At 35.3% G+C, this 115,343-nt stretch carries 105 protein-coding genes and 10 pseudogenes (2 of these 115 only partly in view); 36 read left to right on the forward strand and 79 right to left on the reverse strand.

Features of this window, described 5'->3' with window-relative positions; translation table 11 throughout:
* The 16 genes from pstC to LZ578_RS11210 all read right to left on the reverse strand — a co-directional run.
* Nucleotides 1-614: the 5' portion of a phosphate ABC transporter permease subunit PstC gene (gene pstC / locus LZ578_RS11135; protein ID WP_235145242.1), read on the reverse strand. Its footprint begins 310 nt before the window's first position; the window shows 614 of its 924 coding nt (coding positions 1-614); it begins with the start codon at nt 612-614; its stop codon lies off the left edge, out of view.
* A gap of 114 nt (nt 615-728) precedes the next feature.
* Complete coding sequence (locus LZ578_RS11140; RefSeq protein ID WP_235145243.1) at nt 729-1,694, reverse strand: PstS family phosphate ABC transporter substrate-binding protein; 966 nt, start codon at nt 1,692-1,694, stop codon at nt 729-731.
* Between the two features lie 221 nt (nt 1,695-1,915).
* Nucleotides 1,916-3,670: a two-component system histidine kinase PnpS gene (gene pnpS, locus LZ578_RS11145; RefSeq protein WP_235145244.1), complete on the reverse strand. Its 1,755-nt coding sequence runs from the start codon at nt 3,668-3,670 to the stop codon at nt 1,916-1,918.
* The gene (locus LZ578_RS11150; protein WP_235145245.1) at nt 3,667-4,404 is read right to left on the reverse strand and encodes a response regulator transcription factor; all 738 of its coding nucleotides are present in this window, start codon (nt 4,402-4,404) and stop codon (nt 3,667-3,669) included. The genes pnpS and LZ578_RS11150 overlap by 4 nt, the downstream gene beginning before the upstream one ends.
* 219 nt (nt 4,405-4,623) lie before the next feature.
* Nucleotides 4,624-5,910 carry an IS3 family transposase gene (locus LZ578_RS11155; RefSeq protein ID WP_235144695.1) on the reverse strand — a complete coding sequence of 429 codons (1,287 nt, stop codon included), beginning with the start codon at nt 5,908-5,910 and terminating at the stop codon, nt 4,624-4,626.
* 150 nt (nt 5,911-6,060) lie between these two features.
* Entirely contained in the window at nt 6,061-6,948 is an 888-nt protein-coding gene (gene ftsX, locus LZ578_RS11160) for a permease-like cell division protein FtsX (RefSeq protein WP_235145246.1), read from the reverse strand.
* Nucleotides 6,938-7,624, reverse strand: a complete 687-nt coding sequence (gene ftsE, locus LZ578_RS11165; RefSeq protein WP_235145247.1) for a cell division ATP-binding protein FtsE — start codon at nt 7,622-7,624, stop codon at nt 6,938-6,940. The genes ftsX and ftsE overlap by 11 nt, the downstream gene beginning before the upstream one ends.
* A gap of 348 nt (nt 7,625-7,972) precedes the next feature.
* Nucleotides 7,973-9,086, reverse strand: a protein-coding gene (gene prfB, locus LZ578_RS11170; RefSeq protein WP_235145248.1) for a peptide chain release factor 2 whose coding sequence is annotated in 2 segments (ribosomal slippage) — nt 7,973-9,013 and nt 9,015-9,086 — 1,113 coding nt in all. Because the reading frame shifts where the segments join, the coding sequence is not laid out codon by codon here.
* A 90-nt stretch (nt 9,087-9,176) separates the two neighbouring features.
* Nucleotides 9,177-11,879, reverse strand: coding sequence for a preprotein translocase subunit SecA (secA, locus tag LZ578_RS11175; protein ID WP_396326682.1), 2,703 nt, complete (start codon nt 11,877-11,879; stop codon nt 9,177-9,179).
* Between the two features lie 266 nt (nt 11,880-12,145).
* Entirely contained in the window at nt 12,146-12,700 is a 555-nt protein-coding gene (hpf, locus tag LZ578_RS11180) for a ribosome hibernation-promoting factor, HPF/YfiA family (RefSeq protein ID WP_235145249.1), read from the reverse strand.
* Nucleotides 12,701-12,819: 119 nt separating this feature from the next.
* Nucleotides 12,820-13,506 (reverse strand): ComF family protein, encoded by a 687-nt coding sequence (locus LZ578_RS11185; RefSeq protein WP_235145250.1) that lies wholly within the window; start codon nt 13,504-13,506, stop codon nt 12,820-12,822.
* Nucleotides 13,499-14,437, reverse strand: a complete 939-nt coding sequence (locus LZ578_RS11190) for a helicase-related protein (protein WP_235145251.1) — start codon at nt 14,435-14,437, stop codon at nt 13,499-13,501. Before LZ578_RS11190 ends, LZ578_RS11185 begins: the two co-directional genes overlap by 8 nt.
* Nucleotides 14,438-14,469: 32 nt before the next feature.
* The gene (locus LZ578_RS11195; protein WP_235145252.1) at nt 14,470-14,853 is read right to left on the reverse strand and encodes a hypothetical protein; all 384 of its coding nucleotides are present in this window, start codon (nt 14,851-14,853) and stop codon (nt 14,470-14,472) included.
* Between the two features lie 131 nt (nt 14,854-14,984).
* Entirely contained in the window at nt 14,985-15,854 is an 870-nt protein-coding gene (locus LZ578_RS11200) for a DegV family protein (protein WP_235145253.1), read from the reverse strand.
* A gap of 30 nt (nt 15,855-15,884) precedes the next feature.
* Nucleotides 15,885-17,162: a UDP-N-acetylmuramoyl-L-alanyl-D-glutamate--2,6-diaminopimelate ligase gene (locus tag LZ578_RS11205; protein WP_235145254.1), complete on the reverse strand. Its 1,278-nt coding sequence runs from the start codon at nt 17,160-17,162 to the stop codon at nt 15,885-15,887.
* Nucleotides 17,163-17,170: 8 nt separating this feature from the next.
* Nucleotides 17,171-17,383 carry a Mur ligase domain-containing protein gene (locus tag LZ578_RS11210; protein ID WP_235145255.1) on the reverse strand — a complete coding sequence of 71 codons (213 nt, stop codon included), beginning with the start codon at nt 17,381-17,383 and terminating at the stop codon, nt 17,171-17,173.
* A gap of 185 nt (nt 17,384-17,568) precedes the next feature.
* Between LZ578_RS11210 and LZ578_RS11215 the strand changes: the two genes are divergently transcribed.
* Nucleotides 17,569-18,240 (forward strand): YigZ family protein, encoded by a 672-nt coding sequence (locus LZ578_RS11215; protein WP_235145256.1) that lies wholly within the window; start codon nt 17,569-17,571, stop codon nt 18,238-18,240.
* A gap of 144 nt (nt 18,241-18,384) precedes the next feature.
* Here LZ578_RS11215 and LZ578_RS11220 read toward each other — a convergent pair whose 3' ends face one another.
* The 8 genes and pseudogenes from LZ578_RS11220 to groES form a co-directional block, all read right to left on the reverse strand.
* The gene (locus LZ578_RS11220; protein ID WP_235145257.1) at nt 18,385-19,398 is read right to left on the reverse strand and encodes a glycosyltransferase family 4 protein; all 1,014 of its coding nucleotides are present in this window, start codon (nt 19,396-19,398) and stop codon (nt 18,385-18,387) included.
* A gap of 53 nt (nt 19,399-19,451) precedes the next feature.
* A complete protein-coding gene (locus LZ578_RS11225; RefSeq protein WP_235145258.1) occupies nt 19,452-20,528 on the reverse strand; it encodes an LTA synthase family protein in 1,077 nt (358 codons plus the stop codon).
* A gap of 8 nt (nt 20,529-20,536) precedes the next feature.
* Nucleotides 20,537-21,118 carry a hypothetical protein gene (locus tag LZ578_RS11230; RefSeq protein ID WP_235145259.1) on the reverse strand — a complete coding sequence of 194 codons (582 nt, stop codon included), beginning with the start codon at nt 21,116-21,118 and terminating at the stop codon, nt 20,537-20,539.
* 248 nt (nt 21,119-21,366) lie between these two features.
* Nucleotides 21,367-22,203 (reverse strand): ammonia-dependent NAD(+) synthetase, encoded by an 837-nt coding sequence (gene nadE / locus LZ578_RS11235; RefSeq protein ID WP_235145260.1) that lies wholly within the window; start codon nt 22,201-22,203, stop codon nt 21,367-21,369.
* A 36-nt stretch (nt 22,204-22,239) separates the two neighbouring features.
* Complete coding sequence (locus LZ578_RS11240) at nt 22,240-23,712, reverse strand: nicotinate phosphoribosyltransferase (RefSeq protein WP_235145261.1); 1,473 nt, start codon at nt 23,710-23,712, stop codon at nt 22,240-22,242.
* A gap of 191 nt (nt 23,713-23,903) precedes the next feature.
* A complete protein-coding gene (locus LZ578_RS11245) occupies nt 23,904-25,298 on the reverse strand; it encodes a sugar transferase (protein ID WP_235145262.1) in 1,395 nt (464 codons plus the stop codon).
* A 175-nt stretch (nt 25,299-25,473) separates the two neighbouring features.
* Nucleotides 25,474-27,092 (reverse strand): annotated as a pseudogene (gene groL, locus LZ578_RS11250) (chaperonin GroEL).
* A gap of 49 nt (nt 27,093-27,141) precedes the next feature.
* Nucleotides 27,142-27,426, reverse strand: coding sequence for a co-chaperone GroES (gene groES / locus LZ578_RS11255; protein WP_235145263.1), 285 nt, complete (start codon nt 27,424-27,426; stop codon nt 27,142-27,144).
* A 170-nt stretch (nt 27,427-27,596) separates the two neighbouring features.
* On the opposite strand from groES, the gene LZ578_RS11260 reads away from it, so the two are divergent.
* A complete protein-coding gene (locus LZ578_RS11260; RefSeq protein WP_235145264.1) occupies nt 27,597-28,265 on the forward strand; it encodes a CPBP family intramembrane glutamic endopeptidase in 669 nt (222 codons plus the stop codon).
* Nucleotides 28,266-28,300: 35 nt separating this feature from the next.
* Nucleotides 28,301-28,507, forward strand: coding sequence for a DUF4305 domain-containing protein (locus tag LZ578_RS11265; protein WP_235145265.1), 207 nt, complete (start codon nt 28,301-28,303; stop codon nt 28,505-28,507).
* A 312-nt stretch (nt 28,508-28,819) separates the two neighbouring features.
* On the opposite strand, the gene LZ578_RS11270 is transcribed toward LZ578_RS11265, so the two are convergent.
* The gene (locus LZ578_RS11270; protein ID WP_235145266.1) at nt 28,820-29,455 is read right to left on the reverse strand and encodes a redox-sensing transcriptional repressor Rex; all 636 of its coding nucleotides are present in this window, start codon (nt 29,453-29,455) and stop codon (nt 28,820-28,822) included.
* 348 nt (nt 29,456-29,803) lie between these two features.
* On the opposite strand from LZ578_RS11270, the pseudogene LZ578_RS11275 reads away from it, so the two are divergent.
* Nucleotides 29,804-31,762, forward strand: a pseudogene (locus LZ578_RS11275) (ABC-F family ATP-binding cassette domain-containing protein).
* Nucleotides 31,763-31,811: 49 nt separating this feature from the next.
* Here LZ578_RS11275 and tsaD read toward each other — a convergent pair.
* From tsaD to tsaB, 4 genes are read right to left on the reverse strand one after another with little or no spacing between them, the layout of a single operon-like run.
* Nucleotides 31,812-32,831, reverse strand: a complete 1,020-nt coding sequence (gene tsaD, locus LZ578_RS11280) for a tRNA (adenosine(37)-N6)-threonylcarbamoyltransferase complex transferase subunit TsaD (protein WP_235145267.1) — start codon at nt 32,829-32,831, stop codon at nt 31,812-31,814.
* Between the two features lie 16 nt (nt 32,832-32,847).
* Nucleotides 32,848-33,366 carry a ribosomal protein S18-alanine N-acetyltransferase gene (rimI, locus tag LZ578_RS11285; protein WP_235145268.1) on the reverse strand — a complete coding sequence of 173 codons (519 nt, stop codon included), beginning with the start codon at nt 33,364-33,366 and terminating at the stop codon, nt 32,848-32,850.
* Nucleotides 33,367-33,368: 2 nt separating this feature from the next.
* A complete protein-coding gene (rimI, locus tag LZ578_RS11290; protein WP_235145269.1) occupies nt 33,369-33,986 on the reverse strand; it encodes a ribosomal protein S18-alanine N-acetyltransferase in 618 nt (205 codons plus the stop codon).
* Nucleotides 33,970-34,695 carry a tRNA (adenosine(37)-N6)-threonylcarbamoyltransferase complex dimerization subunit type 1 TsaB gene (gene tsaB / locus LZ578_RS11295; RefSeq protein ID WP_235145270.1) on the reverse strand — a complete coding sequence of 242 codons (726 nt, stop codon included), beginning with the start codon at nt 34,693-34,695 and terminating at the stop codon, nt 33,970-33,972. The genes rimI (LZ578_RS11290) and tsaB overlap by 17 nt, the downstream gene beginning before the upstream one ends.
* Before the next feature lie 257 nt (nt 34,696-34,952).
* Here tsaB and LZ578_RS11300 point away from each other — a divergent pair, with 257 nt between their 5' ends.
* Nucleotides 34,953-35,168 (forward strand): CsbD family protein, encoded by a 216-nt coding sequence (locus LZ578_RS11300; protein WP_235145271.1) that lies wholly within the window; start codon nt 34,953-34,955, stop codon nt 35,166-35,168.
* Nucleotides 35,169-35,208: 40 nt separating this feature from the next.
* Here the strand turns inward: LZ578_RS11300 and LZ578_RS11305 are convergent, their stop codons facing one another.
* The gene (locus tag LZ578_RS11305) at nt 35,209-36,723 is read right to left on the reverse strand and encodes a UDP-glucose--hexose-1-phosphate uridylyltransferase (protein WP_235145272.1); all 1,515 of its coding nucleotides are present in this window, start codon (nt 36,721-36,723) and stop codon (nt 35,209-35,211) included.
* 431 nt (nt 36,724-37,154) lie between these two features.
* Nucleotides 37,155-38,347 (reverse strand): annotated as a pseudogene (locus tag LZ578_RS11315) (MFS transporter).
* A 271-nt stretch (nt 38,348-38,618) separates the two neighbouring features.
* On the opposite strand from LZ578_RS11315, the gene LZ578_RS11320 reads away from it, so the two are divergent.
* Nucleotides 38,619-39,842, forward strand: a complete 1,224-nt coding sequence (locus LZ578_RS11320) for a helix-turn-helix domain-containing protein (RefSeq protein WP_235145275.1) — start codon at nt 38,619-38,621, stop codon at nt 39,840-39,842.
* 155 nt (nt 39,843-39,997) lie between these two features.
* Nucleotides 39,998-42,271, forward strand: a complete 2,274-nt coding sequence (locus LZ578_RS11325; RefSeq protein WP_235145276.1) for a glycoside hydrolase family 2 protein — start codon at nt 39,998-40,000, stop codon at nt 42,269-42,271.
* 237 nt (nt 42,272-42,508) lie between these two features.
* Here LZ578_RS11325 and LZ578_RS11330 read toward each other — a convergent pair whose 3' ends face one another.
* Complete coding sequence (locus tag LZ578_RS11330; RefSeq protein ID WP_235145277.1) at nt 42,509-42,757, reverse strand: hypothetical protein; 249 nt, start codon at nt 42,755-42,757, stop codon at nt 42,509-42,511.
* 573 nt (nt 42,758-43,330) lie between these two features.
* On the opposite strand from LZ578_RS11330, the gene LZ578_RS12545 reads away from it, so the two are divergent.
* Entirely contained in the window at nt 43,331-43,465 is a 135-nt protein-coding gene (locus tag LZ578_RS12545; RefSeq protein ID WP_255763885.1) for a hypothetical protein, read from the forward strand.
* Nucleotides 43,466-43,558: 93 nt separating this feature from the next.
* Here LZ578_RS12545 and LZ578_RS11335 read toward each other — a convergent pair whose 3' ends face one another.
* The 6 genes from LZ578_RS11335 to xylA form a co-directional block, all read right to left on the reverse strand.
* Nucleotides 43,559-45,685: a DUF4962 domain-containing protein gene (locus tag LZ578_RS11335; protein WP_235145278.1), complete on the reverse strand. Its 2,127-nt coding sequence runs from the start codon at nt 45,683-45,685 to the stop codon at nt 43,559-43,561.
* A 246-nt stretch (nt 45,686-45,931) separates the two neighbouring features.
* The gene (locus tag LZ578_RS11340) at nt 45,932-47,164 is read right to left on the reverse strand and encodes an ABC transporter permease (RefSeq protein ID WP_235145279.1); all 1,233 of its coding nucleotides are present in this window, start codon (nt 47,162-47,164) and stop codon (nt 45,932-45,934) included.
* The gene (locus tag LZ578_RS11345; protein WP_235145280.1) at nt 47,148-48,047 is read right to left on the reverse strand and encodes an ABC transporter ATP-binding protein; all 900 of its coding nucleotides are present in this window, start codon (nt 48,045-48,047) and stop codon (nt 47,148-47,150) included. Before LZ578_RS11345 ends, LZ578_RS11340 begins: the two co-directional genes overlap by 17 nt.
* 105 nt (nt 48,048-48,152) lie before the next feature.
* Entirely contained in the window at nt 48,153-48,899 is a 747-nt protein-coding gene (locus LZ578_RS11350) for a copper homeostasis protein CutC (protein ID WP_235145281.1), read from the reverse strand.
* A gap of 98 nt (nt 48,900-48,997) precedes the next feature.
* Nucleotides 48,998-50,488, reverse strand: coding sequence for a xylulokinase (xylB, locus tag LZ578_RS11355; RefSeq protein ID WP_235145282.1), 1,491 nt, complete (start codon nt 50,486-50,488; stop codon nt 48,998-49,000).
* Nucleotides 50,489-50,513: 25 nt separating this feature from the next.
* Nucleotides 50,514-51,824 carry a xylose isomerase gene (gene xylA, locus LZ578_RS11360; protein ID WP_235145283.1) on the reverse strand — a complete coding sequence of 437 codons (1,311 nt, stop codon included), beginning with the start codon at nt 51,822-51,824 and terminating at the stop codon, nt 50,514-50,516.
* Nucleotides 51,825-52,007: 183 nt separating this feature from the next.
* Here xylA and LZ578_RS11365 point away from each other — a divergent pair, with 183 nt between their 5' ends.
* On the forward strand, nt 52,008-53,168 hold the full coding sequence (locus LZ578_RS11365; RefSeq protein ID WP_235145284.1) for an ROK family transcriptional regulator: 1,161 nt from the start codon (nt 52,008-52,010) through the stop codon (nt 53,166-53,168).
* A gap of 109 nt (nt 53,169-53,277) precedes the next feature.
* Nucleotides 53,278-53,493 (forward strand): annotated as a pseudogene (locus LZ578_RS11370) (DUF896 domain-containing protein); the annotation flags it as partial.
* A gap of 169 nt (nt 53,494-53,662) precedes the next feature.
* Here the strand turns inward: LZ578_RS11370 and LZ578_RS11375 are convergent.
* The 4 genes from LZ578_RS11375 to LZ578_RS11390 all read right to left on the reverse strand — a co-directional run bounded on the left by LZ578_RS11375 (nt 53,663) and on the right by LZ578_RS11390 (nt 57,022).
* Nucleotides 53,663-54,049: a RidA family protein gene (locus LZ578_RS11375; protein ID WP_235145286.1), complete on the reverse strand. Its 387-nt coding sequence runs from the start codon at nt 54,047-54,049 to the stop codon at nt 53,663-53,665.
* A gap of 200 nt (nt 54,050-54,249) precedes the next feature.
* Nucleotides 54,250-55,689, reverse strand: a complete 1,440-nt coding sequence (gene proS / locus LZ578_RS11380; protein ID WP_235145287.1) for a proline--tRNA ligase — start codon at nt 55,687-55,689, stop codon at nt 54,250-54,252.
* Nucleotides 55,690-55,993: 304 nt separating this feature from the next.
* Nucleotides 55,994-56,557: a GNAT family N-acetyltransferase gene (locus tag LZ578_RS11385; RefSeq protein WP_235145288.1), complete on the reverse strand. Its 564-nt coding sequence runs from the start codon at nt 56,555-56,557 to the stop codon at nt 55,994-55,996.
* A 33-nt stretch (nt 56,558-56,590) separates the two neighbouring features.
* Entirely contained in the window at nt 56,591-57,022 is a 432-nt protein-coding gene (locus LZ578_RS11390) for a hypothetical protein (RefSeq protein ID WP_235145289.1), read from the reverse strand.
* Between the two features lie 180 nt (nt 57,023-57,202).
* Here LZ578_RS11390 and LZ578_RS11395 point away from each other — a divergent pair, with 180 nt between their 5' ends.
* Nucleotides 57,203-57,634, forward strand: coding sequence for a universal stress protein (locus tag LZ578_RS11395; RefSeq protein ID WP_235145290.1), 432 nt, complete (start codon nt 57,203-57,205; stop codon nt 57,632-57,634).
* 61 nt (nt 57,635-57,695) lie between these two features.
* Here LZ578_RS11395 and LZ578_RS11400 read toward each other — a convergent pair whose 3' ends face one another.
* Nucleotides 57,696-58,559, reverse strand: a complete 864-nt coding sequence (locus tag LZ578_RS11400) for a hypothetical protein (protein ID WP_235145291.1) — start codon at nt 58,557-58,559, stop codon at nt 57,696-57,698.
* Between the two features lie 93 nt (nt 58,560-58,652).
* Nucleotides 58,653-58,928 carry a DUF503 domain-containing protein gene (locus LZ578_RS11405; RefSeq protein ID WP_235145292.1) on the reverse strand — a complete coding sequence of 92 codons (276 nt, stop codon included), beginning with the start codon at nt 58,926-58,928 and terminating at the stop codon, nt 58,653-58,655.
* Between the two features lie 158 nt (nt 58,929-59,086).
* Between LZ578_RS11405 and LZ578_RS11410 the strand changes: the two genes are divergently transcribed.
* Nucleotides 59,087-59,683 carry a DUF1836 domain-containing protein gene (locus LZ578_RS11410; protein ID WP_235145293.1) on the forward strand — a complete coding sequence of 199 codons (597 nt, stop codon included), beginning with the start codon at nt 59,087-59,089 and terminating at the stop codon, nt 59,681-59,683.
* Nucleotides 59,673-60,533 carry a DegV family protein gene (locus LZ578_RS11415; RefSeq protein ID WP_235145294.1) on the forward strand — a complete coding sequence of 287 codons (861 nt, stop codon included), beginning with the start codon at nt 59,673-59,675 and terminating at the stop codon, nt 60,531-60,533. The genes LZ578_RS11410 and LZ578_RS11415 overlap by 11 nt, the downstream gene beginning before the upstream one ends.
* Nucleotides 60,534-60,645: 112 nt before the next feature.
* Here the strand turns inward: LZ578_RS11415 and LZ578_RS12555 are convergent.
* The 7 genes and pseudogenes from LZ578_RS12555 to LZ578_RS11450 all read right to left on the reverse strand — a co-directional run bounded on the left by LZ578_RS12555 (nt 60,646) and on the right by LZ578_RS11450 (nt 67,611).
* A pseudogene (locus LZ578_RS12555) lies at nt 60,646-62,528 on the reverse strand (EAL domain-containing protein).
* Nucleotides 62,529-62,748: 220 nt separating this feature from the next.
* Nucleotides 62,749-63,555, reverse strand: a complete 807-nt coding sequence (locus LZ578_RS11425) for a hypothetical protein (protein ID WP_235145295.1) — start codon at nt 63,553-63,555, stop codon at nt 62,749-62,751.
* A complete protein-coding gene (locus LZ578_RS11430; protein ID WP_235145296.1) occupies nt 63,542-63,889 on the reverse strand; it encodes a PadR family transcriptional regulator in 348 nt (115 codons plus the stop codon). The genes LZ578_RS11425 and LZ578_RS11430 overlap by 14 nt, the downstream gene beginning before the upstream one ends.
* A gap of 217 nt (nt 63,890-64,106) precedes the next feature.
* A complete protein-coding gene (locus tag LZ578_RS11435) occupies nt 64,107-64,469 on the reverse strand; it encodes a fasciclin domain-containing protein (protein ID WP_235146460.1) in 363 nt (120 codons plus the stop codon).
* Nucleotides 64,394-64,582 carry a hypothetical protein gene (locus tag LZ578_RS11440; protein ID WP_235145297.1) on the reverse strand — a complete coding sequence of 63 codons (189 nt, stop codon included), beginning with the start codon at nt 64,580-64,582 and terminating at the stop codon, nt 64,394-64,396. Before LZ578_RS11440 ends, LZ578_RS11435 begins: the two co-directional genes overlap by 76 nt.
* 492 nt (nt 64,583-65,074) lie before the next feature.
* A pseudogene (locus tag LZ578_RS12760) lies at nt 65,075-65,466 on the reverse strand (DUF305 domain-containing protein).
* Between the two features lie 261 nt (nt 65,467-65,727).
* Nucleotides 65,728-67,611, reverse strand: a complete 1,884-nt coding sequence (locus LZ578_RS11450; RefSeq protein WP_235145299.1) for a transcription antiterminator — start codon at nt 67,609-67,611, stop codon at nt 65,728-65,730.
* A 232-nt stretch (nt 67,612-67,843) separates the two neighbouring features.
* On the opposite strand from LZ578_RS11450, the gene LZ578_RS11455 reads away from it, so the two are divergent.
* The 15 genes and pseudogenes from LZ578_RS11455 (at nt 67,844) to LZ578_RS11525 (ending at nt 80,269) form a co-directional block, all read left to right on the forward strand.
* Complete coding sequence (locus LZ578_RS11455; protein ID WP_235145300.1) at nt 67,844-68,161, forward strand: PTS sugar transporter subunit IIB; 318 nt, start codon at nt 67,844-67,846, stop codon at nt 68,159-68,161.
* Nucleotides 68,162-68,179: 18 nt separating this feature from the next.
* A complete protein-coding gene (locus LZ578_RS11460; RefSeq protein ID WP_235145301.1) occupies nt 68,180-69,421 on the forward strand; it encodes a PTS sugar transporter subunit IIC in 1,242 nt (413 codons plus the stop codon).
* 17 nt (nt 69,422-69,438) lie between these two features.
* Nucleotides 69,439-69,777 (forward strand): PTS lactose/cellobiose transporter subunit IIA, encoded by a 339-nt coding sequence (locus tag LZ578_RS11465; RefSeq protein WP_235145302.1) that lies wholly within the window; start codon nt 69,439-69,441, stop codon nt 69,775-69,777.
* 17 nt (nt 69,778-69,794) lie between these two features.
* Nucleotides 69,795-71,252 (forward strand): glycoside hydrolase family 1 protein, encoded by a 1,458-nt coding sequence (locus LZ578_RS11470; RefSeq protein WP_235145303.1) that lies wholly within the window; start codon nt 69,795-69,797, stop codon nt 71,250-71,252.
* 324 nt (nt 71,253-71,576) lie between these two features.
* Nucleotides 71,577-72,020, forward strand: a complete 444-nt coding sequence (locus tag LZ578_RS11475; RefSeq protein WP_235145304.1) for a MarR family winged helix-turn-helix transcriptional regulator — start codon at nt 71,577-71,579, stop codon at nt 72,018-72,020.
* A 14-nt stretch (nt 72,021-72,034) separates the two neighbouring features.
* Nucleotides 72,035-72,991 (forward strand): annotated as a pseudogene (gene mhqE, locus LZ578_RS11480) (ring-cleaving dioxygenase MhqE).
* 20 nt (nt 72,992-73,011) lie between these two features.
* Nucleotides 73,012-73,905 (forward strand): VOC family protein, encoded by an 894-nt coding sequence (locus LZ578_RS11485; RefSeq protein ID WP_235145305.1) that lies wholly within the window; start codon nt 73,012-73,014, stop codon nt 73,903-73,905.
* 12 nt (nt 73,906-73,917) lie between these two features.
* On the forward strand, nt 73,918-74,529 hold the full coding sequence (locus LZ578_RS11490; protein ID WP_235146461.1) for a flavin reductase family protein: 612 nt from the start codon (nt 73,918-73,920) through the stop codon (nt 74,527-74,529).
* A gap of 19 nt (nt 74,530-74,548) precedes the next feature.
* On the forward strand, nt 74,549-75,142 hold the full coding sequence (locus tag LZ578_RS11495) for an alpha/beta hydrolase (protein ID WP_235145306.1): 594 nt from the start codon (nt 74,549-74,551) through the stop codon (nt 75,140-75,142).
* 77 nt (nt 75,143-75,219) lie between these two features.
* Entirely contained in the window at nt 75,220-75,495 is a 276-nt protein-coding gene (locus LZ578_RS11500; RefSeq protein WP_235145307.1) for a GNAT family N-acetyltransferase, read from the forward strand.
* Between the two features lie 72 nt (nt 75,496-75,567).
* Nucleotides 75,568-76,179, forward strand: coding sequence for an NAD(P)H:quinone oxidoreductase type IV (wrbA, locus tag LZ578_RS11505; protein ID WP_235145308.1), 612 nt, complete (start codon nt 75,568-75,570; stop codon nt 76,177-76,179).
* A 147-nt stretch (nt 76,180-76,326) separates the two neighbouring features.
* The gene (locus LZ578_RS11510; RefSeq protein ID WP_235145309.1) at nt 76,327-77,226 is read left to right on the forward strand and encodes a DUF5996 family protein; all 900 of its coding nucleotides are present in this window, start codon (nt 76,327-76,329) and stop codon (nt 77,224-77,226) included.
* A gap of 356 nt (nt 77,227-77,582) precedes the next feature.
* Nucleotides 77,583-78,661: pseudogene (locus LZ578_RS11515) on the forward strand (alpha-glucosidase); the annotation flags it as partial.
* A 357-nt stretch (nt 78,662-79,018) separates the two neighbouring features.
* Nucleotides 79,019-79,270: an alpha-glucosidase C-terminal domain-containing protein gene (locus tag LZ578_RS11520; RefSeq protein WP_235146462.1), complete on the forward strand. Its 252-nt coding sequence runs from the start codon at nt 79,019-79,021 to the stop codon at nt 79,268-79,270.
* 21 nt (nt 79,271-79,291) lie between these two features.
* Nucleotides 79,292-80,269 (forward strand): aldo/keto reductase family protein, encoded by a 978-nt coding sequence (locus tag LZ578_RS11525; RefSeq protein WP_235145310.1) that lies wholly within the window; start codon nt 79,292-79,294, stop codon nt 80,267-80,269.
* Between the two features lie 168 nt (nt 80,270-80,437).
* Here LZ578_RS11525 and LZ578_RS11530 read toward each other — a convergent pair whose 3' ends face one another.
* The 3 genes from LZ578_RS11530 to LZ578_RS11540 all read right to left on the reverse strand — a co-directional run bounded on the left by LZ578_RS11530 (nt 80,438) and on the right by LZ578_RS11540 (nt 82,458).
* A complete protein-coding gene (locus LZ578_RS11530) occupies nt 80,438-81,082 on the reverse strand; it encodes an SGNH/GDSL hydrolase family protein (RefSeq protein ID WP_235145311.1) in 645 nt (214 codons plus the stop codon).
* A 290-nt stretch (nt 81,083-81,372) separates the two neighbouring features.
* Nucleotides 81,373-81,747, reverse strand: a complete 375-nt coding sequence (locus tag LZ578_RS11535; RefSeq protein WP_235145312.1) for a YccF domain-containing protein — start codon at nt 81,745-81,747, stop codon at nt 81,373-81,375.
* A 96-nt stretch (nt 81,748-81,843) separates the two neighbouring features.
* Nucleotides 81,844-82,458, reverse strand: coding sequence for a TetR family transcriptional regulator (locus LZ578_RS11540; protein ID WP_235145313.1), 615 nt, complete (start codon nt 82,456-82,458; stop codon nt 81,844-81,846).
* A 139-nt stretch (nt 82,459-82,597) separates the two neighbouring features.
* Between LZ578_RS11540 and LZ578_RS11545 the strand changes: the two genes are divergently transcribed.
* A complete protein-coding gene (locus LZ578_RS11545; protein ID WP_235145314.1) occupies nt 82,598-83,521 on the forward strand; it encodes an ATP-binding cassette domain-containing protein in 924 nt (307 codons plus the stop codon).
* A gap of 2 nt (nt 83,522-83,523) precedes the next feature.
* Complete coding sequence (locus LZ578_RS11550) at nt 83,524-84,366, forward strand: ABC transporter permease (protein ID WP_235145315.1); 843 nt, start codon at nt 83,524-83,526, stop codon at nt 84,364-84,366.
* A gap of 127 nt (nt 84,367-84,493) precedes the next feature.
* Here LZ578_RS11550 and LZ578_RS11555 read toward each other — a convergent pair whose 3' ends face one another.
* From LZ578_RS11555 to LZ578_RS11625, 15 genes and pseudogenes are all read right to left on the reverse strand, one after another.
* Nucleotides 84,494-85,714 carry a M20 family metallopeptidase gene (locus LZ578_RS11555; RefSeq protein WP_235145316.1) on the reverse strand — a complete coding sequence of 407 codons (1,221 nt, stop codon included), beginning with the start codon at nt 85,712-85,714 and terminating at the stop codon, nt 84,494-84,496.
* Complete coding sequence (locus LZ578_RS11560; RefSeq protein WP_235145317.1) at nt 85,696-86,706, reverse strand: ABC transporter ATP-binding protein; 1,011 nt, start codon at nt 86,704-86,706, stop codon at nt 85,696-85,698. The genes LZ578_RS11555 and LZ578_RS11560 overlap by 19 nt, the downstream gene beginning before the upstream one ends.
* Nucleotides 86,703-87,758, reverse strand: a complete 1,056-nt coding sequence (locus LZ578_RS11565) for an ABC transporter ATP-binding protein (RefSeq protein ID WP_235145318.1) — start codon at nt 87,756-87,758, stop codon at nt 86,703-86,705. Before LZ578_RS11565 ends, LZ578_RS11560 begins: the two co-directional genes overlap by 4 nt.
* 21 nt (nt 87,759-87,779) lie before the next feature.
* A complete protein-coding gene (locus LZ578_RS11570; protein WP_235145319.1) occupies nt 87,780-89,159 on the reverse strand; it encodes a M20/M25/M40 family metallo-hydrolase in 1,380 nt (459 codons plus the stop codon).
* An 18-nt stretch (nt 89,160-89,177) separates the two neighbouring features.
* Complete coding sequence (locus LZ578_RS11575; RefSeq protein WP_235145320.1) at nt 89,178-90,809, reverse strand: ABC transporter substrate-binding protein; 1,632 nt, start codon at nt 90,807-90,809, stop codon at nt 89,178-89,180.
* Nucleotides 90,810-90,827: 18 nt separating this feature from the next.
* The gene (gene opp4C / locus LZ578_RS11580; RefSeq protein WP_235145321.1) at nt 90,828-91,757 is read right to left on the reverse strand and encodes an oligopeptide ABC transporter permease; all 930 of its coding nucleotides are present in this window, start codon (nt 91,755-91,757) and stop codon (nt 90,828-90,830) included.
* Between the two features lie 11 nt (nt 91,758-91,768).
* A complete protein-coding gene (locus LZ578_RS11585) occupies nt 91,769-92,251 on the reverse strand; it encodes an ABC transporter permease (RefSeq protein ID WP_235145322.1) in 483 nt (160 codons plus the stop codon).
* A gap of 20 nt (nt 92,252-92,271) precedes the next feature.
* Nucleotides 92,272-92,724: an ABC transporter permease gene (locus tag LZ578_RS11590; protein WP_235145323.1), complete on the reverse strand. Its 453-nt coding sequence runs from the start codon at nt 92,722-92,724 to the stop codon at nt 92,272-92,274.
* A gap of 531 nt (nt 92,725-93,255) precedes the next feature.
* Nucleotides 93,256-93,783, reverse strand: coding sequence for a GAF domain-containing protein (locus LZ578_RS11595; RefSeq protein WP_235145324.1), 528 nt, complete (start codon nt 93,781-93,783; stop codon nt 93,256-93,258).
* A gap of 371 nt (nt 93,784-94,154) precedes the next feature.
* Nucleotides 94,155-94,442 carry a DUF1788 domain-containing protein gene (locus tag LZ578_RS11600; RefSeq protein WP_235145325.1) on the reverse strand — a complete coding sequence of 96 codons (288 nt, stop codon included), beginning with the start codon at nt 94,440-94,442 and terminating at the stop codon, nt 94,155-94,157.
* Nucleotides 94,439-94,900 (reverse strand): annotated as a pseudogene (locus LZ578_RS11605) (BrxA family protein); the annotation flags it as partial. The gene LZ578_RS11600 and the pseudogene LZ578_RS11605, both read right to left, overlap by 4 nt.
* A 146-nt stretch (nt 94,901-95,046) precedes the next feature.
* Nucleotides 95,047-96,477, reverse strand: coding sequence for a cation:dicarboxylate symporter family transporter (locus LZ578_RS11610; protein ID WP_235145326.1), 1,431 nt, complete (start codon nt 96,475-96,477; stop codon nt 95,047-95,049).
* 11 nt (nt 96,478-96,488) lie between these two features.
* Complete coding sequence (locus LZ578_RS11615) at nt 96,489-97,826, reverse strand: CoA-disulfide reductase (protein WP_235145327.1); 1,338 nt, start codon at nt 97,824-97,826, stop codon at nt 96,489-96,491.
* Nucleotides 97,827-97,843: 17 nt separating this feature from the next.
* Nucleotides 97,844-98,209 carry a Rid family detoxifying hydrolase gene (locus LZ578_RS11620; protein ID WP_235145328.1) on the reverse strand — a complete coding sequence of 122 codons (366 nt, stop codon included), beginning with the start codon at nt 98,207-98,209 and terminating at the stop codon, nt 97,844-97,846.
* Nucleotide 98,210: 1 nt separating this feature from the next.
* Nucleotides 98,211-99,428: a MalY/PatB family protein gene (locus LZ578_RS11625; RefSeq protein WP_235145329.1), complete on the reverse strand. Its 1,218-nt coding sequence runs from the start codon at nt 99,426-99,428 to the stop codon at nt 98,211-98,213.
* 196 nt (nt 99,429-99,624) lie between these two features.
* On the opposite strand from LZ578_RS11625, the gene LZ578_RS11630 reads away from it, so the two are divergent.
* From LZ578_RS11630 to nagE, 4 genes and pseudogenes are all read left to right on the forward strand, one after another.
* On the forward strand, nt 99,625-100,311 hold the full coding sequence (locus tag LZ578_RS11630; protein ID WP_235145330.1) for a transcriptional regulator: 687 nt from the start codon (nt 99,625-99,627) through the stop codon (nt 100,309-100,311).
* Between the two features lie 441 nt (nt 100,312-100,752).
* Nucleotides 100,753-102,129, forward strand: coding sequence for a Na+/H+ antiporter NhaC (nhaC, locus tag LZ578_RS11635; RefSeq protein ID WP_255763986.1), 1,377 nt, complete (start codon nt 100,753-100,755; stop codon nt 102,127-102,129).
* A 241-nt stretch (nt 102,130-102,370) separates the two neighbouring features.
* Complete coding sequence (locus tag LZ578_RS11640; protein WP_235145332.1) at nt 102,371-103,210, forward strand: PRD domain-containing protein; 840 nt, start codon at nt 102,371-102,373, stop codon at nt 103,208-103,210.
* Nucleotides 103,211-103,233: 23 nt separating this feature from the next.
* Nucleotides 103,234-105,195, forward strand: a pseudogene (nagE, locus tag LZ578_RS11645) (N-acetylglucosamine-specific PTS transporter subunit IIBC).
* A gap of 74 nt (nt 105,196-105,269) precedes the next feature.
* Here the strand turns inward: nagE and LZ578_RS11650 are convergent.
* The 4 genes from LZ578_RS11650 to LZ578_RS11665 are packed head-to-tail and all read right to left on the reverse strand — an operon-like array spanning nt 105,270 to nt 109,042.
* On the reverse strand, nt 105,270-105,959 hold the full coding sequence (locus LZ578_RS11650; protein WP_235145333.1) for a CBS domain-containing protein: 690 nt from the start codon (nt 105,957-105,959) through the stop codon (nt 105,270-105,272).
* Between the two features lie 18 nt (nt 105,960-105,977).
* Nucleotides 105,978-106,958 carry an NAD(P)H-quinone oxidoreductase gene (locus LZ578_RS11655; RefSeq protein ID WP_235145334.1) on the reverse strand — a complete coding sequence of 327 codons (981 nt, stop codon included), beginning with the start codon at nt 106,956-106,958 and terminating at the stop codon, nt 105,978-105,980.
* A 36-nt stretch (nt 106,959-106,994) separates the two neighbouring features.
* Entirely contained in the window at nt 106,995-108,362 is a 1,368-nt protein-coding gene (locus LZ578_RS11660; RefSeq protein WP_235145335.1) for a cell wall metabolism sensor histidine kinase WalK, read from the reverse strand.
* Nucleotides 108,359-109,042, reverse strand: coding sequence for a response regulator transcription factor (locus tag LZ578_RS11665; protein ID WP_235145336.1), 684 nt, complete (start codon nt 109,040-109,042; stop codon nt 108,359-108,361). The genes LZ578_RS11660 and LZ578_RS11665 overlap by 4 nt, the downstream gene beginning before the upstream one ends.
* Nucleotides 109,043-109,518: 476 nt before the next feature.
* Here LZ578_RS11665 and LZ578_RS11670 point away from each other — a divergent pair, with 476 nt between their 5' ends.
* Entirely contained in the window at nt 109,519-109,917 is a 399-nt protein-coding gene (locus LZ578_RS11670; protein WP_235145337.1) for a hypothetical protein, read from the forward strand.
* Between the two features lie 61 nt (nt 109,918-109,978).
* On the opposite strand, the gene LZ578_RS11675 is transcribed toward LZ578_RS11670, so the two are convergent.
* Complete coding sequence (locus LZ578_RS11675; RefSeq protein WP_235145338.1) at nt 109,979-110,515, reverse strand: DUF924 family protein; 537 nt, start codon at nt 110,513-110,515, stop codon at nt 109,979-109,981.
* 129 nt (nt 110,516-110,644) lie between these two features.
* Between LZ578_RS11675 and LZ578_RS11680 the strand changes: the two genes are divergently transcribed.
* Nucleotides 110,645-111,562: a nuclease-related domain-containing protein gene (locus tag LZ578_RS11680; RefSeq protein WP_235145339.1), complete on the forward strand. Its 918-nt coding sequence runs from the start codon at nt 110,645-110,647 to the stop codon at nt 111,560-111,562.
* Nucleotides 111,563-111,832: 270 nt separating this feature from the next.
* On the opposite strand, the gene LZ578_RS11685 is transcribed toward LZ578_RS11680, so the two are convergent.
* The 5 genes in view from LZ578_RS11685 to LZ578_RS11705 are tightly spaced (at most 38 nt apart) and all read right to left on the reverse strand, a layout consistent with a single transcriptional unit that may run on beyond the window.
* On the reverse strand, nt 111,833-112,813 hold the full coding sequence (locus LZ578_RS11685) for a hypothetical protein (protein ID WP_235145340.1): 981 nt from the start codon (nt 112,811-112,813) through the stop codon (nt 111,833-111,835).
* A gap of 38 nt (nt 112,814-112,851) precedes the next feature.
* Nucleotides 112,852-113,442 carry a family 20 glycosylhydrolase gene (locus LZ578_RS11690; RefSeq protein ID WP_235145341.1) on the reverse strand — a complete coding sequence of 197 codons (591 nt, stop codon included), beginning with the start codon at nt 113,440-113,442 and terminating at the stop codon, nt 112,852-112,854.
* On the reverse strand, nt 113,442-113,720 hold the full coding sequence (locus LZ578_RS11695; protein WP_235145342.1) for a hypothetical protein: 279 nt from the start codon (nt 113,718-113,720) through the stop codon (nt 113,442-113,444). Before LZ578_RS11695 ends, LZ578_RS11690 begins: the two co-directional genes overlap by 1 nt.
* Before the next feature lie 4 nt (nt 113,721-113,724).
* Complete coding sequence (locus LZ578_RS11700; RefSeq protein ID WP_235145343.1) at nt 113,725-114,423, reverse strand: DUF624 domain-containing protein; 699 nt, start codon at nt 114,421-114,423, stop codon at nt 113,725-113,727.
* 1 nt (nt 114,424) lies between these two features.
* Nucleotides 114,425-115,343: the 3' portion of a response regulator gene (locus LZ578_RS11705; protein ID WP_235146464.1), read on the reverse strand. Its footprint extends 305 nt past the window's final position; 919 of the gene's 1,224 nt are visible here — the last part of the coding sequence; its start codon lies beyond the right edge, outside the window — the gene reads right to left on this strand; the stop codon is at nt 114,425-114,427.

The following is a 115,343-nucleotide window of genomic DNA, read 5'->3' on the forward strand; positions in this document are numbered from 1 at the left end:
GTAACCTCTAATCTAGTTGCTCCCAAAGCTAGCGCTCCATCTCGAATTTCTTGAGGAACTGCCCCCATCGCTTCTTCAGAAAGAGAAGTAATTTGTGGGATGATCATAATACCAACCACAATTCCTGGACTTAATGCATTAAAAATTGGTAAAGATGGTAGGAAGCTTTTTAGAACAGGTGTTACAAATGTAAGTGCAAATAATCCATAAACAATAGTAGGAACCCCTGCTAGAACTTCTAAACTAGGTTTTATTATTTTCCGCACTCGTTCAGGTGCATATTCACTTAAATAAATAGCCGAAGCTAGTCCAATTGGAACAGAAACAGACATGGCAATGACGGTAATTAAAAAAGTACCACTGAGTAGAGGCCAAATTCCGTAACTAGGATCATCAGCAAAAAAAGGATACCAATCTCTACCAGTTAAAAACTCAATAAATGAAACTTGTTCAAAAAAATGAAAAGTCTCGGTCAATAAGGTAAATAGAATACCAAATGTAGCAAGAACGGAAACAAGAGCAGTCATTCGAAAGAGAGTTGGCATTATTTTTTCTAAAAAATGGTGAAAAACCATGGAAAAGTTTTTCTTTTCTCTTTTATTATTTTTTAACATTGACAATTTTGCCTCCTACCTAGTAAATCTCCTTTTCAGTAAACAAAAGAAAGAAGTGAGGCTTTATCCCCTCCCTTCTTTCAGGAACATTCACTGTTTTATTTTACCCATTTACTATCTAAGATTTTCTAATTCTTCTAAAGTAGCTTCATACTCTTCTGAAGGAAGTCCCACATAACCGACTTCTGTAGACATATCTGCGGCTTGTTCTATTGCATAGGTCATAAATTGATAAACAGTGTCATTTTCTGAAATGGACTTGTTATTTATATAAAGAAACAAAGGACGAGACAGTGGCTCATAACTTCCATCCTGGACCGTTTCATCATTTGGTTTAACCGCTTCTCCATTTCCATTTATAATAGGAACAATATTAACTTTATCTTTATTTTCTAAATAATAGGCATATCCAAAGTACCCCATGGCTGACTTAGAGCCTGCTACTCCTTGAACTAAAACATTATCATCTTCAGATAAAGCAGCTTTCTTATTGATTTGCTCACCATCCAATATAACTTCATCAAAATAGTCATATGTACCAGAATCTGTCCCAGGGCTAAACAGTTCAATAGGCGTTTCAGGCCATCCATCACGGACATCAGCCCACGTTTCAACACCTGTTCCTTCTCCCCAAATTAGGGCTAACTCTTCAATACTCATTTGATCTACCCAATCGTTTTCTGCATTCACTACAACTGAAAGTCCATCTAAAGCGATTTTAAATTCTGTATATTCAATTCCAGCTTGGGTTAGTAATTGTTCTTCTTCCTCTTTTATAGGTCTAGATGCATTATTTATATCTGTTTCACCCGAAATAAACTTTTCGAATCCGCCACCTGTTCCTGATACACCTATCGTTACACGAAGGTCAGGATTGGCAATCGTAAACTCTTCTGCTACTGCCTCCATAATAGGGAAAACCGTAGAAGAACCATCCACCAGCACTTCTTGATTTTCTACTGAGTTCATTCTTGATCCTGATGATTCATTTGTTGATTGAGCTTCTCCTGTTGAACATGCAGCTAGTGTGGCACCTACTGATAAAGCGAACATTACTTTCGAAAGTTTTTCTCTATTCATTATTTCCCATCCTTTTTAATAAGATATAGAACATACTTACGTTGTTCTCTTGTTTAACTATATCGTTTGATTGTTAATTCTAGATATCCTTTTTGTAAAGGTTGTCGTCGCATCTTAACGTTTTTGTAAAGGTTTCGTAAATGTGTTTTCTTTATCAAAAAAAGGCTGAATCCATTTTAACGGATTCAGCCTCTTTCTCTATTCAATAAAAGGTTGTTTTTTTAAGCTAGGGGGATTTTTACTGTAAATGTCGTTCCTAACCCTAACTTACTTTTTACAGTAATACTGCCATTCATATTTTCTATCAAATATTTCACGATCGATAATCCTAGTCCAGTTCCACCAGAATTTCTACTGCGTCCTTTATCAATTCGATAGAACCTTTCAAAGACTCGATTGATTTCTTCTTCTGAAATCCCAATGCCATTATCTGTAATCGTAAGGACTGCTTGCTTTCCTTTTCGATCAACAAAAATTTGGATCGTTCCTTCTTCTGGTGTATAAACTAAAGCATTATTAATTAAATTTGATAAAATCTGTTTGATACGATTGGGATCTGCTACTACAAGTACTTCTTCACCATCAAACTGCACATTCATTTTCTTTTCTTTTGCGGGCTGCTGTATCAATGCAAGAGTCTCTCTTACCAAATTAGAAAGATTTACAGGCTCCAGATTCATTGGAACTTGGCGTTGTTCTAACCGAGAAAGTTCTAGAATATCATTGACAAGTAATTCTAAACGAAAGCTTTCTTTTAAAATAATACCTAGAAATTGTTCTAACGTTTCTTTATCTTCCATCGCACCATCTAACAAAGTTTCCGAAAATCCTTTTAAAGCAGTAATAGGTGTTCGTAATTCATGAGAAACGTTTGCAACAAAGTCCGATCGCACCTTTTCTAATCGTCGAATTTCAGTGATATCATATAAAAGTACGATTAAGTCCGTCTCGTCTGGCGTTCGCGATACAATTGGAACAATATTAGCATCGACAACTTGCTCTTGTGGATGATAAAAATAAATTTCATCATTTTCAGATTTTTTAGTTTGATATACTCTTTCAATTAGATGACTCATTCCATAACTACTAATTGCTTCTAAATACGTTTTCCCTACTATTTTTTCTTTTGGAAGATGAAGAATTTTCTCCATCGCTTCGTTTACCATTGTTACTTCTTTCTGTTCATTTAAAAGCATGACCCCAATAACTAAATGATTAATGAGCTTTCTTAATCTCTCATCATTTTGAATAAGCTCTTGCGTTTGATTCTCCAAATTTTCTGCTAGGTCATTCATTGTATTCCCAAGTTCCTGAAGGTCCCCTGAACCCTTTCTACTGTATCGTGCTTGATAGTTCTGGTTAGAAAGTTCATGAGCAACATCCATAACATCTTCAATCGGTTTGGCAACTTTTCGAGTTAACAAGTACGTCAAAACAAAGGACGCCAAAATTGCAATAAAAATAAAATAATAAAGAGATTGGACAATTTGATTGCTAATTCCAATTTCACTTAAAGGACGAGATAATCGAACAATGGCTATCAATTCATTATTTTCTCCAACTACGGGAACGGCTACGTAATACAACTCTTGTTGAGTACTGTCACTTATTCGAATGGAGCTACCTGAAGGGGCACCTGCCATCACTTCGACTATTTCTTCTCGTAAGAAATGATTTTCTAGGTCTTCGGGATCACGTTGTGAATCATAGATTACATTCCCGTCTAACTCAACATAGGTAATCCGATCATCTATATGTTGTTCCATATTTTCTAAATAATTTGTAATCGTACTTTTATTAGAAGCTGGGGAATGGAGAGATTCCGCTAAAACATTTGCACTTTCTGTTAGAAAAGACAACTGGTTATCACGTGTATACTCTTCCAAGACTCGATCTAAAAAGACACCAAATACGATTGTAAATACCACAAAAATCGAGAAAAATATTCCAAACATCCGAAACTGTAGTTGCTTCATTCTTTTGAAACCTCAAATTTATAGCCAAATCCTCTTACCGTTTTAATATATCTAGGGTTTTTAGTATCTTCTTCTAATTTCTCTCGTAAATGGCTAATATGAACATCAACAATTCTTGTCTCACCTGCATAGTCAAAGTTCCAAATGGCATTTAATAATTGTTCTCGACTCAAGATTCGATTCGTACGCTTGATCATATATACTAGTAATTCAAATTCTTTAGGGGTTAGTTCTAATTTACTTTGCTTCAAATAAACTTCGTAACGATCAGGAAAAATAAGCAAGTCTCCCGCTACTATTTTTTTATCTAAGGATTGTGTATCCTTGCCGTCTTCTTCTATCTCCCTTTCAGAGTGCTTGTCCTGTGAAAGTTTCATTCTTCGAAGAATAGCTTTCATCCGTGCTAGAACTTCTCTCGGGCTAAATGGCTTTGTCATATAATCATCTGCACCTAGCTCTAACCCAATTATCTTTTCTAATTCATCATCTTTTGCTGTGAGCATCAGAATGGGTGTATCAATTTTTTCTCGTCGTAAGCTTTGACAAATATCCATTCCATTCATGGAAGGCAACATTAAATCTAAAATAATAAAATCATAATCATTTTGAAGCGCTAATTCATACCCTTCTTTTCCATCCATTGTATTCGTAACCTCATAGCCTTCCTTTTTCAAGTTAAAGGTTAATAAGGTTAAAATTGATTCTTCATCATCCACAACGAGTACTTTTTTCATTCGTTTCCTCCTGGAAAAATATTTAGACTTCTATTCTGTCCCTATTCTATCATTTGAATATAAAAAGGGAAAGAATGCATTTAAAAGCCAGCCTTTCTATTTGTAAATAAAAAAAGAGCTACCTCATTTTGAATCCCTACCTCTAAACTAGACACCTAAAAAAACAGGTTCATACTGCCCATAGAAGATGGTCTCGATAAGCAATCGGGGTCATCTTCTTTAATTTTTTTGGTAGCGGCGATGATTGTAAAATTCAATATATTCTTCTACGGCATACCACAGGTCCTGAAGTGTCTCTTGTTTTTCAGATAGGACGATATCCTTCATATGACCAAAAAAGGATTCCATAGGAGCGTTATCCCAGCAGTTGCCCCTCCGGGACATGGACTGCGTCAAGCCCATTTCTTCAACCTTTTTCTGAAAGGTTGGGTGTGTATAATGGACACCTTGGTCCGAGTGAAAGTATCGTTCTGTTTCTAGAATATCTTGTTGGATCACTTTGGGCAGTTTTTCCAACGTCTGATATACCAACCCCATTTTCAAGCTTGTAGAAAAGTGATGGGCAACGATTTCTCCCGTTGCACCGTCTTTGACAGCGGAAAGATAGGCTGTTTGACCGTTCCCGTATGGAAGATAGGTGATATCTGTCAGGAGCACTTTATATGGAGTTCCGCAGTCAAAATGCCGATTCACCAAGTTTTTCTTGGTTTTGTGCTCCTGCGTAGCTTTCATGATTTTTCGGTAAGGTTTTGCTTTTCTGATTGGAGAAATAATGCCGTTCATGCGTAGAATCCTCCGGATTTTCTTGTGATTCATTACCAGGTTATACTCATTTTCCAGAGTCATTTTAATCTCTTCGATTCCGCATTTTTTCTTATCAAGAAATACGTGATAAAGTAGTTTGTAGTCAGCCCAATCGTTTTCGTACTTCTCCATGCGATTTACTTCAGTTTTTAGCCAATAGTAATATCCACTCCGACTGACTTCGGCAATTTCGCAAAGATGTTTCACCATGTTTTTGAGTTGATACTCACGAATGATGTGATTGATCAGTGTATACCGCTCATTGGTCTTTAGGACGGCCTTTGTCCCGTTTTTCACGCTCCTTTCGTGAAGCTCTAATTTTTTTACTAGTGTGAGGTTTCCTTCAAGATAGGCGATGCGAGCGTTAGCTTTTGCTAATTTATCTTCCAGGGATACCCCTTGGCTCCCGATTGGCCCCGGCCCCTTACCACGCGTCTCTTGAAGAAAGCCATCCTGACCTTGCTTCGCCATGCTTTTCTTCCAACGTCCCAACGACTGATGAGCCTTTCCCTCCCCGATTAGCGATGCTGGAAGCCCCGCCTCTTCAAAAATGACCGTTGAGGTCATGCCCGTTTTACTTTGTTCTATGGCTTTGATTTTGAATGCTGATGAGTAGGTAATACTTTTAGAAGAAACACTTTTTATATTTAGATTTCTCTCCAGTATTTCAATTTCTTGTTCCGTATATATTTTTTTGCTCATGTGGTGACCTCCGATTCCAAACTGTTCCATTAGAGTATAACGAAAAAACAGATAAAAAATAACCCGAAAACGAGAACACTCTTTTTTTGAGTGTCTAGTTTTCGGGTAGGGATTCATTTACGCACAAAGTAGCTCTTTTAATCGATTTTATTATACTTTCAAGAAACGTGACATGGAGAAAACAGATCCGATTGAACCAAGTACGACACCCATTCCAATCATTCCTAATCCCAAATAGTATATGAATGGATTAGCTGATAACAAGGCAAAGTTTGATCCTAACAAGTATTTTGCTCCTAAGTCAAACAAGAAGCGATACAAGAAGAACAGAACAACCGTTGGAATCAATCCACCTACAAATCCGATCACAGATCCTTCAATTAAGAAAGGCCAACGGATATAACTATTTTTCGCCCCAACTAAACGCATAATTTCAATTTCAGTACTACGAGAGATAATAGTTATCCGGATCGTATTAGAAATCAAGAAGACTGCAATTAGTAAAAGGCCAACTATAATGACAATTCCGACCGTTCGAAGAGTTGCGATGGTATCAAATAACTTCTCAGCTGTAGCACCACCATACTCTACCTTAGCAACATAATCATTGTTTCCAGCTTCCTCTGCTACTTTTCCAGTTTGCTCAGGAACTTCGGTACTAAGAATAAAAACGTCATATAAAGGGTTATTGTCATCGCCGAATAAATCAAATTCTTCTCCGTAACTTCCGATTAATTTTGTTAATTCTTCATCACGAGTTGAATAGGTAATCGATTCAACATTGGAAATTTTCTCTAATTTTTCTTTTAAATCATCTTTATCATCTTGTTCAGCAGCCAAATCGACATATACACGAACACTTACATCGTTTTCGACATCACTAGCTATTTTATTTACGTTAAAAAGAATCGCTACAAACGAGCCAACAAGCATTAAGGTCATCCCTACAGCACTAATGGCCGCTACCGTCATCCAACCATTTCGTAAAAGGCTTTTGAAAGCATCACGAATATGTCTTCCAATTGTTCTAGGCTTCATATCCGTAATCCCCTTCCTGTTGGTCCCGCACGATCTGACCGTTTTCAACAGCCAATACACGATGCTTGATATCATTAACAATTTGGCTATTATGAGTCGCCATTAGAATGGTCGTGCCTTGCCCATTAATTTCTTCCAAAATACGCATAATATCCATGGATGTATCTGGGTCTAAGTTCCCGGTTGGCTCATCTGCAATCAGAATACCAGGCATATTGACAATCGCACGTGCAATTGCAATTCGTTGTTGTTCTCCTCCAGATAGTTCGTTCGGGAACATACGAGCTTTATGTTTCAAGTTTACTAACTCTAAAACTTCAGTTACTCGTTTATCTATTTGACTAGGACTTTTTTCTACAACTTCCATTGCATAAGCAATATTTTCAAAAACGGTTAGTCTAGGAAGTAATTTAAAATCTTGGAATACAACTCCTACAAAACGACGTAATAAAGGAACCTCTCGTTCTTTCATCTTCGCTAAATCAAATTTCCCAATATTTACCGTACCACTTGTTGGTTTTACTTCTCGATACATTAATTTAATAAAGGTTGATTTTCCTGCTCCACTTGGACCTACTATATAAACGAACTCACCTTGCTCAATCTTAACACTTAAATTGTTCACAGCAGTTATACCATTTGGATATTTCTTCGAGACATTTTTCATCTCAATCATGTAATCACCCATCTTTTTTTATTTTCGCATATGTCGACTTCATTCTCAGGCCGTTTTTATCATTCAATCAGGACAGTCTAAAATTTTGAAAAAAAACCCCAAACTATACACACGTTTGAGGAGAAGACGATTTACTTATATGTGTTTGCCAGATTGCTTATACATTATAGCATGGAAAAAAAAATTGTCTGTATTAGTTTCTTTACATTTACATTTCAGTCTGTAATATAAACGGCAAACCACTTACCAAATCACTTACCAAAATATCCTTTCCTCTCCTTCACTCTAACACACATTCAAAAAAAGACTGAAATCACCAAAAATCGGTGGAATCAGTCTCCTTTAAAATTAATCTACTATATCGATATTCTTTTTGAGGTAGGCATCAATAAAACCATCTAAGTCGCCATCCATAACTGCTTGTACATTTCCGGTTTCATGGTTCGTACGGTGATCTTTTACCATCGAGTAGGGATGGAAGACGTAGGATCTAATTTGAGAACCCCAGCCAATTTCCTTTTGTTCTCCCCGAATGGCAGCCAATTCTTTTTCTCTTTCCTCTTCTTGTAATTGGAAGAGTTTCGCCTTCAACATTCCCATTGCGGTATCTCTATTTTGAAATTGTGAACGTTGTGCTTGACTCTGAACGGCAATCCCAGTAGGAATATGGGTAATTCGAATGGCAGAAGACGTTTTATTAACGTGCTGTCCACCCGCACCACTTGCACGATACGTATCTACTCGAATATCATCTGCATCTACTTCAATATCTGCATTGTCTGCCGAAAATTCAGGCATTACATCAATAGAACAAAATGAAGTATGTCTTCTTCCTGCAGAATCAAATGGTGAAATACGTACCAAACGATGCACACCACGTTCGGCATGCAGATACCCGTAAGCATTTAGACCTTTTATCAAAATAGTGACACTTTTGATTCCGGCTTCATCTCCAGCTTGATAATCTAACGTTTCTACAGTAAATCCTTTTTGTTCCGCCCAACGTGTATACATTCGGAACAGCATGCTTGCCCAATCTTGAGACTCCGTTCCACCTGCACCAGAATGAATTTCCAAGATTGCATTATTTTGGTCATGTGGTCCATCCAAAAGCATCGTCAGTTCATAGGCTTCCAATGTTTCTCGGTATTCTTCCGTCTGTTCAAAAAGATCCTCTTCAAAACCAGCATCTGGTTCTTCCTTTGTCAATTCATAGGTAACTTCTAAATCATCTTGCATTTCTGCTAGTTTTTGGAAGGTTTCATAGACTGTTTTTAGTTGGTTTGCTTCATTAATGATTTCTTGTGCCGCATTTGAATCTTCCCAAAAAGAAGGATCCTGCATACGATCTTCATGTTCTGCGATATTTGCTTCTAGAGCCTCTAAGTCAAAGAGACCTCCCAAAGCTATTTATTTTTTCTCGCGATTCCTCTAAAAAAGATTTCACTTCACTTAATTCCATCATAATTCCCCCTGTTACTGGTATATCATTATTCCTCATTATAAAAGAGAAAGTTTCCCCTTTCCATAAGCAAGGGGAAACCGGTCTATTTTATATATTTTTTCCGTGACAATTCTTAAACTTCTTGCCGCTTCCGCAAGGACATGCATCATTGCGTCCCACTTTCATATCAGCAATCTTTTTTGTTTGTTCTTCTTCGTCACTTAATACTGGGCTTACTTCTTCTACCGTTGCTCCAGGATTTGGTGTAACGGGCGTAGTTGGTCCTACTGGTTGTCCTTTTGCAGCATTTGCTGCCTGTTGAGCCATCATCATTTGACGCATTTGCATCGCTGCGAATTGCGCTTTTTTCACTTGCTCTGCACGATCCACAGATCCTGCTTCGCTTTCACGGCTTGGACGAATGTTTGATTCAGTACCTAAAGATTCTCGATTTAGATTCTGACGTACTTCAGATTTCATAATAATACGTGACACTTCATAATCGATGGATGCAACCATTTCTTGGAAACGTTTATAGCCTTCCGCTTGGTACTCTGTCAACGGATTGTTTTGTGCATACGAGCGCAGACCAATTCCCTCACGAAGCTCATCCATGTTACTGATATGATCCGTCCATTTTCTATCTACAATTCGTAAAATAACTACTTTTTCAAATTCTAAAATTTGTTCTGGTCTTAATTGTCCTTCTTTTTCTTTGTAAATAGCTTCTGCACGTTGGATTAAATCATCTTTAATTTCTTCAGCTGATTTATTTTCTAAATCTGATTCCTTAATACTGTCTGGATGAACCAACACGTTTGCAGCAAAATCATAAATGGCTTTCAAATCCCACTCTGTTTTTTCACCTTGTGTATGTGTTTCAACCATGCGATTAATCGTACGCTTAATCATGTTTATCGTCACTGTTTTCAAAGACTCTGTTTCCATAATTACTTCTAAACGTTGACCATACATAATCTCACGTTGTTCACGCATTACTTCATCGTATTCTAACACGTTTTTACGAGTATCATAGTTATTTCCTTCTACTCGTTTTTGTGCAGATTCTACTTGTTTAGAAAGCATTTTACTTTGAATGACCATATCTTCTGCGTCTTCATCTAGATTCAATTTACTCCATACTTGCTGGATACGTTCCGAACCAAAACGTTTCATAAGATCATCTTCTAAAGATAGGTAAAATTGTGTTTCACCTGGGTCTCCTTGGCGTCCAGAACGTCCACGCAACTGGTTGTCAATACGACGAGATTCATGTCGTTCTGTTCCAATTACACATAGTCCGCCTACTTCTTTTACGCCTTGTCCTAATTTAATATCTGTTCCCCGACCAGCCATGTTAGTAGCAATGGTTACAGAACCTTTTTGTCCAGCATTAATGATAATATCTGCTTCTTTAAAGTGGTTTTTCGCATTTAGGATTTCATGAGGAACTCCTGCTTCGGTCAATAGACGTGATAGAAGTTCTGATGTCTCAATTGCAACCGTACCTACTAAAATAGGTTGACCATTCTGATGACGTTTCTCAATATCTTTCACAACTGCTCTAAATTTACTCATCAAAGAAGGATACAATAAATCTGAATAGTCTTTTCGCACAATCGGTTTATTCGTTGGAATGGCGATTACATCCATATTGTAAATTTCACGGAACTCTTCTTCTTCTGTTTTAGCAGTACCCGTCATCCCAGATAATTTCTTATACATACGGAAATAGTTCTGGAAAGTAATAGATGCCATGGTACGGGATTCATTTTCAATTTCAACATTTTCTTTTGCTTCAATTGCTTGGTGAAGTCCATCTGAATAGCGACGACCTTCCATAATACGACCGGTAAATTGATCAACGATTTTTATTTTTCCTTCTGTCACAACATAATCAATATCGTGTAACATGATAAAATTCGCACGTAAGGCTTGATCGATGTGGTGTACCAAGCGAGTATTATCAACATCATATAAGTTTCCTAAGTGGAACGTTTTTTCAGCTTTTTCAATCCCTTGATCCGTTAACCCGATTGATTTAGAAGTAACGTCAATCGTATAATCGTCCTCTTCTTTCAAACCTTTTACAAAGAAGTCCGCACGATTATATAAAGCGGTTGATTTTTCTGCTTGTCCAGAAATAATTAATGGTGTACGAGCTTCATCGACTAGAATGGAGTCCACTTCATCGACTACTGCAAAGTTAAGTGGACGTTGAACCATTTGATTCCGGTACACAACCATATTATCGCGTAAGTAATCAAATCCTAATTCATTATTTGTCGTATAGGTAATATCAGACAAATAGGCTTCGCGTTTTTCTTCTGATGACTTCCCAGAAATATTCAATCCAACACTCATACCAAGAAAACGATATAACTCTCCCATCTCAACCGCATCACGACTGGCTAGGTATTCGTTAACCGTAACAACATGAACTCCTTCTCCCGCTAATGCGTTCAAATAAACAGGCATTGTTGCTGTTACTGTCTTCCCTTCACCGGTTTTCATTTCTGCTATATTTCCTTTATGGAGGGTAATTCCACCCATTAACTGAACTTTATAAGGATAAAGACCTAGTACTCGTTTAGATGCTTCACGTACGACTGCAAATGCTTCTGGTAATAACTGGTCTAGTGTTTCCCCTTTTTGATAGCGTTCTTTAAATTCATCTGTTTTTGCAATTAATTCTGCATCATCTAGCGCTGCCATGGTATCTGCATACGTTATGATGACATCAGCTATCTTCTCTAATGCTTTCAATTCTGCTTTATCGTTTTCAAAAATCCGTTTCAAAAAGTTGGCCATTCTAAATCTCCTTTATACTTTGAATCATTATTTCAATTCATTTTTTTGGATACATATTCTTCTTCTTTTTAATCGTTTATTTTTCAGATAACATGAAAGATATACAATTCACGCACTTTACTTATTTTACCACTAATTCAACTGTTTTAGTACTCTTTTCCGCGTATTAAAAGAAGAGATTAAAAAATAAACCAGTTACATTCCTAAAAGTGAATGTAACTGGTTTTCTTATTTTTAATTCATTCATAAATGGAACAATCGGATTTTTATAGATTATCTGTTTCGATAAGTCCAAATTTACCATCTTTACGACGGTACACAATACTTGTTCCATTCGTTTCTGAATCTTCGAAAATAAAGAAGTTGTGTCCAAGCATGTTCATTTGCAACACTGCTTCTTCACTATCCATTGGTTTAAGGGAAAGACGTTTCGTTCTCACGATTTCCAAGTGACCATTATTTTCATCTACTTGTTCTTCTAAAGCAGATATATCAGTCGTCATCTCAAAACCTTTTTCACGTGATTTACGGTTAATTTTAGTTTTGTATTTACGAACTTGACGTTCTAATTTATCTACTACAAGATCAATACTTCCATAAAGGTCAAAGGATGTTTCTTCAGCCCTCAAGACTAGATAAGGAAGAGGAATTGTTACCTCAACTTTTGCTGTTTTATCAGAGTAAACCTTTAAGTTTACGTGAGCAGTTGCTTCGGGAACATTATTGAAAAAACGTTCAATTTTACTTAATTTTTTTTCAGCATAATCTCGAATTGCTCCAGTAACCTCAATATTTTCTCCGCGGACATTGTACTTAAACATAGCAATCTCTCCTTTCGTCTGATTCACTATCAGAAAAGAATTCCTCATGGACCACTCATGAGGGATCTTTAACTACATTATAATGTAAGCGCGGTACTTTTACAATTGATTCCTGATCTTTATCTTCCTAATGTAAAAGAACTGACTTCTTTGTACCCAACTGAAGCTAGTAATTGCTTGGCATGAAGGATCGTACGACCCGTTGTGTAGACATCATCAAACAAAATAATTTTCTGATCCAATAAAAGACAATTCGGCCGAATCTGGAAAGGTTGCCTCATATGAAGACGTTCCTGACGATCTTTTTCGGATTGCTTTTCACCCGTATATATATTTTCTAATAAATGAACGTAAGGAACTTTTGCTGCACGAAGAACTTCTTCACACTGATTGAAACCACGTTCTTCCTTACTTGTTAGAGAAATTGGTAAGGGAACTATACAAGCATCTCGATTTTGACGAAACACTTGTTGGATTTCTGATATAAATATTTGAGATAGACGAATATCTCCTTGAAATTTATACCGATGCAACCAATTTTTGAACGATTCTTCATATTCAAAAAAAGCAGTGTGCTCTATTTTCAATTCTGGATACCATTTTTGCCATTTCAAACAATCTGGACAGTATTCTTGGTCTTTTTGAGGGCGCGAACACCCCAGACAACTTTTCTCTTTTTTAATTCGGATAAAAGTTCCTAAGCACTTTGAACAAACAACTGGCACTTGTTGTCGTTGAAATGAAAAAAGTTCCTTTATCGTTAAACTATTTGTCAGTGGAATTTGACAAAGGAGACACTTATGCATCCAAAAGCCCCCTCTTCCTAGCTTCTTGATTCATATATTTAATTTGTTGGACAGCTTTTTTCATCGCTTTTGTATATCCAAAATGACCATACCAAACGTTCCCAGTTGGAAAATCTTTATGCCTACCGGCTCTTCCAGCAATTTGTACAAGCGAGGCTTCCGTAAAGACAGAATCTTCTGCTCCTAAAACAAATACATCAATATCTCGAAAAGTAACCCCACGTTCCAAAATGGTCGTCGTCATTAAAAAATCAAATTCTTCATTTCGCATCTGTTTGACTTTTTCTACCCGACTAGCGTCTTGTGCGGATACACTTGTAAATTTCTTATGAGGATAAACAATATGAAGCCATTCTTCTAAGGATTTCATTAGACCAATATGAGGTAAAAACAGTAAAAAACGTCTGTTTAGAGAGAATTCTTTTTCTATTATTTTTAAAAATTTAGCTCGTTTTCGTTTCATCAAAATATCTTGACGCCAATCTCCTAGCCAGATACACGTTGCTTCTGGTAAGGGATATCCATGATAACGGGCAGGTAAAATAGTAGCTAACAAAGAGTGATCCTTCACTTGATCTAGAAGCTTCCTGGGAGGAGTGGCAGTTAAATACAAAAGAGCACCATCCTTTTTTCGAGACTTCTCTGCACCAAAATGAAGCATGGCGTCATTATGATACGGAAACGAATCGACTTCATCAATAATCAACAAATCAAATGCTTCCCGAAAACGTAGTAGTTGATGTGTAGTTGCGATAACAAGTGGAGTATACCGATATGAGTCCGGAGAATCGCCATATAAAAGGATCTGAGGGATTTCTGGAAAAGCTGCTTGAATCCTGGGTGCTAATTCCAGACAAACATCAATTCTTGGCGAAGCAATACATACTCGTCCTTTTCTAACTAACGTTTCGGCTATTCCTTGAAAAATCATCTCTGTTTTTCCAGAACCGGCTACTGCCCAGATTAAACGAGCTTTTTTTCAAGGACGGTAGTGACAATATCATGCGAAGCTCGTGCTTGTTCTAAAGAAAGAACACCCTTCCATTGTAAACAGTCTTTTGAAAACAGAGGAAACTCATTTGGTTCAGCTAACGAATATAACATACTACATTTTTTCACTTTTCCCATATTCAAACACGCTACACAGTAGAAACATGTTTCCCCACAAGAACATGGGGATTGAACCTGTTGTCTGGGATCGCTCGTTCCACACCTTCTACAAGTAAATACATTCTGTTCTATTAGAAAGGCTGACTTTTGAAATGCTTTTTCAAGTGTCTCCTCTTCTCCTTGCAACTCTTTTCTAGTAATTTCTCTCCCATAAAGAACGTCTTTTCCACTTTCCATACTGTCCACCTCTTCTTTATACATAAATACGCAAAAGGATGAAAAGGATACGAAAAAATATTTTTAAGTTATAAAAATAAATAGTAAAAAACAGTTGAGATTATATTCTCAGCTGTTTTTTTCAAATCATTTTAGGACTCTAGACGATTTCTTTCACTATCTTCCGTCCAGGTCAAACCTAGTGCACCTTCTCCTAGGTGCGTACCGATAACCGGACCAAAATAAGCTAATTCAAAACGGACTTCTGGAAAAAGAGATTTTAATTCATTCATCCAAGCACTAGCTTTCTCTTCGACATTTGCATGAATGACGGTAGCAATCAAAGGATAATCAGTTTCTTTAACAGACTCTCCTAAAATGTCTTCAATTCGTTTTAAAGCTTTCTTTTGAGTACGAATTTTTTCAAAGACTACAATGTGTTTGTTAGAAAAATGCAAAATTGGTTTTATTTTCAACATCGAACCAACCACTGCTGCTCCTCCTGATAACCGTCCACCTTTTTGAAGATTTCGTAAGTCATCTACAATAAAATAGGCTTGAGAGCGTGACTTGAGTTGATCTAAACGTTCCATAATTCTTTCTGCATCCAAACCTTTTTCTGATAATCTGGATGCCTCCAAAACATATCTTGCTTGTACATAACAGCTACTTTCTGAATCAAATGCATATATTTTACAAGTAGGAAATTCATCTTGAAAAGAAAGCACACTTTGGAACGTACCACTAATCCCTGAAGAAAGGTGGATACTAATAATTGCATCGTAATCTTTTGACAATGTTTTGAAGAGCTGATAAATCTCTCCAATTGCTGGTTGTGAACTAGTCGGTAAACTAGGCATTTCTTTTACTTTTCGATAAAATTCTTCCGGTGTTATATCCACTTCTTCCCGGTAAATATCGCCATTTAACTGCACCACAAGTGGCAACATGAAAATGTTTTTTTCTCTGCGAACCGGCTCTGGAATATAAGCAGTACTGTCGGTAACAATCGCTATTTTCATTTTTTGTAATCCCTTCGTGAGTTTCGTCCTTTAGTCGGTTTTCTGCTCTAGAGTATTCCGATGTTCAATTGCTTCCTCTGCTACTTCTCGATCGAGGAACATAACCGGCGTTTTGCCCACATTATAGAAAGTTTCATGACCACGACCTGTAATCACTACACTATCACCTGGCTCTGCAATTTGTACAGCATGGAAAATCGCTTCTCTACGATCTTCTATATACGTATAATTGTCTTTCTGAACGTCAGAAAGAACCATTTTTATGATTTCTTCCTGTGGCTCCATTTCCGGGCTATCCGTTGTGTAAACAACATAATCAGCATGGTCACTGGCAATTCTACCCATGATTGGTCTCTTTTCCATATCACGACTTCCTTGGCATCCCATTACGTTAATCACTCTGCCTGAAGTAATCGGCTGTAAAGCGTCCAAAACTTTTTCTAAACCATCTGGACTATGTGCATAATCAATATAAACACTATATCCATCTGTTTTAGAAACAGGTTCTAAACGGCCTTCTACTAGTTGTAACTCTCCAATTGCTTTTGAAGCTGCTTCTAAGGAAATCCCACTTGCATAAGCAGCAGCCAATGCGGCTAGTGCATTGGAAACATTATATTCACCAATTAATTTGATTTCAACTGGGTAAACTTTTCCGGCTACGATTAAATCAAAGTGTGTTCCATTTTGATTAAACGTAATATTTTCAGCAAAAAAGTCTGCCGTTGCATCTTTTAAACTGTATGAAATCACTTCTGCCGGTGTCACCTGACTGTACCGCTCAAACGTTTGATCATCTTTATTAAGAACGGCTATTTTCCCTTTGCCATTTTTCCAACTATTTCCTAAGTGAGTAAATAATAATTCTTTTGCAAGCGAATATTCTTCCATTGTTTTATGGAAATCTAAATGTTCATGGGTCAAATTCGTAATCACAGCAACATCCATATCAATTCCCCATGTACGTCCCTGTACTAGTGAGTGAGAGGAAACTTCCATGGAGCAAACTTCTACACCCTTCTCAACCATCTTCCGCATGCTTCGTTGCATCGTAAGATTATCAGGAGTGGTATTAATAGTTGGAAGAATTTCATCATCAATATGCATTTCAATCGTTCCTACTAATCCAGTCTTTTTATCAACTGCTTTACAAATTGCATCAATTAAATAGGTAACTGTTGTCTTTCCATTTGTTCCCGTGACACCAATGACTGTTAAGTCTTCACTAGGATGATTATAAAAAGAAGAGGCTAGAATTGCCATCATTTTACGAGTATCATTTACATATACAATCGGTGTATTTCCCAAATCGTCTGTTATTTTTTTTGAGCAACAATAACTGTAGCTCCTTTTTCAACAGCATCTTTTGCGTACAAATGCCCATCAAAGTCACTGCCTTCGATACAAAGAAAGACATCTCCAGTTTCTACTTCACGAGTATCTTGCGTTATTTTATTTATGCTAAGGTCTGGTAAAGTGCCCTTTATATTCTTTACTTTTATACTATTAAATAATTCTTTTGCTTCCACTTTTACACCTCATCTTAGTCTCTTTTGACTTATTTTAGGTTCCACCCATCATTATACAATAAATTTCAAAAAAAATGCACGGTTGCTATAGAATTCTCATAAAAGAACCCATTCATGTTTTTCTTTTCGAATGGATACTATGCTAGAATGATAGAAGAAGTAAAAAAGGAAAAGGAGAGGATTGGATGCTGGAATCTTACTTTACGATCGCTAAAGATGGACAAGAAGAAATTATAATAAGAGGATCTAGATTCATCTGTTCTCTAAAACGAGTGGAAAATGAAGAGGACGCTAAAGAGTTCATTAGTGAAATCAAAAAGGAGCATTGGAAAGCAAATCATAATTGTGTAGCTTATCTAATTGGAGATCAAGACGAAATCCAACGTGCCCACGATGATGGCGAGCCTTCTGGGACAGCTGGAGTTCCCATGTTAGAAGTTTTAAAAAAGAACCATCTCCATTACGTAGTTGCTATTGTAACCCGTTATTTTGGTGGAATCAAATTAGGTGCAGGAGGCCTTATCCGTGCTTATAGCAAGTCTGTTTCTACTGCTTTACGTGGAGTAGGAATCATCCGTTGCTCGTTACAAACCCCTGTTTCTAGTACGGTAGGATATTCTTCATCAGGTCTACTTGAAAACCATCTTCATCAAACGGAATATGAGTTGCTAGATACCCAATACACCGATACGGTTACCTTCACTACTAGTGTTCCCATTGATGAAGTGGAGTCCTTTCAAGATAAAGTGGTTGACTTGATGAGTGGGAATGTAACATTCCATTTAGAAGAAAATCAATATCGAGAACTCCCTATTACCATGGAAGAAAAAGATGAGTGGGATGATTTAGACGAATAAAAATGAGAAATGGTACGATACCATTTCTCATTTTTTATTGTATTCTTTTAGTCTTTTCCATCTGATTCTTCATCATCTTCTTTATAAAATAAGTGATAAAGAAAACGTCTAATAGGTGTATCTCCTCGGTCTAACAAATTAAAACTAACTACAAATAAAGTCATTCCAAAAATTAACCCCACCGTCAAAATAACTACCCCTAAAAAAAGAGGACAGTGGGTAAAGAAGAGCCGTCAACGAGAATATAATTCCCATTGCATAAATAACCAAAACCGTTTGTTTATGGCTAAAACCTATTCGTAATAAACGATGGTGCAGATGCCCCCAGTCCTTTTTGCTAATTGCTTTTTTATGTAATAAGCGTCGAATGATTGCTGCAATCGTATCTATAATCGGAACACCTAAAATTGCTACTGGAATTAATAAAGAAATAAAAGTAGCATGCTTTAGTCCATTGAAAGATAAAGCAGCAATCATAAAGCCTATAAAAAGTGAACCCGTATCGCCTAAAAATATTTTTGCTGGATAGAAATTATGTGGTAAGAATCCAATCAGACTTCCTACTAATAAAAAAATCATGATGACACTGCTAATATTTGCCGAGTTTGTAAAGAAATAGCTGACTAGCCCTATCGTTACTAAAGAGATAATCGATGTTCCTGTGGCAAGACCATCTAGCCCATCCATTAAATTAACAGCATTCGTAATGGCAGCAATCCAAAGCATCATTACTAGATAACTAAATTCATGAAAGTGAATGGTTCCAATCCAATCAATCGTTAAGCTGTCTACTCGAATGTTAGAAAAGAAATAGAGAACATTTGCTCCTAGTAGAATGCCACTCATTTTTTGCCATGGCTTCAGTTCATATCGGTCATCCACAATTCCCGTTATTAAAATAATAGCGGAACTAACAAGCACTGCATACACATCTGCAATTTGATTTCCCTTTGGAATGAAAAGAAAAAAGATCAACCAAAAAGCGATAAAAATACTAATTCCACCCATTGTTGGCAGGGGTTGCTTATGAAGTTTTTTAGTACTTGGAACATCTACCCATTGATATCGTAACGCGATTTTCCGATAGAAAAATGTCAGCAAATAGCTTAGTGCAATAACAGCTGCAAATGCAAACATAAACTCAATAAAAAAACTCATCGCTTCACCCCTTTCTTTCTAAAGCTGGGACTTTTGTCCTGCTCTCATCTGGGCTACTTCATATTCACATCAAAAAAACCTTTTTGAACACTATCTTTATCCCCGACTGTACGATCATACATAATCCAATCGTACTCTTCGAGAATATCTTGTGCTTCTTTATTTAATTCTTCTCTTGATTGAACATATTGCCCTTTTTCTTTTTCATAATACATTCCTTTTTCAAAAGCTGGAATTTCTTCTTTTAGTTCCAAAAGGAATGCTTCAAAAGGTGTTACTTTCGCATTGGTTAACGACAATACTTCATTAAAGAAATAAATTGGACTAATCTTTTCCAGATTTTCAGACCGAGAAGATTGATTACTAAAAATCAGAACAGGTGTATGGTGAAGCACTTCTTCTCCATTATTAAGAAGAGCGGATTCTCCAAACACATTAGGCCAATGGTCCCCCCAAAAAACGACTACAGTTGGTTCTTCTATTTTTTTTAGTTGCTGTGTGAAATCTTCCATTGCCTGATCGCTATAAACTAAGTCTTGTAAATATTGATTAGGTCCTTCTTTACTGAAACCAGTCTGTTCCATAGAAGGAGTGGTGGTATATTTACCATCGTACGGTGTGTGGCCTTGCATCGTAACGAGATGGACAAAGTCATACCCTTCTGTTTTTTCCATTCGATAAAGAACTTCTTGATAAGCAGATTCATCTGAAATATAAGGGTTATTTTCTATTTTATCAGTATATTTCATCGTATCATTATAATAGAAGTCATCAAATCCTAAGTTAGCATAGTTATCCCGTCGCTTATACATAGAGGTATCAAAGGGATGAATCGCGGTCGCCACATGGCCATCCTTTTTTAAACGCGATACCACAGATATAAAGTCTGATTCTTTTGGTAAAAACTGAGTGAACGGAGTGGTAATCGTAGGTGAAAAAGGTTCCATTGAAAGGCCTGTTAAAGCCTCGAATTCAATATTTGCTGTTCCGCCGCCATATCCTTGCGACAACATTTTCCCACTTTTACTTGTTTCTCCTAGCATCCTTGTAAAAGGAATCGGATCCCAATTTTTATTCATTTCCATAAGATCAAACGGATCAGAAAAACTCTCATTCATAATGTAAATCACATTGGCTTCTACTTGATCTTTTTCTCGGGATTGGTTGATTTCATCTGCTTTTTTTGGTACTTCTCTATCAAGACATCCATGCCTTCTTCGCTAAATCCTTCCGGCAGTTGCATGGGTGAAGATGAAAAGTTATATAAAAAGCCAGCTACAAATCCATTGTTATAGTAGTTCATCTGTTGACTGTACGGAATCCAATAAGCAGTGCGGTCATACGCCTTTTTTAAAATATTTCCTTCTGCTTGAAATTGAACAACATACCCCATTAATAAACTCATCAATAAAAATAGATTCGTTCGCCATTTCCAATTCAAGGGACTCAACGTTTTTTTCTTACGTTTAAATGCTAGAGCGAAAGCAAAAATACCAAAAGCTATACTAGAGAAAATTATAACAAGCATCAGAGGGGAAATCATATCCATTAAGAATGGTAAATCCGTTGCCATCCGAAAATCAGATGGATAAAACGGTTCTCCTCGTTGATTCATTTTCTCAAAAGTAATATACCCTACAATCATCGTCGCTACGAGGTAAATTGTATTTGTAACACGAATATTACCCGTGAGTGCCCACAACCAGATCGCCGGAATCATCAAGATACCCCAACTAATGAGAAACTTTTCGGTATGCCAATCCAATACAAAATTAGCGACCAGATTAAAATTCAGCTGATTTTGAAACCACTGTAAAAGCAATTGCGATATAAATACGACCAAAATTAAACGAAGGAGTTGCAGAAAAAAAACAGAAATTTTACAATTATTGAGGCGGGCTTTTTTTAATCTTTTAAAATAAGAATCCATTTTTTTCAGTACGATCTCCCCCGTTCTACATTACTTCTCTACTCATTTTCAGTTCGCCAGAAATCATCATACACGTTAATGGGTAAATGACGCTTATGTTTCGTACGCAAAAACCATCCTTCAATCGTTGTTGCATCTTTTTCGGAAACTTCTTTCCCTTCTAGATAATCATCAATCGATGCATAAGAAACCCCTAGAGCTTCTTCATCCGGAAGAGACGGACGGTTTTCTTCTAAATCGGCTGTAGGAACTTTATTATACAAGTGAGGTGGACAATTTAGCACTTCCAACATCGCTTTCCCTTGCCGTTTATTTAAGCGCCAAATTGGTATAATATCTGCTGCTCCATCACCATATTTTGTGAAAAAGCCAGTAACGGATTCACCTGCGTGGTCCGTTCCAATTACCACCCCTGCTTGTTCTCCAGCAATCGCATATTGAACAACCATTCGTTGACGCGCCTTGATATTCCCTTTATTAAAATCAGATATAGATAAATCCGTTTGCGTTAAAGCAGAAACTAATTCATCTGTAGCTGGTTTTATATTTACAAGAAGGGTTTTGTCTGGTTCGATAAATGCCAATGCATCCAGAACGTCAGATTTATCAGCTTGTTTTCCATATGGAAGTTCAACAGCGATGAATTGATACATCTTTTTTGTTTCTTGACGTAATTCAGTAATTGCCATCTGAGCTAACTTCCCTGTAAGGGTGGAGTCTTGTCCACCACTAATTCCTAGTACGAGTGTTTTCAAGAAAGGATGTGCCTTCATGTAATCCTTCATAAAATCAATACTCTTCCTAATTTCTTGTTGGGGATCAATAGTATCTTTCACTTTTAATTCTTCAATAATTTTCTTTTGTAAAGGCCGCACCGTCTATTCCTCCTTTAGATTTGTTTATTCTATGATTTAAAGAGGCTCACCATTTTTTCGAACTTCCTCTTTCAATCGTTTGATGGTTCTCATTTTATGATCATACGTCTCTTGTGACAAATCAACTGGATAATCTTCTGGATTCAAGATACGTTTATATTCATCCCACAAATCATGCAGTTGCTCGGTTGCGTAGGCTCTCACTTCTTCTAAAGAAGGTAATTCATAGACTCTTTTCCCCTCTACAATGATATCTTGTAGGATGGGACGCGCATCAAAATCAGTAATAGTTTTATTTATATACGTGTAAATAGGATGGAACATGAACAATTCTTTTTCTTTGTCCGGTTCCTCTTGCCATAGAGCAATATAATCTCCTTCAGATTTACCATCTCGCTTCCGAGTGATTCTCCATACTTGCTTGCGACCAGGAGTTGAAACTTTTTCTGCATTACTAGAAATCTTGAGAGTATCTACCATCTCTCCTTTATGATCTTCAATGCTAACTAGTTTGTAAACAGCTCCAAGAGCGGGCTGATCAAAGGCAGTGATCAGTTTAGTTCCCACACCCCACACGTCAATCTTTGCTCCTTGCATTTTCAAGTTTAAGATGGTCATTTCATCAAGATCATTCGACGCATAAATTTTAGCATTTGGGAAACCTGCTTCATCTAATTGCTGTCTTACTTTTTTAGAAAGATAAGCCATATCTCCACTGTCAATACGAACGCCAGCAAAGTTGATTTTATCTCCCATTTCTTTCGCTACACGGATTGCATTCGGTACACCTGAACGAAGAGTGTCATAGGTATCCACTAAGAACACGCAGTTTTTATGGCTACGTGCATAGGCACTAAATGCATCATAGTCATTACGATAAACTTGTACTAAAGAATGAGCATGGGTACCTGCAATGGGAATACCAAATAGTTTACCAGCGCGGGTATTAGAAGTAGCATCAAAACCACCTACATACGCAGAACGCGCTCCCCATAAAGCTGCATCCATTTCTTGTGCCCGACGAGACCCAAATTCCATCAAAATATCATCTTCTGCTACATATTTTAAGCGTGCCGCTTTCGTAGCAATCAACGTTTGGAAGTTCACAATATTTAAAAGTGCCGTTTCAATTAGTTGGCATTCTGCTAATGGCCCCTCTACTTGAACGATTGGCTCATTCGCAAATACCAAATCTCCTTCTAATGCAGAACGAATGGTTCCAGTAAAACGTAAGTTTTTTAGATACGTCAAAAATTCTTCTGGATACTCTTGGGAATCACGCAAGAAGTCAATATCACTTTCAGTGAATTGTAATTCTTCAACATATTTTACTAAACGTTCTAGACCAGCAAAAACAGCATACCCATTTTTAAATGGATAGTTACGGAAATACAATTCGAAAACAGATCTTTTTTCCGTTATTCCTTCATCCCAGTACGTTTTCATCATATTAATTTGGTAGAGGTCAGTATGTAGTGCGCGACCATCGTCTTTGTAGGTTTCTTCCAAGATAAGCACTCCTTCAATATCAGAATATTATTTTTTATTACAGGATTCATTTTCACTTATTATAACGTAAATCGTTTTATTTTTCCTTTTTTTCATTTAAGTCCTTATTTATATGAAAAGAAAGCGGAAGAAAAGGCGTTTAGATATAGGAAAAGGCTGGAACTTTTGTCCCAGCCTCTTCGTTGAACCATTTAATAAATGACTTTAATTCCTCGAGCAGCAATCTCAGATTCAGAATGAACGGTGTGTTCCATTTCATCTACCCCTTGCGAACTCACTTTATCAAATAAAATCTTCACGGTTTGAAGAAGGATTTTCATATCCAAAATCAACGAGTATTTTTTGATATAAATTAAGTCAAAATTCAATTTACTATTAAAATCAGAAGCATACTTTCCATAGACTTGTGCATAGCCCGTAATTCCTGCACGTACATTATGTCGTAAATAATAATGTGGGTTCATTTGTTTAAATTGATCCACAAAGTAAGGACGCTCCGGACGTGGCCCTACCATGGACATATCCCCTTTTAGCACATTAAATAGTTGAGGGAGTTCATCAATACGTAGTGCTCGCAAGTATTTACCGACTGGGGTTACTCGCATATCATTACTACTAGCAAGGACTGGACCCGATTCAGCTTCCGCCGTCACACCCATACTACGGAACTTGAGAATCTCAAATTCTCGTCCTTCTCTAGTAATTCGTATTTGACGATATAAAACCGGACCTTCTGAACTTCTTTTTACAAGAATAGCCGCAACCAACATAATCGGTGACGTTACTACGATTAGTAAAAGAGCTATTGCAATATCCAAAAGACGCTTGATTGCTCCATCTTCTTGTGGAATTCGGAATGCAGCCACTTCAATAATACTTTCGTCTTCGATGTTCATCATATTTGGATTAACCATCACTAAATTTTCAAAACTAGTATTTAAAAAGAATTTTTTATCTTCTTGCATGAGTAATCCATAAATACGTAGTTTTTCAGATTCTTCAATCTGACTTGCTAAGTAGACAATATCAATATCATGAAGATTTTCACGGACATTTTCGTAGTAATCAGATAGCACTACGTGAGTTACGAGATGACGAATGCTTTTAGTATTCGAAAAATTATCGACTGCCGCAAATACTTCTTTTTCCATTCCAACAATCATCACTCGTTTACTTCCACTTAAATGTTGGTAGGTTTTGAACACGATGGCTCTCCATGCAAACAGGATGATACACCCTACAAAAAAGTTAATGAGGATGACCGATCGAGGAAAGGTAAGCCATCTTCCCGCAAATGTAAGAGTCATAATAAATAATGAAATTACAAATTGACTAATAATCGTAATAAACAAAAAATCACTAATTGATTTATTGTATAAAATGTAGGTTCCAAAGAGAATATTCACAATGATAAATCCAATAGAGACATACAAAATACTACCTTGAAACGATTGAAAGTTGATATATGGGATATCAGAGCCAAATTTTAGTTTAAATGATAGAAATAATGATCCAATAAATAGCAGCAAGTCAATGATGGTAATCAAAACCCGGCGTGCTTTTGTCCATTCTTCTTTTTGATTCACGTTGTTTCCCTCCTTAAAGTCATAAAGACTTTATACATTTTACCACGAAACTTCAACCAAAGACAGACGAATGAAAGTGGAGCCTTTCCAAACGAAAAACTCCCCTATCAAATCAGAGTTTTTCTGCATTTGATAGGGGAGTTTCTTGAAGATTATTCTTTTTTTAATTCGATTCTTACATCATTCCGCCCATGCCTGGATCCATTGGAGGCATGTTTGATTCTAAAGTTGGATGATCTGCTACGACACCTTCTGTTGAAAGGATCATTCCAGCAACACTTGCGGCATTTTGTAGAGCAGAGCGAACTACTTTAGCAGGATCAACAATTCCCGCTTCGATCATGTTTACCCACTCATCTGTAGCTGCGTTATAGCCCATTCCATGTTCCATTACTTTCACTTGAGAAGCAATCACAGAACCTTCTTTTCCAGCGTTTTCTGCGATTTGACGAATTGGCTCTTCCAAAGCACGGGCAACAATACGTGCACCGGTTGCTTCATCGCCTGTCAATTCTAATTTCTCCACTAGATGTTGTACATTGATAAGTGCTGTACCCCCACCAGAGACAATTCCTTCTTCAACTGCTGCACGAGTTGCATTCAATGCATCTTCGATACGCAATTTACGTTCTTTTAGTTCTGTTTCAGTAGCTGCGCCGACTTTAATAACACCAACACCACCGGATAATTTTGCAAGACGTTCTTGTAATTTTTCACGATCAAAGTCAGATGTTGTATCTGCAGCTTGAGAACGAATCATCGCAACGCGTTGTGCAATGGTTTCTTTCTCGCCAGCTCCTTCAACAATAGTCGTATTGTCTTTTGTTACTACAACTTTGCTAGCATTTCCTAAGTGTTCTAAAGTGGCATCTTTTAATTCTAATCCTAAATCTTCTGCAATCACGGTACCGCCTGTCAATACTGCGATATCTTGAAGCATTTCTTTACGACGATCTCCAAATCCAGGAGCTTTTACAGCTGCTACATTGAAGGTTCCACGTAATTTGTTTAGAACCAATGTAGGTAGAGCTTCTCCATCGATATCATCCGCAATAATTAGTAGTGGACGACTTTGTTTTAAGATTTGTTCTAATAATGGTAGTACATCTTGAATATTAGAAATCTTACGATCGGTAATCAAAATGTATGGACTTTCTAAATCAGCTTCCATTTTATCATTATCTGTAACCATGTATTGGGAAAGGTATCCGCGATCAAATTGCATTCCTTCCACTACGTCTAGTTCTGTTTCAATTCCTTTAGATTCTTCAATGGTAATAACACCATCGTTGCCAACTTTTTCCATTGCTTCCGCAATCAATTTTCCAACTTCTTCAGAACCAGAAGAAACGGCTGCAACTTGTGATATCGATTCTTTAGAATCAACCGTTTGAGAAATCTCTGCTAATCCAGCAACCGCAGCTCTCGTAGCTAGTTCAATTCCACGACGAATTCAACTGGGTTTGCTCCTGCTGTAACGTTTTTCAAACCTTCACGAACAATCGCTTGAGTTAATACAGTAGCTGTTGTTGTTCCGTCACCAGCGATATCATTGGTTTTAGAAGCAACTTCTGATACTAACTGAGCACCCATATTTTCAAAATGATCTTCTAATTCAATTTCTTTAGCAATGGTAACGCCATCGTTCGTAATCAGTGGAGAACCGTATGCTTTTTCTAATACTACATTTCGGCCTTTTGGTCCTAAAGTAACTTTAACTGTATTTGCTAATATATCCACACCGCGAAGCAAAGCTGCACGTGCGTCTTCAGAAAATTTAATGTCTTTTGCCATTTTGTTTCTTCACCTCATCATTTTTTTGTTCAATGTTTTATTGATTTTCTTATTCTACAATTGCAACGATATCTGATTCTTTTATAACTAGATATTCTTTTCCATCAAATTTAATTTCAGTTCCGGCATATCTTTCAAATAAAACATGATCGCCTTCTTTAACAGTCATTTCAATCGTAGTTCCGGCATCGGTTACTAGACCGGTACCTGTCGCAATGATCGTACCTGTTTGTGATTTTTCTTTAGCTGATGATGGCAACACAATACCACCTACAGTTTTTTCTTCTTCTTTTTCTACTTCAATAATTACACGATTCGCTAATGGTTTTAACAAAAGTAATCCCTCCAATGCTTTTTTGTTAGCACTCTAATATCGTGAGTGCTAACCCATGTACCTATCTTAATCAATTCTTGTATAGATTGCAAGACAAAAGATTAACTTTTTTATCTATTATGTTATACTTTTCTGTAAGCTTATAAAATTTGAAATAGAAAGGTTATGAAATGAAGAAAAAATTATCTACAGCAAATATAATCATTCTAGTTTACTTAGCCATACAATTTTTACCGATTCCGCTCATGGTATTCATACCTGCAGAAGATCGAATTAAAATGAGCCTAACCATTAGTTTAGTAACGGCATTAATTGGATCAATTATCATGATTATCTTAAACATGAAAAAGAAATGGACTCCGGTAAATAGTATTACTCAAGGAAAGTCATCCTCTTATGGAAAAATCATCCTTTGGGGAGTGTTAGGTTTTATTGGTGCCATTATTCTTCAAGTCATTGCTGCTTCCATTGAAACGGCTATATTTGGAGTCACACCCGGGTCTCAAAATACAGATCTCCTATTAGATCTAACCAATACTTATCCTCTTTATATTTTTGGGTTAACTCTCTTTGCACCAATTATGGAGGAATTTGTTTTCCGAAAAGCAATTGTCACTCAATTAGTTGACCACATTGGTTTCATCGGAGCTGCAGTCGTAAGTAGTTTGTTATTTGCCCTTGCCCATATGGATGGCCACATGTTAATCTATGGAACATTAGGTTTATGGTTCAGTTATCTGTATCGAAAAACAAATAACATTTTGACTCCTATGTTAGCACATGGAATCATGAACGCTTTTGCTTCCCTTCCAGTCTTTTTTCCAGAACTCTTTTTGTAGTACCTTAAAAAAACTCTCCATCAGAAAGGAATCATATGACTTTAAAAGATTTATTAATTCAAATCACAGTGAAATTTGTCCTTGCGGCTTTATTCTTTTATTTTGCAGTTGACGGTGTTATAAAATTTGGATGGGGATTTGTCTCTATCTTAAGTGTTATTTTTGCTACAAATAATATTGTCCAAGGAATTCGAATGTTAAGTACCTATTTTAAAATCAAAAAAAATATTGATAAAAAATAGTTTTAAAAACTCTTCTAATGTAGAAGGACCTGGGATAAGCATTCCTAGATTCTTCTATTTTTTTGAATCACTTAAACAGTGATATCCTTATGAAAAGAAAATAAACACTTACCATTTCCTAGAGCTCCAAAAGGTGCTTCTGTCCTTTCACTTTATGCATCTGTCTTATTAAAGATTAGAATTATTCAAGAACATTGCCAAGGGAGCACTATTTAAGACACTATCAATCTCAAAAAAACTAATTTTTAAATTATTTCATAAAAAAAGACCTGTAAAATTCTTCTAGAGAATTTCACAGGTCTTTTTTAGGTATTAATGAACATCATTATCTAAGAAATAAATAAGTGTTTGTAGCTCATTGGTTAAGTCTACATTTTGAACACGAATGTGATCGGGAACAGAAAGTCGGATTGGAGTAAAGTTCATGATTCCTTTCACTCCTGCTTCGATTAACGTATTTGCAGCATCTTGGGCAACCGATTGCGGTACTGTTAGAATAGCTACATCAATTTGTTGAATACGAAGTTGGTTCATCATTTCACTCAAAGGATAAACCGGAACACCCGTAACAATTTTTCCAACAATATCATCTCTTACATCAAACGCACAACTGATTCGTACGTTATTATTCAAATGAAAGTTATAGTTTAATAGCGCATGTCCTAGATTTCCTACACCAATAAGTGCAACGTTAGTCAGTCGATCTTGATTCAAGGTTTTACTAAAGAAGTCCAGTAGGTACTCCACTTCATATCCGTACCCTCTTTTTCCAAGTGCTCCAAAATAAGAGAAATCACGTCGGATTGTAGCACTATCTACTTTAACAGCCTCACTAAGTTCTGTTGAAGAAATTCTTGTTTTTCCAGCATCATGAAGGTAACGAAGGTAACGGTGATAAATAGGTAAACGTCTTGCTGTTGCTTTAGGTATATCATGTGGGTTTGACATTTTTATTTTCTCTCTTTCTTATAGGGATTCCCTATATTTATCTATAGAATCTCATATAATCATTATTTTTATTTACTGTATTAGTATAACATTTGTTTGTGAAATATCCAGTATGTTGCTTCATTTTAAGCTGATTTGTGAAAAAAAAGCACAAGGAAGACCACAATTCTTGTATTAACGAAGAAATTAGTGATGCTTTCACATTAAAAAGTTGTGAACATGCCATTATTCTGAATCACTAACTCTATCAGTGCGACATAGGATATGCTAAAATGAGAGAGCCTGCTATAAACGTTATTAGTTATATTCAGAATAAACAAACTATCTTAAGAGAAAGAGGATACCAACATGATATTATTACAGGGGCAGAACCTAGCCCGCCACTTCGGTCCCACCGTTTTATTCGATAACATCCATATTACCATCCAAGATCACGAACGTATTGCGTTGGTAGGTAGAAATGGTGCTGGTAAATCTACCTTATTAAAAATTTTAGCTGGGATTGAACCTACTGATGCTGGAGTCGTTTCTAAAGGAAGAAATGTTTCCATTGGGTATCTTGATCAACACAGTGCAGTCGATTCGAATAAAACAATTTGGGAAGAAATGCTGACTATTTTTGAGCCCGTTATACGGCTAACAAAAGAAGCAGAACAAGCGGCTATTGCATTAACAGATGAAGCCTTATTAAAAGATGAAGCTGACTATCAAAAAGCATTAGAGCGCTATGACTTTCTTCAACAAGAATTACAAAAGAAAAATGCTTACGGATATGAATCAGAAATCCGTTCCGTCCTCCATGGATTCCAGTTCTATGATGAGGACCACGATCGTCCTATTGAACAACTATCTGGTGGCTAAAAAACTAGGCTGGCATTAGCTAAAATCCTTTTGGAAAAAAATGATTTACTTATTCTGGATGAGCCTACAAACCATTTAGATATCGAAACACTAGCATGGTTGGAAAATTATCTATTAGGATATCACGGAACTCTACTAATCGTATCTCATGACCGTTATTTTTTAGATAAGCTAGCAACTGGAGTCTATGAAATTAGTCGTAGCAGCATCCAACAATATAAGGGGAATTACTCCTATTATTTAAAGGAAAAAGCAGCTCGATTCGAACAAGAATTAAAGCAATATGAAAAACAGCAAGGAGAAATCGCTAAATTAGAAGATTACGTTGCACGAAATCTCGCTCGAGCTTCTACAACAAAAATGGCCCAAAGTCGTCGAAAACGATTAGAAAAAATGGATCGGATGGATCGGCCTAAAGGGGATGAACGTTCAGCACGCTTTTCTTTTGATATTGAAAAAGAAAGTGGAAATGTCGTACTGACTTTAGAGAATGGGTCCATTGGCTATGAAGAGACCGTGCTCTCTTCTCCCATTCAATTAGATATTCGAAAACACCAAGCAATCGCAATTGTTGGTCCCAATGGAATTGGAAAGTCTACTCTTTTGAAATCTCTCATAGATGTTATTCCAATGATAGATGGACATATCCATTTTGGGACCAACGTTGAAATTGGATATTACGATCAAGAATTAAAAAATCTATCCAATCATAAAACCGTTCTAGCGGAAATATGGGACCAACACCCAACGATGAACGAAAAAGACGTTCGAAGTATTTTAGGTAGTTTTCTTTTCACAGGAAGTGATGTTGAAAAAACGATTCCTTTTCTAAGTGGTGGCGAAAAAGCACGACTTTCTTTATGTAAACTAGCACTAGAGAAAAATAACTTTTTGATGCTAGATGAACCTACCAACCATTTGGATATTGATAGTAAAGAGGTCTTGGAAAATGCTCTCATTGATTTTGATGGAACGTTAGTTTTTGTTTCACATGACCGGTACTTTATCAATCGAATCGCAACTACCGTCGTCGAACTTTCTGAAGAAGGCAGTACATTGTACATGGGGGACTATGATTATTATCTTCAGAAAAAAGAAGAAGAGGCTGAATTAGCACGTTTAAAAGCAAGTGAAGAGAATGGAAAGTCAATAGTATCCAAGGAAATTGTATCTTCAACTACAGAAACTAAAAATGATTACTTGGAAAGTAAAGAAAAAGCAAAAATCGAACGAAAATTAAAACGTTCGATTGAAGAGGTGGAATCTACTTTAGAAATAATTGAAGAAAACATACACTCTCTCGAAAAAGAGCTTACGAAGCCAGAAATATTTGGAGATCATGAAAAAGTCCAAGAGTATCACGGAAAATTAATGGAAACTCAAAAACAACAAGATAGTCTTATGTCAGAATGGGAATCCTTACATTTAGAATTAGAAGACTTATAAAAAGAAGGGGATACAATCGGCTTTCCGATTGTATCCCCTTCTTTTTTTACTATTCTAACATTAAACCTGGTCGAGCATTTAAACTTAATGATGAAAATTCATCTTTCTTAAATTCAATATATGCTGCTGCACCAATCATTGCTGCATTGTCTCCACATAATTTCAAAGGAGGAATCAATAATTCAACATCCGGTAATTCATTTCGTACAGCTTCTGTCAGTGCCGTGCGTAACCCTTTATTTGCAGCTACTCCTCCTGCAAGTAAAAGTTGTTGTACTTGTTTTTCCTTTGCAGCTCGAATCGTTTTCGTGACTAGCACTTCAACCACACTTGCTTGAAAACTTGCGGCAACATTGAAAGGATCTAAATCGTCTCCTTTTTGCCTTGCATTATGAATGGTATTTATAACCGAGCTCTTTAGTCCACTAAAACTAAAATCATAGTGGTCTTCTTTCATCATTGCTCTAGGAAATTGTAACGTTTCTTCACCTTTATGCGCCATCTCATCCATCACTTTTCCACCTGGATAAGATAATCCTAAAACTCTGCCAATTTTATCATAGGCTTCTCCAGCTGCATCATCTCTCGTTTCACCAATAACTTCATATACACCATCTTCCGGCATATAAACTAATTCTGTATGACCTCCACTTACAATTAATGCTAGCAAAGGAAACACCAATGGTTGAACGAGTTGATTTGCATAGATATGACCCGCCATATGATTGATCGCAAGTAACGGCTTCCCGTGAGCATATGCCATTGCTTTCGCAGCACTCACTCCAATCAACAAAGAGCCAACCAAACCTGGTCCTTCCGTTACCGCAACCGCATCAATCTGCTCCATCGTCATCTCTGATTCATCAAGCGCTGATTCAAGTACTTGAGTAATTTGTTCTACATGATGACGACTAGCCACTTCCGGTACAACCCCACCAAAGCGCATATGACTTTTTATTTGCGAAGCTACAATATTGGAAAGAATTTCATTTCCATTTTTAATAACCGCAGCACTCGTTTCATCACAACTGCTTTCCACTGCTAATATATATACGTCTTCTTCACTCATTCTTTCACCTCTACTGCTACTCATAAATTTTCTCAATAGGAAGCCAGCAAAGGTACGCATCTTCAACTGGATCTACATAATAATCTTTGCGATAACCAATTTGTTTAAAACCAACTTTTTTGTATATAGAAAGAGCTGCTTGATTGGAAATACGTACTTCTAAAAACAGCTTGTCTATACTTTTTTCTTTACAATATTCCAATAGTTGGTACATTAGTTTTGAGCCAATCCCTTTTCTTTTGTGCTCGGGTAGAACTCCATAATTATTAATGGAACCTTCGTCTAGAATCAACATGCAGCCAATATAGCCAAGTAATTCACCATTTTCTTCATATCCTAAGTATAAATTATTAGGATCCACTAATTCCATTTGGAAAGAAGAGGTCTTCCATGTAGTGTGACCTCCATTAGCTTGAAGGGTAATCCAGTAGAGAGCTTCTGCTGTCTTAGGAGAACTTCCATCTAGGATAATAACTTTACCTTTGCTTACTTCCTGATGGTTCAATCCGTCTTCCTCTATTTTCATTTCGCTCATTTTTATTCCTCTTTCTCATCAAGAGTTTTTAAGTCCTCTCGAACAATCAAATGCATATCCAAAGCATCCTCACCATCACCATGATAATAATTCTTTTTTACACGTATAGATTCAAAACCCATCTTATCGTAAAGAGCTTTCGCTTTTTCATTGGAGACTCTAACTTCCAAGCTAAGACTGGCTACTTGCTCCATTTTTGCTACCTCAACTAAATTTCCAATTAATAAACGACCAATTCCTTGGCTTTGCCAATCCGGTACTACCGCTATATTTGTAATATGGATATTGCTACTTTCAAGACGAGACCCTAAAAAAGCTATAGGGGTCATTTTGTGATAAGCAACAAAATATAAAGATTTTTTGCTTCTTAATATATCGGTTTCTAACGCGGAGTAGCCCCAAGGAGTCAAACCTTGATATCCTTTTCTTTCAATATCAATAATGTCCGCAATATGCCTTCTTCGACCTATTTCAATCCGGATCATTTCATCATTTCTGACTCGATGTTTATCTTGTAAATAATTGGTACGTTCTGAAAATGCGACATTTTCTTTTATTTCATCCTTTTCTTTTTGAAGATTATCAAAAAGAGAGTGGAACTGATTAATCAATTCTTTCAATATAACCACCCTTCCGAACTTCCTGATGTGCCTCTTGCCATTTCTCTTCTGCTTCCGGTTTCTTTAAATATTCTGGTATAAAAAGATGTGTTTCAACAGCCGGAATCATTAATGAAAGTGCTGCTAATTTTGTAGCCCGGGGAAGGCCATCTTGTACAGGCATAAATTGGGCTCGTTCCCCTAAAACTTCTTGAATTCTTTCTTGATAAAGAGAAACGTCTTGTCCAACAAATAAGTAAGTTCCTTCTGCTGCCGCTAATTTTTGGAATAAATCTTCACTTGAAAGATGTTCATCTGGTACTAGGTTTTCTAATTGATCCTCTTTCATCAGGTAGACACCTGCATACACATTTTTTCTTCGCGCATCAATTAAAGGAACAATTTTCTTTTCGGATAATAGCGCATTGGCTGCTAATACTTGTAAACTAGAAACGGGAACTAGTGGTATATGTAAGGTCCATGCTAATGTTTTTGCAATCGTCGCACCGATTCTTACACCGGTGTAAGAGCCAGGCCCTTTGGTTACTGCTATTTGATTTAAGTCTTTCGGTTTCCAGCCACTAGCTTCCATAACCTGATCAATTGCTGGCATTAGCTGGGTACTATGCTGAAGTTTTCCATTTCGGGTGTATTCAGCTACCAATAGCCCATCTTCCACGGTTGCTACGCTCATTGTTTGATTTGATGATTCGATAGCGAGTATTTTCAAAATGTTCTTCCTTCCATTAAAAGCTGGTTTTTCTCAGCTCATTCTCTACTCATATTATAGCTTAATTCGCACCAAAAATCTTCTACTCATTTTTTTCTACTATATATATTAATGTTTTTCAAATGACACTCTGTCCCTTCAAGGGGTTTTATTTGCAAATGTAAAGAGAATGTCTAATAATATAGATAGGGAAAGAAACCGTTCCCTTTTTTCAATCAGTTTTTCTGAACTAACAAATTTTAAGGAGGAGTTAGAATATGAGTAACGGAAATGAAGATAAATTAAAAGGTATGAAGGATAAAGTCGTCGGAAAAGTAAAAGAAGAGTATGGCGATTTAACAGACGATGCATCCAAGGAACTTGAAGGTAAGCTTCAACAAGGTAAAGGGGAAGCTCGTGAACGTGTGGGCGATGCCAAGAAAGAAGTACACGATCGAGTAGATGACGCTTTAGATCATGACCATAAAAAATAATTAAATAATATATAAAAAAGCGCCTTTATGGGCGCTTTTTTTATTTCTCTACTAGTTGAGTTGTTTGGAACATTTCTGTGAATTGTTTAAATGCATGTTGTCCTTCTTTATTCTGCTTGAAAACACCTGCATCTTCCATCACTCTTTGGAATTTTTTACCTACCCCTTGTCGAACGATTTCTGTCACATTCTCATCTGTCAAATGAGGTGTATCTTTCAACTGATTTGCCCATTCTTGATGATAGTCCGCTATTTGAACGTCTTCACCCAAAAGATAAGCTTCGACCTCTTTTAGCTCTTTTTTCAAGCGTGGCGGTAAAATAGCCAGTCCTAAAACTTCTATTAATCCAATGTTTTCTTTTTTAATATGTTGAACATCTGGATGTGGATGGAAGATTCCGTCTGGATACTCTTTTGTAGTCCGATTATTACGTAGGACAACATCTAGTTCATATGCCTCTCCTTTTCGTCTTGCAATCAAGGTTACCGCATTATGTCGTTCTCCGTTTGTAGATGCCAAAATATTCAGTTCCTCATTGCAATAACCATTCCACTCATCCATTAGTTCTGCTCCTGCAGCAATGATTTTTTCTGAGTCTATAGAACGCAATCGAATTACTGAAATAGGCCAGTACAATCTTTCTGCTGTTACAGATTCCTGGCCTTTCCAATCCCACCGTTCCAACACTTCTGCATCTTCCATAGGAAAATGATGCTGTCCACCTTGAAAATGTTCATGACCAAGAAGAGAACCTCCTACAATTGGTAAACCTGCATTGGACCCCATAAAATAATGAGGTAAAACGGTTACTAATTCGATTAAGTTTTGAATGGTCATGGTTGTGACATTCATAGGAATATGTTTTTCAGTAAAGACAATACAATGTTCCTTGTAATACGCATAAGGAGAGTATTGAAATCCCCAGTTTTCTCCTTGAAGAGGGATTCGCACGATTCTATGGTTTGTTCGAGCAGCAATTCCCTCCCTGCCATTGTACCCTTCGTTTTCAACACAAAGCTGACATTCTGGATAGTTTCCTACCGCTTTTTGTGCTTCTTCTATATCTTTTTTACTTTTTTCGGGTTTTGAGAGATTAATCGTTATATCTAATTTTCCATAAGGAGAATCTGTAATAAAGTGTTCGTTCTTAGCAATCTGACGAGTCTTTATATAATCATTTCTTTGAGATAATTCATAAAAATCATTTGTTGCACGCATTGGTGCTTCTCTATATGCTTCCCAGAAATCTTGATTAATAATGGAAGGCAGTGGCGTAATTACATTCATAATTCGAGCTTCAAGTCTTTCTCTTTCAAGTAGACTATCTTCAATGACTCCGGTCATTACTCCGTATTCTACCATTTGATCCATGGAATCAAGTAAATCAGGTAAGGGAATCGAAGGAGTCAACTCCGCTTCATATTGTTCTTTTTTTAATATAGTCAGCAATTCATTCGCTACATAGAAACGATCTAATGTATGAATAGAATAAATAGCATTCCCTTTTGACACAAAATCGCAGACGATTTGGTCAATATCGATTTTTTTCGTCAAGACGTACCCTCTTTTCTTTTTACCGTAATCTACATTATACTATATTACTTCTCTTCTTGTCATTTTAATATACTACCTTTTTATATAAATATTTGGTTATAAAGAAGCCATAAAATAAAAAAGAATCTCCGCATAATAAAATATGCAGAAACTCTTTTTATGACGTAATTATTATTTGATAAAATAATTTTTTTATTTTTCTATACTATTTCTTCGAACTTTTAATTCTAAGATATTCGCTTCTACTTTACTTTTATTTAATGGATAAATAAAGAGCAAACAAAGTGCCACTCCAATGTAGAGAATTCCTGGAATTAAAGTTTAAATGTTATAAATACCATCTGGAACACTTTGTGATTGAACTTGGACTGCAGAATCATAACCAATAATACTCAAAGCAAAACCTCCAAAACCACCTGCTAAAGCTTGCCCTATTTTCTAGAAAAAGAATAGATAGCGTAAATTGTACCATCTTCTCTGACTCCAGTAGCAACCTCTTGATCATCAATAACGTCTGTAATAAATGCCCAAAGAATTAAGTTGAACACACCAAAGCCTAAGAATCCAACTACGTTAATTACAATATAAAGAACTACAGAATCAGTGTGCATAAAAAATAATAGTAAAGAGGAAATTCCACCCATCAAACATCCTACAATCCCAACTTCTTTTTTCCAAATCGTCTTGTAATTGGGACAGCAAACGGCGCAAGAATGATCATTGGTAAAATACCTGCTAAGCTCATAACCGCCAAAGCAGTTTTACTTTTGAAGTAATCAACAAAAAGGAATTGATTAAGAGATTGGGTAAGAAGTGCTGCTAATAGAACTAGGAGTGCTGCTAAAATAATTCCGATAAGTGCACGGTTTTTAATAAGTGTTTTAAGGCTCTTAGATAAACTTGGTTGAACTACACTTTTATTAACGACGATTTTTACTCGCTCTTTTGTCATAAAGTAACAAGAAAGATAAGAAATTAAAGCAAGTAATGAAAATACACCAGCAATGATAGTAAACCTTCCACCTTCTACAATTTCGTTTCCAGCTGAATCTGTTGTGTAAATCAATAGAGGAGCACCTATTCCAATTACTAAACTTGCTAACGCGGCTCCTACACTACGGAAAGTAGAAAGAGATGCACGGTCGTCTGCATCAGAACTAATAACTGATGCCATTGTTCCATAAGGAATATTTATGGAAGTATAAAAAACACTTCCCCATAGAATATAGGTTACAAACATATAAACGATTTTCACATTCATAGATGCATTGGCCATACCCGATTGATACATCAAAAAGCTAGCTATTGCTACTGGTCCAGCCATGCGTAAAATCCAGGGACGAAATTTCCCGTTTTTTGTAGGACGTGCACGGTCTACAATTCTTCCCATTGTTACATCTGTAAAAGCATCTATAATACGAGAAGTTAAAAACAATATACCAACCATACTTGTACTAACCCCAAGTACTTTTGTATAAAAGACCATTAAGAATACGCTTGCAAAAATAAAAGTAAAATCATTACCAAAATCACCCAACATATATCCTAGTTTGTCCCGCATCCCAAAAGGAGCAATTTCTTTTTCAGTCTCTAGATTTGTATTATTTTTTTCTACTATTGCCATTTTTTCTTTCCTCCTATATTTTGTCTACATTATTATTGCTGAAATATGAAGCGTTATCATTAAACTCTACATGGAAATTAATATTTTCACTTCCTACAACAAATATTAATAGATATTTTTTTATACCGTGAGGAATTTTTCTATTTTTAATCGTATTTTTTTTATCATATCATGAAAATAGACATAAATAGTACGGTAATCTATAATATATGAAGATGTTAATCTATATACAGGAAAATTATATCAACTAACTTTTTAAAGGATGTATAATATGACCTATCAAACTGAACTACATTTTGTCCAGAAATTACTTGAAAAATTTTGTTTAAAATCTTATATACTTTCATTTGCTGATGGCAATGTACCTGAACTCCCTTTTGAACTTAGATACCTAATATATGGCAAAGCAAAGCCAGTTGAAACTGTCGAGGAGTCATTAAAAAAAGTTGACTCTAACACGGTATATCAAGTTTTAAATGAATATCATTGTAATTATATTTTGTTTCGTTTTCCTGATCCAACTAAAGATTATTATTTTTTAATAGGTCCCTATTTACAAAAACCGGTTACGAAACTTATGATACTTAAATCGACAAATAAACATTCTGTTTCTCATTCTCTGTTTCTTCAATTAGAACAATTTTATACTTCTTTACCTTTGATACTTGATGATAGTACTTTGCTTGCAATTATTAATACTTTGGGTGAAAGTATTTGGGGAGGATTAGAACAATTTTCTTTAAAACATGTCAACCAGCTTGTACAACAGCAACCAGATTTATACCATTCCTTCTCTAACTTTGAAGAAGAAGATTCTGATTTATTAATCCGTACTCTGGAAGAACGGTATGCTATTGAAAATGACATGATGCGATCTGTTTCACAAGGCTTAACTCATACAAAAAAAATGCTTACCCCTGCATATGCTAATTATGGAATCCAGCAACGTTTAACCGATTCCATTAGAAATTTAAAAAATTACATGATTATTTTGAATACCATATTACGGAAAGCTGCTGAAGAAGGATTTGTGCATCCATTACATATTGATAGGGTTTCATCAAAATTTGCTCAAGAAATCGAATTAATTAATTCAAGTGAGAAAGGTTTTGAATTAGAGCAGAAAATGATCTATCAATACTCCTTGCTTGTAAAAAACCATACAATGAAGGGATATTCTTTTTTAATTAGTCAAGTTATTGCTTATATTGATTCTAATTTAGCAGCAGATCTAAGTTTAAAAGCACATGCTGAGCGATTAAATGTGAACGCTAGTTATCTGTCTACTTTATTTAAGAAAGAAACAGGAAAAACACTAACAGATTATGTAAATTGTAAAAGGATAGATTATGCGATTATTCTGCTTCATTCTACTACTTTACAAATTCAAACCATCGCACAGTATTGTGGAATTCTCGATGTAAACTATTTTACAAAAATATTTAAGAAATATATTGGACAGACTCCCAAAAAGTATCGAGATAGTCTTTTATAAATCTTTTCCTAAAAATATTTGGTTATTTAATAGAAATAGAAAAAATAATACTATAATTAGTAATAATTTTCCTCACTAAATTATGATAAGAATATTAATATGGAAGTATGAAAGCGCATTAATGCTTAATATAATAAAGAAGGAGACATAAAAAATTGGAAAACTATTGTAAATTAGAAAATGGATGGTTTTTTACAAAAGAAGAACAAAATGAGGTCCCAGTAGATACGTTTAAAGACTGGCAAGCTATTAATCTACCTCATACCTGGAACCGCTTTGATGGTCAAGATGGTGGCGGTGATTATTATCGTGGTAAATGTTGGTATGCGAAAGAATTAGATATTCCAGAATTAAAACCAGGCACACAAGTATATGTAGAATTTCAGGCTGCATCTTCTCGATGTGAAGTATATGTAAATGGAGTAAAAGCCACCGAACATGAAGGTGGTTATAGCTTATTCCGTGTAAATATTACATCACTACTTTCTACGGATAAAAATATACTATCCGTAATGGTTACTAATGAGCATCAAGAACAGATTTACCCTCAAATGGCTGACTTCACTTTTTATGGAGGTTTATATCGTGAGGTGAATCTAATTTTTGTTCCTGAAACACATTTTTCTTTAGATTTTTATGGTTCAACAGGTATGACTGCTTCATCTACTCTTACAGGTGACAAAGAAGCTGAAATTACTTTACATGCTTACGTACATGAACCTAAAGAAAGTGATCAAGTAATATTTTCAATTAAAGATGAAAGTGGTCAAATAATTGCAAACATCGCAAGACCAGCAGAAGAAGATACATGTGTTCAATTAACCTTATCTGATTTACATTTATGGCAAGGTGTCATTGATCCTTACCTATATGAAATAGAGACTTTACTTGTACGTCATAACGAAGTACTTGATGAAATTTACACACGACACGGCTTCCGTGAATTTTCTGTAGATCCTCAAAAAGGATTCTTTTTGAATGGAATCTTAACTCCATTACGTGGTGTTTCCCGTCACCAAGATCGTCTTGATCAAGGAAATGCTTTAACGTATGAAGATCATCTTGAAGATGCTTTACTCATTAAAGAATTAGGCGCAAACACTATAAGACTAGCTCACTATCAGCACAGCACAGACTTTTATGATCTATGTGATCAACTTGGTTTTATTTTGTGGGCAGAAATTCCTTTTATTTCCTCAATGAGCGAAGATCCAAAAGCACATCAAAATTGTATTAGTCAAATGAAGGAACTGATTTATCAAAATTATAATCATTCTTCTATTTGTTTCTGGGGTATCTCAAATGAAATTACTATTGGCGGAGTAAAAGAAGGCTTAGTAGATAATTTGAAAGAATTAAATGATCTAGTACACGAACTTGATCCAACCCGTCTGTCCACTATGGCGCAAGTAAGCAACCTTCCTATAGAAGATGTTCAAAATCAAATTACTGATACGGTTGGATATAACCACTACTTTGGGTGGTACGCTGGTGATCTAGCGGATAATGAAAAATGGTTAGATAAATTCCATGAAGTACATCCAGATCGGGCGTTAGGAATTTCAGAGTATGGTTGTGAAGGAATCATTACTTATCATAATGAAAATCCAAAAGCTGGAGATTACAGTGAAGAGTATCAAGCTCTTTATCATGAACATATGGCAAAAATAATTGATGAGCGCCCATGGCTCTGGGGAACTCATGTATGGAATATGTTTGATTTTGGTTGTGATGCTCGTAATGAAGGTGGAGTAGCTGGAAGAAACAATAAAGGCTTGATAACTATAGATCGTAAAGTAAAAAAAGATAGTTTTTATTTGTACAAAGCTTATTGGAGTCAAGAACCAGTATTGCACATCTGTAGCAAACGATATGCAAAACGTTCTAGTGAATCTATTACTGTAAAAGTTTATAGTAACCAATCAGAAGTAGAGCTCCAAGTAAATGGTATCCCTGTTGGTAAACAAACTGGTAAACATGTATTTGAATTTGAAAACATTCTTTTAAAAGATAAATTTACTCAAATAGATGCAGTTAGCGAGAACTTAAAAGACACAACCATTTTCGAAAAAGTTAATGAGCCTTATGCTCCTTATATTTTGATAGAAGATGAGTCTGAAACAGGTGTAATGAACTGGTTTGATGATATAGATATCTCTGAGAAAAAGACTTTAACTTTTGATGAACGTTATTTCTCCATTCGTAACACAATGAATGAAATCTTAGAAAGTAAAGAAGCAGCAACAATAGTTATTAATGCAGTAAGTAGCATAATGGGTATGCGACTCAAAAAATCTATGCTAGGGGTAATGGGTGAACAAACACTCGAAAATCTTGGTAGTACTATTTCTGGAGCAAGTGACAAAGAAATAGATGTAGAGGCTGTAGAATCATATATCAATAGTGAATTACAAAAAATCAAAAGATGATTTTAATGTAGATCTATTTTTGATAGAACTGCAATGAAAAAGCCGTTATTTCTAATCATAAAAACTACCTATCAAATTAATGCAAAAATATAAAGAATCTTTGAACGATTTCCTGATTAATATACAGGAATCTGTTCAAAGATTCTTATTTTTATATTTTTCATTTGACGTTTTAGAAAGGTTATTGTATTTAAAATAAAACGTAGGGTTATACTTATCATATTCATCAAAAAAATTTCATCTCCTATTACTAAACTGCTGAAGAAGTAAAGTTAACGCCTTTTGATCTTTACAGATAAAATTACAATCATCAATTTCTATATCGTATTCACCACTTACATATACATTAATAATCATTTTCTTTTCCCCTGTACGTATCTCTCCATCTGCGTACTCTACAATAATTTTGAAATCTCCTAGTGCTAGCTCCTCTATCACACATATATCATAGTTCATTTCTTCTAATAATATTTTTAGTGTTTCCAACTTCGCTCTCTCCTTTCATTACTTCTATGATTGCGTAGGGGTCTTATTATTTATACTAAAAAACAGCCTCTTCCAATTAGATGTTGGCAGAAGGCTGTTTTTATTTGAACAGAAAGTGTCATAGTTTTGATTCATTAGGTTAAAAATCCTTTAGATATGAATAAAGAAAGAATCTTCTCTTCCATCAATTGTCATAGAGATGCTTGTGGACTCAATAGATTCTATTAAATATTTAGGAGTAGTTGGATTAAGCATGGACAGTTTCATTTAATAAACCCATCATTTTTTATTGCTACTCTCACTTTTTTAATCATTCGAAATTCATTTCTTCTACTCATATTCTATCAGGATAATAGAAAAAAAGATAATAAAATCGTTTGAGTGTTCCTTTTAAACTTCACATATTTACACAAAAAGCTCCTCTTACAGTATATAAATCCTTACACAAAAACTATACATTCAAAAAAAGAGTGTTCTCGTTTTCGGGTAAGGATTCAGAATTTACTATACAGTTTTTTTCTTTCATTTGGTTATTATCAAACGAATCAGTATTTTAAATCAAGAGAACCTTTTATGAGGGGAATTCATTCCATTTCTTTATTCAAAAACAAAATGGACATAAATATTATTATGGAAATGAAAGATTTTAGTAATATCGTTAATGATTTAAAAATTGAACAAAGTTTTATTGATTATCTTTATGTATAAATAAAATAATTTATAGAGATAAAAGCACACAAAAAGAAAAGCTTCCTTCTGCATAGAAGGAAGCTTTTTCTATAAACTCAATTATTTGGTATGTTATTCATTAAAAGTTGTAAATGTTTTTCTTTCTTCACTTTTGAATAATTCTACATTATTCAAAATTAGTGAGGATCCTTGATATACAGCGTATTTAACCAGTTGATCCTGCTCTATTATAACAGAAACCCAGTTAGCATCTGATTGAATGCCATTATAGTTGATCTGTCCTGTTTCTGAATAGATGAAGGTCTCCACTTTTGAATCTTTTTCTATTTCAACACCGATGTATCCTTCGCCTTTAATTTGTCTAACATTCAACAACTTATCGGTAAAGCTAGATTCAGGCTGTAAAATATTTATAAAGTGTACATTTCCTCTTTTTTCTTTATTCTCTATACAAAGAGTTTTAAGGATTATTTCTCTGATATCATCTGGTCTTTGAGGAGTCATGATTTCACGTATAACCGTTTCTTCCACACGACACTCTAAATCTTCTGGTAAGACAGGATAAATATTTAAGGAACCTTTTCCATTCTGCATCTTATATACATCTGTACCCTTAATCTTCTCAGCATATTGTTCTGAATGTAGATGCCATGTGTATGTATGTTCTAAATCACTCTTCAGCTCATCTAACATAATGAAGTAGCCCATTTCACTATAAATTACATTTCTTGCGTTGCGAGTTAATTTCATTTCAGGATAATATAATTTATTAGAATCAGCAACATAGTACGTATATCCACCTTCACTAACATAATCTTCTACCTTTGCGACTGCTTCTTTCGGAACATCTTTCCAAACATTATAGATTCCCTTACAATTCAAATCAAATAAAACAGGATCCTCTAATGTTCCTTCATCCCATATTTTTTCACCAACACAACCCGTGTCATCCACTGTAATCATATTATGAACCTTCGCTCTAGACGTTCTATGGAAGCCTTCATCCATTGCAAGCGTCGTATCATATCCCATTAATATAAAGCTGTTAAAATCAACATGATAGTGAGTTAAACTTCTGGTATTCCAGTCGTTTTCTTCATCCATTTCCCAAGACTTCTCCCACTGAATATTTCCACCTGGTGCACTTGATTTAATAGAAAAATGGATGGCATCTCTATCCCACGAAGAACGAATAACAGCCAAACCTAAATCGGGGAAAAATTTTGTTAATGGAAGAGTATCTGGATTTTCTTCTTTAATATCATCGTTATACCAAATATATTCTAAGAAAGCTTCCGGTAAAATACCTGGGAAAATCTTACTTTCATAGGCTTCTCTAAATAAAAACTTCTCTTTAACTAGGTTCCCAAGCCATTGTGCATGACCATTGTTGTACTCACTAGCAATCTTGTAAAAAGCTGAAATGGAATTAGAACTTCTTCTATCATGTACATCGGAGAAATTAATATTTTCTTCCCAATTCGGTGCTGATTGATACAATCGATAATAGAACGTATTTTTTAAGAACGGTGATTTGAAATGATCAATACCTTCCTGTTCTTTTAGTAAATCTGCTCCTGCTAAGAAGAAATTCATGGCATATCTCCAATAACCTGTTCCTTCATAGTTACTACCATCTTCTGGCAAGTACTCAAATACTTTTTCAAAGTTATCCTTAATCACTTCAATCCAGCGATTGGCTTCATCATATTCTGACTGTATCGCATAAGCAGTTGTTAAGAGACCTGTATAGTTGATCCAGTTATGATTTTGCCAATAGTTAGTCGACCAACTATGCCCTCTGTTTTCTTCACCGTAATTGAACATTTTATTTCCTTGTAATATTAACTTATCTAGTACTTCTTGCTTCTCATCTGGCGTTAGAAATTCTCCAATCCAGTTATATGATAATCCATATCCAAAAAGTAACCAAGAGGCACTTAAATCTACGTCAACTAAAAATCCGTATCCCCAAACATCATAGCGACATCCCGTTAACAACCACCTCTTCGCTTCTTCTAAATAATGTTCTTGTTTAGTTAATACGTACGCTAAACTTAAATTAGCTGCCGCCATTCCCATGTATGTAATACTAGTTGGTGGGTGTTCAATATGAGCCTCTTGACTTAGATACGCATCACATTGTTCTAATAACCTTGTTAAATGTGAACTCCTAATTGTTGTTTTTTCTTCCCTCAATTGTTCTAGTCTATCGTTAATTAATAGATATTTTTTCATTATATTCCTCCTAATTTTATAAAGAAATTACTCACTCTGAATTGAAATCGTTTGCATTTTTTCTTGAAATAGTTTTACACCTATACTTAACTAGCTATTACATTATAACATATATCTATATCTTATTTTTCTACATTCAATATTTGTATAAAAATGGACACATTTACTTTTTCCTTACTACCTATTCTTTCTACTAATCAAAATGGCCCTCTAATCTATTTGATAGAGGGCCATTCAGATATTTTTCTATTGTTTTTTAAATGATTTTATAACTTCTTTTAATTTGATTTTATTACCATAATTTAAAGAACCAAAACGATAAATATAGATTGATAACGCTGCAAAGAGTAGTACCGTTACAATCATAATCGCACTAGAAGCTAAAACCGATAATAAAGGTACACTTGTTAGCATGTAGCGTATCGGCATGGTAAACAAAGAGACGAATGGTATAAAGGAAGTCACTTTGATAATCGTATTATCTGGCATTTGCATAGCAAGAGTTGCTGCTAGATATGCAAAAACAAATAAGAAAGTAATTGGTGCAACCGCCGAACTCACATCTTCTACTTTGGAAACTAAACTTCCTAAAGAGGCATAAATAAAGAGATAAAGAATATACCCTAATACAGAGAATAAAATGTACACTAGTAATGTATCTACTGTCATAGACCCTTGAATCATTTCGATTAAAAAGTCAGGATAATTGGTTTGATTGAGCATGAAGCCAATGAATGCAGTTAAAATTAATGCAGATACTTGGAGAACTCCCATTGTACCCGCTGCTGCAACTTTGCCTAAGATTAACGTTTTTGGTTTTGTTGCAGTAATTAATAGCTCCATGGTTCTCGAGTCTTTTTCACGGGCTACCGAAGTTGCGACATTCGTTCCATATAATAAAATTAGCATATACATAATAAAGATCATCGCAAATGCAATCGCCATTCCAGAACCTGCATCCTTGCCCAGTGTTACGTTCTCATAATTGATTGGAGTATTCATGATTTCATAAACTTTGGCACTATCAATGCCTTCCTGTTCAAATAATCGTTGCTCGTTAGCAGATCGAAGTTGCTCTTCAAAAGTCATCTGTTCAAAGGAATTTAACGAACGATCATAAGAAATGTAGGTGTAGTTATTATAATCATGAATCACAAATCCAGCTGTTACTTCTTCATCTAAAACAGCTTGTTTCAGATCCTCTTCATTAGAATATACTTCCCCGCCTAATAGAGAACTTAATTCTTCTTCCAATTCCGCATGATCATAAACTAAATGATATTCTTCCGATTCCATACTTACTTCTGTATCAACGGCTACTTCTGAATCTTCTCCGTCATCAAACCAAGCAATAAAACTCGGTACCGTTGTTAAAACTAGTATAATAGCAGCCATCACGATTGTTGTGATGATCATGTTCTTACTTTTTAACATTCCCATTAATTCAAATTTGAATACATTTTTAAATTGCTTCATCATGATCACCTACCTTTTCTATAAAAATTTCTTGAAGAGTTGGTAAATAATCCATAAACATGGAAACTTCAATTCCTTTTTGGAGTAGGCTTTGAATAAACTCCGCTTTTGTTTCACCAGGTTTCAACTCTAAAATAATATCTTCTTTTTCAATGGTGTATAAATAATCCTTTAAAAAATCAATGTTCGAATGGTCCGCAAATCGCAAACGAAGTTTCCCCTCTCCCATTGTTTTTTTGATTTCATTTAGTGATCCTTCTAAAACAATTTCACCTGCATCAATTAACGCAATATCATCACAAAATGATTCAACATAACTCATTTGGTGGGAAGAAAAAATAATAATTCGGTCTTCTCTTCTATAATTTGCGATTGCATCTTGAAATATTTTAGAGTTCACAGGATCCAACCCTGAAAAAGGTTCATCCAGAATGAGAATATCTGGCTCATTAATAAACGCTTGCGCTATTTGAACTTTTTGTTGATTTCCTTTTGAAAGAGTTTCTAATTTTTGGTTTAAATATTTCTCAATACCAAACTCTTTACACCATGCATTCATGGAACGAATTGCATCTTCTTTTGTAGCACCTTTTAACTGGGCAAAATAAATGAGTTGTTCACTCACTTTAACTTTGGAATACATCCCTCTTTCTTCTGGGAGATAACCTATTTTGAAATCTGTTGGTTTAAATGACTTACCATCCATCGTTATGGTCCCACTATCTGCTTTAAAAACATCCATTAGAATTCGAAATGATGTACTCTTTCCAGCACCATTTCTTCCTAAATATCCAAATATTTGCCCTGAGCGTACCGTCAAATCTATATCTTTTAAGACATGAAATTCATTGAATGACTTGTTTAATTTTTTTATTTCTAAAATCATTTTCCACTCCCCTTTCTTAATTTCACACTTTATTCTTATGTAGAATTGGCTCTATTATAACGTAGTTTATTCTTTTTTACACATAAAAGAGGTCCTTTGTGAATTTCATCTTAAGTCTTTCGTTACTTCCATAAAATCAGATAATTTTTCTACACCTACTCCTTCATAGTCGCCCTCGTCACTATAACGATAAGAAACATCTTTTCCTTCCGTAGTAGGATCTAGATACCATTTTTTAAAAGAGGAGTGTACTTGATTGAGTTTTGTTTTTTCTATTATCATTTGTACGTTTTCTTTATTTACACCGGCACCTACACATAGTTCTATTTGAGTTCCATATTCTTTCTCTAATTTTTCCAAAATATCAACACCTTGGTCAGCGGATTCTTTTTGCCCACTTGTTAATATCCGGTCAACGTTACAAGAAATAAGTGATTCAATAGCTTTAAAAGCATCAGGAGTTTGATCGAAAGCCCGATGGAAAATAGCTTCTACTTGGTTTTTATGACAAAAATCTACTAAGGCTTTCGTATTGGTCTCATCGATACTTCTATCCTCATTTAAAAAACCAAATACAATTCCATCTACACCATACTCCATTAGAATTTTTGCATCAGTAAACATGGTTTCTTTTTCATATTTATTATAGAAAAAACCACCAGCACGTGGACGAACCATAGCAACAATTGGAATTTGTACCTGTTTCTTTGCTTCAATTAACGTAGCAATGCTAGGTGTTAATCCCCCAAGATATAATCCACTATTTAGTTCAATCCGATTCGCTCCCGCTTGTTCAGCATATATACAATCCTGTACACTTCCACTACATACTTCTACTATTACTGGTTTCATACTGTTCTCCTCCTAGGATTAGATAAGATAAACCCCCTTTATCATATCAGAGAATTTTCTCTGCTTACAATAAAGGGGGAAATCTGTTTCTATTCTGTTCAATCACTTAACTCATGACTAATATCCTTTGTCGCTGCATATGCTTTTTGATAAATCGCATATATTTTTTTGTATTTTTCTACATTTTCAGCAATAGGCTGTATTTCTTGTGCAGGTTTTACAAACGTAGCTACACAGTCTTTAGGATTTTTAAACCAACCTTCTCCAAGTGCAGCCAACATAACCGATCCCATTGCCGGCCCTTGTTCTGTCTGTAAGGTCAGAATGGTCGCATCAAAAATATCTGCTTGCATTTGTAGCCAATCTGGATTTTTTGAGCCTCCACCTACCGAAACAATTTTTTTGAAGGTCTTCCCCGCTTGTTTTTCCATTACTACTTGAGAATCCTTTAGAGAAAATGTAATTCCTTCTAAAACAGAACGGGTAAAGTGAGAACGATGATGTCCTGAATGGATTCCTAAGAAACTTCCTCTAATTTTACTATCGGTATGAGGAGTTCTCTCTCCAGAAATATAAGGAGTAAATAATAACCCTTCTGAGCCCGGTTCAATCTGATTGATATCTTTCAAAAGAGTTTCAAAAGATTCATTTGGAGCAAACGTTTCTTTAAACCAAGACAAGCTATGCCCTGCTGCTAACGTTACTCCCATTGAGTAATAGGTATCCGGAAGAACATGATGGAAATAATGCAATTCTCCCTCATAATCTTTTTCAGCTTCTTGTTCATAAGTGAGAAATACTCCAGAAGTTCCAATACTAACCATACCTAATCCTTCGGAAATAATACCTGCCCCTAACGCTGCTGAGGCATTATCTGCTCCTCCAGCATAAATGTTAATGGAATGTTTGAAACCAAATTGATCCTTTAGCTCTTTTTTTAAGGTCCCAATTTTTCCTGTCGACTCTACAAGCGGTGGACAAAAAGAAATTGGCAATTCAAAAGCTTCCAGAATTTCTTGACTCCACTTTTTGTGCGTACTATCTAATAAGAGTGTTCCAGAAGCATCCGAGTAATCCATTTGTTTATTCCCTGTTAAACAAAACCCTAGATAATCTTTTGGTAATAAAAATAGATTTGCTTTTGAAAACAATTCAGGTTCTTGCTCTCTCACCCAAAGAATCTTAGGAAGCGTAAACCCTTCTAATGCCTTATTTTTAGTTATTGGAATTAATCGTTCCTTCAACATTTCCGTAATTTCTTGACACTGTTTGGTGGTACGCACGTCATTCCAAAGAATCGCATTGCGTACTACTTGATCTGCTTCATCCAATAAAACTAGACTATGCATTTGTCCAGAAAAACTAATTGCTTCTAGTTTTTGTTGTACATCAGGAACTTCTTCTACAATCTTTTCAAGTACTACTTTGGCTGCACGATACCACTCGTTGGGGTCTTGCTCACTATATCCAGGTTTGGGATGAAGAAGTGGATAGTCTTCTGAAGTTGAATAGACTATTTCTCCTTTTTCGTTAACAAGTAACCCTTTAAGAGAACTAGTCCCTAAATCTAAACCTAGTACATACGCCATCACTCTACCTCCTACTATGATATTCTTAAACTAGATAATCATTTAATTTTGATTTGATATATTCGATATGTGAGGATTTGTTTTGAACATTCTTTTGTTTTAGTGCATATTCGGTTAATAACTTCAAATTTGTCTGATTACTTAGAATGTCAGCGCCAATTCCTTCTTGATAACTTGCATAGCGTTCTTCTTTAATTTTTTCGAAGAAGCGATCTTCTTTCAACTTAGCTGCAGCTTTCAGTCCTCTAGCAAATGTATCCATTCCAGCAATATGTGCTAAAACTAAATCTTCCATTTCAAAAGAAGTTCGGCGAACCTTTGCATCGAAGTTAATTCCACCCGGTGCAATTCCACCATTTTCCAATACTTCGTATATCGTTAGCATCACGCTGTACAAATCAGTAGGGAACTCATCTGTATCCCATCCTAAAAGCATATCTCCTTGGTTGGCATCCAATGAACCTAATGCATCATAATTACGCGCTACTTGAATTTCATGCTCAAACGTGTGACCTGCTAACGTTGCATGGTTTGCTTCTAAGTTTAGTTTGAAACGATCTGTTAGATCATATTTTTGTAAGAACGCCATACTTGTTGCTGCATCAAAATCATATTGATGTTTCATAGGCTCTTTTGGTTTAGGTTCCAGTAAGAAAACGAGATCTCCATGATCAATTTCATTAGAGTAATCAATCACCATCTTGTAAAGACGAGCAATATTTTCTTCCTCCAACTTCATATCGGTATTAATCAAACTTTCATATCCTTCACGACCGCCCCAGAATACAAAATTCTCGCCACCTAATTTTTTACTAATGTCGATTCCTTTTTTAACTTGTGCTGCTGAAATGGCAAAAACATCTGCATTATTGGATGAGGCAGCTCCATTTACATACACAGGATTAGAGTGACGATCTGCTGTATTCCAAAGGAGTTTCACACCTGTTTCTTCCATTTTTTTTGCAATTAACTCGACGATTTCATCTAAATTTTTAAAGAATTCTTCTAATGATTCCCCAAAAGGAGCTACATCCATGTCATGAAAACAAAAGTACTCTACTCCTAATTTTTCAAATAGTTCAAAGGATGCTTCTACACGGTTCTTTGCAGTCTTCATTGGATCATCTGTTAACCATGTACGTTGATTTACTCCTTGACCAAATGGATCTGCTCCATCATTAACAAACGTATGCCAATACGCTACTGAAAAACGTAAGTGATCTTTCATAGTTTTTCCAAGAACCATTTCCTCTGGATTGTAATAACGAAATGCAAATGGATTTTCAGTTTCTTTACCTTCAAATTTTATCTTTTCAATGGTTGGGAAGTAGGTCATATATATTCTCCTTTTTTGAGTTTGTTTGATGTGCTAACTAACTCAATTGTAGTAGGTTTATTCATTATGTCAAGCGCTTTCTTTTTCCTTTCTTTACTTTTACAAATTGGTTGTGCTATTTTTATAGTAGATTGTTTGCTGGATAAACAAATTAAATATAAGACTACGAAAGGAGCCGATAGGATGGTTACTGATAAATTTTCTATTCGAAAACAAAATGAGTTATTAATTTTGTCTACAATTATTCATTCCCCTTGTATTTCAAGAGCTGATATCTCTCAAATAACTGGGTTAAACAAGGCTTCTACTTCCAATATTGTTAAAAAGCTTATTGAAGAGGAGTTAATTTTAGAAATAGGCGCTGGATCTAGTACATCTTCAGGAGGTAGAAAACCAATCCTATTAGAGTTGAATGCTCAAGCTGGATGTTCGCTAAGTATTGATTTGGGATCTGATTATATTACTAGTATCTTAACTGATTTAAATGGAACTATTTTAGTAGAAACAAAAGAATCTAGAATGATTCTTCATAAAGAGAATGTTGTCTCAAAAATTGAGCAGATTGTTAAAAAACTTGAAAAGCAGTATATTAATCGAACCTTTCAACTAGTAGGAATTACTCTTGCCATTCATGGTATTGTTAATCAAAATCAAATTGTTTTTACACCTTACTATGACTTGGATGAAATAGATTTAGTTCAGCTACTAGAAGAACGAATTTCAGTTCCTATCCAAATTGAAAATGAAGCAAATTTGAGTGCATGGGGAGAAGCTGCTTTTTCAGAATTTCGAAAAAATATTATTAGTGTTAGCATTCATAGTGGAATTGGAGCTGGCATTGTGATTAATGGAGAGCTGTACCACGGGTATGCTGGGCAAGGCGGAGAAATCGGTCATATGATTATTTATCCAGAAGGAAAACCTTGTCCATGTGGTAATAGAGGGTGCATGGAACAATATGCTTCTGAAAAAGCAATTTTAGAAGAGTATCGAAATCTATCCAATCATGCAACTGCTTCTTTGAAAGATTTAGCAAAAGGATACAGGATGAATCATCAAATAGAAAGGGATGTTGTTCATCAAGCAGTTACTTATATTGCAATTGGTATGAACAATTTAATTGCTCATTTTGATCCTGAAATTATTCTTCTTAACAGTAACCTTTTTCGCGAGATGCCGTTTTTATTGGAATTAGTCCGCAAAAAAATGGTTAGTACCTTCTCTCGAAATGCTTTACTTGCGGTCTCTGAAATTGGTGAACAAGCTACTTTACTTGGAGGAACTGTTGTTAATTTACGAAAATTTTTCCATCTTCCTTTTTTATCTTTTCTTAAAAACACATGATTTCTTTTCGTAAGCTCATTAGTTTTGAGTTCTTCATTATTGTGATATACTTACTAGAAATTAGCACCATCATGTCGATTGTGTAAATGAAGGGAATGGATTTATAAACATGGAAGCACTATTGAAACGCATCAATCAACTAGCTAAAAAATCTAAGTCATCTGAAGGGTTAACAGAAGATGAAAAAGTAGAACAAAAAAAACTTCGGGAAGAATACATAAAAGGGTTTCGTGGTTCTCTAAATGAAATTCTTCTAAATTCTACTGTCTATGATCCTGAAGGAACTGACGTTACTCCAGAAAAACTAAAAAGAGCACAAGAAGAAATGCATATAAAAAATGCGCAAAAAACATTTTCAGACAAAAATATAACATTTCTAAATCCCCATGATACCGGTCAAGAAGACGAAAAAGAGCAAGAATAAAAATAAATAGGACTCTCCCTCTTTTGGAATATATTCCAAAAGAGGGAGAGTCCTATTTTTGTAGTGTTATTTATGCTTTTACAGCAATGGATTCAATTTCTACTAAAGCTCCCATGGGTAAGGCTGCTACTTGAAAAGCGGCACGAGCAGGATATGGTTCTGAAAAGTATTCTGCGTAAACTTCGTTCATTTCAGAAAAATGGTTGATATCACTTAATAAAACAGTCGTCTTTACTACTTGTTTCATCGTCATATTATTTTCTTCTAAAATAAATTTTATATTTTGTAGAGCTTGATGTGTTTGTTCAGCTATAGTGTTTCCAGTTATCTTGCCTTCTTTGCGATCCACAGGTATTTGACCTGACAAATAGAGTGTATTTCCAATCTCAATGGCTTGCGAATAAGGTCCAATAGCTGCAGGTGCTTTTTGAGAGACAATTTCTTTTTTTAGATTCATATTATTTCTGTCCTTTCAGTTTTAGATTTTTTATAGGTTACAACGTGCATTTCTCTTTTATTATAACCTAACTGTTTCTGAATAGCTGATTCACTAAAAAATTTTTAAACATTCCTGCTTTTAAATACGTCCTAAAAGGTTCAAAAGAAAAAACCTACCAGAGAGTTTTAAACTCCTCAGTAGGTTTCAACATTCAGATTTTAGTAAGCGCGAGCTAACCAAACAGTATGCATAGCCGGTTTGCCACTTACTATACAAATTTCTTTTTCCACAGGTGGATCAAAAGGAATATTTCGTGTAGTAAAACCAGTTTCTTCTTTAATTCTTTCTTCTGTTTCTGGATCGCCATCCCAACCTGCCAAGACAAATCCTGGGACTTCGCCTTCTTCACGTTTGGTTTCGATATGTTCTTTTAATTCATCTAGTGTATTGATATGAGTATATTCATGTTGCTTACGATTCTCACGAGCTGTTTCTAACAAACGAGTTTGCATCGTATCTAACGCATTTGGGATATAAGCTGCAATTTCTTCTAAGGAAATCGCCTCTTTATCTTCTAAGTCACGCATTTTAATCATCACTTGATTATTTTTCAAATCACGTGGACCAAATTCAACTCTCATTGGAACTCCACGCAATTCCCATTCGTTAAATTTAAACCCAGGTGAGTTATCAGAATCATCAATGGATACACGAATGTCTTTTTCTTTCAATTCTGATTCAAGCGTTTCTAAATATTCCATAATTTCAGGATTTTTCTTCCACGGTCCAACTGGAACGAGTACTACTTGTTTTGCAGCAACTTTTGGAGGAAGCACCAAACCTTTTTCATCTCCATGAACCATGATGGTTGCCCCAATCAAACGAGTGGATACTCCCCATGAAGTCGTATGTGCATAAACGTGTTCGTTATCGCGATTTAAATATTTGATATCAAATGCTTCCGCAAATTTTGTCCCCATGTAATGAGAGGTGCCTGCTTGAACCGCTTTTCCATCTTTCATCATAGCTTCTACTGAGTAGGTATCTACTGCACCTGCAAAACGTTCGGAAGGTGTTTTTTGACCATCATAAATAGGAATTGCTAATAGACTTTCAATTACTTCTTTATACATACTCAACATACGCATCGTTCGTTCCCGAGCAGATGCTTCATCTTCATGAGCAGTATGACCTTCTTGCCATAAAAATTCAGAAGTACGTAAGAAAGGTAGTGTTTTCTTCTCCCACCGGAAAACGTTCGCCCATTGGTTAATTTGATAAGGTAAGTCACGATAGGAATTGATCCAATCACTGAAGGCAGTTCCAATCATCGTTTCAGAAGTCGGACGTAAAGCCAAACGCTCTTCCAATATTTCACCAGCTGCTTCGGTTACCCAAGGAAGTTCTGGACTAAATCCTTCAATATGATCTTTTTCTTTCGTAAAGAAGCTCTCTGGAATCAACATCGGGAAATAAGCATTACGAATCCCTTCTTTTTTAAACCGAGCATTAAATTCATCTTGAATATGCTCCCAAATCTCGTATCCATCCGGTTTGAAAATAATACAGCCTCTTACTGGTGAATAGTCCATTAAATCTGCTTGCTTAATTGTTTGGATATACCATCCTGAAAAATCTTCTTTTTGTAAATTAGACATGGTTATTCTTCCTCTCCACTTGCTTATTATATAAGATTTTAAAACAAAAAAATAAGCACACTCCATCCTTTTATAAAGGACGAAATCTACTTGAATTCCGCGGTACCACCTTGATTGACTTTTCTAATGAAAGTCCCACTCTGTCTAGATAACGGCAGAACACCGGCGTCACACGGAATAAATCCATTCAGGCAGGTTCCAAGCATGAGTGGGGGTTTTTCTTCCAGCCAAGGAAAAACTCTCTTTACCCTTTATGCAAGTACTAATCCTTTTGATATGCATTCTTATTGTAAGGGAACCCCTCTTAAAATTCAATGCTTGTTTCTTTATTTTGCTTTCTTTGAACGTACTCTTCTTTTAAAATTCCATAATAAGCCATATCAACGCGATTCCCTTTATGAATGTAATGACTTCTTAGAACACCCTCTCGTTGCATTCCCAAACGAGTCATCACGTTAGCAGAAGCAGGATTTTGCAAGTCATGCATCGCAAATACTTTTTCCAACTCTAAGGTTTCAAAAGCTAGTTTTAGTAAAGCAGTTGCTGCTTCGTTCATATAGCCTTTTCCCCAGAATTTCTTATTTAATGTATAGCCTAACTCGGCAATTTGATCTTCTTTCACAATTCGAAGATCAATCGTTCCAATCATTTTATTTATTTCTTTCTGCTCGATAGCGAATCTTCCTGTTGGAGCTGCCATAAAATAGTGAGCAATAGCATTTTCCGTTTCTTCTATACTTTTATGTTTTTCAAATACATGAAGAACCGTTTCTTCATCAGAAGCATATTCGAACATATCTGCGGCATCTTCCATGGTTACCGGACGTAAAATAATACGTTTACAATCTATCCGACAATTTTTCACCATTTCTATTTGTATATCTATATTATTTCTTCCTTTCTAAACGCTTTGTAATCTCTTCAAAACATTTTCTAGATGATTTTTGTGCCAGGCCATTCCAATCGAAGTTTTACTTAATTTCAAAGGTACTTCTTCTCCTTTTTCACCAAAAAGAGTTATTGTATACATTAAGATACCATTTTTGATATGAACGCTTTTGATTTCTTCAAAAGGAAGTAAGATAGGCTCTATTTTTCGATTGATTTTACCAGAGAGCTTATTTAATTGAATGAGAACTATTTGTTTCTCATCCAAGCACATCGCAAAATAGTCACCCTTTACTAATTGAGTATACGCTCCAAATAGAAAGAACTGTCCTGCTGAAGGCATGATCTGAGCATAAACGATTGTATCTTTTGTAAAAGAATTCAATAGTCCTTTCTCTTGTAAATATTCCTTTATATCCTCTTCTTTTAAAACAAGTCCCATCATAAACACCTCTTCCTTTATCCTTGTTTTCAGTTTACTAAATTTTGCTTGGAAATGCTAAGAATCGCATCAATTCCTTTTACAGACAGAAATACGAACAAAACTTTCTTTTCAACGTGCTCTACGATAGAATGAAGAGAGAAGAATAACTCGTTTGGTCAAAATGAAAAGGAGATGGTAATCATGTTTGGAGAATATCACAATTTATTAGTTCCCGTTGATGGTTCAGAACAATCGAAACATTCCTTTAAAAAAGCACTAGCAATTGCAAAACGAAATGATGCCACGTTACACGTTCTTTATGTAGAAGACACTCGCAATGTTACAGTTCCTCGAGGACCTCTTGATGCATCTGATCCAGTAGATGAAGCGATTGATTCTACTTTTGTGGATGAATTAGTTTCATTAGGCGAAATGGAAGATGTACAAATGGAAAAAACACTCATACGAGGAAACCCGTTAAGTTCGATTGCATCTATTATCCCAGAAAAATTAGATATTGATCTAATTATCATCGGAGCAACCGGTAAAGGGGCGGTTACACGAGCTTTAGTGGGCTCTGTATCCAATCATGTCGTTCGAAATGCTACTTGCGATGTTTTAGTTGTTCGTTAATATTGTATATAAATAGAGTTGAGATGAAGGTTCCATTCCTTTTCTCCACTCTATTTTTTCGTTATAGATCATTTTCTTCCTCCAAATCCAACCAAGCACCATCAAAAAATTGGATCGTATAGGGGCCTTCAGAAGGTACATCATAATAAATAATATCGGTAAAGCTTTCTCCTGGGAGAATTTCCTTTAACCAAAAATAACTATACCGCAAAGGTAAGTGACATTTTTGGCTATCCAAAGCAGAATAGTAATTCGGTGCCATGTAGGTACCCTTTGTCCCTTCATTTGCATAGAAGAGTTCTACTTTTAAAAGTTTTTCACCTAAAGGATTTAATTCAGGGTCTGCATCTACTACTTCTATATTCGTTATGGTAATGACTTCAACGATTTCATTTTCTTCATTACGGAATGTATGTTTTTCACCTTCATTTACAATTGCTGAAGGTTCTTCTACTTCTGGGTTTTTATTAGGAATAAACGTGACGGTTACATAACTCTTTGGATTAAGGGAATCTAAGTCAATTCCAGTTTGTCCATATTTAACTGTTGAGTCTGTAGTAAAAGTAACTTTTGTTTCTACGCTAGGTCCCCGATAGGGAAAGTCAAATTGCCAAAGTTGATCAGTATTACGAAAATCAATCGCTGTTCCTTCAATAATTGCTGTTACTTTGTCAAATCCTTCCGCTACCCCTTTCAAAGCATAGAAATTATTTTTATCTCCCTTTATTTGGTTTTTATCATCTACTCCACTCAAAAAGGTGATGGTACGTTCTTCCATATTCTTTGTGCTTTTAACGGTTTCAGATAAAGAATCAGTACTAGTTATACTTGTGGAAGATTCTTTCGATTCAGTGCTCTCTCCATTCGTACATGCTACTAGCACCATCATACTTATCCCTAGTAAAAGTAGAATTTTCTTTTTCATATCATCTTCTCCCTATTCAAACCCTGTTCATTTTCTCTTTCATTAATTTTAGCAAACTAACAGATGTTCTCCTAATGATTGAATTAGGTAGACTTACTCTACTATTTTTTCAAAGATTTCAATTTCATATTCTTCTTCCATTTGTTCCATTACTTGCTCTAGTATTTTCCGTGCGAGTAAACCAGAACTATTTACTGCTGCTACTCCCACACATCCTACATTCCATATTTCTTGTTGAGAAATCTCTGCAATACTTACATTATATTTTTGGTGCATCCTCTTTGAGATACTTTTCATTGTACTCCGCTTGTCTTTCAACGAATAGGAATCATAAATCGTAAAGGAAAGTTCCATATAAACGAGTGCCATCATCATCCACCTCTCTTTTTTTATATATTTTCAAAAAAACAGTGTTTAAGATTGAATTTTTTAGTAATTCCTGTTACATTTTACTAGTAATGGAAATTCTTATACCTCATGTTAAAAACTAGATGAAACTTTTTTGAAAAAAGGAGGGAATCACAACTATGAAGAATGAGCTCTTACAGTATAGCCATGATCTTCTCGAAGTAAAAATCATTCGTTGGGAAGAACTTCCTGATTTTGGTGTGTACAGTGACCAAGTCTTATCTATTATTGAAAAAGAACTTTCTTTTTTAGATTTTGGACCGGACGAACGCATTATTACACCTGCCATGATTAACAATTACGTAAAGCTCAAACTAATTGAACGTCCTACCAAAAAAAAGTATGAAAAACATCAAATTGCTATGTTGATTGTCATTACTTTATTGAAACAAGTACTGCCTCTAACAGATGTGAACAAAGGCATGGAGCTCCAAATCGCAATAAAAGGATTACAAGAAGCTTATGATTCTTTTTGTACGGAGTTAGAAAATTCATTTTACCTTCTGAATAATTGTATTGGAACAAAAGACGATTTTTCTTTTACGATGGAACATATTCATAAAGAAAATATAGCCTTAAAAATGATTACTTTATCATTGGCCTCTAAACTTTTAACCCAAAAAATTATTACGATGGAAGGAATTAATAAAAGAAAAGCACTTGAATTAGATTTAAATGATGGAACCAAAAAAGGAGAGAGTTCTTTTGAAGAATAACCATATTGCCATACTAGCAGATTCTTGTAACGATATACCAGTAGAGTTAACCGAAAAATATAACATCTATACCATGCCGCTTCTTATTAACTATAAGGATCGATCTTACAAAGATCGAGTAGATATTACTCCACAAGAGGTATATGACGGACTGAAAAAAGAAATTCCAAAAACCAGTCTACCCCTTCGAGGAGATATTGAAGCTCTTTTCGATCAAATAAAAGCAGATGGTCATACTCACGTAATTGTCTCCATCATTTCTAGTGGTTTAAGCGGAACGTATCAAGCATTGGAATTATTTTCTCAAAGCAGAGAAGATTTAACCATTGAAGTAATCAATACTCTTGATATTGGGATTGGTTCTGGATTTGTTGCTCTTTATGCTGCTGAATTGTTAGAAAAAGGGCTAGACTTTGATACCATTGTCCAAAAAACACGAGCAGTTGTACCTAATTCTGGAGTCTATTTTGGTTTGAAAACACTGGAGTACCTTATCAAAGGTGGACGGATTGGGAAAGTAGAAGGAATTCTAGGAAGTGCCTTTAAAATTAAACCCATCATCTCCTGCAACGCAGAAGGAATTTATGATACCGTCGCAAAAGTTCGGGGACGCAAACAAAATATTAATAAAATGATTGAAATGGTCCGCGAAAGAATTGGAACTCACAAAAACTATTATCTAGCTCTTTGTCATGGCGATGCCGAGGAAGAAATGCTCGAGATGAAAGTACAAATCGCTGATTTAGTAGAAGGCGCTAAAATCTATTCAGAAGGACAAATTTCTCCTGTATTAGGTGTCCATACCGGTCCAGGTCTTTTAGGAATTGGCTTTTTAATTTTAGAAGATTAAGGAAGAAAATGAATTCAAATTTCTTTAATAGGCAATAACAAACAGATAGCAGATGAATAAACCTCCCTGAAAATTTTCTCGGTACGGTTTATTAATCTGCTTTTTTGACCTATTATAAAAAATGTGTAGTGTTAGATTCCTTTAGGAGTATCTTTTCAATTTCATGAGCCGGCATCGGTTTGTAGAAGTAATACCCTTGGAATAGCGTACACATGCGGTTCGTCAAAAATTCTAACTGTTCTTTTGTCTCGACTCCCTCCGCAATTGTTTCTAATCCTAAATCAGATGCTAATGAAATAATTGCTTTTACAATTGACTCACCTTTTACATTTTTACCAATGTCTTGGACAAAGGACATATCAATCTTAACAGTATCAACTGGTAATTCTTTTAGTCTACTCAATGAAGAGTATTCTTTTCCAAAGTCATCGATTGATAATAAAATCCCCATTTTTTTTAGTTGTTTAAATACTTCTTTCGACTTTTGATTAGAAACTGCCAGTACACTTTCTGTCACTTCTACCTCCAAATATTTAGGAGACATGAGAGTTTCCTTTAGGACATCTTCTATTTGTTTGATGATATGAGGATGCTCTAGTTGGTACACTGAAAAATTAACAGCAATCTTGCCAGGAGTTTGGCCCTCTCTTCCCAACTTTTCCATTGTCGACAAGCCGTTTCTAGTATCCACTTCCCTATTGGTACAATCAAACGAGTTTTTTCTGCTAATGGGATAAAAGTAGCAGGTGAAATATTCCCCCATACAGGATGATTCCATCGGAGTAAGACTTCCAATCCAACAATCTTATTTGTACTTCGACTCACTTGTGGTTGGTAATGGAGAGCTAATTCATTGCGTTCCATTGCTTTATAAAGATCCTTTGTTAGGTCCAGGGTTGCCAACTCTTTATCTTTCAATTTGTTAGTAAAAATACAATATTGATTTTTACCTAAACTTTTTGCATGGTCCATAGCTAGATTTGCATGTTTGATTAGCATTTCAATATCCTCTCCATCTGCTGGGTACTGTGAAACGCCCATGCTACTGGTGATAAAGTACTCCTGATTTTTTAAAATAAATGGTTTTTTAAAATAATCAAATATTCGGGATACTTCGGATTCAAGTATCGTTTTGCTGGAACAATCAGTTAAACAGAGAATAAATTCATCTCCACCCAGATGATAAATCGAGTCTAGTTTTCCACCAACAGACACCAACCTCGAAGAAATTTGTTTTAATAGTACATCTCCTTGTTTATGACCAAGTGTGTTTTTAATTAATTTAAAACCATCTACATTGACGAAAATCATACTCCATCCACTATTCTTCTGTACAAAGTGATTCCTCAACAAAGAACGATTTGGTAGTCCCGTCACATCATTATGGGAGGTTAAATACGTAATTTTTTTCTCATCATCTATCTGATTAATTCCGTTTGATAAAATTTTTGCCATGCTGTGTAATAACTCAATGTTTTCATTTGTCCATTTTTTAATTTCTTTTACAGAGTCAATTCCTATAAATCCTTGCAGAGTTCCTTCCACTATGATAGGAACAGACACTACCGATTTTATTCCTTGTCTGCGAAGATCCTCTTGTTCCATAGATGCTTTTTTACTCATATCATCTACATTTTCAATATACACAAGATTATTTGTTTGCAGTTGTTCTAACCACCAAGAGAACATAGTGAGAGGTACTTCTTCAAGTGTTTCTATTTGCGGAGTGATTCCATCATTGCACCATTCATAAGAATAATTCATTGTTTCGTTCGAAAGGTTTAGCAGAAAAAGGTAGGTACGATCTACCATAAAAAAATTGCCTATCTTTTCTAATAAATTTTGAACCTTTTCATCGAATGTTGCTTGATTGATATTCATGAAGTCAAAGGAGATATCGATAACTATTTTTTGAAAGGCGATGAGATTGTTTTTTTCTTCTTGTTCCACTAACCTTGTTCTTCGTTGATTGGACCCCATACAACCACTTCCCATTCTCCATTTTCATTAAGTAAATCATAGCATACTCTTTTCCTTTTTGTTTCACTTACGTATAATACCAAGTTTTATTTTAACTTCCGTTATGTACTATATACTTACCAGTATTTCAGGAAAAAACTTCAGAAAGATCATTTAGATCATTTAGATGATTAAATAATTTTGAGGAATAGAAAAAGAACATTGATCAATTAATGTTCTTTTTCTATTCCTTCTATTATTTTTTACTACTTTTGAAAATAAGTACATACTGAATGAGAAGTAAAATCCCTAAAATAACCGCTATTCCTATTTTACCTTCTTTGGAAATTAATAATGTTGAAAAGAATTCTATTCTGGTAAGAATTCCCAAAACAGCAGAAGTAACTACAATTGGAACAAAAGGAATCCACACTTTTTTATCTTCTTGGTTAAAAAAGATTAGTAGTAAAATTCCTGTTACAAGAACGATTGTGACGATCCCTACCCTTCCACTAAGATCTATTTTAATGGGTGTAGATACAAACATGTTTACCATAACCCCTACAGTGACTCCTAACCCTAATAACAAACCGTAAAATATTTTAGATCGTGTATTTTTAAATTGATATAAACTTATTCCTAAAAGCCATAACGAGAAAACGACTAAAATGGTCCAATATATTCCACTTATGAAAATACGTCCTATATCTAGCCCATTATCCGGAAAAATAAGTGCAGGTAAAATAGTACTGATAAGGTAAGCTCCCATACCAATTAAAAGAATCTTTATTGTATCAAAGAGATTAATAGGTAATTGATTAATGATTTCATCAGCAATCTTTTTAGGATTTTTACCAAAATATTCTTCTGCAGATAGTCCTTGCTCTTGGGCATCTAATATATCTTTTAAAACTTCTAATAGCAGCTCCTCACTTTTTCTTTCATCTCTAAAAAATGCCATTACTCTAATATACACAATTAAGTTGCTATAGTATTTCTCATTCTCTTTGGTCAAAGACTCTTGTAAAATAGCATTTGTTTTAATTAGTTCACTTTTTTTCATCTTCATCACTTCCTTCTATTAAATGATCTACACTTTTTTTCAGTTTATTCCACTGTACTGTAAATTCATTTTTTTCTATTATTCCTGCTTCAGTGAGAGAATAATATTTTCTTTTTGGTCCTGTATCAGAGGCTCTCAACGTCCCTTTAATTAACTCTTTTTTCTCTAATGAGAGCAAAAGAGGATAAATAGTACCTTTAGGAATATCAGTAAAGCCAAACTCTGTAAGTGCCTCACTTAATTTATAGCCATATAACTCTTCTTGATCAAGTAAAAGTAAAATACTACCTGATAAAATGCCTTTCAACATTTGAGAGTTTATTTTACTAGTCATCTTATCCTCCTCTAATATGTATTACAAGTTAGTTATACCAAATACACACTAGTTTGTAAAGCATGTTAGTTAATTTTTAATAAGAGATGGTTCCAAAGAATGCATCATACTTCTCTTTATTAAAACAAAAATAGACCCTGTAGTGGATATTTTCATGTCCATTTTATAAGGTCTATTTTTGTTTTGGAATATATTTATTTATTTTTAAGAGAATTTATTAATTTACATCTACTTCTTGTAATTCAAAATCAGAAGGAACCAGAACGGTATCAATCGTGTGTACAACCCCATTCGTTGCCTCAAAGTCAGTTGTTATAATCATTGCGTCATTGACCATTGGATTCCCAGAAAGATCAAAAGTTACTTCTTGACCATTAACTGTTTCAGCTTCCATACCATCGGTTAAATCAGCCGCCAAAACATTTCCGGACACGACATGATCGGTTAAAACCTTCGCTAAAACTGGTTGAGCAAGTAACTGCTCCGCTGTAATATCAAGGTCCATTAATAACTTTTCAAAGGCAGCGTTAGTTGGTGCAAAAACAGTAAAAGGGCCTTCACTTTGGAGTGTTTCAACCAGTTCTGCTTCTTGAGTGTAGATACTAAAATACTGAAATCAGGATTACCTTGTGCAATACCAACAACATCTTCTTTCATTTCAACACTTTCTTCTATAACGGGGTCATCACTCATTAAATTTTGATCCGTAGTATTATCTGTTGTACATGCTGCTAACAATCCAACGGCAGCGAACGAAAGAACACCAAATCATAATGTTTTTAATAATTCTTTACTCATAATAAATCAATCTTCTCATTTAGTATAAAATTGTAGGTAAATGAATATGCGAACAAAAAGTAAGCGCTATTTTTACTAATATGTTAACTTTAATTGAAAAAATTTGAAGTCAAGGATAGGTATTGAAAAGTTTTAAGTAATTTAAATTGAGTTTGCAATTTATTTTTTAGTGCTTCTCCGGATTTTTCTACTATTTTTTCTAACATTGATTCGTCAAAAAAATCCAATTGAATTTTCTAGATTTATCTTATCAATGTATATCTATTTTTCTTCAGTGCGTACACCATTTTACTAGTTTTCTTTAAATTCTAAGTTTTTTCTTCAAGATTATTTCATACCTTTCTTATACGATAGAATCCAATCTAATTGATAATTTTTTCTTTATCTTTAAGATCCTCGATTAGTTCTTTCATTCTTTTCCCGCGCCTCTATGATATGATCAGCTTGTTTACGATCACGAGGGCCTTGTATATTCGCTCGTCCACTTGTCAGAATAGCTATCGAGTGATGAGGAATCATTGCTTCCATGTAGTCTACATCATCAATTGTTGTTTATTACACATTAAAAAGAAAGATCCCGCAAAGACTAAGACGCTGACTACTCCAATTGCTATGTTTAGCTTTCAGCATGTGACGCATGAAGTCAAGCATAACAATCGCCATGACGGCTGTTGAGAGTATGGTCATATAGAGTCTCATCTCACTAAAATAAACATGGTCTAATTTATATATGTTCAGGTATATCACACCATCATTAAAATAGCTGAGGTATTAATCATTCCTAAAAAATTAACCTATTTATTTTTTCATCATTTTCCTCCTTTTATATTTTGAAGAGAAATATATTTGTTGATTAATTTTTTGTCACACATTTTTCATTATCTATAAAATGATATCGTTCAACCTTCTTTTATATGCCCCCTTCTTTTTAAGTTATTATTAAAAATCAATTTCTCTATTCTTCCAATAATTAAGAAGTAAATAGAAAGCCATCAATAAAGTTTTATTATATTAACAACTTCAATTTTTCCATAAACTCTTTAAAATTTTTTTACCGTTACAATCTTGGCAACGTTAGACGCATCTATTAATGTGTCAGTAAGCATTTCAAATATTTCATTAAAATCTTTACGATCTGAAGAATTAAAACAAGGTAGAATTATAAGTTGGACTAATTTTCCATTCCAATCAATTCCATTCTTATTTATATAAACAGCAAGAACTGTTTTTTTAGCATTCATCTTAATAGAGTGAGGAATTGCAAAAGAGAAGTACGCTGTTGAAGAAAGTTCCTCTCGTTTTAGAACATTTTCTAAGAAGTTTTGTTCTACATATTCAAGAATAATTAATTGGTTACACATTGTATGTAGAACATCAATTATATTTTCATTTTTATTTTGACTAATAAAAAACAATTCTGGAGAACAAAGTTGCTCTAAATGGTCAGAAAACTCTATTTGTTTTATAGTTTTTTGTATAGAATCTATTTTTTGTTGAATAAGCACTTGATCATTTTTCGTAAAGAAGAGACTGACTTCAACCCATTGCTCATCAATAAATTCCCAAGGTTGAGGAAGGACTGAAATAATCAACTCGGACTTACTCATCTTAAATAAAGCGTCAGTCGAATGAATAACTTGAACGATATTTAAGTCTTTCTTATATAAACTTGAAATATTCTCGATAAGTTTTTGAGAGTAGGAGTAATAAGAAGGGATAATCAAATACGTTTTGATTCTTGAATGAAATGCTTTTTGAAATTCTAATGCACTTCCCACATGAATCGCAATAAATGCTACTTCATCATCAGAAATAACTACACCTAGTGATTCTTTAATCAAATTTGCAGCAAATACAGCAATTTCATAAATAATTGGAGACGAGTATTTAATTGAATCAGTCAGAGGGTTGTAATTATTTTTATTGTTTTTAATTCTATTTTTTAAATTTTGAATATGAAGAGAAAAAGAAACTAAAAAATCTTCATTGTCAACATAAACTAGAAAATGTTTGTTAATTGATTGGACAATGGAACGGGCAAGATTCATTGCATCAGAATGAATCTTGAGTTGTGTTTCTTTTTGTACGCTGTCAATCGAATGAATCGGGTAAATTTTAGAAATGAGGAGAGTATTAAATTCATGTCTATCACTTTCACTAAAATGGATGGAAAAAAAATCTTCAAATTGTTTTAGTATTTTTTCTGTAATTTTCAATTCATCTTTATTATAAACATTAGTTATTATAATCGAGTCTTCGTGGTACCCTTTTTTTATACGATCGATTTTAACACTCATATGAATAATACTACTATATAATCCAAAGTCGTTTATTCGATAATTATAATCTACTAGTGTTTTCATAATTACTTCTTTTATAAAATTTGTGTCAATAAAAGAAAATAGTTGATCAATGCGGTCTAGACTGAAAAAATGAGTATCTAATTCGTCGTATAGCAAATCTACAAGGAGTTTCCTTTTATCTTGTTCAGATCCAGTAATCTTTAAAAAATTTTTTTCTACTTTTAATTTTAAGTGATACCCAGAAATAATTTCTTGGATTAGGGATATATCTTTTTGTATCGTGGGAACGCTAACATAAAGTAAGTCTGAGAAATCAAAATAAGAGGAAGGATCTTCATTTGTTAGCAAATGATTAATTATAAACCGAACTCGTTCTACAGGATTCTGCGGAATGACTTGTTCTTCTTTTTCTAAGGCTGTTTTAGTCAATAGTCGATTTTCAATAGCATATCCCTGATTTGAAGATGTTATTAAAGATGGATATTGTTTGTTAATAGCCTTGATATCTGATTTGATGGTTCGGATAGAAACGCCTAGCTGCTCAGATATTTTCTGAGCCATTACTTTTTTACTGAATTCCCTAGAAATAATTTTTATGATTTCCCTTTGACGTTTTTCCATGTTCACTCCTCCTTTCAAATCTCTTAGCATCCATATTACTTAACTTAGTGCCAATCTGTCATTCACCGTACGAGTACTTTTTATTTATAATATCTCAATTTGAAGTCATATACCTATTATTATTTTTCACTGGAGGGGTGCAAAAGACTATTTGTATTCCCTTCCATACCACCTATACTGAGTGTTATAGAGGCGATGAATACGCTATCTGAAAAATTGAGGAGGAAATTAAATGGAAGAGTTAAGAGTATTATTATCATGTGGTGCAGGTATGTCAAGTGGTTTCTTAGCCAGTAGTGCTAGAAAGGCAATCAAAAAACAAAAAGAAAATATGACCGTCGAGGCAAGGAGCAAAAGTGAAATTACCGACTATTTAAATAGTATAGATGTTTTACTATTGGGTCCACATTATGCTTCTGAGTTAGAAAATTATAAATCAATGGCAGAACCTTATCATGTGAAAGTAGATGTCATACCTAAAGATATTTACTCTCATCTAGACGGTGCACGACTAATTGAATTTGCCAAAGAAATTGGCAAGGGAAAATAATAAAGGAGGTTAGTATTTATGAAGTCATTTATGGATTGGTTAGCAGAAAAGTTTGCGCCTAAGATGAATGAAATATTTTCTCGTCCTTGGCCGGCCGCTATTTCATCAGCTATGCAAAGAATTATTCCTTTTATTTTAGTAGGATCATTAATCTTTTTATATAACGTGTTACGTTCATTCGTTTCTGTATTACCAGACTTATCAGCTTTGATTGATTATAGTTTTGGATTAATCGCTATCATTGTTGCTTTTACGATGGCGAATCAAGTTATGGAAGAGCTAAAACATAGGGAATACGGGAACTCTGCTGGACTAACGGCTATTTCTGTCCTTTTTATGGCAACTGTACCCTTTGTAGAAAATGATAGTTTAGCCAACTTTTTAGGTCTTGTTGGACCTTCCGGAATTGCAATCGGAATGATTGTTGGTATTTTTGTTGGTGCTGTTTTCCATAATTGGGCAAAACTAAAATTTTTGAAAGACAGTGGTTTGCCTGATTTCTTCAAAGGCTGGATTAATGTTGTTATTCCTATCGTAATCTCTTTGGGTATCAGTATGATTCTAGTTTACGTATTCAATATTAACATTACGCAAGCGATCTTAAGTATTTTTGTACCTCTTGAATCCATTGCGCAGACATTACCTGGGTTTATTCTATTGTGTTTTATACCCGCATTTTTTTATACAATGGGGATTTCTAGTTGGCTATTTAGTGCTATCACATCTCCTATTTATTTGTCTGCCATTCAACGTAACATTGACGCAGTAGCTCAAGGTCTATCGCCTACTGAAATTGTAACAAATGAAACTATATTCACCTTAGCATTCATCACCATGGGTGGTATGGGCGCAACTTTAGGTTTAAATTTATTAATGATGCGCTCAAAATCAAGACGATTAAAAACACTTGGTAAAATTTTTATAGTTCCATCCATTTTTAATATTAATGAGCCCATTATGTTTGGTGCTCCCGTAGTATTTAATCCTTTATTAATGTTACCAGTGTGGATCAATGCTGTTATTGGACCTATTTATGTATGGATACTTATGAGCATAGGACTTTTAAACATTCCTTCTGAACTCGTCTGGGTAGGACAAATCCCAGGTCCATTCAGTAGTGTCATGGTTACAGAAGATTTACGTGCTTTACTTTGGTGGGCAATCTTATTAGTGATTTATCTCGTCATTTGGTATCCATTCTTTAAAGTATACGAAAAAGAAGTTCTTATTGAAGAGGCAGAAGAAAATTTAGATTCTTAAAGGGAGGATAATGGTTTATGAATACAGAAACAATGAATGAGGAACTAATGACCGCATCTATGAACATCATTTTAAATGCGGGCGATGCGCGCAATCTATTAGCAGAAGCATTAAAGGATGCTAAAGCCTTTGATTTTACCGCAGCAGATAATAAGTTAAAAGAAGCAAAAAAATTAGCTACTTTAGGCCATAAAAACCAAACGAAAATTATTCAAAGTGAAGCCAGTGGTAAAAAATACCCCCACTCCTTGTTGTTTACTCATGCTCAAGATCATTTAATGACTATCAATTCAGAAATGAACTTCACTTCCGAATTGATTGATGTTTTAAAATTAATAAATCAAAAACTTAAATAATAAGGAGAGATATTAGAATGAAATTAAATCACCCAACAAATTTTCCAAAAGATTTTCTGTGGGGAGGCGCAGTTGCTGCTTGTCAAATTGAAGGTGCTTATGACGTTGATGGCAGAGGTTTATCTACTTCTGACATTCATCCTTACCAATCTAATTTGGATCGCGCAGGAATTTCTAAGAAAGAAGGCGGTGGAACATTAGAAGAAATCATCGCAACAAGTAAAGACACCGATGGATATTATCCAAAGCGTTACGGTATTGATTTTTATAATACGTACCCAGAAGATTTAAAATTATTAGGTAAAGATGGACTTGGGTTAAAAGCTTTTAGAACCAGTATTTCTTGGTCACGTATCTTTCCGAATGGTGATGAAGAACAGCCAAATGAGAAAGGACTTAAATTTTATGATGATTTGATTGATTCCATTATTGAAAATGGGATGGAACCTATTTTAACCATGTCTCATTATGATATTCCACTAAATATCGTAATCAAATATGGTGGATGGGCAAACCGTAAAGTGATCGATTTATTTGTAAAATATGCAAGTGTCCTTTTGAATCGTTATCACTCTAAAGTATCTCAATGGATTGTTTTTAACCAAATTAATTTAGTTCCAACTGTAAATTTTGGCAGTCTAGGTCTTTACGACAATCAAAGTGATAACATGGAAGAATTAATGTATCAAGCAGTCCACCATCAGTTTGTTGCTAACGCATTGATTAAACAAATGGCTCCAAAAATTGATACGCAATTAAAAATTGGAACGATGGTTGCAGACAATACTTATTATCCTGCAACTTGTCGTCCACAAGATGTTATCTTAACGCTAAAGAAAAACCGCATGCAGTACTATTTTACAGATGTGCAATTCCGCGGTGAATACCCCGAGTATGCTGTTCGTTACTTTAATGACCATGATGTTACTTTAAAGATAGAGCAAGGCGATTTAGAGTTAATAAAGGATAATACGATGGACTTCCTTGGAATTTCTTACTACTCAAGTAAAATTGTAGACTCTGATGTTAATACAATCCAACCGTTTGATGCAAGCCAAAATCCTAATTTAGAACCTACTCCTTGGGAATGGCGCGCTGATCCACTAGGTCTATATAATTCAATTTCACAATACTGGGATCGCTATCAAGTACCAATTATGATTGCAGAAAACGGCTTAGGTGCAATTGATACTATTGAAGAAAATGGGGCTATTCATGATGATTACCGCATTGATTACCTGAATAAGCATATCCAACAAATTAAAGAGTCTATAAAAGATGGTGTAAAAGTCATTGCTTACTTAAGTTGGGCGCCTATTGATATCGTAAGTTCTTCAAGTGCAGAAATGTCTAAACGCTATGGTTATATTTATGTAGACCGCGATGATTTTGGTAATGGATCACAAAAACGTTTGAAGAAAGATTCTTTTTATTGGTATCAAAAAGTTATCGAAACAAACGGCGATAACGTCTAAATTCATTTTAATAGTTTCATTAATAATTAATTTAGATCTAACACAACAGGAGTGTACTCCTGTTGTGTTATTTTTTATTTAAATATTATCAATTAATGAAATCTTCTATATAAATAATTCTACTACAGAACTACTCTAAGCTCTAACAAAAGGTGATTGAACATCATATGAATTATGAATCTATTAAAAAATATTCTCAAAAATCTATTCTTATATTTGAAGAATAAATCTTTTCATTTGCATTATTTAAAACTATGAGATAAGATTAATACATCAAATTTAATATAATTAATTTTAATCCATTTTGGGGGGGGTGATATCACTTTGGAAGAAAATAATATGAATGTTAAGGCTTTTACTATTTTTATGAAATCTTCACAGTCTATCCAAAAACTAATTAAACAAGACTTCTTAAAAAAAGAAATTAATTTAAATGAATACGCAATTATGGAGCTATTATTTCATAGAGGAGATCAACCCATTCAATCCATTGGAAAAAGAATTCTTATGGGTGGAGGTAGTATCACCTATGTGATTGATAAGCTTGAGAAAAAAGAGTTTTTGTATAGAAAACCAAGCGATGAAGATCGTCGTAAGGTCTACGCTTGTATTACTGAAAAAGGAAAACAATACATGAATCAACGTGTAAAAGAACAAGAAACGTTAATCAATACTATTTTTAATGAGTGGGATAAAGATGAAGTTGAACAAGCCACTCTTCTTCTCAAACGTATTGGGATACATGCAGAAAGTTTACTAAAAAAATAAAAGGAGTTTTTTTAATGACTGATAAATTACTAGGAATTCACCATGTTACAGCAATGACAGATAACGCAATGAGAAATTACAAATTTTTCACGGAAGTTCTGGGAATGAGATTAGTAAAGAAAACAGTAAATCAGGATGATATTTATACATATCATACTTTTTTCGCAGATGATATTGGTTCACCTGGAACGGATATGACCTTTTTCGATTTCCCTAATAATCCAAAAGGAGTATCTGGAACCAACTCGATTTCTAGAACAGGTCTACGAGTACCAAATGATGCAGCACTAGAATATTATTTGAATCGTTTTAAAGAGTTTGATGTGAAAAATGATGGTATTCAAGAACTATTTGGTAAGAAGGTTTTACCTTTTGAAGAAGTAGATGGCTAAAAGTATCAATTATTTTCTGATGAAAAAAATGAGGGTGTGGCTCCTGGAATACCTTGGAAAAATGGTCCCGTACCTGAAGATAAAGCCATCTATGGTCTAGGGCCAATAGAAATCACAGTAAGTTACTATGATGATTTCAAAAAAGTACTTACTGAAATTTATAAAATGAAACCAATTCTTGAAGAAGATGATGTAACCCTTTTTGATATAGGGGAAGGCGGAAATGGTGGACAAGTTATCTTAAGAAAAGATGAAACAACATCTGGTGTTCAAGGATATGGCGAAGTACACCATGTATCATTTAGAGTAAAGGATCATGCAGCTATTAAAGGCTGGGAAGAAAAATATAACAAGCTAGGTTTAAATCATTCTGGCCATGTCGACCGTTTTTACTTCGAAGCTCTTTATACACGAGTTGGTCATATTCTCATTGAATTATCAACAGATGGGCCTGGTTTTATGGGTGATGAGCCTTATGAAACGTTGGGAGAGAGTCTTTCACTTCCTCCGTTCCTTGAAGAAAAACGTGAATATATTGAGAAACAGATTCGACCATTTGACACAAAACGATCTAAGTAGTTAAAAGAGGAGATTTTAAAATGGAACCTATTAAAAGAATTCATCATATCAGTGCAATTGTAGGAGATCCAAACGAAAACTTAAAGTTTTATAGAGATGTTCTAGGTCTTCGTTTAATTAAGCAAACAGTAAATTTTGATGATCCGGGTGTATATCATCTATACTTTTCAAATCATCAGGTGACACCGGGAACAGTTATTACCTTCTTTCCATGGACGAATAACAATTATGGAACGAAAGGTAGCGGACAGGTAGGAAGAATTGCATTCAGAATACCAAAAGGAAGTTTCAATTACTGGAAAGAACATTTAGCTTCTCAAAATCTCAAAGTTGAAATAACTCAGCTTTTTGGAAAAGATACGCTTGAATTTGATGATATTCATGGACTTGAACTAGCAATGGTTGAAGGAGAAAAATCTGCAGACCGTCCTGATATTATCGGCTTTCATGGCTCCGTATTATTATCAGAACATCCTAATGCTACGAAAAAATTGCTCGTAGACAGTATGGGATTAAAAGAACTTGATTATAACGATCAAAATATTCATGTAGAAACCGTTGGAGAAGAAAAGCATCACATCATTACTTCTGTTCCTCCTCAACCTGTAGGAAGATTCGGAATTGGAACCGTTCATCATATTGCTTGGTCCGTACCAGATCTGGATGCCTTAAAAGAATGGCAAAATTTACTTTTTGAAGAAAATATTGGAGCAACTGTAGTAAAAGATAGAAATTACTTTAATTCTGTCTATTCTATCGAAAAAGGGAAAATAGTATTTGAGTTCGCAACAGATGGACCTGGATTCACTATAGATGAAGATATAGCGTCACTTGGAACAACTTTACAATTACCAAAACAATATGAACAGAATAGACCTACATATGAAACCCTGTTACCTAAATTGGATATATAGCATATGAAAAAAATATTAAGTTTTTCTCCAGATGAGCTGACACTAAAAGAAAAGAAAAAATTTCTGATTGGTTCCGTTATTCCTAGACCCATTGCTCTTGTCTCAACGATTTCTAATACAGGCATCGTCAATATTGCACCATTCAGTTATTTTAATATCGTCACGTATGACCCTCCTATTCTTTCGATTGCGGTTCAAAGGACAGATGGGGTTCCCAAAGATACGAGTAGGAATATTTTTGAAAATAAAGAAGCCGTTATTCAAATTGTTGATACTGACAATGTAGAAGCTGCAAACTTGACTTCAGCATCCCTTGGACCAGATGAGAGTGAACTAGACATATCGAACTTTACTACTGTAGAATCAAAAGCAATAAGAGTTCCAGGACTGAATGAAACAAAAGTTAGGTTTGAAACTGAATTATACGATTCTATGACTATTTATAACGAAAAAAACATTCCTACTGCAGACATGATTCTTTTGAAAGTGAAACACTATCATATAAATGAAAAGATTTATCATAATGGGTACATTGATCCCATAAAGCTAAAGGCAGTTAGTCGACTCGCAGGAAACGATTACGCAGAAATAGGCAAGCTTTTCACAGTGAAACGACCTGAGTAAAAAGAAAGGTGTGGGTAATTTGGAATATATTTATAAAGAAAAGAAAAAAGGTGCTCCTCTATTTGTGTTACTCCATGGTACAGGTGGCACAGAAAAAGACTTAGTCTCTCTTGCAGAATTTTTAAACCCCGAATATAATATCTTGGGTATCAGAGGGAATGTACAAGAAAATGGGATGAATAGATATTTTAAACGTCATGGAGAAGGTCATTACGATTGGGAAGATTTGGAATTTCGGGGAAACGAACTTTACACTTTTATTGTAGAAAAATCAAATGAATATACATTTAAAATGGAAGATATTGTATTGGTAGGCTTCTCAAACGGATCCAATATCGCAATTAAAATGATGCTCCAACAACCAAAATCATTTAAGAGAGCAGCATTATTTGCACCTATGTATCCTACAGATGTTCAAACAAAACCCGATTTTAGTGACTTGAAAGTATTTCTATCACTGGGTAAAGATGACCCCATTGTACCAGAGTCCGAAAATTTGCGTGTCATTGATCTCTTCAAACAAAGTGGCGCAGATGTTACAACAGCTCGAATAAATGGACATCAGCTAACTCAAGAGGTGGCTGAAAAAGCTCAAATTTGGTTAAACAAATAGTTTTGATATTAATTTTTATTAAACTAAATCCTCTGTTTTTATTATAGTGGAGAAAAAATTTTATAGGAGTGAATCAAATGGAGATAAAAAAACTGAATGAAAAATTCTATATCGGGGATAATTCGGAAGAACCTTTGGCTGAAATGACCATTGTTATGAATGGTACTAAACAATTTATTATTGATCACACAATGGTCAGTGATGAATTGCGAGGAGAAGGAATTGGAGATCAATTGTTGGCAGAGGTAGTGAAGTATGCCCGAGAAAATAGTCTTCAAGTTATTCCTTTATGTCCTTTTGCAAAAGCTAGACTTGAAAGAGATAAAGAATTGTACAAAGATATTTTAATTTAAAAAGTAAGATTAAGTATATATTACTTATAGATTTAAACTAATAAAAAAATAGATTTTAAGGAGAGAAAAATTATGAAAAATGTTAAATTGGCTATTATCTTTTACAGTGTGGGTGGAACAAATCTTCAAATGGCAAAATGGGCGAAAGAAAGTGCAGAAGCAGCTGGGGCCGAAGTGAGATTGCTAAAGGTTCAAGAACTTGCACCACAATCTGTTATTGATAGTAATGACAAATGGAAAGCAACAGTAGAAGCAACAAAAGATATCCCTGTAGCTACTTCTGACGATATCGTATGGGCAGATTCCATCATCTTCAGTACGCCAACCCGTTTTGGAAATATGGCTTCACAAATGAAACAATTTATTGATATTCAAGGAGGTATTTGGGCGAGTGGCAAGACAATCAATAAAGTAGTAAGTGCTATGTCATCCGCACAAAACCCACATGGTGGTCAAGAAGCCACTATTCTCAGCCTCTATACGACTATGATGCATTGGGGTGCGATTATTGTTCCTACGGGCTACACCGATCAGTCCATTTTCACTGCAGGTGGTAATCCTTATGGTACAAGTGTAACAGTTGGACCGGAAGATAAGATGATTGAAGACGTTGAAGCGGCAATAAAACATCAAGCAAAACGTACGGTTACTGTGGCACAATGGGTTAAAAATGGCCAATCATAAGAAATATTTATTCTTTTTTTAAAATATCACATGATTATTTTATAGGGAGTGTTGTGACAAAAACTAGTATCTTAACAGTTTAATTAGATAAAAAATTTGAACACGTCCCCTCCTCTTAGAATATAGTGATTTGAAAGGGTGATATTAATGGGATTTTATAAAAAAAATAAAAATGAAATTATCACTCTCCAGCTTCTCTCCCAGATTCTTGGGAAAATTAAACTTGAATATGCCGCACAGGAGCCACAGTGGGCACATGTTATCCTTGATATTACACCACGTGGATTTTCAACCGGGCTACTACATCACCACTCTTTGTATTTTAAAATCGAAGTAGATCTAATTAAAAACTTACTTATTATTGAAACGGAAAGCAGCGAAGTTTATGTGAAGTTAGCTGATGGAAAATCAATTTGCGAATATTATCAAGAAATAATGTCTCAAGCAAAAAAAGTGGGTTTACCACTCTCCATTCAAACAAAACCACAGGAAATGGAAACTCAAACGCCTTTTGAAGAAGATCATATTCATCATCATTACAATGAGGACGTTGCTACACAAATTCTTAACTGGTTCCAGTTTGCATGGAAAGCTGAACAACAATTTATTGCACCATTCAGACAAAGAAAGATCTATCCTGGTCTTTTCTGGGGAACATTCGATGTCTCATGTATTCTTTTATATAATGAGCTAGAACCTTTTCCAGATGATAGTAAAATTATAGAACGAGCTGCATTTGATGAACAAATGGTTGAATTCGGTTTTTGGTTAGGCGATGAAAATGTTGAGAATCCAACTTTCTTTACACTTCCATATCCATTTGTTGAAGAAGTGGAATTGAAAACTGACAAATCTTTTCCAAAAGGAAGCTACTTCAGCTCCACAATGGCTGAGTACCTCTATGAAATAAAAGAAGAAATCGATCAAGTTGATACGGATAAAGTAATCCAATTTATGGAAGCTTCTTGTAGAAGTTCTATTGCCTATTTAATGTGGGAAAATACAAGTCACTACTTTGAACAATTGAAAATGAAGAAAAAAGAATAGTCATTTACATCAAACGTCTTGGTTTTATTACAAGACGTTTTTTTATTTTTTATACTTATGGATTTAAGTTTAAAGAATTGCTTGTCTAGTTTCCATCATAGATGACTATAATAATACTGGCTTTCGCAGTAAACCATTTCATATGTAAATCAATTTTCTAAATGTTATAAAATCTACTTCTAGAATTTTTCTACGTAGAGTTGTTTTGAATGTATGGAGAGATCCTGTCATTATAACGGATCATTACTATTTTCATTAGCTAAAACAGAATAAATAAGATAAGATTAGCGCAATAGATGCAAACTTAGTTTCAGTTGTTTTCTAACCATGCAAATTCCTAGGAAGGGGAGAACTCTATGAAAACACAAGAAATTCCTTGGTGGAAAAAAAGTGTCGTGTATCATATCTTTTTGCGTAGTTTTAAAGATTCTGACGGAGATGGCATTGGGGATATTCATGGAATCATTGAAAAATTAGACTATCTAGAAAATTTAGGTGTAGAAGTTCTTTGGATTTCTCCTATTAACGATTCACCTCAAGTCGATTCGGGCTATGATATCCGTGATTATTACTCTGTATACCCCCTTATGGAACGATGCAAGATATTGAAAAACTGATTGAAGAGCTACATAGTAGAAATATGAAATTACTTCTCGATGTTGTTATTAATCATACCTCCGATGAGCATCCTTGGTTTTTAAAAAGTCGTTCTTCCTTAACAAGCCCCTACCGTGACTACTATTTCTGGCGTGATGAATCCTCACCAGGACAGCCTCCCAATAAATGGCAATCCATTTTCGGAGGAAGTGCTTGGAAATACGATCCTTCTACAAATCAATCCTACTTGCATCTCTTTCATACAAAACAACCGGATTTAAATTGGGACCATCCTCCTGTGCGGAAAAGTATTTATAAAATGTTAAAATTTTGGCTCGACAAAGGTGTTGATGGCTTTCGTTTGGACGCTATTTTTATCATTTCAAAAGATCAATCCTTTCCAGAAGGAATCCCGCTTCCTGGAACTCCTTTTACTCATGGATCCCCTCACTACCGAAATGGCCCGCGCGTACATGAATTCCTTCAAGAAATGAATCAAGAAGTTTTTTCTCATTATGATATTCTAACTGCTGGCGAAGCAGAAGAAGTTACTCCAAAAGAGGCACAGTTGTTGACTAGTCCTCAACGTAAAGAAATTAATCTGGTTCTTCCTTTCGAACATATTCAATCTGACGAAAAGGATGATAAATGGCTTTGGAGAACCATTGATGTTTTGAAATTCAAACATATTATTTCCAAATGGCATCAAGGATTAGAAGATACTGGCTGGATGGGACTATATTGGACCAGTCACGACATTGCTCGTTCGGTAACTCGATTTGGAAATGATAGCAAAGAATATCGAATAAAATCTGCTAAAATGTTGGCAACCTGTTTGTATTTTTTACGTGCTACTCTCTTTATCATGCAAGGTGAAGAAATTGGGATGACAAACGTTCCTTTTGAATCTCTGGATGATTTCCCAGACATTGAAACACAACAAATTTATGACCAAAAACGTTCTATCGGGTGGTCTCACGAAAGAACAATGATTGCTATTCGTCGCAAATCAAGAGATAATAGTAGAACACCGATGCAATGGGACGATCGCCACGCAGCTGGTTTTACAACTGGCACCCCGTGGATGAAAGTAAATCCTAATTATACGTATATAAATGTGGAAGAAAGTTTACAAGATCCTGAATCTATCTTCTATCATTACAAGGCATTGATCCAAATTCGGAAACAAAAAGAAATGCTATGTACGAGTCCTTTTAAACTTTTATTAGAAAAACATCCCGAAGTCTTTGCTTATTTACGTTATAATCAAAAAGAAACGATTCTCGTTCTCTGTAATTTTTCTGAATTTTCTCAATCCTTAGAAAATGAAACTCTACCTAATGAACTTAATCATGCAACGATCATGATTACGAACCGAGAATATTCATCGAAAAATAGAACGATTTTGGAACCATATGAGTCAACCGTTTATCAATGGAATCAATAATCATTTAAAGGAGGAGTTTTAATGAATTACAGAAATTTAGGAAATAGTGGATTACGTGTCAGTGAGTTATCTTTAGGAAGTTGGCTTACGTATGGTAAATCGGTAGAGGATGATACCGCAAAAAAATGTATCGAAACGGCCTATGATTTAGGAATCAATTTCTTTGATACGGCAAACGTTTATGAAAGTGGGAACGCAGAAATTGTTTTAGGAAACGTGCTGAAAAATTATGATCGCTCTAGTGTAGTTGTTGCCAGTAAGGTATTTTTCCCTATGGGTGATGGTCCTAACGATCGTGGACTTTCACGCAAGCATATCTTCGAACAATGTGATGCTAGTCTACAACGCTTAGAAATGGACTATTTAGACCTCTATCAATGTCACCGTTATGACCCTTCTGTGCCAATAGAAGAAACGTTATGGGCTCTGGATGATTTACAACGACAAGGTAAAATTTTATATGCTGGTGTTAGCGAATGGCCAGCTGATAAAATTCAAGAAGCACACCGTATTGCGAAAGAACGCAATTTCCGTCCTTTAGTATCGAATCAACCTGTTTATAATATGATTGAACGTTACATCGAAATGGAAGTTCTTCCTGTATCGGTAGCAAATGGAATGGGACAAATCGTCTTTTCTCCATTAGCTCAAGGAATTTTAACCGGAAAATACAAACCCGGCCAACAAGTTCCGGCAGATAGTCGTGCTGCCAACACAGAAATTAGTGGGTTCATGAAGTCTTATTTAGAAAATGATTACCTTTTAGAAGTCGTTCAACAATTACAACAATTCGCTCATGAGCTTGACATCAACCTACCGCAATTGGCGTTAGCTTGGATTCTTCGTCAACCAGGAGTTAGTTCTGCGATTATTGGTGCCAGCAGACCAGAGCAAATTGAAGACAATGTAAAAGCTGTTGATGTAGAATTGACAGATCAGATTCTTCAAGGAATCAATGAGTTATTAATGCCTATTTCTAATTTTGGACCACGAAAGTAATTACAAAATAAAAGACTCTTCATTTCTGCTAGTTTGTAGCTAAAATGGAGAGTCTTTTTTAGTTGGTTTACTACTTGATGCGTATCACCCTTTGCGTATCAACTAGAGATTAGTTTCTACCAATAAAAGTTACCAAAAAACCACTTTAACCATCTACAGTAAATAAACTTATTTCTCTTTTACTTTTACGGCCTCTAACCAAGCTTTCGCAATCATTCCATGCCCCGCAACGGTCGGATGAACGCCATCATCCCCTGTTAGATATTGAAAACTAGTCTTCATTCCTATTGAATTCAACAAACCATCCAAAGGAATAAAATCTACTGCAAATTCGGTTGCTAGACGGCGAATGATTTGAATTCTTGGATCTAAATCAGTCCGCCATTCTAAGCGATCAATGGGATCACTCAGTACAAACGGTTCTAATATTACAATTTGTGCGTTGGTCTTATTTTTTACTTGATTCAATAGTAGTCGATACATCTCTTCAAATTCTTGAAGAGCATCTTGAGATGCAAAAGTGGTTGTTCCAACATGATGCCAAGTATCATTAATTCCAATTAAGATGGAGACGATATCCGGTTGCAAAGAAATACAATCTTCAGCCCACCGATTTTCAAGGTCTGTTATTTTATTTCCACTAATTCCACGATTTAAAAACTGTAATTGCAATTCAGGATAGGTAGCAGCTAATGCTCCAGCTACCATCAATGGATATCCATGTCCTAAATCATTACCCTCTTCTCGATTCCTACCCACGTCTGTAATACTGTCACCGATAAATAGAATTAAATCATTCTTTTTTAGTTCCATTTTATTGCCTCCAATTTTTGTCTTTCCTTTATTATAGACTACAATTTTTCATAATAATAAAAAAAGTTCAAATAATAAAAACTAACACCAAATAGGCTGGTACAAAAGTACCAGCCTATTTCCTACTTCTTAACCATTTTTTTAACGCGGAATAAAAGGCAGACCCGACGTCCCCTTCCCAATTCATACTCAGATAGTCTACGACCATCCTCGTTTATTCGTTCCAGTGTTCGGGTCTAACTGCCTTTTGTTCCACTCTCTTTCAGAATTGATTGATTCAAATTCTCTGCTTACCTTCCATTCGTACGATAAATCCTTGCGCCAAATGGCAGAAGAGCTAGTTTAGCATGCTTGAAATGTTGGAGTCCAAATGGAATTCCTACAATCGTAACGCAAAATATAGCACCTAAAACTACTTCTTCTAAAGCTAATGCCAGTCCTCCTAAAAGAATCCAAATAATATTAATTAATAATGAGGCCCCACTATCACTAAATTGAATTTCTTTTCCAAACGGAGCAGCACCCATCTTTGCAAATTTAAAACATTGCATCCCTACTGGAATACCCACGATGGTCATACACCACAAAATACCTATAAACACCCAAGAAATAAAACTAATAAAACCACCTAAGATAAACCAAATGATATTCATAAGTACGCTCATAAACCTCTTCCTCTCTTTTCATCTTCTATATCTATTTTAGCGAAAAAGGTATCGTAATACATCAGACTTGATACTGATTTTTCTTAATTATTATATTCATTTCAAAATTCCTCTTTTTAGCCAATTCAAGCGTTGATGAATGGCAGCAAATGTTTGTTCTTCTGTCCATTCACGTAAAAAAGACTTCATAAATAATTCGTGGAAAATTTCTTTAATAAAATCTAAAAAAGCTAGTAACTCATGTTCTTCAACTGCTATTTCTTCCCAATCAATTACTTCTATTACCTCTTGTAAAAATTGTTTGTAATCCATTTTAGGAGTGTTTGAGTCCTTCTCCATCTGAGAAAAAAGATGATAGTCCATTTTCACTAATAAATTCCGGTAAAAAGCACGATACGTAGGTTCAAAAAATTGATTTGCCATTTTTTTCGCGTATCGAGTCATTCCTTCAAAAAAAATACCCTCCGCTTCTTCTAGCGACTGTAACAGTAAGTCATGAGGATCCCATGCTATTCGTTGATAAATATATGTGTATACTTCTTCTAAATCATTAAAATATTTATAAAAGCTAGCCCGAGATAAGCTTAATTTCTTGGTAATATTTCCGACTGATGCTTCCTGTAAAGGGTTTGTTGAAAACTCTTCAAAGGCAGCTTGTAAAATTTCTTTTTGCCGTTCCTCAGGTAAACGATAAAAGGTTGGTTTTGGCATGTGTATTCCTCCATTTATATAATTAGTTATTTATTTTTTTATTGGTACAAGCTAGTTGACACCATGATTTTGTACTACTATAATCAGTATAGCACGTCGGTAACACCCTGTCACCGATAAACAGAAAGGGGAGTTTTCCTTGAAATCAATTATACAAGTAGATAATTATACAAAAAGTTATGGTGACTTCATGGCAGTTGATCACATATCCTTTGAAGTAGAAGAGGGCAGTATTTTTGGCTTCCTCGGACCAAATGGAGCTGGAAAAAGTACAACAATTAACACGTTGTGTACGCTCTTAGAAAAAACTTCCGGAACGTTAACGATTGATGGACATGATGTAACTACTGATAAAAATGAAGTAAGAGAATCAATTGGTATTGTTTTCCAAGAAGCCACTTTAGATGAAAAAATGACGGTTCAAGAAAACTTAGAAATGCATTGCGTCTTCTACCGTGTTCCTAAAAAAGAAATCCAAGAAAGAATCGATTTTGTAATGAACATGGTTGATTTAGCCGAATGGAAAGGGGCAATGGTTTCAAGTTTATCTGGAGGAATGAAGCGTCGAGTGGAAATTACTCGTGCTCTTTTACATAATCCTAAAGTACTTTTTTTGGACGAACCAACGACTGGTCTAGATCCTCAAACGCGTAATAGAATGTGGGAGTATATTGTTCAACTGCAAAAAGAAAAAAATATTACTATTTTCTTGACGACTCATTACATGGAAGAAGCAGAAATCTGTGATCAGGTTGCAATTATAGATAATGGGAAAATCATGGTGAACGATCATCCAGAAGAGCTGAAGCGTCGGTACACCCAAGATGAAGCTCGAGTTACTATTTCATCTCCAGAATCTTTCAAGAGCGCTCTTACAGAAAATGGTTATAAGTTCCGTGTCCTCAACCAGGGAGACTTTGAGATCGACATCGATAATATCCAACATTTCTTATCTTTCTTAGATCCTTTTCAAAAAGATATTCTTAATTTAGAAATCAAAAATGGCACTTTAAATGATGTGTTTTTAGAAATTACTGGTAAAAAAATTCGTGAGGAGGCTTAATCATGCGTGTTATTAAAGCTTTGTGGTTACGTAATATTAAAACATTTATGAGAGATCGGACTCGTTTGATTATTTCATTAATCATTCCCTTCTTCTTTATTTATATATTTAGTTCTATTTTTAAAACAGAATACGTAGACAATCCTACTGCATTTATGTTGGCGGGAGTTGTTATTGTTACTGTATTTCAAACGTCACTTTCACTTGCTACTTCAACAATCGATGATGTTGTATCTGGCTTCATGAAAGAAGTGTTAGTCAGTCCTGCCTCTCGCACTCTAGTAGCAATTGGACAACTCCTATCAGCAGCTACCGTTGCAACGGTTCAAGGTTTCTTGATTTTAATCATTGGATTGTTTACTGGTCTTTCTTTTGATAGCTGGTTGACTCCAATTTATGTTATTGCAGCGATGGTCTTAGTAGGACTTGTTTTTTCTGGTTTAGGTTTATTTTTAGCTTCTCATGTAGAAAGTGCCTCTACGTTCCAAGTGGTTCAACAAGCCATTGTTTTACCATTTACTTTTTTATCAGGAGCTTATATTCCTTTATCTCTTCTACCGAAAACATTACGCTTCGTCAGTCTTTTGAATCCAATGACTTATACGACTGCATTTTTCCGAACAATTATATTAGAAAAAACAAATGCATCCACCCAACAGCTATTGAATGAGGGACTGGCCTTTGAAGTCAATGGCTTTGTTATTACTCCTTTTATTAGTGGGATTATCGTTATCGTTCTAGGATTGTTTTTCCTTTTCCTAGCAGCCTACTCTTTCCGAAAAGCTGATTTCACTAAATTCTCTCGTACAACTGGTGGGGAAACACCAGCACACCGCGCACGATAAAAAAAGGTTCTGAGACATATGTCTCAGAACCTTTTCTATTCTTAAGAACGGAATAAAAGGCAGATTCGACTTCCTCTTTACGAATCATATTCGGATCTAAACGGCTTTTATCCTGTTCTTTTTTTATTTAGCCTTCTTTTACTAAATAATCTTCAGCAATTGCTAAAAAGGTTTGACCTGCAACCAACATTGCTTTTTCATCCACATTGAAACGCGGATGGTGGTGAGGGAATGTCGCTTCCAAATCAGGATTAAATCCTCCTACATTGAAAAACACTCCCGGTTTCACTTTAGAGAAATAACCAAAATCTTCTCCACCCATTGTCGGGTCACGCTCCACGATATTGTCTTCCCCAAACTTTTCTTTCATTAAAGAAACAAAACGAGATGTTTCTTCTGGATGATTATAAACGGAATCATAGCCACGAGTGTAATTTACTTTACATGTAGCATGGTACATATCTGCGACACTATTAGCCATTACTTCCATTTCTCTTTGAATTGTATCTCGTGCTTCTTCTTGATAAGTCCGAACGGTTCCTTTAATCATAGCTGTATCAGCAATAATATTATTTGCTTCTCCACCAGCTTGAATGGTTGAAACGGTCACCACTGCTGGATGCAAAGGATTGATTGTACGACTGACAAGTGTTTGTAAGGCTTCAACAATTTTCGTTGCAATAATTACTGAATCAATGGTCTCATGTGGATAAGCCCCATGACCACCTTTTCCTTGAATACTAATAGTAAAGAAATCAGCCGCTGCCATAGCATATCCAGGTGTATAGCCAATTTTTTCAGCTTCCAATAAAGCCTGAACATGTTGACCAAAAACGTAATCTACGTCTTCCATAGCGCCAGCCTCTACCATACTTTTTGCCCCACCAGGAAGGACTTCTTCTGCATTTTGATGAAGGAGAACGACCGTACCATGTAGATCTTCGCGATGATTAAACAAAACTTGGGCTACACTCAAAAGAGTTGCTGTATGTGTATCATGTCCACATGCATGCATAACTCCTTCTTTTTTTGATTTATAGGAAACCTTATTTTCTTCCTGAATACGCAATGCATCAAAGTCTGCCCGAAAGGCAATCGTTGGTCCTGGATGAGCTCCTTTAATTTTGGCAACAATTCCGTAGCCATTCCCTACATTTTCTTGAATATCTTGAATACCAAAGGAACGTAACTTTTCTAATATGTATTGTGCCGTTTCTTTTTCTTCGAAAGAAGGCTCCGGGTACTGATGTAAATAACGTCTCATTTCTACTGTTTCTTCAAAATTTCCTTCTAATTCTTTTACCCAAGCTTGATACGTATCTGTTCCTTTTACTGTTGTACGTTCCATGATACCCCTGCTTTCTCATATGTATTATTTTGCTCCACTTGATCCATCGCTCGTTCATGTTTTTTTCTTAAAAATGGAATTTCTTGCTTGCTACAGTAAACATAATGCTCCGGGGCAACTTCATAGAGTGCCACTTCGGAATCATTCGCATATTGATGGAACGTTTCGTCATACCCGATTCGCTTCCTTTGGCGTTCCTTATCTGGATCAGGAACGGGAACCGCCGATAACAATGATTCTGTATAAGGATGGAGAGGACAATTGTAGAGGTCATCTGCTGGAGCAATTTCTAAAAGCCTTCCTCCATTCATAACCCCAATTCGATCACTAATGTATTTTACCATCGACAAATCATGCGCAATAAATAAATAGGTTAACTTACGTTCCTTCTTCAATTTCTTCATTAGATTAACAATCTGCGCTTGTATCGAAACATCCAAGGCAGAGATCGCTTCATCTGCAACGATAAAGGATGGACTAACAGCTAACGCACGGGCAATCCCAACTCGTTGACACTGCCCACCGGAAAACTCACGAGGGTAGCGCGTCGCATACTCTGGATTTAAACCGACTAACTCCAAGAGTTCATAAACCTTTGCTTCTTTTTCAGCTTGTGTTTGGGTCAAACCATGTACTTCCAAACCTCCACCTATGATTTCCATCACCGTTTTTTTAGGATTTAAAGATGCATACGGATCTTGAAAGACCATTTGAACTGACTTACGGAATGCTTGTAAATCCTTCCGTTTTTTTACGTGGCTGATATCCTTCCCATCAAAGGTAATTTCACCAGAGGTAGCCTCTTGTAGTTTTGTAATGAGTTTTCCTGTTGTGGATTTACCTGATCCAGACTCACCTACTAAGCCAAATGTTTCCCCTTCGTAGATAAAGAAGGAGAGATCTTGAACCGCTCGAACCTCATTTGCTTTTCCCTCATTAAAATATTGATTGAGTCGCTTTACTTCTAATAGCTTCTTGCGCTTTTGAGTCATCCCTCTTCCCTCCTTTTCATCTTTCCTTTAAAACGATCTCTACGACGAACAATCTCTGCAGGTGGCATTACATCAGGTGCATCCGGATGCAACAGCCAACTTGCCGCATAATGTGTTTTCGAAATCGGGAAAATAGGTGGTTCTTTTTTAAAATCAATAGCCAAAGCATATACGTTTCGTTCAGCAAAAGCATCTCCTACTGGTGGACGCAACATATTGGGCGGTGTTCCTGGGATAGAATAAAGGGATTGACCAACTTGATCCAACGTAGGCATAGAGGCTAATAGCCCCCACGTATAGGGATGTTGTGGATTATAAAATATCTCATCCACTGTTCCCCACTCTACTATTTTCCCGGCATACATGACAACCACACGGTCCGCCATGTTGGCTACCACACCTAGATCATGCGTAATAAAAATAATAGCCGTATCAATTTTATCTTTTAGTTCATTCATTAGTTCTAAAATTTGCGCTTGAATGGTAACATCCAGCGCGGTTGTTGGCTCATCTGCAATTAATATTTTGGGCTTGCAAGCAAGGGCAATGGCAATCATCACCCGTTGTCGCATTCCACCTGAAAATTGATGGGGATAATGCTTCATCCGATTCTCAACGTCTTTGACGCCTACCATTTCCAAAAGCTCTTGGGCTTGTGCCATCGCTTCTTTTTGGCTCGTTTCTTGATGTTGCACAATGGATTCTGCAATTTGCTTGCCTACCGTCATAGTTGGGTTTAACGATGTCATCGGATCTTGGAAGATGGTCGCAATCTCTTTACCACGAATATCTTGCATGGCAACATCACTTAACTTCAATAAGTCCTGACCTAAATAAAGAATTTCACCTTTTTTTATCATCGTATTATTCTTTGCTAACAAACCTAAAATTGCTTGCGTTGAAACTGATTTCCCTGAACCAGATTCACCTACAATCGCTAGTGTTTCTCCTTTGTATAAGTCAAAATTCACACCTCTAACTGCATGAACCTCTCCTGCGTACGTTCGAAAAGATATTTCTAAATTTTTAACTTCCAATAGTTTCTTTTGCATGTTTTCACCCCTCTCTAAAGTCTAAACACCAAATGCAGTCAGTAATGTTACCATATGTGCGATATTTTGATAAAAATCATTTAAACGAATATTTTCATTTGGAGCATGCGCTCCTGAATTAGCCCAACCTGCTCCTACACCAGCAATAGGTAGTTGCAAGTATTTTTCAAATAGTTCGCTAGGCCCAGTTCCAGCCATACTTGGTGAAACAACCACAGGATTCGCTTCTCCATAAACACTTTGAGCTGTTTGGACTACCATATCTATAAATGGATCATCTAAATCCGTTCGCTGTGCTCCTTCTGCTCCAACCATCGTTAAGGAAATATCAGAAAAACCATTCGCATCCAAATGGCGACGGATGCTATCGTGAATATGGGTTGGGTCTTGACCAGGAACTAAACGACAATCTAGTTTTGCTTTTGCCATTTTAGGTAGGACGGTCTTGATTCCCGGTCCTGTATACCCACTTGAAAAGCCACATACGGTCATGGTTGGATAAAAAGCTAACGCTTCGCTCTCGGTTACAGGTCCTCCTTCTGTAATCAACTTCCCAGTGAGTCCATATTGCTCTTTAACTTTTTCTGCATCAAAGGGTTGATTGGCAGCTGCTTCTTTATCTTTTTCAGACAAAGGGGTAACTCCATCGTAAAACCCTTCTACAAGAATGTCGTTGTCAATATTTTTCATTGATTCTAAGGCATGAATCATTCGCCATACTGGATTGTCGATAATAGCCGCCATCGAGGAATGAATATCAATGTTAGCCGTTGTTACTTCCAAATCAAAATAGGCGATTCCTTTCATTCCGGCACTGACTACATAGTTTTCATATTTATCTTTTGATCCTGCTTCCCAAATACAAGCATCTGCTTTGAAAAGATCTGTATATTTTTCAATGTACGGATCTAAGTTAGGACTGCCGATTTCTTCTTCTCCTTCTATTAAGAATTTCACGTTACAAGGGAATCCACCCGATTCTTTTAAAATGGATAAAGCATTTAGGCGTGCCATAAAGTTGGCTTTATTATCAGACACACCACGTGCATAGAGAATACCATCCAAAACAGTAGGTTCGAAAGGTTCCGTTTTCCATTCATCTAATGGATCTGACGGTTGGACATCGTAGTGATTGTAGAAAAGAAGAGTTTTATTAGGATTCCCTCCCTCTGAAGCTTGGAAATACCCATAAACAACAGGGTGTCCACCTAAGTCATCCAGAATTTGTACTTCTCCACCTACTTCTTCAATCAATGATTGAACGTAGGCAACTGTTTCAGGAATTTGTCTTTTTTCTGTTGAAACGGATTCGAGGCGTAAGTAATCCTCGAAAGACGCCATTCTTTTATCAGCCATCTCTTTTGCTTTTGCTACTAATTGATTTGTTTGGGAAACTGTCATTTTCTTACCTCCACTTTTTTATTTCAATGTCCATGTATGAACGTCATACAAGGAACCACCCCAGTACTCTTTCATCCCGCCATCTAGAACATCATGTTGAATGAAAACATCATGTTGGGAATAAAGGGGTAAGATTGGTGCTTGCTCTTGCATCTTCACTTGAAACTCATCATAGATTTCTTTTCGTTTGGCACTATCGGTCTCTGCTTTACCTGCATCCAGTAAGGCATCCAATTCTGTACTGGAAACAGCAGCGTAGTTAGAGGAACCGGTCGTTCCAAAATAAGTTGTCAAGTCTGGATCAACTGAAACAACAATTCCACCTAGATAAATATCATATTCAGCAGCACGAGCTTTTTCTAAAGTTGTTGGGAAGTCATACGTTACTTGCTCCACTGTAAAGCCGACTGCTTCCAAATCTTGTTCAATCAAGTTAGCGGATTGTTCTCGTACTTTATTTCCAGTCGGAACCATGATTTCAATCGGTCTTGATAGATCATAATCTGATTTTTCGATATAGTCTTTTGCTTTCTCTGGATCATAGGCTAACGGATCTAGTGATTCATTCTGATAAGGACTTGCAGAGGTATAAGGGGCAGCAATTACTTCTGCATTTCCTTTAAGCAAGTTATCTACAATCATATCGCGATTAACCGCATGCGACATTGCCAAACGAATGTTTTGATCCAAACGAGTGTTATTGAAATAAGCAAATTGAGCGGTCCAAGCCGGTTGCGTTTTAACCGTTACACCATCTACACTTTCAACCATATCAATATCGGAAATAGATATTTCACCGATACCTCCACCGGCATTCATCGTTACACCACCCGTTTGTAATTCCGTTGCTAAGTTCGTTCCTGACATCACACGAATGAATACTTCTGGAATAGCAGGTGCTCCTCGATAATAATCTTCATAAGCTGCCAATTCTAGATGTGAATCTTGAACATATTCTACAAATTTATACGGTCCACTTGTGACGGTTGGTTTGATAAATGCATCAGAACCATCAAGCTCGGCTACGGGGATTTCTTCCAAGACATGTTTCGGTTGGATAAAGATGGATGTTCCAACCATTTCTTTTACATAATTAGGATCTGTCGGGACTTTCGTCTTAAACGTAAGTGTATGTTCATCCACCACAACTAGATTAGGAATTTCAGTACCACTGTCCAACTTACTAGAGCTATTAACGCCATCCAGTGACGTTAGGTACAGTCCAACTGTTTGTACTTCTGGATTAGCAAGTAGGTTCATCGTAAAGACGACATCTTCTGCTGTAATAGGTGTGCCGTCTGTCCAAGTAGCATCCGGGTTTAACTTGATTGTATAGTTTTGATTATCTGTTGTTTCAAATGAATCGGCTAGTTTGGGTTCAAATTCTAAGGGTGTCGTCATTTCCAACAACGTATCAAAGAAATACCGTTGTACCCAACGGGTAGAAACACCACTTGCATTAATGGGGCTTAAATTCCCCATTGGATTCGTTACCCCTACATAAAGGGTGTCCGAAGCTGTTTCAGTGGCGACCCCACTTGCCTTCGTTGAATCTGTATCTTCTGCACCATCTGCATTCCCACACGCTGCCAATACAAGCATACTTGCTGTCAGCATAAATACCATTGCTTTTTTATTCATTTTCATCATGTTGTTTTCCTCCAAATTTTAATTTTTTGTACCATCAAAGGCATCACGTAGGCCGTCGCCAATAAAGTTAATGGATAATACTGCTAATAGGATCATAATTCCTGCTGGAATCCAAAGCCATGGTTGACTGGATAAGACCGTCAGTGACTGAGCTTGAGATAAAATATTTCCCCAACTCGCTGTTGGTGGTTGGATTCCCATACCCAAGAAGCTGAGGGAGGATTCCGTTAATATGGCACTGGCAATTCCAAAGGTTGCATTGACAAAGATATTGGACAGTACATTGGGTAAAATTTCTTTAAATAAAATATGAGGGGTACTATACCCAACGGAAATAGCTGCTTGAATATACTCGCTATCTTTTATAGTCAGAACATTTCCACGCACAATGCGGGAAAGGGGCACCCAGTTTAACAGTCCTAACACTAGAGTAATCGTTCCTACTCCCGGTCCTATAATACTAACAAGAACTAATATCACCATAAAAGAAGGAAACGATTGAATAATTTCTGTCGATCGCATGATGAAGTTGTCTACCTTACCCCCGAAAAATCCTGCGATTAGACCTAGCGTTGTTCCGATTACCGTGTAAATAGCAACTGAACTAACACCAACAAACAAAGAAACCCGTGAGCCGTAGATTAAGCGACTAAATACATCTCGTCCGACACCATCCGTACCCAACCAGTACGTGCTACTTGGATTGGCTTCAAAATCTGGTGTAATTAAATTGGGCTGAAAATTTGTAACGAGTGGAGCAAATACCGCCATTAAAATCATGATAATGAAAACAATGGTTCCGATCACTGCCGGCTTGTGTTTCATAAATCGTTTGAAAATAATTTTTTTGTTGCTTTCTGCTTTAATTGTTTTTGATAGATGTTCTTCTTTCGGAAAAGTTGTCCCTTCCGCGTAAACACGTGTAAACTCAGATGTAGTTGTAGCCATCTATACCCCTCCTAACTTTCGCTATAACGAATCCGTGGATCTGCTGCAGCGTAGAAAATATCCATTAATACATTAGCTAATAACACAGTCACTGCAGAAGCCAGTGTAATAGCCATTAAAACATTGTAGTCACGTGATTGAATGGATGAAATCGTTAATGCACCTAGACCAGGCCATTGGAAAATCTGTTCGGTTACAATCGCTCCTCCAATAAGCTTGGGGATATCTGATGCAATGATTGTAATAATTGGTACAAATGCATTACGAATCCCATGTCGGAAAATAATTTGACTAGGTTTTAATCCTTTTGCTTTTGCTGTTCGTAAGTAGTTTTCTCCAAAAATATCAATCATACTGGAACGAACGTAACGAATCATGTTCGCTGAAATGGTTGATGCAATAACCGTTACTGGTAAAATCAGATGCTGTAGTTGCTCTACAAAGCCACCGTCTGATCCAAGAACTTGCCTACCACCCGTCGGTAACCATTTCAATTGCACTCCAAAAATATAAATCAGAAATAGTCCAAAGAAAAAGTTCGGATCGAAACGCCTAGGATGGATGAACCGGTAATCAGATAATCTACCCATGTGTTTTGTTTGACTGCGCTATAAATTCCTAATGGAATCGCAACTAGGTATGCAACTACTAATGATGCTCCCATCAAAATTAAAGTAGGTCCAACTCTTTCCATCAAGATATTTGTTACGGGTTGTCGGGTTGCAAAAGAATTTCCTAAATTCCCTTGCAGTAATTCTTTCAACCAGTAGAAATAACGAATCAGGAGCGGTTTATCCAAACCTAAGCTCACTCTCACTTGATTGATTTGCTCCTCCGTAGCATCGGCACTCACATATAAAGTAGCCGGATCACCAGGGGCAAAGTTGATAATCATATAAGACAAAAATGTGATAAAAAATAGGACGACAAATCCAATCATCAATCGTCTAATTAAATATTTTTTCATGCTGACACCTCCAAGTTAGTTAGACCCAGTAATAAAAAAAGAAGCCCTTCGCAATGAAGGGCTTCAATAATGCCAAGCCCTCCGTGGAACACAAATGAGGACTCAACTAATTTAATAGTTCGAATCCTAGGGCTTAATAATTAATAAAATAACTGGTTGAGCGCTACTATTATTTTTTACGAAAGTTGTTTTCATATTCATCATCAGTACCGCTCCTTGTCTTGTTTTTTTTAGTGTCCCTACTTTAACCTGAGCAAATTAGAAAGTCAACCATTTTTCTAATCTTTTTATCATCTGTCCTTAACGAATAGATAAAAGAATATCTTTAACCTTGATTCTTCAAGGTTAAAGATACTAAAGATAGGATTCAAAAATTAGAAATAGCTGATGAATCTAAATTAGGTAATCCACTAGTGCGAGATAAATAAACTACAGAAATTCTGAGTAACCAGATGAAGTGGTCGAATATCAAATAAAACCCGTTCACTCTAGTAACTAGAATGAACGGGTTTTTCGAGTATTAAGTAGTTATTACTTATTCTTTTCGACTAGTAATTGCAAATCTTTTTCGAGTGAGGCTCTAAATTCTCTTAATAAATGTTGCTGATTTTCAGTTAGATCCATTGGCTTATCATCCAGGACACAAATCGTTCCAAAAAATTCGCCATCTGGCCATTTAATCGGAAGACCATGATAAGAAATCATGTCGATGTCCATATCTGGATTATCTTTCCATGCCTCTAATTTACGGGCATCAACAACAGAAAATTCACTATCGGTACCAATGACTGTTTCACAGTAGAGACCGTGACACAGGTAATCGTTCCCGCCAGCTTTATATGGATTCGATTCATTTTCACTCATCATAAAGACGTGCATGGACTCTTTAGTAATTTCCATGATCAACCCCGCACGCACATCCGCAAATGAAGCGATGAGGTTAACAATATTCTGCCAACCGTCTTTGACCTCTTGTGTTACTTGTGGTTTATCTTCACCTGTAATCGGTACCTCTTGATAAGAGCCATCTGAGCGTAATTTAACTTTTGCTGTAGCCATCTTATAAAACTCCTTTCAAATACTTGTCATCAATCTATGTGTTGTTAGCTCTCCTGCATATATTCTATTTTAACATTCAAACGCTTCCTTTTATAATTTAAAGATTTTACCCCCGTCTTTAATACGTCAGAAAAAGTCTATTCCGTACGATTAAAAAGAAAATGGTTAACATTCAAATCATCAACTTTCTACAGAGTTAAAATATATTTTTATATACAATTCTTTTCTACTTAACTTTAACCTGGCTTTTAATCCCTGCAACAGAGATTCACGCAAGAACTACTTTAGCAACTAAACTTAAAATAATATAGGTGCGTTCCTTGCAAAATCGGCTAAGATTAAATAATAGAATTTCATCACATCAAGCCATTTCAGCCAACTTTTCCTTCAACTTTAAAGCTTTTCTCCATATATCCACGTTTTTCAAAAAACGATAGAATGATTTCGTAAAGATCAAATACTTGAAAGTGAATGACCGGTCTATTCTTTTCTACAAAACTGAATATATCAGGCGTCTCTTCGCGCACGAAGAGTTCATCTGATGGATCATAGTCGAATATATAAAAACTCATTTCATTGCCTAAGCTTTTATTTTCTAAAAAGTTAGGTTTCAGAAGTCTTTCTTGTAATACTTTTAGTCTCTCTTGTGTTGTTTTCATAAAAGCTCTCCTAACAGGACTTCTGCAGCTGGTTTGTATCCTTTTTCCCTTAAAAAATTCTCCGCATCTAAGGAGAGAATCATCCGTTGGATTTGATATGTATCAGAGTCCATTTTCTGTATGAATCCACCTTCTACTAATATTCGAAGAAATGCATTCGATAGCTCTTTTACTGTTTTTTCTGACCATTTATGTGCTTTTTCATTGTTCTCAATTTGTCTTTCAATAAAACGAGTGACTTCTTTTCTTGTTATTTCAGGGTGGTATGTTAGAACTTTTTCTAAGTACATGCCACGAGAAAATTTAAGAAATAGTAAATCAACTTGTAAAATACTATAAATAACTAATAATTTGGATTTTTGAAAATCTTGACTCTGTATTAGCTTTTGAACATCCTCACCCGATTCAGTTAAACGAAAAATAATTTCATTTCCAACTCTTTTTCTTCTATCTATAGAAGGTAGCTGAAACTTTCATAAATAGAGAGTTGTGATAGAGCGGTTGTATTTTTTTGTTTTATTAGCTAGCAAAAAAGGCTCAGTCTATCTTTAGTAAGATAGACTGAGCCTTTTTTATGCCTTTTTATGCTTTTTTATATTTAAAATTAGTGACTCTCTTGTGCTGTTTCTTCCTCGACTGCTGGAGGAAGTTTGAATTGTTCTGCATCAAACGTACCTTCCCAACGGTCTACAATAATCGCACTAACCATTGATCCTGTAACGTTGATCATGGTACGACCCATATCAATAATTGGATCAATTCCAAAGATTGCTCCAATACGAGACATGTATGCTCCAAGGCCTAAACTATTCAAAGTAACAGTAGCAGCAACAGTTGCAGTCCCCGGTACTCCCGCAATTCCGATTGAACCAATAGTTACAACAATAATCAATAGAACATAGAAGGCAAAGTTCATTTCAACACCTGTAGCTGTAGCTAAAAGAATCCCTAACATGGCAGGGAAAATTCCAGCACAACCGTTCATACCAATGGAAGTTCCTAGAGTTGCAACGAAGTTTCCACTTTGGTCAGATACTCCTAAGTCTTTCAAAGTATTCAAAGTATAAGGAAGAGTTCCAACACTTGAACGACTTGAGAATGCAAATAACATAGTTGTGAATGCTTTTTTATAGAACTGGAAGGGATTTACTCCAACTAGTAATAAAAGACCCATGTAGACGATTAGCATCGCCACTACTCCTAAATAAAGCACTAGAATAAAACTAATAACACTCATGATAACAGAAAGACCATTTGAAATAATAGTGGTTGCAATTAAAGCAGTAACTCCATAAGGCATTACTTTAATAACGTTTGTTAGTACACTGTTAACCACTACTTTACTAGAAGTTAAAAAGTTTAAAAATGGAGCAACTTTCTCAGGCTTTTTACCTTTCAAGAAACGAATGGCACTACCAAATAATCCAGCAGTAATTACTACAGATACAATTGCACCATTGTTAGAAAATACAGAGAATATATTGTTCGGTACTAAGTTTAAGAAAAATTCAGGGAAACTTTGAGAGCCAATACTACCTATTTGATCCGCTTTTCCTGCAGCGATCTCACCAGTGAAACTTGTAGCATCTAATGGGAATATTTTCAGCAAGAGGATCATAACAACAACAGAGATAGCAGTTGTTCCTAATAAAATAGCGAAGGTTTTTCCAGTCAAACTTCTGATATCTGTACCTTCTACTTTAGTAATCACTTCAATAATGGACAGGAATACAATTGGAACTGCCAATAGTTGCACCAGACGAATGAATCCAGAACCAAAAATACTAAACCAACTAGTAATTTCACTTTGTGCAAAATCAGTATATAATGCTCCAATGTTTGTACCAAATAAGTCAATGGCAACACCAATTGCCAATCCTAAAATAAGAGCTGCTATCATCCGATTTTGGAACGATGATTTACGTTTTTTTAATCCTGTTAGAAGTACATAAGCACCTATAAGAGCAACAAAAGCAATCAATGTAATATAATTACTCATTTTCAGAAAACCTGTAAATAATGGAATATCTATCATGATTTTTCTCCTTATTTTGCTGTATTAGCAGCAATGTTTAGTGGTTCCCACGTTGTAGCGAATGGTGGGGCATAAGCGTAATCGATAAAGCCAATTTCATCGGTTGATAAACCTGCATGGATGGCAGTTGTTAGTGCAGTCATACGTAATACGGCATCTTTCTCACCAAAAACTTGAGCGCCTAATAGTTTTTTTGTTCCCACTTCATAAATCAACTTCATATCAATGGAAGTAGGGTTTGGCCAGTAGTTTGTATAGCTTGGTGTAGAAATAAGAGTTGTTTTATATTCAATTCCTAGCTTTTCAGCTTCTGCTTCATTCATTCCTGTACGACCTGCTTCATAATTGCCCGCTTTTACTGCGCCAGTGCCTAGACTTCCTATGAATTCTAATGTCTTTTTGTTTTCAGAAACAATATTTACTCCTACAATACGTCCAATCTTACTTGCCATTGTTGCAAGTGGAAGATAAATATCTCCTAATTGACGGTGCATGGAGGAAGCACAATCTCCAGCGGAAAATACATCTGGAATGGAAGTTTCTCCAGAAGGATCAATCACAATCGCACCATTTTTCAACATATTTAAACGCTCGTCTTTAGCAAATGCTGTATTGGGACTGTATCCAATCGCAAGTATAACTAGATCCGTATCAATCGTTTTCTCATCTGTTTTCACTTGAGTAACGATTCCGTCTGTTACAACAAGTTCTTTAACGAATTGGTCTAAAAGAATTTCTACGCCTTCTTCTTCAACAGCTGTTTTTATTTTTTCTGAAAATTCAGGATCAAATTGTGTAGACATCAATCGATCTAGTCCTTCAATCATGGTAACTTTTTTACCTAATTGAGCGAGTTGATCAGATACTTCTACGCCGATGAACCCACCACCTATTACAGTTATATTTTGATAATCATCTAAGTGATCTTTTATTTCTTGAACGGCTTTCAAACGAGTAAATGTATAAACATTCTTAGCATCGACTCCTTCGATTTTTGGAATGATTGCGCTCGCACCTGAAGCAATCATCAAACGATCATAAGAAATAAATTGTTCTTCTTTCGTTTGAACATTTTCATAAGTGACTACTTTTTTATCATAGTCTATTTTTGTGGCTTCATGACCTATTTTTATATCGATTCCTGTTTTTTCCATTTGTTGAACAGTACGAGCAAACATAAAATTTTCGTCTTCGAATTGTCCTCCTAAATAGTAAGGTAATCCACATGCTCCAAAAGAAACATATTCTTCTTTTTCAATAACCGTAATGTTTGCTTCTGGATTTTCTCGTGCAGCTTTCGCCGCAGCTCCCATTCCAGCCGCAATTCCTCCAATAATAACAATTTCCATAATTAGAACTCCTTTTTTTAAATACGCATGTCTGCTATAAATTCTATCTCGACAAGAGCACCTTTTGGTAAATTCGCCACTTCAAATGCAGAGCGAGCTGGATAAGGTTGTTTCATATATTGTGCATAAACATCATTCATTGCAGCAAAATCATTAATATCACTTAGCAAAACAGTAGTTTTAATAATATTACTAAACGGTATTCCTTCTTTGATTAAAATGGCATTGATATTCTCTAACGATTGTGTAGTTTGTGCTGTTATGTTGGCTTCCACTAATTCATTCGTCTCAGGATCAATCGGTAATTGTCCTGAGGAGAAAAGCATTTCATGCGCGACGGTATAGGCACTATAAGGTCCTACTGCTTCTGGTAATTTTGACATGTTATTCTCCTTCTTGTTCTTGAATGTTCTTTTCATTTAACCATTTTGCCATACGATTAAATGCTTTTTGAACGAGTTCTTTAGATGTTCCTAAGTTAATTCGGACAAAATCTTCTCCGCTTTGACCAAACGAACTTCCCTCTTGAAATAAAATCCCCTCTTCTTGAGCTAGTTTCCACGTGAATGTGTCTCCAGTCATTCCTGTTTTTGAAACATTAACCCATAGGACATACGAAGCATCCATTGGCATAATCTCTAGCATAGGAGTTTCTTTTGCCATAAATTCTTTTGCCCATTCATAATTTTTAATAATATAATCAAATGAAGATTCTAACCATTCACGTCCTTCTGGTGTGTAACCTGAAATCAATGCTGCTGCACCGAAAACGTTCGGTTCTTCAACATGACAAGCTTCCAAAATTTCACGATATTGAGTTCTTAATTTGTGACTGGGTATAATTACATAACTCGTTTTCAAACCGGCAATATTGAAAGCTTTGTTCGGTGAATTAAGATATACTAAATTTTGACGATATTTTTCATCTAGCTCTAGAGTACTTGTAAAAATATTTTGATTAATATGGTCAGAATGTGCTTCATCAGAAATTAAAATAATGTTATATTTTAAACATAAATCAGAAATTTTGTTTAAATCTTCACGAGACCAAACGGTACCCCCTGGATTGTGTGGATTACATAAAATATATATTTTAGGAAGTTGTTCCACCATTTGACGCTCTAACTCCTCAAAATCAATTACATAACGGTTCTTTTCATCGATATCCAATTCATTTTCGACTAATATAGCATGATTTCGCTTCGTAGCCTCTCGAAATGGATTGTATACAGGAGTGTTGATAAGAACACGATCTCCAGGTTTCGTGAATGTTTGAACAACATGGTATAAAGAATTAACAATACTATAATCCAATGTAATTTCTTCCAAAGGAACTTCTTTCTTGGTTTTAAAACTCATCCAATATTGAACGGCTTTAAAAAATTCTTCATATGGATAAATATAAGCTAACGTTTTTTTACTCAGGATTTTTTCTAAGTGATTATAGATGGGAGGTGCTAACTCGTAATCCATATCTGCAATCCACATAGAGATATAGTCATCTGGTACTGGACCAAACCTTTCTTCAATAAAGCACTTCGACCATTTCTTAGAAAAATCATTGTTCCGATTTGCTAAACGATCGAAATTATAATTTGTCATACTATCTACTCCTTTTCCCCTTGCATTTGATCCCTTTTATCTTTCCATAAAGTATTGTAAACCTTTTCAAACGAAATGTCTATAACTATTTATTATTACGAGAATAAATTATTAAAATTCTAATAATTTGTTCTCGGGGTGAAAAAGAATCGTATTTTTGATATACTGATAGAAATGAAGCTAAAGGAAGATTGCTATGAAACCCAAAAAGAAAAAGCATTATATTGATTTAGTACATTTTCTAGGAAAAACATTAGGATCAAATCATGAAATTATACTTCATCTCATTGATGAGGATGGAACTTCCATTGCTGCTATTGAAAACAATCATATTAGTGGGCGTACTCTAGACTCTCCTGTTACAGGTTTTGCTTTGGAGTTAATGAAAAAAAATAAAGAAATGGATACAAATTTTGTAACTAATTATAAAGCACGAAATAAAGTTGGAAAAGAAATTAAAGGGTCCACCTTTCTGATTAAAGATGAGGAAGATCATTTAGAAGGATTACTTTGTATTAATATTGACAATTCTATCTATCAGAAGCTATCCGATGATATCTTACAATTAGCCAATCTTTCTTCTCCTATTTCTGAAGTTGTACTGAATTCTACTAATTCAAAATCTACTCCCTCAGAAGCAGGAGAAGGCATGGTTGAAATCCTTTCAAATAGTATTCAAGAAATTATTTATGAAACAATCGATCCCAAAATACTAGATGGAAAATATACATTAAGTACCGAAGCAAAAATTGAAATGGTTGAAAAATTAGAGAGAAAAGGCATTTTTCAATTAAAAGGAGCAGTCAGTCAAGTTGCTGAAGTCCTAAATGTATCCGAGCCTACTATTTATCGATATTTAAAAATGATAACGAATAAGGGTTAAAAAGGGTTGATAAGAAATATAAGATATCTATTTTCACAAATAACTAGCTTTTTTAAGTTCACCCTGATATAGTTATAGCTATCTTTCCTCTTCACATAGCAAGAGTTAACGCTATGTCTTGTTCGCCAGTACGTTTTAAACTCCCTGTAAAGAAAGTCGATGGTAGCTGAGAATCGACCATAGTTTATAAACAGAATTACACGTTCAAGCTGACATTTACATATAATCTAACAAGGAAAACAAGAAATTGTTTTTAAATTAAGGTGGTACCACGAAGAGAATTCGTCCTTAGCTATTTATAGCTGAGGGCGTTTTTTTATTTTAAAGGAGGTAGGGAGACAATGAATTGCGGGGGAATCATTCGTTATCGTGGCTCTTTTGACTTGTAAAAATAAAACAATCAAAAGGAGACATAAAAATGAATAAAAAAATAAACCAAGTATCGTAGAAGCTAGTATCGTATTAGGAATCGTCATCATGAGTATTGCCTTTGGGGTAATTGGGTTAAAGGTTTCACCAAATATCGCTATTCTATTTTCGATTGCTCTGGTTATGCTTTATGCCGGAATTAAAAAGATATCCTTTGATCAATTGCATGAAGGAATCGTAAATGGAATCAAGCCAGGAATCATTCCTATTTTTATCTTTATTTTAGTAGGTGCTCTCATTGCCGTCTGGATTCAAGCAGGAATCATTCCCACCTTGATGGTAAAAGGGTTTCAAGTAATTAGTATCAAATGGTTTGTTCCTTCTGTCTTTATCGTTTGCGCCATTGTTGGTAGTGCGGTAGGAAGTGCTTTTACCGTTATGTCGACGATCGGGATTGCCTTTTTTGGAATTGGAACTACATTAGGAATTCATCCCCCTCTTATCGTTGGAGCAATTGCATCGGGTGCTATTTTTGGTGATAAAATGTCACCATTATCCGAATCAACAAACTTAGCTGCAGCTATTGCGGAAGTCGATTTATTTAAACATATTAAGCATATGTCTTGGTCTACGATTCCTGCTTTTACTGTTTCTTTAATCCTTTTTTCTATTTTTGGAATAACCAATCAATCTGCACCTCTTTTGGAAATCCAAGAAGTGATTCAAGTTTTAGAAAACAACTACACCATTTCAAATTGGGCATTCATTCCTATTTTGTTAATGTTTATCTGTGCATGGAGAAAAATTCCAGCTATTTTAACGATTTTAATAAACATCGGAGTAGCGATTCTCTTTATCTTTTTCCAAAATCCTTCTGTAAAAATTACTGAAATTGCTTCTTCCATCGAATCTGGTTTTGTATCGGTGACAGGTAATCAACAAATTGATGCTCTCCTTTCTCGCGGCGGGATTGAAAGCATGATGCCTACTGTTTCACTCATCATCCTGACGTTGTCTTTAGGTGGATTATTGATGGAGACAGAATTGATTGGAACGGTGATGACTTCTTTATCTAAAAAAATCCACACGGTATCTGGAGTGGTGATTGCTACTTTACTTACTTCCATTGGTGTCAATATTTTTATTGGAGAACAATTTTTGTCCGTAATTTTACCAGGGAATGCTTTCAAAGAAATCTATAAAGAAAAAAATCTCGATTTATCCGTATTAAGTCGTACGTTAGAAGATGGTGGAACTGTCATCAACTACTTGATTCCTTGGGGAATTGCCGGTAGCTTTGTTGCCAGTACCTTTGGAGTTCCAACATTGACGTACTTCCCTTTTGTATTCTTTAGTTTATTGTCTCCCATTTTTTCTGTTTTAAGTGCTTTGACTGGGTTTGGGATTAAAATGGCTGTTCGTTCAAAAGTAGAAGAATCTTTTGGATAAAAACAAAAAGTTATTTTGAATTGTATCTGTTGACAATTTTAAAAAGTCTGTTAAAATTGCTTACGTTAACACATGCGTTTCATGTGACTAGGATCGACTAGGCATGAAAAGATCTTTCAGGGGAGAAGTCTCTTCCTTGTCAGTCTTTTCATGCTTTTTTTTTCTTATTGGCCATAAGAAATAGCCCTGTAGGGATTTCCGCTCCATGAAACGACCATTTCTGCAGAAAAGGATAAATAAAATGAAAATAAAAAAAATATTGAATCAAAATGCTGTCTTAGTGGATGATCAAGGAGAAGAGAAAGTAGCAATCGGCAAAGGAATTGGTTTTGATAAAAAACGTAATGATTTATTACTTTCTCGTGATATAGAGCGTTTATTTGTTTTGGAACCAGAAGGACAAATGAAGTTACAGACTTTGTTGAGTCAAATTGATGAGAAGTATTTGTTTGCTGCTGAAAAAATTATCGATCATGCAGAAATTGTTTTGATGGAGAAATTGAATGAGCATTTATTAATTATTTTAACCGATCACATTGCTTTCGCAGCACAAAATATAAAAGATGGTATTATTTTACGAAATAAACTACTACCAGAAATTGAAATATTATATCGTGAAGAATTTACGATTGCACAATGGTCCGTTGACTACTTGACAAAAACGATTGGTATTCCTTATACCTATGACCAAGCAGGCTATATTGCGATCCATATCCACAGCGCTCGAAGTGGAGAACAAGACAATCATCGTAGTATCCGCGAAGTAACGATTGTTTCAGATATTATTCAATTGATTGAAAGAGAATTGGACATTAACTTACATGCAGAAGAAATGGCTTTGAATTATTCTCGTTTAGTGAACCATTTACGTTTATTGCTCCAACGTTTTCATAATCAGCAATATACCACTTTAGATAATGAGATTATCGAATTGGTTAAACTTAAATATCCAGAAAGTTACCATGTTGCAAAACAAGTGCGAGTTTTGCTCATCAAAAATTATCAGTTATCTACTACAACAGAAGAATTAGGCTATTTGGCGATTCATATCGAAAGACTTCGCCTTGCTAGTCATAAATAATAAAAGAAAAGGTAGGAAAAAAGATGAAAGCATATATGCAACGGATGGGACGCTCCTTAATGCTCCCAGTAGCAACATTACCTATTGCAGCCTTATTTATGGGAATCGGTTACTGGATTGATCCAACAGATTGGGGTGCAAATAACATCCTAGCTGCCTTCTTGATAAAAACAGGAGGAACTATTTTAGATAATTTGGGAATCTTATTTGCAGTTGGTTTGGCAATAGGAATGTCTAAAGATAAAGATGGATCTTCTGCTTTAGCAGGTTTGGTTGCCTTTTTAACTCCTATTACTCTTGTTAGTTCCAGTTCGGTAGCTTTATTTACCGGCCAAGAAACTGTTAATGTAGCTTTTGAAGCTATTAATAATAAAAATGTATTTATTGGGATTTTAGCTGGTTTAATTGCAGCAGCCATGTATAACCGCTTTTCCCAAGTTAAATTGCCAATGGCCTTAGCTTTTTTCAGCGGAAAACGATCGGTTCCAATTATAACCGCTGGAGTAATGGCAATTGTGTCAGCTCTATTGATTTTTGCATGGCCACCGGTTTATAACTCTTTAGTTTACTTTGGAGGAATGATTTCAGGTTTGGGTGCAGTAGGCGCTGGCCTTTATGGTTTCTTTAATCGACTATTAATTCCAACAGGTTTACATCACGCATTAAATAACGTCTTTTGGTTCAACTTAGCAGGGATTGATGATATTGGTAAGTTCTGGGCAAGTGAAGGAATTAAAGGGGTTACCGGAATGTATCAAGCTGGTTTCTTCCCAGTTATGATGTTCGGCTTACCTGCAGGTGCCTTTGCCATTTACCGATCAGCTCGTCCTGAAAAGAAAAAAGAAGTCGCTTCTTTAATGATTGCTGCTGCCTTTGCTTCTTTCTTTACCGGTGTAACAGAACCTTTAGAATTCTCCTTTATGTTTGTTGCTTGGCCTTTATTTGTAGTTCATGCTTTCTTGACAGGAATTTCGCTATTCATTGCAGCGACCTTCCAATGGACAGCAGGGTTTAACTTCAGTGCCGGTTTGGTGGACTTTGTTTTAAGTTTAAAAGTCCCCATAGCAAATAAGCCGTACATGCTTCTTTTGTTGGGACTAGTTATGGCAGTCGTATACTATTTTACTTTTATGTTCGTAATCAAGACCTTTAATTTAATGACACCAGGCCGTGAAGAGTCTTCTTCTGAGGATTCTGAGAATGAGGGAGCGATTGCTAATGGCGATGATAAATTCGCAGTAATGGCAAGTCGCTTATACGAAGCACTTGGTGGTATAGACAATATTACCTCTATCGATAATTGTACGACCCGTTTACGTTTAGAAGTAAAAGATACTAGCTTAGTTAATCAAGATATGATTAAAAAAACAGGAGTACCTGGCTAAAAATTGATTGATGGAACAAACTACCAAGTCATTGTGGGAACGGAAGTACAATTCGTAGCAGATGCTTTATCTCAGCTTCACGGACAACCCGCTAAAACAGTTAGTGGACATGGCATATCCAAACCTGTAACGGTAGAAATAGCCAAAAGACAAGAAATTTATTCGGTTGCAAATGGAACTGTCATTCCTATCGAGGAAGTAAATGATGATGTCTTTTCTAATAAAATGATGGGAGATGGCTTTGCTGTTATTCCAACAAATGGCGATATTTTTGCTCCAATTGCTGGTAAAGTGTTAAGTATTTTCCCTAGTAAACATGCAGTTGGTATCCAAACAGACTCTGGTATCGAAGTATTGCTACACATGGGAATTGATACTGTCAGCTTAAAGGGTGAACCCTTCACGGTTTATATAGAAGAAGGACAACAAATTGCACGTGGTCAGTTGATTGCTACTGTTGATTTACAAGCTTTAGAAGCCGCAAATCGTTCTAATGACATGATTGTCATCTTCACAAATGGTGACCATGTTGAAAACTTGGAATTCAACACTGGTGACTCTCTTGCTAACGAAGTAATTGGTACCGTAGAAAGTAAATAACGTTAAATAGCATCAAAGTAGAATCATCTACTTTGATGCTATTTTTATATTTTTTTATAATAGTAATCTCTAAATTATTCTCTTTGCTGAAGAATATCAGAGCGAGTTATGATTCCCAATATTTTTTGATTTGGCTCTCCATCATCTGTCACAAATAATGCTTCGCGATGAATCTCATCAAATAAGGTTTCTACTTCATAGATATCCATTGTACTCGGAATGAATTTATAATTGGCTTTCTTTTGGTCATGGATCAAAACGTCCTCTACTTTTATATCTTTTAAAGAAATCGTAGATTCAGACAGTTGATTAGATAACCAATAACTGATTCCATTATCTGTTAATAACCCTTCAAATTGACCTTGATCGTAGATAGGATATTGAGAATAACGTTCTTTATTAAATGCACGCAGAACATCCACTAATGGGGTATCTTTTTCAAACTTTTTAACTTTTCTTTGGGCAATATGAAAAGCGGTCAAAGGATGAATTAACAAATTATGGATATACTTTATTTCCTTTATTGTTTGATTAGAAGGAACAGCAATATCACGATTATCATTATGTGCCAATATATTTCTTAAATCTCCAAACGTTCTCAGTTGATTTGCATATTTTTTGACAACGGCAGAATGATTACTGGATTTATCAATTTTTTCATAAAACGGTAAGTGATTCCCGTTGTATTCTTTTTTTACGATTTCAGAAAGTTCGGCTTCTAATTTACCAAAATATTCTATAAATGTTTTTGTGTTATTTTCCATAAGGACCTCTTTCCACTTTTATTTAATTTTTAAAATAATTTTCCCGATATTACGACTTTCTTCCATATATTGTTGGGCTGCTTCTGCTTCTTCTAATGGGAAAACTTTATGGACAATCGGTTTTATACGACTGTTCTCCATAATTGGTAATACTTTTTCAGAAAATTCATGAGTTAGTTCAGATTTATAGGCATCACTTCTAGGGGTCAGTAACGTTCCAGTTAATGTAATGTATTTCATCATTAGACTAGTTATATCTAGATTTTCTATCTTACTTCCACCTAGTGTTCCAATTAGAACCCAATGACCTCCTTTTTTAATGCTTTTTAGATTCTTTTCCCAATAGGAAGCACCAATAAAATCTAGGATCACATCTACTCCATGATTATTGGTAGCTGTTAATACTTTTTCATCAAAGGACTCTTTCTTATAGTAAATCAAAAAATCTGCTCCTAGTTCTTTACAAAATTCTAGTTTTTCTTTAGATCCGGCTGTTGTAATCACATTTGCGTCAACAAGTTCTTTAGCGAGCTGGATAGCAGCTGTTCCAACGCCACTTCCCCCTGCATGTATCAGAACCGTTTGTTTTTTTGATAGCTTTCCATGCCAAAACAAAGTCTGATAAGCGGTTAAAAAAACTTCAGGGATTGCGGCTGCTTGTTCAAAAGTAAACATCTCTGGGATTTTCATAGCACGATCAGATGGTAAGACTGCATATTCTGCATATCCTCCTCTATTAACGAGCCCCATCACTTTGTCTCCAACTTCAAAAACAGATTCACTCTGTCCTACTTTTGCAACAATTCCAGCCACTTCAATCCCTAGTCCCATTTGTGGAGTTGAACTAGACATTTTTTCTCGACTTAAAAGGTCCGTACGATTTATCCCAGCAGCATGCACTTCAATTAAAAGCTCATTTTCTTTTATACTAGGTTTTTCAGTTGTTCCTATTTTTAAAGTAGTTCCTTCTTTTTCTTGATGCACAAAAATTGCTTTCATTCGTTACACTCCTTTTACTAATCCGTTTGTAAATTTTTATTCGATAGGAAGTTTCACAGTAAAAGAAGTTCCTTTTTCAGGAATACTATCTACTGTTATTTTTCCTTGGTGAGCATGAACGATACTTTTTACAATGGACAGTCCAATTCCTTGACCACCTAAACGACTATTTCTGGATGGATCAACCATGTAGAATCGATCAAAGATATGACTTAATTCATCCACACTCATTCCTTTTCCTGTATCTTGAATCGTCCATTTTATATATTCCTTGTTCTTTTCAATAGAAATAGAAATCCTTCCTTTTTCCGGTGTAAATTTAATCGCATTGGCTAATAAGTTCGTGAAGACTTGGCTTATTCGATCTCTGTCAGCCTGTACCTGTACACTTTCTCCGTTCACTTGAATAGATAGCTGTTTTTCTTTAATTAATGCTTCAAAATTGGCAACCACCTGATTACTCAAGTCCTTCACGTTTACTTTTGTTTTTTGTATGACCAAGGACTCCCTTTCCATTTCATTCAGCCGTTCAATATTACCAATGAGTCGAGTCATTCGATTGATTTCAATATAACAGGTTTCTAATCGTTCCGGAGTTGGTGCCCAAATTCCATCCATCATAGCTTCTAAGTTTCCTTTTACTGTCGTAAGAGGGGTACGGATTTCATGCGCTAAATCTCTAGAGAGTTGGCTACGCATTTTTTCTTGTCTTTTTAATTGAGAAGTCAGCTCATTTAAATTTTCCATTAGTTCATTCATTTCCACAATAGGAGTATCTGGTTCTAAAAAATCTTGATAGCCTCCCTTGCTAACTTTTTTTGTAAAATGATTGATTGTAATAAGTGGCTTACTAAATTTTTGTGCAATCGACCCAGCAAATAAAATTGAAAACAGAAAAGCAGTTCCTCCCACTATCAGAAAGTTTTGTTTCATTTTCGTAATAAATTGCTGGTCATCTTCTGTATAGCTTGATGATTCTTTGAAACGGAAAACAGCTGTACCTATTGACTTTCCGTCTTTTTTTAAGGAGTAGCTTCTTTCTAGTTCATCACTCGTTGATTGGTTCATCATTCCGTGCATAGAATGATTTCCTTGCATATCGTGAGACTGAGCAGAAGACTGTAGGAGGTCTCCTTCTTCGTTATACAGTTCAAACGAAAAATCTGAATGCATCGCAAACATATGCAAACTATTCATCATTTTTTCATCAAACCCTGACCCTATTTGATATGCATCTTCAATGTCTTTCACGTATTCAGAAATCTCTGTTTCTTTTCGCTCTTCAACATAATCTTGAAAATAAACATCCATCAATTGGATCGTTCCCCAACTAATCATGCCAATAATCAGAAAGGAGAATAAAAGAAACGAGAAAACAAGTTGCCATCTAATGGTCCGTTTCATTCTTCCCCTCCAAATCGATACCCTACTCCATATATGGTTTTAATATATTTGGGTTGACGAGGTGTATCTTCTAATTTTTGCCGAATATTTTTAATATGGGAGTCAATGGCTCGATCGGTACTCTCATACCCCCAGCCTTTACTATTTTCCAACAATTGATCCCTACTGAACACTTGATTTGGATGCTTTGCCAAAAATTCTAACAGATTGTATTCACTCGCTGTATACTCTACTTCTTTTCCTTTTAAAAAAACTTGTCTCGACTCTGGCAAAATTACCAGTTCACCTTCATAAAAAGAAAGACGAGATTCTTTTTTCATTGGTTGGACTCTACGTAACACTGTTTCAACACGTGCTACTAATTCTTTCGGACTAAATGGTTTCGAAATATAGTCATCTGCTCCGATATGCAAACCTTTTAAAATATCACTTTCTGAAGAACGTGCTGTCAACATGATGATCGGCACAGAAGAGTCTTTACGAATTTGTTTGCATACTTCAATTCCAGATACATCCGGTAGCATGAGGTCCAAAACAAGTAAATCGGGTTGGTGTTCACTAAATTTTTGCAAAGCTTCTTTTCCTGATTCAGCACGAAAGACTTCATATTGATTGGCAACTAAGTAAGCTTCTACAATATTTAAAATATTCGGTTCATCATCCACAATTAAAACTCTCATTTTATTCCTCCTCTTTTCTTTATCATACTCGTTAATGATGGAGACAACGTGGAGACGGTTCTTTCTTTATAATTGTACCAAAAAAAGAAAAAAAGGTTCTCCATATTTTCTCCATGATGTTTTCTTATGATAAAGATATAGAAAAAAAGAACAGGAAGGTGACGTAAATGGGACATCATTTTTTCTCATCTAGTTGGATGAATCAATTAATGGGTGGAGGACAACGGGGAACTAGTATGATGGGAGGATTTTTACTCTTTAGGATAATCGGCTTTGCTCTTTTTCTTTTTCTAATTTTTTATTTATTGAAAAAAAGAAACAGCAACCGATACAACCAAACGATACAGAAGAAACGGCATTAGAAATCCTTGAAAAAGAATTTGCAAGAGGAAATATCACAGAGGAAGACTTTTTAATTAAGAAATCTTATCTGGGTTTTCCTGAAAATAGAAACAAAAAGAATAGGAGAAATTAATATGAACAAAAAAATGTTCCAAAATGGAATTTTTTCAGTTGCTGCACTATTGGTATTTGCTACAGCTTCATCAACAGTCGTTTCTGCACACGGTAATGGTGATCAACAAACCATGGAACGTAGCGAAGGCGGCCATCACATGCAAAACCACTCTTCTATGTGGGAAGAAAATGAAAATCAAGAAGACTGGGGAAATACACATCGTTCCATGCACAAGAGTGAGAACAGCTCATGGGAAAATAGAACTGAATCAGAGATGCGTACTGGGGCGAGAGGAAGTTGTCACTCCAGCCAAACAGATGATGAACACGAAAACAGTAGGATGATGCAATCTAGAAATTGGTCAGATGATCACGCTCACTCTCAGCATTTCAGTCATGGATCCGTCGAAAACAATTAAATTTTTTAAATAGGAAAGCAGAAGGATTTCCAGCAATCGTTGCTGTGGATCCTTCTGCTTTTTAAAATCCTTTATTTTCCTTCATATATTCTACTTCTTCTGGAGTAGAATCACGATTCAACGCTTTATTCCGATGAGGAAATCTCCCGAATTTTACAATAATATCACGATGTCCTATTTCAAATTGGAGCGTATTTTCCATACCTTTTTCGGCGAATAGTTCCATAGCGATATCGTGAATAGCCATAGATTCTGAATGCATAAAAGGCATATATAAAAACGAACGTTGGCTGGTGGTGAGTTTGTCAATTTCTTCCGTACGAATTGCTTCTTGTGCTAAAACAAGCGCAATTCCATCTGTAGAAAATGCTTTTGCTTGATCTCGAAACATATTACGGGAAAATTGATCAAGGATAATGATTTCTGCAAGACGCCCTTGAATCGTTTCTCTCCATTGCCATAGTTCACCTGCAGCTGCTTGACGATGAACTTCAGAAAATCGTTGTCGAATTTCCTCATCGAAATGTTCATCCTTTTTAAAGTGAAATTTTGGATCTATTTCCTTAAACCAAAAATCTAATATTTCTTGGTATTCCATTTTATTTACACTCCCTCATAATAAATAAGTTTATTACTGTCATTATATCTGATATACAAACATTTTTAAAAGTATTTGCTGTTTTTTTGCGGATATTAAGGAAGGGAGTCTTAACAAGGAGGGAAACAAATGAATCTAAAAGAACGCGCACTACCAGAAGAACTATTTGTTTTACAAATTTTAGAACAACGAATGAGTTTATCTTCGCCATTAAAACACCGACTCTATACTTTGCAAGTGGGCTATGATGGTGAAATCATATTTGATAAATGGCTATTAGCTATGGAATGGGATAGCATTGTTATTCATGATTTACGTATCAAACAAAATTTTTCCGAAGTTCAAATCGATACTTTAGTAATTACAAATAAAAAGATATTTATTTTTGAAATTAAAAATTTTATCGGAGAATATTACTGGGAATCTCAAACTCTTTTTAAAAAGCCAAATAAACAAGTAAAAAATCCACTTCATCAATTGGAGCGCAGTAAATTACTTATACGTCAGCTTGTAAATGAATGGCAATGTGATTACTCAGTAGAAGCTTCTCTGATTTTTGTTCATCCTCAATTTACATTGTTCAACGCTTCGTTAGAAGCACCTATTATTTTACGTTCTCAAATAGAGGAACGACTTCATGCATTTAAACGTCTCTCATCAGGAATTACATTAGAAAATAAAATTTTTGCAGAAAAATTAGTTCAAATGCACCTATCTACAAACTCTTTTTCCCAGCTACCGAATTATCAGTATCATCAATTAAAAAAAGGAGTTCCATGTGCACATTGTCAATCCCTTCTTACTCAACTTCGAGGTAGAAAATGTTTTTGTAATCATTGTAATCTTCAAGAAAATATTTATGCATCCATTCATCGTCTAACAAAAGAATTCAGTCTATTATTTCCAGAAGAGCAAATAACTGTAAAGAAAATTTATGATTTTTCTGGTGAAATCGTTTCTAAACAAGTTATTCGAACCGCTTTAAAGAAACGTTACCATGTATGTGGTAGTGGGTGGCATTCCTTCTACTTGCCTAATGTAGAGTAAGTGACCGATTACCTTTTTTGGCGTATATCGCAACCAACTACTACTCTTCGTTGCGATGCAAACTCTTTTTCGACGCATACCGCAACTAACTACCACTCTTCGTTGCGATACAAATCCTTTTCTGGCGCATACCGCAACCAACTACTACTCTTCGTTGCGATGCAAGCCCTTTTTCGGCGCATACCGCAACCAACTTGCATCCTTCGTTGCGAGGCAAACTCTTTTCTGGCGCATACCGCAACCAACTACTACTCTTCGTTGCGATGCACACTAAAAAAAGCCGGAAATTTTCCCTGTCGTTATCAATTCTGAGTAGAATCCTCTTCCTAATGTGCCTTCTCCTAGGTACTCAGGACCTGAGAAAGGTAATTTTGTTTCTTCTAATTCCATAATCTGATCTATTTTTCCATCTAGATAATCAGTCAGCAACAGAATGAGTGTCTCGTTCCTAGAAACGACTCCTCCATAGCGCACATCGATTACTTCCCAGCCAAATACTTTGTACTCTTGTAGCCATACCCCACGATGTGATGCTTGTAATTGTTTTACTTTTTCTCTTAATTGTTTTGCTTGTTGCAAAATGATTTGTAACTCATTTTTATTATTCTGATGATACGCATCCGATAATCGTATTCCCATCTCCGCTTTTATTGCTAACACATCTGCAAAATGATAATAAAAATCAAAGAGAAGAGTGAGTTCTCCTTCTTGTTCTGTGAGTGGTTTGAGCCTTTCACTAAGTTCTTGGTAGTACTCACTCAAATTCAGTCCTCGTATTGTTTCGTCAAATAGTCCTAATAAAGGATCTTGCCAAAGAATAGATTTGGACACAGAAGAAATATTTAGGTTTCCTTCCATCACTCCAGGCGTTTCATCAAAGTCATTTAAATATAAAAACTCTTCTAATTTCATACCAAAATTAAATTTGAATTCTTTTTCCATTCTTTTCTCATCGTATTCATTGTGATACGTTAATTCAGCAAAAAGTTGTAATCCAGGCAAAATAGTCATCAGAGGTGTTTCATTTCCATCATCGCCCCATACCGTTGCAAAAACTTCGTTTACTCCATTCCGTTTGCAACTAGTTAAAGCTGCTATCGTTGTGGCAAAAGTTTTTCCATAATTAGGAGCAATTCCGTTCCAGGTCCATATCCCACCAGCGAAAATCAGCTTTTTATTTAACTTTTGATGGTTTTGGATATAAGTATCATATAATTTTTCATCTTCATGATAGTAGTCCCAATAAACCATATCGATATCCGGAATCCCGGCTATAATTTTTTTGGTATTTATGGTTGTAAATCATAATAATTACCGGTACTAGAACCCGCTCGATAATACATGTCACTCCACATCATCGGCTCTAATCCATGTTTTTGAGTGATGCTAACTACTTCTTTTAAATGCTCATTCATAATACTAAATTGGTCTTTGAATCCATTTTTACGTCGATAAGCACCTAAACCAACATCATGAGCTTCATCCATTCCAATATGAATTCGTTTTGAACGGAAAGGACGACTAGCCGTTTCAATTAAGGTATCAATAAATTCATACGTTTTTGGTTCTCCTACTAAAAGATTATCTCTCGTATCTCTCATATCTTGAGCATACTCATATTGTAACGCTAACGTAAGATGCGCCAAAGTTTGAATACACGGAACCATTTCTATTCCTAAATCAAAAGCATAGTTGTCTATTTCTTTCAATTCATCTTCAGTATATCTTCCACGTAAGTAGCCAAAATAGAGATATTCTTTTACTTCATAAGTATCTTCGTTGTATAGCATAGCTAGATTTAAACCTAGCCTAGCCATATGACGTAATAATTTCTTCGTTCCCTCTACTTTTAATACAGCATTACGTGAATTATCAACCATCACTCCTGTTTTTCAAAAGCAGGTGTTTCGACTATAGAAAAAGGTTGTCCTTCTTGAATTTCCATAGCCCATAGATTCATCATCCGGAAAAAATTATTTTTGTGGGTGTAACCAATCATTCCTTCTATCCCATCAAAAGAAGCATGTAACTCCTTTTCATTTTTCATTATCTGGATTGTAATCCCTTCTTGATCGAACTCAATCTGAAGGTCCTTTTTTAATTCTGCTAATCCAACTTGAAGCTCTTCTAATTCACCCATCAAATTTACTTTCAACATATAACTAGTCCTTTCCATTATTTATTTGTTGTTTTTCTCGCTCTAATTTCATCAAATTTCTGAATAAATAGGTAGTCAAAAGTAAAATAGTTCCTGGTGTCACCAAGATTAATAAACTAGGTGATAAAAGATACGTAATATAAAAAACTAAAGCAACTTCTATCATTCCTGTTAAACTTAAAAATGGATAACCTATCGTTAGGTAAAAACTATTTCGAATATAATCACGTATCGATAAAAATTGATCGTTGATTAAATTAAGGACCATTAGGAATATATAGCTTAGTAATCCAGAAAAAACTAGAAAAATATTCCCTGCTGTCCCTAATATTCTTGTATAATATTGCCATGAGAATAGGAATAGACCTAGAATAACCGCAAAACCTATTCCAATCTCTACACTCTTTTTATATTCCTTCTTATACGTTGTAATAAACGTGCGAAATAAAGGGAAACTACTATCTTCTTGAATCAAAAATTTTCGAGTGACTGCTAAACAGGCCGTTATACTAGGTGCTAAAATGAAAGGAATTAGTGCAAGTCCGGTTATTAAAAGAGTTCCAATCTCATCTGAATTCTCCGCTTGAAACAAATTCAATAGAAGAAAAATATATGGAATATTTCCTAGCCAAAAGCAGATGGTTCCTCGTACAATGGCATAAATATATTTGGTTACAACCATTGCATGATATTGAAAATCCATTTTATTCTCCTCCTTCAATAATCTTGCGGCGATACTGATTTGGCGTAACTCCACAATTAATTTTAAATACTTTTATAAAGTATTGACTTTTTTTATATCCTACTAAATTAGCAATGTCTCCAACACGTAAGTTACTTTCTTTTAATAATTCTTTCGCTCGGATCAAACGTCTCTTGACAATATAATCTGATAACTTTTGTCCGGTTACCTGTTTATAAAAACGAGATAAATAAGCAGGATGAAAATAGACAATCTTACTAAGATCTTCTAGACTCAAACCTTCATTTAAATTTTCCTCTATATAGGTATTGATTGCCTGGATAACTGCTTGATTGTTATCCTTTTCTTCTTTGCTTTCCACTTTTTCTGAATCTTGGTTTATTTGTGCAATTCTATTTTCTTCTTTGGCTTCCTCCGAAGATTCTATATGTTTGCTTTCACAATCCCCTAATGTTCTTCCAAAGAAATCTTTATATCTTTCTTTGAGACCAACCTCTTCCTTTATAATAAATTCTTCGGAGAATTTAACATCTTCATAAGGATTCAATTCTAAAAAAGACTCAAGAGCATGAGCAGGGATGAGTCCAATATATTCGTTAGTTGCTTCCCACTGATATCCTGTATTATAAAAATCAGAAATAGAAGCAGCATCTATACTTCCTTCATAAATTTCTTTGTTAAAGATACTAAAGGGAACTTTACAAAATAAAAGTGGTTCTTTTATCAATAGTCCACCAAAAGAATCCTTTCTTCTACCTTCTGATTCTTCTTTCAAAAACATTCGTAAAACTGCCTCCATCGATCGGTAAAAATCTTCTGGTAGTCCATTTTGACCACTTTTATTTCTAATTTCCATCTCTTCTGTTTCTATTTCAGAAATAATTGTTTCAACTGCTTCAATTAATTTATTTTTTACAACC

It is taken from the genome of Jeotgalibaca sp. MA1X17-3 (assembly GCF_021513155.1).
Lineage (GTDB): Bacteria > Bacillota > Bacilli > Lactobacillales > Aerococcaceae > Jeotgalibaca.

Excerpts from the sequence above, each read along its gene's own strand:
- LZ578_RS11140 (WP_235145243.1), bottom strand. The coding sequence starts at position 1,694 with ATGAATAGAGAAAAACTTTCGAAAGTAATGTTCGCTTTATCAGTAGGT.
- pnpS (WP_235145244.1), bottom strand. The coding sequence starts at position 3,670 with ATGAAGCAACTACAGTTTCGGATGTTTGGAATATTTTTCTCGATTTTT.
- LZ578_RS11150 (WP_235145245.1), bottom strand. The coding sequence starts at position 4,404 with ATGAAAAAAGTACTCGTTGTGGATGATGAAGAATCAATTTTAACCTTA.
- LZ578_RS11155 (WP_235144695.1), bottom strand. The coding sequence starts at position 5,910 with ATGAGCAAAAAAATATATACGGAACAAGAAATTGAAATACTGGAGAGA.
- ftsX (WP_235145246.1), bottom strand. The coding sequence starts at position 6,948 with ATGAAGCCTAGAACAATTGGAAGACATATTCGTGATGCTTTCAAAAGC.
- ftsE (WP_235145247.1), bottom strand. The coding sequence starts at position 7,624 with ATGATTGAGATGAAAAATGTCTCGAAGAAATATCCAAATGGTATAACT.
- secA (WP_396326682.1), bottom strand. The coding sequence starts at position 11,879 with ATGGCCAACTTTTTGAAACGGATTTTTGAAAACGATAAAGCAGAATTG.
- hpf (WP_235145249.1), bottom strand. The coding sequence starts at position 12,700 with ATGTTTAAGTACAATGTCCGCGGAGAAAATATTGAGGTTACTGGAGCA.
- LZ578_RS11185 (WP_235145250.1), bottom strand. The coding sequence starts at position 13,506 with ATGCATAAGTGTCTCCTTTGTCAAATTCCACTGACAAATAGTTTAACG.
- LZ578_RS11190 (WP_235145251.1), bottom strand. The coding sequence starts at position 14,437 with ATGATTTTTCAAGGAATAGCCGAAACGTTAGTTAGAAAAGGACGAGTA.
- LZ578_RS11195 (WP_235145252.1), bottom strand. The coding sequence starts at position 14,853 with ATGGAAAGTGGAAAAGACGTTCTTTATGGGAGAGAAATTACTAGAAAA.
- LZ578_RS11200 (WP_235145253.1), bottom strand. The coding sequence starts at position 15,854 with ATGAAAATAGCGATTGTTACCGACAGTACTGCTTATATTCCAGAGCCG.
- LZ578_RS11215 (WP_235145256.1), top strand. The coding sequence starts at position 17,569 with ATGCTGGAATCTTACTTTACGATCGCTAAAGATGGACAAGAAGAAATT.
- LZ578_RS11220 (WP_235145257.1), bottom strand. The coding sequence starts at position 19,398 with ATGAGTTTTTTTATTGAGTTTATGTTTGCATTTGCAGCTGTTATTGCA.
- LZ578_RS11230 (WP_235145259.1), bottom strand. The coding sequence starts at position 21,118 with ATGATTCCGGCGATCTGGTTGTGGGCACTCACGGGTAATATTCGTGTT.
- LZ578_RS11260 (WP_235145264.1), top strand. The coding sequence starts at position 27,597 with ATGAAGAAAAAATTATCTACAGCAAATATAATCATTCTAGTTTACTTA.
- LZ578_RS11265 (WP_235145265.1), top strand. The coding sequence starts at position 28,301 with ATGACTTTAAAAGATTTATTAATTCAAATCACAGTGAAATTTGTCCTT.
- LZ578_RS11270 (WP_235145266.1), bottom strand. The coding sequence starts at position 29,455 with ATGTCAAACCCACATGATATACCTAAAGCAACAGCAAGACGTTTACCT.
- tsaD (WP_235145267.1), bottom strand. The coding sequence starts at position 32,831 with ATGAGTGAAGAAGACGTATATATATTAGCAGTGGAAAGCAGTTGTGAT.
- rimI (WP_235145268.1), bottom strand. The coding sequence starts at position 33,366 with ATGAGCGAAATGAAAATAGAGGAAGACGGATTGAACCATCAGGAAGTA.
- LZ578_RS11300 (WP_235145271.1), top strand. The coding sequence starts at position 34,953 with ATGAGTAACGGAAATGAAGATAAATTAAAAGGTATGAAGGATAAAGTC.
- LZ578_RS11320 (WP_235145275.1), top strand. The coding sequence starts at position 38,619 with ATGACCTATCAAACTGAACTACATTTTGTCCAGAAATTACTTGAAAAA.
- LZ578_RS12545 (WP_255763885.1), top strand. The coding sequence starts at position 43,331 with ATGAGGGGAATTCATTCCATTTCTTTATTCAAAAACAAAATGGACATA.
- LZ578_RS11335 (WP_235145278.1), bottom strand. The coding sequence starts at position 45,685 with ATGAAAAAATATCTATTAATTAACGATAGACTAGAACAATTGAGGGAA.
- LZ578_RS11340 (WP_235145279.1), bottom strand. The coding sequence starts at position 47,164 with ATGATGAAGCAATTTAAAAATGTATTCAAATTTGAATTAATGGGAATG.
- LZ578_RS11345 (WP_235145280.1), bottom strand. The coding sequence starts at position 48,047 with ATGATTTTAGAAATAAAAAAATTAAACAAGTCATTCAATGAATTTCAT.
- LZ578_RS11350 (WP_235145281.1), bottom strand. The coding sequence starts at position 48,899 with ATGAAACCAGTAATAGTAGAAGTATGTAGTGGAAGTGTACAGGATTGT.
- xylB (WP_235145282.1), bottom strand. The coding sequence starts at position 50,488 with ATGGCGTATGTACTAGGTTTAGATTTAGGGACTAGTTCTCTTAAAGGG.
- xylA (WP_235145283.1), bottom strand. The coding sequence starts at position 51,824 with ATGACCTACTTCCCAACCATTGAAAAGATAAAATTTGAAGGTAAAGAA.
- LZ578_RS11365 (WP_235145284.1), top strand. The coding sequence starts at position 52,008 with ATGGTTACTGATAAATTTTCTATTCGAAAACAAAATGAGTTATTAATT.
- LZ578_RS11375 (WP_235145286.1), bottom strand. The coding sequence starts at position 54,049 with ATGAATCTAAAAAAAGAAATTGTCTCTCAAAAAGCACCTGCAGCTATT.
- proS (WP_235145287.1), bottom strand. The coding sequence starts at position 55,689 with ATGTCTAATTTACAAAAAGAAGATTTTTCAGGATGGTATATCCAAACA.
- LZ578_RS11385 (WP_235145288.1), bottom strand. The coding sequence starts at position 56,557 with ATGGTGAAAAATTGTCGGATAGATTGTAAACGTATTATTTTACGTCCG.
- LZ578_RS11390 (WP_235145289.1), bottom strand. The coding sequence starts at position 57,022 with ATGATGGGACTTGTTTTAAAAGAAGAGGATATAAAGGAATATTTACAA.
- LZ578_RS11395 (WP_235145290.1), top strand. The coding sequence starts at position 57,203 with ATGTTTGGAGAATATCACAATTTATTAGTTCCCGTTGATGGTTCAGAA.
- LZ578_RS11400 (WP_235145291.1), bottom strand. The coding sequence starts at position 58,559 with ATGAAAAAGAAAATTCTACTTTTACTAGGGATAAGTATGATGGTGCTA.
- LZ578_RS11405 (WP_235145292.1), bottom strand. The coding sequence starts at position 58,928 with ATGGCACTCGTTTATATGGAACTTTCCTTTACGATTTATGATTCCTAT.
- LZ578_RS11410 (WP_235145293.1), top strand. The coding sequence starts at position 59,087 with ATGAAGAATGAGCTCTTACAGTATAGCCATGATCTTCTCGAAGTAAAA.
- LZ578_RS11425 (WP_235145295.1), bottom strand. The coding sequence starts at position 63,555 with ATGAAAAAAAGTGAACTAATTAAAACAAATGCTATTTTACAAGAGTCT.
- LZ578_RS11430 (WP_235145296.1), bottom strand. The coding sequence starts at position 63,889 with ATGACTAGTAAAATAAACTCTCAAATGTTGAAAGGCATTTTATCAGGT.
- LZ578_RS11440 (WP_235145297.1), bottom strand. The coding sequence starts at position 64,582 with ATGAGTGATGACCCCGTTATAGAAGAAAGTGTTGAAATGAAAGAAGAT.
- LZ578_RS11450 (WP_235145299.1), bottom strand. The coding sequence starts at position 67,611 with ATGGAAAAACGTCAAAGGGAAATCATAAAAATTATTTCTAGGGAATTC.
- LZ578_RS11455 (WP_235145300.1), top strand. The coding sequence starts at position 67,844 with ATGGAAGAGTTAAGAGTATTATTATCATGTGGTGCAGGTATGTCAAGT.
- LZ578_RS11460 (WP_235145301.1), top strand. The coding sequence starts at position 68,180 with ATGAAGTCATTTATGGATTGGTTAGCAGAAAAGTTTGCGCCTAAGATG.
- LZ578_RS11465 (WP_235145302.1), top strand. The coding sequence starts at position 69,439 with ATGAATACAGAAACAATGAATGAGGAACTAATGACCGCATCTATGAAC.
- LZ578_RS11470 (WP_235145303.1), top strand. The coding sequence starts at position 69,795 with ATGAAATTAAATCACCCAACAAATTTTCCAAAAGATTTTCTGTGGGGA.
- LZ578_RS11485 (WP_235145305.1), top strand. The coding sequence starts at position 73,012 with ATGGAACCTATTAAAAGAATTCATCATATCAGTGCAATTGTAGGAGAT.
- LZ578_RS11500 (WP_235145307.1), top strand. The coding sequence starts at position 75,220 with ATGGAGATAAAAAAACTGAATGAAAAATTCTATATCGGGGATAATTCG.
- wrbA (WP_235145308.1), top strand. The coding sequence starts at position 75,568 with ATGAAAAATGTTAAATTGGCTATTATCTTTTACAGTGTGGGTGGAACA.
- LZ578_RS11510 (WP_235145309.1), top strand. The coding sequence starts at position 76,327 with ATGGGATTTTATAAAAAAAATAAAAATGAAATTATCACTCTCCAGCTT.
- LZ578_RS11520 (WP_235146462.1), top strand. The coding sequence starts at position 79,019 with ATGCTATGTACGAGTCCTTTTAAACTTTTATTAGAAAAACATCCCGAA.
- LZ578_RS11525 (WP_235145310.1), top strand. The coding sequence starts at position 79,292 with ATGAATTACAGAAATTTAGGAAATAGTGGATTACGTGTCAGTGAGTTA.
- LZ578_RS11530 (WP_235145311.1), bottom strand. The coding sequence starts at position 81,082 with ATGGAACTAAAAAAGAATGATTTAATTCTATTTATCGGTGACAGTATT.
- LZ578_RS11535 (WP_235145312.1), bottom strand. The coding sequence starts at position 81,747 with ATGAGCGTACTTATGAATATCATTTGGTTTATCTTAGGTGGTTTTATT.
- LZ578_RS11540 (WP_235145313.1), bottom strand. The coding sequence starts at position 82,458 with ATGCCAAAACCAACCTTTTATCGTTTACCTGAGGAACGGCAAAAAGAA.
- LZ578_RS11550 (WP_235145315.1), top strand. The coding sequence starts at position 83,524 with ATGCGTGTTATTAAAGCTTTGTGGTTACGTAATATTAAAACATTTATG.
- LZ578_RS11555 (WP_235145316.1), bottom strand. The coding sequence starts at position 85,714 with ATGGAACGTACAACAGTAAAAGGAACAGATACGTATCAAGCTTGGGTA.
- LZ578_RS11560 (WP_235145317.1), bottom strand. The coding sequence starts at position 86,706 with ATGACTCAAAAGCGCAAGAAGCTATTAGAAGTAAAGCGACTCAATCAA.
- LZ578_RS11565 (WP_235145318.1), bottom strand. The coding sequence starts at position 87,758 with ATGCAAAAGAAACTATTGGAAGTTAAAAATTTAGAAATATCTTTTCGA.
- LZ578_RS11570 (WP_235145319.1), bottom strand. The coding sequence starts at position 89,159 with ATGACAGTTTCCCAAACAAATCAATTAGTAGCAAAAGCAAAAGAGATG.
- LZ578_RS11575 (WP_235145320.1), bottom strand. The coding sequence starts at position 90,809 with ATGATGAAAATGAATAAAAAAGCAATGGTATTTATGCTGACAGCAAGT.
- opp4C (WP_235145321.1), bottom strand. The coding sequence starts at position 91,757 with ATGGCTACAACTACATCTGAGTTTACACGTGTTTACGCGGAAGGGACA.
- LZ578_RS11590 (WP_235145323.1), bottom strand. The coding sequence starts at position 92,724 with ATGAAAAAATATTTAATTAGACGATTGATGATTGGATTTGTCGTCCTA.
- LZ578_RS11595 (WP_235145324.1), bottom strand. The coding sequence starts at position 93,783 with ATGGCTACAGCAAAAGTTAAATTACGCTCAGATGGCTCTTATCAAGAG.
- LZ578_RS11600 (WP_235145325.1), bottom strand. The coding sequence starts at position 94,442 with ATGAAAACAACACAAGAGAGACTAAAAGTATTACAAGAAAGACTTCTG.
- LZ578_RS11610 (WP_235145326.1), bottom strand. The coding sequence starts at position 96,477 with ATGATAGATATTCCATTATTTACAGGTTTTCTGAAAATGAGTAATTAT.
- LZ578_RS11615 (WP_235145327.1), bottom strand. The coding sequence starts at position 97,826 with ATGGAAATTGTTATTATTGGAGGAATTGCGGCTGGAATGGGAGCTGCG.
- LZ578_RS11620 (WP_235145328.1), bottom strand. The coding sequence starts at position 98,209 with ATGTCAAAATTACCAGAAGCAGTAGGACCTTATAGTGCCTATACCGTC.
- LZ578_RS11625 (WP_235145329.1), bottom strand. The coding sequence starts at position 99,428 with ATGACAAATTATAATTTCGATCGTTTAGCAAATCGGAACAATGATTTT.
- LZ578_RS11630 (WP_235145330.1), top strand. The coding sequence starts at position 99,625 with ATGAAACCCAAAAAGAAAAAGCATTATATTGATTTAGTACATTTTCTA.
- LZ578_RS11640 (WP_235145332.1), top strand. The coding sequence starts at position 102,371 with ATGAAAATAAAAAAAATATTGAATCAAAATGCTGTCTTAGTGGATGAT.
- LZ578_RS11650 (WP_235145333.1), bottom strand. The coding sequence starts at position 105,959 with ATGGAAAATAACACAAAAACATTTATAGAATATTTTGGTAAATTAGAA.
- LZ578_RS11655 (WP_235145334.1), bottom strand. The coding sequence starts at position 106,958 with ATGAAAGCAATTTTTGTGCATCAAGAAAAAGAAGGAACTACTTTAAAA.
- LZ578_RS11660 (WP_235145335.1), bottom strand. The coding sequence starts at position 108,362 with ATGAAACGGACCATTAGATGGCAACTTGTTTTCTCGTTTCTTTTATTC.
- LZ578_RS11665 (WP_235145336.1), bottom strand. The coding sequence starts at position 109,042 with ATGAGAGTTTTAATTGTGGATGATGAACCGAATATTTTAAATATTGTA.
- LZ578_RS11670 (WP_235145337.1), top strand. The coding sequence starts at position 109,519 with ATGAACAAAAAAATGTTCCAAAATGGAATTTTTTCAGTTGCTGCACTA.
- LZ578_RS11675 (WP_235145338.1), bottom strand. The coding sequence starts at position 110,515 with ATGGAATACCAAGAAATATTAGATTTTTGGTTTAAGGAAATAGATCCA.
- LZ578_RS11680 (WP_235145339.1), top strand. The coding sequence starts at position 110,645 with ATGAATCTAAAAGAACGCGCACTACCAGAAGAACTATTTGTTTTACAA.
- LZ578_RS11685 (WP_235145340.1), bottom strand. The coding sequence starts at position 112,813 with ATGGTTTATTGGGACTACTATCATGAAGATGAAAAATTATATGATACT.
- LZ578_RS11690 (WP_235145341.1), bottom strand. The coding sequence starts at position 113,442 with ATGGTTGATAATTCACGTAATGCTGTATTAAAAGTAGAGGGAACGAAG.
- LZ578_RS11695 (WP_235145342.1), bottom strand. The coding sequence starts at position 113,720 with ATGTTGAAAGTAAATTTGATGGGTGAATTAGAAGAGCTTCAAGTTGGA.
- LZ578_RS11700 (WP_235145343.1), bottom strand. The coding sequence starts at position 114,423 with ATGGATTTTCAATATCATGCAATGGTTGTAACCAAATATATTTATGCC.